The sequence below is a fragment of the Plantactinospora solaniradicis genome, from assembly GCF_042658085.1.
Taxonomy (GTDB): domain Bacteria; phylum Actinomycetota; class Actinomycetes; order Mycobacteriales; family Micromonosporaceae; genus Plantactinospora; species Plantactinospora solaniradicis.
On the sequence record NZ_JBHSPR010000013.1, the window covers coordinates 93,650 to 208,992 of the forward strand.

83 protein-coding genes and 2 pseudogenes (1 of these 85 cut by a window edge) are annotated in these 115,343 nt (G+C 70.2%); 41 read left to right on the plus strand and 44 right to left on the minus strand.

Going from position 1 to position 115,343, the window contains the following annotated elements:
• Positions 1-158 precede the first annotated feature (158 nt).
• Complete coding sequence (locus tag ACFP2T_RS18330) at positions 159-416, minus strand: hypothetical protein (protein WP_377423252.1); 258 nt, start codon at positions 414-416, stop codon at positions 159-161.
• 403 nt (positions 417-819) lie between these two features.
• Between ACFP2T_RS18330 and ACFP2T_RS18335 the strand changes: the two genes are divergently transcribed.
• The 3 genes from ACFP2T_RS18335 (at position 820) to ACFP2T_RS18345 (ending at position 4,549) form a co-directional block, all read left to right on the plus strand.
• On the plus strand, positions 820-2,079 hold the full coding sequence (locus ACFP2T_RS18335) for an MFS transporter (protein WP_377423254.1): 1,260 nt from the start codon (positions 820-822) through the stop codon (positions 2,077-2,079).
• A 186-nt stretch (positions 2,080-2,265) separates the two neighbouring features.
• Positions 2,266-3,732, plus strand: a complete 1,467-nt coding sequence (locus ACFP2T_RS18340; RefSeq protein WP_377423256.1) for a glycoside hydrolase — start codon at positions 2,266-2,268, stop codon at positions 3,730-3,732.
• Between the two features lie 274 nt (positions 3,733-4,006).
• Positions 4,007-4,549, plus strand: a complete 543-nt coding sequence (locus ACFP2T_RS18345; protein WP_377423257.1) for a hypothetical protein — start codon at positions 4,007-4,009, stop codon at positions 4,547-4,549.
• A gap of 192 nt (positions 4,550-4,741) precedes the next feature.
• Here the strand turns inward: ACFP2T_RS18345 and ACFP2T_RS18350 are convergent, their stop codons facing one another.
• The 3 genes from ACFP2T_RS18350 to ACFP2T_RS18360 form a co-directional block, all read right to left on the minus strand.
• The gene (locus tag ACFP2T_RS18350) at positions 4,742-5,431 is read right to left on the minus strand and encodes a class I SAM-dependent methyltransferase (RefSeq protein ID WP_377423259.1); all 690 of its coding nucleotides are present in this window, start codon (positions 5,429-5,431) and stop codon (positions 4,742-4,744) included.
• Between the two features lie 110 nt (positions 5,432-5,541).
• On the minus strand, positions 5,542-6,546 hold the full coding sequence (locus tag ACFP2T_RS18355) for a MerR family transcriptional regulator (protein WP_377423261.1): 1,005 nt from the start codon (positions 6,544-6,546) through the stop codon (positions 5,542-5,544).
• Positions 6,547-6,552: 6 nt separating this feature from the next.
• On the minus strand, positions 6,553-7,221 hold the full coding sequence (locus tag ACFP2T_RS18360) for a HEAT repeat domain-containing protein (RefSeq protein WP_465264263.1): 669 nt from the start codon (positions 7,219-7,221) through the stop codon (positions 6,553-6,555).
• 300 nt (positions 7,222-7,521) lie between these two features.
• Here ACFP2T_RS18360 and ACFP2T_RS18365 point away from each other — a divergent pair, with 300 nt between their 5' ends.
• Positions 7,522-8,382, plus strand: a complete 861-nt coding sequence (locus ACFP2T_RS18365; RefSeq protein WP_377423263.1) for a G1 family glutamic endopeptidase — start codon at positions 7,522-7,524, stop codon at positions 8,380-8,382.
• Positions 8,383-8,535: 153 nt separating this feature from the next.
• Entirely contained in the window at positions 8,536-9,627 is a 1,092-nt protein-coding gene (locus ACFP2T_RS18370; protein ID WP_377423264.1) for a methyltransferase, read from the plus strand.
• Between the two features lie 18 nt (positions 9,628-9,645).
• On the opposite strand, the gene ACFP2T_RS18375 is transcribed toward ACFP2T_RS18370, so the two are convergent.
• On the minus strand, positions 9,646-10,317 hold the full coding sequence (locus ACFP2T_RS18375) for a TetR/AcrR family transcriptional regulator (RefSeq protein ID WP_377423266.1): 672 nt from the start codon (positions 10,315-10,317) through the stop codon (positions 9,646-9,648).
• Positions 10,318-10,387: 70 nt separating this feature from the next.
• On the opposite strand from ACFP2T_RS18375, the gene ACFP2T_RS18380 reads away from it, so the two are divergent.
• Both ACFP2T_RS18380 and ACFP2T_RS18385 read left to right on the plus strand, forming a co-directional pair.
• Positions 10,388-11,317: an alpha/beta hydrolase family protein gene (locus ACFP2T_RS18380; protein ID WP_377423268.1), complete on the plus strand. Its 930-nt coding sequence runs from the start codon at positions 10,388-10,390 to the stop codon at positions 11,315-11,317.
• Positions 11,318-11,402: 85 nt separating this feature from the next.
• Positions 11,403-11,954 (plus strand): YciI family protein, encoded by a 552-nt coding sequence (locus tag ACFP2T_RS18385; RefSeq protein WP_377423270.1) that lies wholly within the window; start codon positions 11,403-11,405, stop codon positions 11,952-11,954.
• 85 nt (positions 11,955-12,039) lie between these two features.
• On the opposite strand, the gene ACFP2T_RS18390 is transcribed toward ACFP2T_RS18385, so the two are convergent.
• Positions 12,040-12,885 carry an SAM-dependent methyltransferase gene (locus ACFP2T_RS18390; protein WP_377423816.1) on the minus strand — a complete coding sequence of 282 codons (846 nt, stop codon included), beginning with the start codon at positions 12,883-12,885 and terminating at the stop codon, positions 12,040-12,042.
• Here ACFP2T_RS18390 and ACFP2T_RS18395 point away from each other — a divergent pair.
• From ACFP2T_RS18395 to ACFP2T_RS18415, 5 genes are all read left to right on the plus strand, one after another.
• Positions 12,812-13,072 (plus strand): hypothetical protein, encoded by a 261-nt coding sequence (locus ACFP2T_RS18395; RefSeq protein ID WP_377423818.1) that lies wholly within the window; start codon positions 12,812-12,814, stop codon positions 13,070-13,072. The two genes, ACFP2T_RS18390 and ACFP2T_RS18395, sit on opposite strands and share 74 nt — an antisense overlap.
• A 137-nt stretch (positions 13,073-13,209) precedes the next feature.
• Positions 13,210-14,007 (plus strand): ABC transporter ATP-binding protein, encoded by a 798-nt coding sequence (locus tag ACFP2T_RS18400; RefSeq protein ID WP_377423273.1) that lies wholly within the window; start codon positions 13,210-13,212, stop codon positions 14,005-14,007.
• Entirely contained in the window at positions 14,004-14,765 is a 762-nt protein-coding gene (locus ACFP2T_RS18405; RefSeq protein ID WP_377423276.1) for an ABC transporter permease, read from the plus strand. Before ACFP2T_RS18400 ends, ACFP2T_RS18405 begins: the two co-directional genes overlap by 4 nt.
• Positions 14,766-14,809: 44 nt before the next feature.
• Complete coding sequence (locus tag ACFP2T_RS18410) at positions 14,810-15,598, plus strand: helix-turn-helix domain-containing protein (RefSeq protein ID WP_377423278.1); 789 nt, start codon at positions 14,810-14,812, stop codon at positions 15,596-15,598.
• 70 nt (positions 15,599-15,668) lie between these two features.
• Entirely contained in the window at positions 15,669-16,427 is a 759-nt protein-coding gene (locus ACFP2T_RS18415; protein WP_377423280.1) for an META domain-containing protein, read from the plus strand.
• 160 nt (positions 16,428-16,587) lie between these two features.
• Here the strand turns inward: ACFP2T_RS18415 and ACFP2T_RS18420 are convergent, their stop codons facing one another.
• Entirely contained in the window at positions 16,588-20,049 is a 3,462-nt protein-coding gene (locus ACFP2T_RS18420) for a discoidin domain-containing protein (protein WP_377423282.1), read from the minus strand.
• A gap of 305 nt (positions 20,050-20,354) precedes the next feature.
• Between ACFP2T_RS18420 and ACFP2T_RS18425 the strand changes: the two genes are divergently transcribed.
• Both ACFP2T_RS18425 and ACFP2T_RS18430 read left to right on the plus strand, forming a co-directional pair.
• Entirely contained in the window at positions 20,355-21,170 is an 816-nt protein-coding gene (locus tag ACFP2T_RS18425) for a hypothetical protein (RefSeq protein WP_377423284.1), read from the plus strand.
• Between the two features lie 137 nt (positions 21,171-21,307).
• The gene (locus tag ACFP2T_RS18430) at positions 21,308-22,528 is read left to right on the plus strand and encodes a DUF2786 domain-containing protein (RefSeq protein WP_377423286.1); all 1,221 of its coding nucleotides are present in this window, start codon (positions 21,308-21,310) and stop codon (positions 22,526-22,528) included.
• A 111-nt stretch (positions 22,529-22,639) separates the two neighbouring features.
• Here ACFP2T_RS18430 and ACFP2T_RS18435 read toward each other — a convergent pair whose 3' ends face one another.
• Complete coding sequence (locus ACFP2T_RS18435; RefSeq protein ID WP_377423288.1) at positions 22,640-23,716, minus strand: glycoside hydrolase family 19 protein; 1,077 nt, start codon at positions 23,714-23,716, stop codon at positions 22,640-22,642.
• Between the two features lie 614 nt (positions 23,717-24,330).
• Here ACFP2T_RS18435 and ACFP2T_RS18440 point away from each other — a divergent pair.
• The 3 genes from ACFP2T_RS18440 to ACFP2T_RS18450 all read left to right on the plus strand — a co-directional run bounded on the left by ACFP2T_RS18440 (position 24,331) and on the right by ACFP2T_RS18450 (position 32,645).
• Positions 24,331-27,177 carry an OmpL47-type beta-barrel domain-containing protein gene (locus tag ACFP2T_RS18440; RefSeq protein WP_377423290.1) on the plus strand — a complete coding sequence of 949 codons (2,847 nt, stop codon included), beginning with the start codon at positions 24,331-24,333 and terminating at the stop codon, positions 27,175-27,177.
• A gap of 72 nt (positions 27,178-27,249) precedes the next feature.
• The gene (locus tag ACFP2T_RS18445) at positions 27,250-28,485 is read left to right on the plus strand and encodes a multicopper oxidase domain-containing protein (protein ID WP_377423292.1); all 1,236 of its coding nucleotides are present in this window, start codon (positions 27,250-27,252) and stop codon (positions 28,483-28,485) included.
• Between the two features lie 83 nt (positions 28,486-28,568).
• Complete coding sequence (locus tag ACFP2T_RS18450) at positions 28,569-32,645, plus strand: ThuA domain-containing protein (protein ID WP_377423295.1); 4,077 nt, start codon at positions 28,569-28,571, stop codon at positions 32,643-32,645.
• A gap of 45 nt (positions 32,646-32,690) precedes the next feature.
• Here the strand turns inward: ACFP2T_RS18450 and ACFP2T_RS18455 are convergent, their stop codons facing one another.
• Genes ACFP2T_RS18455 through ACFP2T_RS18465 form a run of 3 tightly spaced genes read right to left on the minus strand, consistent with a single transcriptional unit; the run spans position 32,691 to position 35,622 of the window.
• A complete protein-coding gene (locus ACFP2T_RS18455) occupies positions 32,691-33,371 on the minus strand; it encodes a response regulator (RefSeq protein ID WP_377423298.1) in 681 nt (226 codons plus the stop codon).
• The gene (locus ACFP2T_RS18460) at positions 33,344-34,462 is read right to left on the minus strand and encodes a hypothetical protein (protein WP_377423300.1); all 1,119 of its coding nucleotides are present in this window, start codon (positions 34,460-34,462) and stop codon (positions 33,344-33,346) included. Before ACFP2T_RS18460 ends, ACFP2T_RS18455 begins: the two co-directional genes overlap by 28 nt.
• Positions 34,450-35,622 (minus strand): sensor histidine kinase, encoded by a 1,173-nt coding sequence (locus ACFP2T_RS18465; RefSeq protein WP_377423303.1) that lies wholly within the window; start codon positions 35,620-35,622, stop codon positions 34,450-34,452. The genes ACFP2T_RS18460 and ACFP2T_RS18465 overlap by 13 nt, the downstream gene beginning before the upstream one ends.
• A 226-nt stretch (positions 35,623-35,848) precedes the next feature.
• Between ACFP2T_RS18465 and ACFP2T_RS18470 the strand changes: the two genes are divergently transcribed.
• Positions 35,849-36,517, plus strand: a complete 669-nt coding sequence (locus tag ACFP2T_RS18470; RefSeq protein WP_377423305.1) for a hypothetical protein — start codon at positions 35,849-35,851, stop codon at positions 36,515-36,517.
• Between the two features lie 18 nt (positions 36,518-36,535).
• Positions 36,536-37,234 (plus strand): hypothetical protein, encoded by a 699-nt coding sequence (locus tag ACFP2T_RS18475; protein ID WP_377423307.1) that lies wholly within the window; start codon positions 36,536-36,538, stop codon positions 37,232-37,234.
• Positions 37,235-37,565: 331 nt separating this feature from the next.
• Here ACFP2T_RS18475 and ACFP2T_RS18480 read toward each other — a convergent pair whose 3' ends face one another.
• Both ACFP2T_RS18480 and ACFP2T_RS18485 read right to left on the minus strand, forming a co-directional pair.
• Entirely contained in the window at positions 37,566-38,138 is a 573-nt protein-coding gene (locus ACFP2T_RS18480) for a hypothetical protein (protein WP_377423310.1), read from the minus strand.
• Between the two features lie 102 nt (positions 38,139-38,240).
• Positions 38,241-43,988, minus strand: coding sequence for a ThuA domain-containing protein (locus ACFP2T_RS18485; RefSeq protein ID WP_377423312.1), 5,748 nt, complete (start codon positions 43,986-43,988; stop codon positions 38,241-38,243).
• 461 nt (positions 43,989-44,449) lie between these two features.
• Here ACFP2T_RS18485 and ACFP2T_RS18490 point away from each other — a divergent pair, with 461 nt between their 5' ends.
• From ACFP2T_RS18490 to ACFP2T_RS18500, 3 genes are all read left to right on the plus strand, one after another.
• Positions 44,450-44,971 (plus strand): sigma-70 family RNA polymerase sigma factor, encoded by a 522-nt coding sequence (locus ACFP2T_RS18490; protein ID WP_377423314.1) that lies wholly within the window; start codon positions 44,450-44,452, stop codon positions 44,969-44,971.
• Positions 44,964-46,298 (plus strand): beta propeller repeat protein, encoded by a 1,335-nt coding sequence (locus ACFP2T_RS18495; RefSeq protein ID WP_377423316.1) that lies wholly within the window; start codon positions 44,964-44,966, stop codon positions 46,296-46,298. The genes ACFP2T_RS18490 and ACFP2T_RS18495 overlap by 8 nt, the downstream gene beginning before the upstream one ends.
• A 150-nt stretch (positions 46,299-46,448) precedes the next feature.
• The gene (locus tag ACFP2T_RS18500; protein ID WP_377423318.1) at positions 46,449-47,633 is read left to right on the plus strand and encodes an acyltransferase family protein; all 1,185 of its coding nucleotides are present in this window, start codon (positions 46,449-46,451) and stop codon (positions 47,631-47,633) included.
• A 15-nt stretch (positions 47,634-47,648) separates the two neighbouring features.
• Here the strand turns inward: ACFP2T_RS18500 and ACFP2T_RS18505 are convergent, their stop codons facing one another.
• The gene (locus tag ACFP2T_RS18505) at positions 47,649-49,166 is read right to left on the minus strand and encodes a M20/M25/M40 family metallo-hydrolase (RefSeq protein ID WP_377423320.1); all 1,518 of its coding nucleotides are present in this window, start codon (positions 49,164-49,166) and stop codon (positions 47,649-47,651) included.
• Between the two features lie 166 nt (positions 49,167-49,332).
• Here ACFP2T_RS18505 and ACFP2T_RS18510 point away from each other — a divergent pair, with 166 nt between their 5' ends.
• The gene (locus ACFP2T_RS18510; protein ID WP_377423323.1) at positions 49,333-50,283 is read left to right on the plus strand and encodes a nucleoside hydrolase; all 951 of its coding nucleotides are present in this window, start codon (positions 49,333-49,335) and stop codon (positions 50,281-50,283) included.
• A gap of 48 nt (positions 50,284-50,331) precedes the next feature.
• Positions 50,332-53,031: a S9 family peptidase gene (locus tag ACFP2T_RS18515; RefSeq protein WP_377423325.1), complete on the plus strand. Its 2,700-nt coding sequence runs from the start codon at positions 50,332-50,334 to the stop codon at positions 53,029-53,031.
• An 88-nt stretch (positions 53,032-53,119) separates the two neighbouring features.
• Here the strand turns inward: ACFP2T_RS18515 and rox are convergent.
• Positions 53,120-54,543 (minus strand): annotated as a pseudogene (gene rox / locus ACFP2T_RS18520) (rifampin monooxygenase).
• 508 nt (positions 54,544-55,051) lie between these two features.
• Here rox and ACFP2T_RS18525 point away from each other — a divergent pair.
• Positions 55,052-55,825, plus strand: coding sequence for an SDR family NAD(P)-dependent oxidoreductase (locus ACFP2T_RS18525; protein WP_377423327.1), 774 nt, complete (start codon positions 55,052-55,054; stop codon positions 55,823-55,825).
• 43 nt (positions 55,826-55,868) lie between these two features.
• Here ACFP2T_RS18525 and ACFP2T_RS18530 read toward each other — a convergent pair whose 3' ends face one another.
• From ACFP2T_RS18530 to ACFP2T_RS18545, 4 genes are all read right to left on the minus strand, one after another.
• Positions 55,869-56,594, minus strand: a complete 726-nt coding sequence (locus ACFP2T_RS18530; RefSeq protein ID WP_377423329.1) for a tetratricopeptide repeat protein — start codon at positions 56,592-56,594, stop codon at positions 55,869-55,871.
• 105 nt (positions 56,595-56,699) lie between these two features.
• Entirely contained in the window at positions 56,700-57,125 is a 426-nt protein-coding gene (locus ACFP2T_RS18535; protein ID WP_377423332.1) for a GNAT family N-acetyltransferase, read from the minus strand.
• A gap of 183 nt (positions 57,126-57,308) precedes the next feature.
• A complete protein-coding gene (locus ACFP2T_RS18540; protein ID WP_377423334.1) occupies positions 57,309-58,058 on the minus strand; it encodes an isocitrate lyase/PEP mutase family protein in 750 nt (249 codons plus the stop codon).
• Positions 58,059-58,131: 73 nt separating this feature from the next.
• Positions 58,132-58,632, minus strand: a complete 501-nt coding sequence (locus tag ACFP2T_RS18545; RefSeq protein WP_377423336.1) for a carboxymuconolactone decarboxylase family protein — start codon at positions 58,630-58,632, stop codon at positions 58,132-58,134.
• Positions 58,633-58,679: 47 nt separating this feature from the next.
• Here ACFP2T_RS18545 and pdxR point away from each other — a divergent pair, with 47 nt between their 5' ends.
• From pdxR to ACFP2T_RS18565, 4 genes are all read left to right on the plus strand, one after another.
• A complete protein-coding gene (pdxR, locus tag ACFP2T_RS18550) occupies positions 58,680-60,122 on the plus strand; it encodes a MocR-like pyridoxine biosynthesis transcription factor PdxR (protein ID WP_377423337.1) in 1,443 nt (480 codons plus the stop codon).
• Positions 60,123-60,369: 247 nt separating this feature from the next.
• Positions 60,370-61,434 carry a lytic polysaccharide monooxygenase auxiliary activity family 9 protein gene (locus ACFP2T_RS18555; RefSeq protein ID WP_377423340.1) on the plus strand — a complete coding sequence of 355 codons (1,065 nt, stop codon included), beginning with the start codon at positions 60,370-60,372 and terminating at the stop codon, positions 61,432-61,434.
• 456 nt (positions 61,435-61,890) lie between these two features.
• Positions 61,891-62,817 carry an alpha/beta fold hydrolase gene (locus tag ACFP2T_RS18560; protein ID WP_377423343.1) on the plus strand — a complete coding sequence of 309 codons (927 nt, stop codon included), beginning with the start codon at positions 61,891-61,893 and terminating at the stop codon, positions 62,815-62,817.
• A 43-nt stretch (positions 62,818-62,860) separates the two neighbouring features.
• Positions 62,861-63,274, plus strand: coding sequence for a VOC family protein (locus tag ACFP2T_RS18565; protein WP_377423346.1), 414 nt, complete (start codon positions 62,861-62,863; stop codon positions 63,272-63,274).
• Positions 63,275-63,298: 24 nt separating this feature from the next.
• On the opposite strand, the gene ACFP2T_RS18570 is transcribed toward ACFP2T_RS18565, so the two are convergent.
• The 11 genes from ACFP2T_RS18570 to ACFP2T_RS18620 all read right to left on the minus strand — a co-directional run bounded on the left by ACFP2T_RS18570 (position 63,299) and on the right by ACFP2T_RS18620 (position 83,869).
• A complete protein-coding gene (locus ACFP2T_RS18570) occupies positions 63,299-64,264 on the minus strand; it encodes an alpha/beta fold hydrolase (protein ID WP_377423349.1) in 966 nt (321 codons plus the stop codon).
• A 243-nt stretch (positions 64,265-64,507) separates the two neighbouring features.
• Positions 64,508-67,192 carry a hypothetical protein gene (locus ACFP2T_RS18575; RefSeq protein ID WP_377423351.1) on the minus strand — a complete coding sequence of 895 codons (2,685 nt, stop codon included), beginning with the start codon at positions 67,190-67,192 and terminating at the stop codon, positions 64,508-64,510.
• Entirely contained in the window at positions 67,185-68,525 is a 1,341-nt protein-coding gene (locus ACFP2T_RS18580; protein WP_377423353.1) for an SWIM zinc finger family protein, read from the minus strand. Before ACFP2T_RS18580 ends, ACFP2T_RS18575 begins: the two co-directional genes overlap by 8 nt.
• A 204-nt stretch (positions 68,526-68,729) precedes the next feature.
• Positions 68,730-69,797: a hypothetical protein gene (locus ACFP2T_RS18585; RefSeq protein ID WP_377423356.1), complete on the minus strand. Its 1,068-nt coding sequence runs from the start codon at positions 69,795-69,797 to the stop codon at positions 68,730-68,732.
• 62 nt (positions 69,798-69,859) lie between these two features.
• A complete protein-coding gene (locus ACFP2T_RS18590; protein WP_377423358.1) occupies positions 69,860-70,489 on the minus strand; it encodes a hypothetical protein in 630 nt (209 codons plus the stop codon).
• 43 nt (positions 70,490-70,532) lie between these two features.
• Positions 70,533-73,700, minus strand: a complete 3,168-nt coding sequence (locus ACFP2T_RS18595) for a family 43 glycosylhydrolase (RefSeq protein ID WP_377423361.1) — start codon at positions 73,698-73,700, stop codon at positions 70,533-70,535.
• A 74-nt stretch (positions 73,701-73,774) separates the two neighbouring features.
• Positions 73,775-78,514, minus strand: coding sequence for a discoidin domain-containing protein (locus tag ACFP2T_RS18600; protein ID WP_377423363.1), 4,740 nt, complete (start codon positions 78,512-78,514; stop codon positions 73,775-73,777).
• Positions 78,515-78,663: 149 nt separating this feature from the next.
• On the minus strand, positions 78,664-80,589 hold the full coding sequence (locus ACFP2T_RS18605; protein ID WP_377423365.1) for a glycoside hydrolase family 127 protein: 1,926 nt from the start codon (positions 80,587-80,589) through the stop codon (positions 78,664-78,666).
• Positions 80,586-81,503: a carbohydrate ABC transporter permease gene (locus ACFP2T_RS18610; RefSeq protein ID WP_377423367.1), complete on the minus strand. Its 918-nt coding sequence runs from the start codon at positions 81,501-81,503 to the stop codon at positions 80,586-80,588. The genes ACFP2T_RS18605 and ACFP2T_RS18610 overlap by 4 nt, the downstream gene beginning before the upstream one ends.
• A gap of 3 nt (positions 81,504-81,506) precedes the next feature.
• A complete protein-coding gene (locus tag ACFP2T_RS18615; protein ID WP_377423369.1) occupies positions 81,507-82,424 on the minus strand; it encodes a carbohydrate ABC transporter permease in 918 nt (305 codons plus the stop codon).
• A gap of 143 nt (positions 82,425-82,567) precedes the next feature.
• Positions 82,568-83,869 carry an ABC transporter substrate-binding protein gene (locus ACFP2T_RS18620; RefSeq protein ID WP_377423371.1) on the minus strand — a complete coding sequence of 434 codons (1,302 nt, stop codon included), beginning with the start codon at positions 83,867-83,869 and terminating at the stop codon, positions 82,568-82,570.
• 135 nt (positions 83,870-84,004) lie between these two features.
• Between ACFP2T_RS18620 and ACFP2T_RS18625 the strand changes: the two genes are divergently transcribed.
• Complete coding sequence (locus tag ACFP2T_RS18625) at positions 84,005-85,201, plus strand: DUF899 domain-containing protein (protein WP_377423373.1); 1,197 nt, start codon at positions 84,005-84,007, stop codon at positions 85,199-85,201.
• A gap of 86 nt (positions 85,202-85,287) precedes the next feature.
• Here ACFP2T_RS18625 and ACFP2T_RS18630 read toward each other — a convergent pair whose 3' ends face one another.
• Positions 85,288-86,511, minus strand: a complete 1,224-nt coding sequence (locus tag ACFP2T_RS18630; protein WP_377423375.1) for an MFS transporter — start codon at positions 86,509-86,511, stop codon at positions 85,288-85,290.
• An 86-nt stretch (positions 86,512-86,597) separates the two neighbouring features.
• Between ACFP2T_RS18630 and ACFP2T_RS18635 the strand changes: the two genes are divergently transcribed.
• Entirely contained in the window at positions 86,598-87,536 is a 939-nt protein-coding gene (locus ACFP2T_RS18635) for a GlxA family transcriptional regulator (protein ID WP_377423377.1), read from the plus strand.
• Positions 87,537-87,620: 84 nt separating this feature from the next.
• Here ACFP2T_RS18635 and ACFP2T_RS18640 read toward each other — a convergent pair whose 3' ends face one another.
• Positions 87,621-89,834, minus strand: coding sequence for a BTAD domain-containing putative transcriptional regulator (locus tag ACFP2T_RS18640; RefSeq protein WP_377423379.1), 2,214 nt, complete (start codon positions 89,832-89,834; stop codon positions 87,621-87,623).
• 348 nt (positions 89,835-90,182) lie between these two features.
• Here ACFP2T_RS18640 and ACFP2T_RS18645 point away from each other — a divergent pair, with 348 nt between their 5' ends.
• From ACFP2T_RS18645 to ACFP2T_RS18660, 4 genes and pseudogenes are all read left to right on the plus strand, one after another.
• Entirely contained in the window at positions 90,183-92,726 is a 2,544-nt protein-coding gene (locus ACFP2T_RS18645; protein ID WP_377423381.1) for a tetratricopeptide repeat protein, read from the plus strand.
• Between the two features lie 194 nt (positions 92,727-92,920).
• Complete coding sequence (locus tag ACFP2T_RS18650) at positions 92,921-94,303, plus strand: hypothetical protein (protein WP_377423383.1); 1,383 nt, start codon at positions 92,921-92,923, stop codon at positions 94,301-94,303.
• Between the two features lie 490 nt (positions 94,304-94,793).
• Positions 94,794-95,057, plus strand: a pseudogene (locus ACFP2T_RS18655) (hypothetical protein); the annotation flags it as partial.
• Positions 95,058-95,911: 854 nt separating this feature from the next.
• Positions 95,912-97,069: a saccharopine dehydrogenase family protein gene (locus ACFP2T_RS18660; protein WP_377423385.1), complete on the plus strand. Its 1,158-nt coding sequence runs from the start codon at positions 95,912-95,914 to the stop codon at positions 97,067-97,069.
• An 87-nt stretch (positions 97,070-97,156) separates the two neighbouring features.
• Here the strand turns inward: ACFP2T_RS18660 and ACFP2T_RS18665 are convergent, their stop codons facing one another.
• From ACFP2T_RS18665 to ACFP2T_RS18720, 12 genes are all read right to left on the minus strand, one after another.
• Positions 97,157-97,591: a nitroreductase/quinone reductase family protein gene (locus ACFP2T_RS18665; RefSeq protein ID WP_377423387.1), complete on the minus strand. Its 435-nt coding sequence runs from the start codon at positions 97,589-97,591 to the stop codon at positions 97,157-97,159.
• 110 nt (positions 97,592-97,701) lie between these two features.
• Positions 97,702-99,111: a glycoside hydrolase family 30 protein gene (locus tag ACFP2T_RS18670; protein ID WP_377423390.1), complete on the minus strand. Its 1,410-nt coding sequence runs from the start codon at positions 99,109-99,111 to the stop codon at positions 97,702-97,704.
• Positions 99,112-99,155: 44 nt separating this feature from the next.
• A complete protein-coding gene (locus tag ACFP2T_RS18675; protein WP_377423392.1) occupies positions 99,156-100,205 on the minus strand; it encodes an LLM class flavin-dependent oxidoreductase in 1,050 nt (349 codons plus the stop codon).
• Positions 100,206-100,379: 174 nt separating this feature from the next.
• The gene (locus tag ACFP2T_RS18680; RefSeq protein ID WP_377423394.1) at positions 100,380-101,639 is read right to left on the minus strand and encodes an acetamidase/formamidase family protein; all 1,260 of its coding nucleotides are present in this window, start codon (positions 101,637-101,639) and stop codon (positions 100,380-100,382) included.
• Between the two features lie 215 nt (positions 101,640-101,854).
• The gene (locus ACFP2T_RS18685; protein ID WP_377423397.1) at positions 101,855-103,006 is read right to left on the minus strand and encodes a TolB family protein; all 1,152 of its coding nucleotides are present in this window, start codon (positions 103,004-103,006) and stop codon (positions 101,855-101,857) included.
• The gene (locus tag ACFP2T_RS18690; protein WP_377423399.1) at positions 103,003-103,530 is read right to left on the minus strand and encodes a SigE family RNA polymerase sigma factor; all 528 of its coding nucleotides are present in this window, start codon (positions 103,528-103,530) and stop codon (positions 103,003-103,005) included. The genes ACFP2T_RS18685 and ACFP2T_RS18690 overlap by 4 nt, the downstream gene beginning before the upstream one ends.
• Positions 103,531-103,560: 30 nt before the next feature.
• Positions 103,561-104,115 (minus strand): MauE/DoxX family redox-associated membrane protein, encoded by a 555-nt coding sequence (locus ACFP2T_RS18695; protein ID WP_377423402.1) that lies wholly within the window; start codon positions 104,113-104,115, stop codon positions 103,561-103,563.
• A gap of 66 nt (positions 104,116-104,181) precedes the next feature.
• On the minus strand, positions 104,182-104,691 hold the full coding sequence (locus tag ACFP2T_RS18700; RefSeq protein WP_377423404.1) for a hypothetical protein: 510 nt from the start codon (positions 104,689-104,691) through the stop codon (positions 104,182-104,184).
• Positions 104,692-104,760: 69 nt separating this feature from the next.
• Positions 104,761-104,934: a hypothetical protein gene (locus ACFP2T_RS18705; protein WP_377423407.1), complete on the minus strand. Its 174-nt coding sequence runs from the start codon at positions 104,932-104,934 to the stop codon at positions 104,761-104,763.
• Positions 104,931-105,425, minus strand: a complete 495-nt coding sequence (locus tag ACFP2T_RS18710) for a hypothetical protein (protein WP_377423409.1) — start codon at positions 105,423-105,425, stop codon at positions 104,931-104,933. The genes ACFP2T_RS18705 and ACFP2T_RS18710 overlap by 4 nt, the downstream gene beginning before the upstream one ends.
• Before the next feature lie 36 nt (positions 105,426-105,461).
• Positions 105,462-105,941 (minus strand): hypothetical protein, encoded by a 480-nt coding sequence (locus ACFP2T_RS18715; RefSeq protein ID WP_377423411.1) that lies wholly within the window; start codon positions 105,939-105,941, stop codon positions 105,462-105,464.
• Between the two features lie 34 nt (positions 105,942-105,975).
• Entirely contained in the window at positions 105,976-106,617 is a 642-nt protein-coding gene (locus tag ACFP2T_RS18720; protein WP_377423414.1) for a hypothetical protein, read from the minus strand.
• Positions 106,618-106,967: 350 nt separating this feature from the next.
• On the opposite strand from ACFP2T_RS18720, the gene ACFP2T_RS18725 reads away from it, so the two are divergent.
• From ACFP2T_RS18725 to ACFP2T_RS18750, 6 genes are all read left to right on the plus strand, one after another.
• Entirely contained in the window at positions 106,968-107,807 is an 840-nt protein-coding gene (locus ACFP2T_RS18725; protein WP_377423416.1) for an AfsR/SARP family transcriptional regulator, read from the plus strand.
• Between the two features lie 171 nt (positions 107,808-107,978).
• Positions 107,979-108,650: a response regulator transcription factor gene (locus tag ACFP2T_RS18730; RefSeq protein WP_377423418.1), complete on the plus strand. Its 672-nt coding sequence runs from the start codon at positions 107,979-107,981 to the stop codon at positions 108,648-108,650.
• Positions 108,647-109,978, plus strand: a complete 1,332-nt coding sequence (locus tag ACFP2T_RS18735) for a sensor histidine kinase (protein WP_377423420.1) — start codon at positions 108,647-108,649, stop codon at positions 109,976-109,978. Before ACFP2T_RS18730 ends, ACFP2T_RS18735 begins: the two co-directional genes overlap by 4 nt.
• A gap of 30 nt (positions 109,979-110,008) precedes the next feature.
• On the plus strand, positions 110,009-111,241 hold the full coding sequence (locus ACFP2T_RS18740; RefSeq protein ID WP_377423422.1) for an AAA family ATPase: 1,233 nt from the start codon (positions 110,009-110,011) through the stop codon (positions 111,239-111,241).
• A gap of 209 nt (positions 111,242-111,450) precedes the next feature.
• A complete protein-coding gene (locus tag ACFP2T_RS18745) occupies positions 111,451-113,010 on the plus strand; it encodes an Hsp70 family protein (RefSeq protein WP_377423424.1) in 1,560 nt (519 codons plus the stop codon).
• Between the two features lie 527 nt (positions 113,011-113,537).
• Positions 113,538-115,343 carry the 5' portion of an ATP-binding protein gene (locus ACFP2T_RS18750; RefSeq protein ID WP_377423427.1) on the plus strand. The gene runs 810 nt beyond the window's last position, so the window shows 1,806 of its 2,616 coding nt (coding positions 1-1,806); the start codon lies at positions 113,538-113,540; its stop codon lies beyond the right edge, outside the window.

Consider the following 115,343-nt stretch of genomic DNA (forward strand, 5'->3'; position numbering starts at 1 on the left):
CGCCGGGCTGGTCGACCCGGCGGTGGCCGATCGGGTGTGGGAGCGCCTGTCCGAGCAGGTGCGCAGCGCCCGGGAGTGGTGGGATCAGGTGAACACGTACGTCCACCGGGAGTACGGAGTGCCGGACGCGAAGGGCAGGCGCATCCACCGACCCGGTGCTAGTAGGTGAAGGTCCAGAGGAAGTAGAAACTGGGACCGGTGGGGCCGTACTGGCGGTTCTCGCAGTAGTACCAGCTCCACAGGCCGGTCTGTACACCCTCGTTGCCGTAGCTCCGGCAGAACTGGCCGTCGGAGTAGACGCCGCGTAGCGTGCCGCCCTCCGGGTCAGCGGCGGCCGGAGCGGCGCCGATCCCGACCAGCCCGCCCAGTGCGAGCGCCATCGCCAATACCAGGGTCGCCCATTTGCGTCCGCGCATGAAGCCTCCTACCGATACCGTCCACAGTGCACGACGGCGCTTCGTTGAGCCGGGCCTGAGACATCGAAGAACGTGAACATAGGCTCACACGGGCGCGCGTGGTCCGGCTCACGACAACGGGCGGTGCTACAGCGACGATCCGTCAGCATGGTCTCCGTCGAACGGGCATCCGCCCTGACGGGACGGGTCAGCTGGCTGGTTCCGGCACCCCTGGCCATGACACCGTCGCAGGTGACAGCGCGACGAAGGTGCGTACGGCATCGAGCTTGGCGCACCAGACCTGCTCACCCACACCAGATGGTTGTGGCTCGCCGTCAGTTCAGTTGTTTGATCCGCCGTCCCGGGCCTTGCTTTGATCAAAGTGATCAACAGCGAGTTGTTCGAGGCGAGAGGTGCGGAGCTTGTGTCTGGACGATCCCTGGGCCGGCAGTTCGGATGGCTGTGGGCGGCCTACGCGGTCAGTGCCTACGGCTCGGCGCTGGGGTTCGGCGCGATTCCGCTGATCGCCGTGCTGGTGTTGCAGGCCAGCCCCGCTCAGGTGTCCGCGTTGTCCGCGGTGGGGCCGGCGGTGGGCGCGCTGATCGCGTTGCCGCTCGGGCCGTGGGTGGAGTTTCGCCGCAAGCGGCCGGTGATGATCGCGATGGACCTGGCCCGGTTCGCGGTCATGATGACGATCCCGCTCGCCTACGCCTTCGGCCGGCTCAGTTTCGTCCAGTTGCTGGTCGTCTCGGTCGTGGTCGCCACGGCCAAAATCGCCTTCAACGCGGCCAGCGGCGCCTACCTCAAGGCCCTGGTCCGGCCGGAAGACCTGCTCGTGGCCAACGCGAGGTTCGAGTCGACGACGTGGAGTTCCATCGCGGTCGGGCCGCCGCTGGGCGGGGCGGCGATCTGCCTGTTCGGGCCGGTCACCACCGTGCTGACCGATGCGCTCAGCTACCTGTTCTCCGCGCTGGGGGTCACGGCGATTCGCGGCCGAGAAGAACACCCGCGGCGAACCGGCGGGCGCCGGGCCCGGGGCAGCGAGTTGCTCGACGGCTGGCGGCACATCCTGGCCCACCCCGGCCTGCGGGCGCTCTACGTCAACCAACTGCTCGTCGGCGGACTGATCATGGCCACGGAGCCGCTGTTGGCCGTGCTCCTGCTCGGCCAGCTCGGATTCCCACCCTGGCAGTACGGCCTCGCCTTCGCCGTCCCCTGCGTCGGCGGGCTCATCGGCTCACGCCTCGCCAGGCGCGTCGTGGCGCGATACGGCCAACACCAGATCCTCCGTACGGTCGGCACGCTGCGCGCGGTCTGGCTGATCGGTCTCGCCTTCGTCCAGCCCGGTGTCGTCGGTCTCGCGACCGTGATGGCCGTCGAGCTCGCGATCATCATCAGCATGAGCCTGTACAACCCGGTGCTCGCCACCTATCGGCTCGAACACACCCCCAGAGACCGCATCACCCGCACCCTGTCGGCCTGGTCGATCAGTAGCAGCGCCGCCATCGCCATCCTCACCGCGCTCGGCGGACTGCTCGCCGCCGCGACCAGCCCACGCACGGCCATCGCGGTCGCGGGACTGCTGATCCTCGCCAGCCCACTGCTACTGCCCCGCCGGCGCGATTCCGCACTCCCACCCGACCCTGAGCCGGCAACAGCAAGATCTAGTTCACCCGTCCGCTAAGCCGGCTCAGCGCGCATGGCTGGGGCGGGAACCCCGGCCCGACCGGTTCGGTGCGTCTTCCGATAACCCTTAGGATAACCCATAGACATTGGTCACCTTCTATGTAAACATCCAACCGACCAGGTTACGAAGCCATGTCCGGGGTGTTCACGCACCTGCGCCGGGCCGATCCGACGGGAGAGCGTGATGGTCACACGGAGAGCCGTGTTCGGCGGTGCCGGCGCCGTCGCGGGAGCCGCCGTGGCAGGCAGCCTGCTGGGCAGTGGCGCCGCCCGGGCGGACGCCACCATCGCGATCCGGCCGAGCGCCGACTTCGGCGCATGGGAGGGCTGGGGTACCTCACTGGCCTGGTGGGCCAACGTGTTCGGCAACCGCGACGACTTCGCCGACATCTTCTTCACCACCAACTCAGTGACGTACAACGGCGTGACGTTGCCCGGCCTCGGGCTCAGCATCGCCCGCTACAACCTGGGCGCCTGCAGTTGGAACTCCGTCGACGGCGCCGCCATGGTGGCCTCGCCCAACATCCCGTCCTTCAAGCAGATCGCGGGTTTCTGGCAGGACTGGCGCAACACCGACCCGGCCTCGTCGGCGTGGAACTGGAACGCCGACGCCAACCAGCGCGCCGCCCTGGTGAAGGCCACCCAGCGGGGCGCGATGAGTGAGCTGTTCGCGAACTCGCCGATGTGGTGGATGTGCCTCAACCACAACCCGTCCGGCGCGGCCGGCGGCGGCAACAACCTCCAGTCCTGGAACTACGCCCAGCACGCCTATCACCTCGCGGTCACCGCCCGTCGCGCCCGGGACACCTGGGGCGTGAACTTCCGGACGGTCGACCCGTTCAACGAGCCGTCGTCGAGTTGGTGGACCGCGACCGGCACCCAGGAGGGCTGCCACATCGACGCGAGCATCCAGCGGACGGTCCTGGCCCACCTCCGCACCGCCCTCGACGGGCAAGGCCTCACCGGGCTCGCGATCTCCGCCTCCGACGAAACCAGCTACGACCTCGCCCGTACCACCTGGAACAGCTTCGACGCTGCCACCCGGGGCTTGGTGCGGCAGGTCAACGTGCACGGCTACCAGGGCAGCGGCGGCCGTCGCGACCTGCTCTACAACGACGTCCGCGCGGCTGGCAAGGTGCTCTGGAACTCCGAGTACGGCGACGGCGACGGGACCGGTCTCACCATGGCCAAGAACCTCTGCCTCGACTGGACATGGTTGCACCCGACCGCCTGGGCCTACTGGCAGGTGATGGATCCGAGCGCGGGCTGGGCCGCCATCCCGTACGACCCGAACACCCGCACGCCGGGCGCGGTCCAACCGAAGTACTACGTGCTGGCACACTTCACCCGGCACATCCGGCCCGGCATGCGGATCCTCAACACCGGCGACGGCAGCACCGCGGCCGCCTACGACGCCGCCGCCCGGCGGCTGATCATCGTGGCCGTCAACACCGGCGCCGCCCAGACACTCACGTTCGACCTCTCCGCCTTCAGCACGGTGACCGGTGGGGTAACCCGCTGGACCACCGTCCCCGGCGGCACCGACCGCTACCTCCGCCGAACCGACATCGGGCTCAGCGGAAAGTCGGTCCGACTCGCGTTTCCCGCCGGTTCGGTGCAGACCCTCCACATCGACGAGGTGGTCGCGTGACCGGTCTCGCTGGACGGCCGGTCGAGGCGTGATCGAAGCGGGGCGCGCCAAGGCGTGTTTGGTAAACCACCGGGCTGTTCGGCTGGCTGGTTCTGACGGTGTGACACGCCCCCATCTGGACGGCATCAACCGGCCCCACCGGGGGACGTGAGGCGACCCAGGTCTCGGTGACAGACAGTTGCGACGGTGCCCTACGCACCTTCCCAGGGCCACGCTTGACCGCCGATGACAGTGAATCTATCGAGGGCTCTGGGTGGTCCGGCATACTGCCCGGATGCCCTCCACAGTTCGGCAGAATCGTCTCGTTCTCGTCAATGGCGAGGAGGGCGCCGGCAAGTCAACCATCGTTCGTGCGCTGCTGCCCCACACGCCCGACGGTGCCCGAATCGACGCTGAGGACCTCGGGCAGACCAACCCGTGCCTGATGGACGACGAGTTTTTCGACCTGCTTCGCCGCAACGTCGCTGGCCTGGTGGAGAACTTCTGGACCGCTGGCTACGCCAACGTCATCGCCGGCAGCTTTCTGCGCGGCTACCCCGATTACCTGGCCTTCCGCGAGCTGCTAAGCCTGCCCTGTGCGGTGTTCCTGGTTGAGCTTGTGGTCGATAAGGACGTGCGCGACGGCCGGCGGGTCACCCGAGCGAAGCCGACGACGCAGGAGTGGCGGGACATGGTCGACCTGATCCCGGAAGATCTGACCATCCGACAGGCAGCCGATGCCGACTACCGGTACGTCGGCCTTGATACGACTGGTTTGGACGTCCCTGAGACCGTGCGACGGATCAAGGACGCCATCCCGGAGATCTATTACCGTTGACGAGGCAGCGCAGGTACTTGATCTGCCGCCCTGGGGCGCGGCGACGATCCCGATCAAGGCTGACCACGCCGCGAATCGGCGCAAGCTGGGGTCGAAGGGCGGTCGTCCACCGGCCTTCGACCCCGAACGCGACAAGCAGCGCCATGCCGTGGAATGCGGCATCAACGAGCTCGAACGCAACCGTGGCCTGGCCTAGCGCAGGCGTCGGGCTCGCAGCACCACATCGTGGGTGTGGTGTGCCCCGGCACCCGTCGTCGTATCCCGAGGTCTTCTCTCGTCGAACTCGACCTGCCAGTCCTGGCCGAGCAGGGCGGCGACGTCGGCCGGGCTGACGTAGTCGGCCGGGTCGAACCCGTGCGCCCTGGCCTGCTCGGCGTCGACGTCGGCGTGGTGCACGACCAGCAGGACACCACCGGGTGCGACAGCCGCGATCAGCACGCCCTCGGCCTCGTTGGTCGGAGTTCGTCGCAGCGCGGGGTACAGGGCGGTTACCAGATCGAACGTGCCGGCCCGAACCGGCGCTCCCACCAGGGCGCTCCGCATCCACCGCACCTCGACCTTCGCGTCACGCGCATGGCGCGTGGCGCGCTCCAACGCCACCTGCGACACGTCCAACGCTGTCACGTCCCAACCGTGCCCGGCGAGCCAGACCGCATCCGCGCCCTCGCCGCACCCGACGTCCAACGCCCGCCCCGGCGTGAGTCCGGCCACCTCGGCCACCAACGCCGTGTTCGGCAGCCCACTCCACACCTGCTCGGCGCTCGCGTACCGCGCCTCCCACTCCGCGACACTCTCCGCTCCGGTTCCGACAGGGTCAGCTAGCCGCTGGTCGCGGCCTGCGGCGCCACCGTACGGGTCGGGGTCCGGGGATCCGTTTGTCATTTCCACACCATCGCCCAACTTCACCCACCGCCCAAATGCTGTTGCCAATCCAGCAAACGTTCGCGACTCCGGGGGCGTGTCGAGGCGGAGGTTCCACCCAGAAAGTACCGTTATCGCGCGTTGCGTACCTTGAGAATGTATGCCGCAGTGAGCGCAACAGCACGGTCCTCGTCATGTGCCAGGTCTGCGAGGGCCCGCGCCGCCGTGATCCCCGGGATGTCCGCGAGCGCCTGTGCCAGCCGCCGGCGCGCAGAGGGTTCGACGGCGCCGTGGGCGAGGCAGTCGACGAGCCTGGTGGCGATCTGATCCGCCAGCGCGGGAGCACTCGCCAGCCCGCTCAGTACATCGGCCGCATCGGCGTCATTCGTCTCCTCGACGATCATGTCGACGAGCGTCGGGACCGCGTCGGCTACTCCGCGTGCCCCGAGCGCCAGAGCCGCGTACCCGCGGACCACGGTGTCGGAGTTCGCGAGGGCGTCCCGTAGCAGTGCGGTCGCCGCACCGTTCGGAATCTCGGCGATGGACTGGACCGCACGTTTCCGCACCTCGGCCACTGCCGAACCGAGGCCCTCCGCCAGCAGCGCCAATCCGCGATCGCCCGATTGTGCCAAGGCCCATCGAAGGGCTCCGGCGACGTTCGGGTCCGTCTCGCTCAGTGCCGCCTCGACCAGTGCCTCCACTGGCACCGGAACCTCTTCGACCGAGGACAAGGCCGCGCGCTGGCGCTTCCCGGCGCTCTCCGACCCCAACGCCTGGAGTAGTGCGACGATCTGGAGCACGTCCTCCCAGCCGGCGGGTTCCGCGGCATCGATCCGACGGAGTCGGGTGAGCAGTTCCGTCTCGGCTGCAATGCGTTTTCGCGTCTGGCGGATGAGGTCGTCGACGAGTTCCGAGGGCGTGAAGCCGGGATCATCCAGCGCGCGACCGACCTCACGCAGCGACAGCCCCAACGACCGCAGGCTCTCGATATGGAAGATCCGGCGGATGTCCTCGCTGGAATACTCGCGATAGCCGGCCTCGGTACGACCCGTTGGCCGCACCAGGCCGAGCGAGTCGTAATGCCTGAGCATGCGGGCGCTGACCCCGGACCGTCGTGCCACGTCACCGATCAACACTCCCGATCACCCCTCCTGGCTGGTCCCGCCGAGGGCTACGGCGCGCTTCGCCCTCTCGATCGCGAACTCGAATCCGGCATCCGGGTCGCGCAACAGCCGTTCGGTGGCGATCGCGTGCCGACGCACGCGAGGGTCGAGATCCGTGATCGCCGCACGCAGGGTCGGCATCATCACCTCACCGAGTGCGATCAGCGCCCGGCTGAGGCTCAACTGCGTCTCCCGCTCGCCGCGCCCGAGCTGTGTCGCCAGCACTCCGGCCAACTCGGGTTCTTCACCTTCGGGCACGAGCACGACCGCTGCTCGCCAGGCGCTCCGCGCCACCTCGTCGTCGGCGTCGGTCAGAAGCGCCCGTGTGATCGCTGGCCACGCCCGCCGATCCCCGATCTTGGACAGCGTGTGCAGCGCCTGGCTCCGTGCCTGCGCACGCTCCGAGCGGAGTGCATCGACGAGTTTCGGGACCGTCGTTGATGCCGAGTGACGGGTGAGTGCCCAGGTAAGCATTTCGCGCACGTAGAATTCGGGTTCGATCGCGCATCGTTCGATGAGCTTGTCGATGAACCGCGGGTCCGGGGTCGTCCCGACCGCTAGCGCTGCCCGCAGCCGCACTGACGAATTGGTGTTCTCCAGCCCCTGGAGGGCTCGAAGCGTATCCGTGTCCTGTTCCGGCATGGTCATCGGGACCACCTCCCTGGCTACAGTGAAAACCTTGTCACTGTGTCAAGGTCAAGCGCGCCTTTCGGGCATTCCGCTGCTCTGTCGGCTTCGCGGCTGTGCCCGGCTGCCTTCGCGTGCCATTTTCAGAGCAGGGTGAGCGCACGGTGCCGGTGCGTGTCGGGCCGATCAGGTTTCCGGTGACGGCCGTCCGGCCGGCGCGGGCAGCCGTCTCTCGCCCAGCCACGCCCGTCTGCCCGGCACGATCGCGGCACGCCGCAGTGCACGCCCGGTCCTCGGACCGGCTATCGGATGGGGATATCAATGACCGGACAGGAAACCCGCGGCAGGACGGCGGTGCGGCGCTGCCCACCCCCGCCGAAGGCCTTCGACCCGTTCAGCGCGACACAGGACGACCTGAGGCAGTACGGGCTGCCGCTGCGGCCCGACCCGCGGACCCGGCCGGGCGTGGCCGCACTGTGGGAACGCCAGGCACGCCGTTACCGCGGCTTCGAGCATCTCGAGGCGGAGTTCGACGCCACGACGGCGGACAAGAAGGCGGTCGTCGCGAGTGCCCTGGCGCCGGCGCCCATCGAGTCGTGCGGCTACCACCTCACCAGCCTCACGGCGCCGTTCACCGTCCTGTTCGTCACCTGGACGGTGCCCAATCTGCGGTTCGCCCCCAGCCCGCTGGGCATCAACCGCTTCCATACCTTTGTCGGTCTGGGCTTCCTCGACGTCCACGTCGAGATGACCGTCAACTCCACGCAGAACGTCACCAGCCAGATCTGGGCGCAGAGTGTCGGGCAGATCAACCTGCCGGTCGGCCCCGGTGACGTCGTCAGCGGCTCGTTGTGCCTGAACACCAATGCGGCCGGCACCGCCCACTACTTCCTCGCGAACGAGACCAGAGGGCAGACCATGAACTTCTCGGTCGACACCGGGTTTCCGCCCGCCGTCACCGTGAGCGCGGGCGTCACCCGGGGGGACCTCAACCAACCGGTTCGTCCGCTGGCCCGCTTCGGCAGCGTCTATTTCGACGAGATCAGCGCCTACACGACCGGTGGGAGCCGGTCGCTCACGTCGGGCGAGGCCGTCACCATGGTCGAGTCGAACGGCGCCACCCTCGCCACGCCCGTCCGGCTCACCGACTACACCTTCAAGACGGTGTACGCAGGGGCCTGATCGCTTGCCGGTCCCGACGCGATCCGGACGTTCCGACACGCTGTCCTCGACGCCGTGCACTGTGGGCGAGACGCGCGCACGATAGCTTGGCGCGATGCCGTGGACATATGATCACGTCGATGCGGATGGCGCCAGTCGATCGGCGGAGGTTCGATGAGCGAGGAACCCGTACCCCGAGTGTTTGCCGTACCCGAACAGCCGCCGGCCGACGCCAGCCCGGCTTCCGGCGACGGGCCGGGGCCACCCCCGGCCGGACCGCCGACGCCGGCCCGGATCACCGAGGCCGCGGCCGGCTTCATGCTGTCGAAGCTCCTGTTCGTCGCCGCCGAGGTGGACCTGTTCGCCGCCATCGGACCGGAGGGCGCGACCCCGCAGACGATCGCCGAGCGTTGCCAACTCCCGGAGCGCAGCGCGGCGACCCTGCCCTACCTGCTCGCGGCGGCAGGTCTGCTCGAACGCGACGGCGACCGCTACCGCAACGCGCCCGACACCGAGGCCTTCCTCAGCGGTCGCGGCCCGCTCGACCTTCGCCCGATCCTGCGCTACTGGGACACGGTGAGCTATGCCAGTTGGAGTCGGGCAGGCACGGCGTTCCGCACCCGCCAGCCCGTACGCGGCGAGCTGACCAGCGAGCAGACCCAGGCGTACGAGTCGGCGGTCGCGGCGGTGACCGCCGAGACGGCAGCCGACCTCGCCCGGACGTACGACTTCAGCCGCCACCGCCGGTTGCTCGACGTGGGGGGCGGGATCGGCACCTTCGCGCGGCCGATCCTGCGCGGTTACCCGCAGCTGACCGGCACCCTGCTGGAGTTGCCCGAAGTGGCGTCGATGGTGGGCGCGGAGGTCTCGTCCAGCGAGTTCGCCCAGCGGCTCGACGTGCACGGCGCCGACGTTTTCACCGATCCGTTGCCGGACGACCACGACGCGATCGTGGTGGCCAACTTCCTGCACCTGTTCTCGCCGGAACGCAACATCGCCCTGCTGACCCGGCTGCGCGAGGTCGCCCCACCGGACGGTCGGCTACTGCTGGTCGACTGGTGGCGGGACGGCCCGGCGCCGCACCCGTCGGCCCGGTTCGCCGCCGGGGAGTTCCTGATGATCAGCGGCGGCGACACCTACCGGCCGGACGAGGTGGCGGACTGGCTGGCCGCCACCGGCTGGCGGTTCGTCAGTCACCAGCCGCTGCCGCCGCCGGCCGGGCTCATCGTCGCCGAGCCCGCCGAGCCGGAGGCCGCCAACGGCTGACCGGCACGACGCCCCGGCTCAGGGGAGGCGCAGCCCGGCGAGGAGGAGTTCGACCATGCGACGGGCGTCGTACCGGGTGTCCTTGTTCGCGCCGATGCAGAGGTTGCCCACGCCACGCATCAGTTCCAGGGCCTGGATGTCGGGGCGGATCTGGCCTGCCCTGGCGGCGGCGTCGAGCAGCTCGGCGCAAACGGGCGCGAGGCGGTCGATGAAATAGGCGTGCAGGGTCGCGAAGGTGGCGTCGTCGGACTGCAGTGCCTCGGCGAGGCCATGCTTGGTGACCAGGAAGTCCACGAAGAGATCGATCCACCGAGCCAGGGCGGCGTGCGGTGAGTCGCTGGTCGCCAGCAGGACCGGGCCCGCCTCGACGCACGCCTCGACCTGGTGCCGGTAGACGGCGACGATGAGATCGGCCCGGGTCGGGAAGTGGCGGTAGATCGTGCCGACGCCGACGCCGGCCTTGACCGCGATGTCGCGTACGGGCGCATCGACCCCGGAAGAGATGAAGGCCGCCGCGGCCGCTTCCAGCAGGGTCTCCTCGTTACGCCGGGCGTCGGCCCGCTTTCGGGGGGCTGACGACTCTGATCCGCTGCCGATGTCAGCCACTGCGCTGTCGCCTCCGTCACTCACCTTGCTAACCGGAACATCGTTCCGTATTCTCGGTAACGGAACACGGATCCGCTTGCCCATGATGCCAGAACAGGGGATCCGTGACCATGCCACGCGTCGCTGATCACGTTATTCCTCAAGGAGAAACACCATGCGCCACCCCGACGAAGTCCTCAGCGCGCCCGTTCCTGTCATCTCGGTACGCCCGGTGGTGCTGCCCGCTCCCGACCGCGGCGAGGACCTGCGGGTACGGGTGTCGGCCCCGGCGACCGGCGACGAACTGCCCATCATCGTCTTCTCACACGGCTTCGGCGGCTCGCTGGACGGCTACGCCCCACTGGTCGACTTCTGGGTCGCCCGCGGTTTCGTGGTCGTTCAGCCCACCCACCTCGACTCGCGGACGCTGAACGTCACGCCCGACGATCCCCGTTACCCGGAGATCTGGCGCTTCCGGGTCGACGACCTGACGCGCGTCGTCGACCGACTGGACCTCGTCGAAGCCGCCGTCCCCGGCCTCCCGCGACGCCTCGACCGGAGCCGCATCGCCACCGCCGGGCACTCCTGGGGCGCCCAGACGGCGAGCATGCTGCTGGGCGCGCGAGTCCTCGATGCCAAGGGCGTCCCGGGCAAGGACATGTCCGACCCGCGGATCAAGGCCGGCGTGCTGCTTGCCGTGCCGGGCACGGGCGGCGCCGACCTGACGCCGTTCGCCGCCGAGCACTTCTCCTTCATGAGCCCGGGCTTCGCGGACATGACCACGCCGGCCCTGATCGTCGCGGGAGACAAGGACCAGTCCGCCCTGACCGTCCGCGGACCGGAGTGGTTCACGGACTCGTACTTCCTGAGCCCGGGAACCAAGAGCCTGCTCACCCTGTTCCAGGCAGAACACTCGCTGGGCGGAATCTCGGGCTACACCGTCACGGAGACGACGGACGAGAGCCCCGAGCGGGTCGCCCTGATCCAGCGGCTCACCTGGGCCTACCTGCGCAGCGCGCTCTACCCCGCAGATCCGAGCTGGTCGGCGACGAGCGCCGAACTGGCGAAGAGCACCGATCCGCTGGGCCGTATCGAGTCCAGGTGACGCTCCGGGAGGAATCCCCCTCATGACCGGACGATTCGCGGGCTTCCCGGCGCACCTGCAGCGCCATCCGTGAAGACTGTGGTGCATGGGGTTCCTCTGCTACCACCGCGATCGGCCGGGTTCCGCGACGCTGCGCAGCGAGTTGCTGGCGGAGCACTGGTCCTACATGGACCGGTACGCGACGGAGATGATCGCCCGCGGCCCGACCCTTGCCGATGACGGCGGCACACCCACCGGCAGCGTGCACATCGTCGACCTGCCCGACCCCGCCGCCGCCCGCGCATTCGCCTTCGACGAGCCCAACTACCAGGCCGGTGTGTACCGCGACGTGCTGCTGCGCCGGTGGCGTAACGGGCTGGGACGCACCATGTGGGAGTTCCCCGGCGGCCGGACCGGCGGGAACCGGTACCTGGTGCTCGGGCTCGGAACGGGGCACCCCGCCGACCTGGCCGTGCCGTCCGACTCAGACGAGCTGATCGCGTACGGGCCACTGCTGTCCGACAGTGGCTCCACCTGGCTGGGCACCGCAGTGTTGGTACGGGCACCCGACCCGGACACGGCACGCGCCGTGCTGACCCCGGACCGGTACGCCGACATCGAGGTGCACAACTGGCGGTTCGGCGGGCGGGCGTCATGACGTGGACGTCCAGGATGGATGTCCGGCGCCCCTGGACATCACATCCGGACCGGCGCCGCGTGGCAGCGTGTGCCCGGGGGGCAGATCAGGGTTTGCGCCCGACCACACCGTACTGCGGGACCTGTGCCGGCAGCACGCCGTCCTCGTCCGCGTCGGCCCGCCACACCGCACACGACACCAGGCCCGGCTCGACCAGTTCCAGTCGCCGGACGATCCGGCCGATCTCCTCCCCACTGCGGGCACAGATCTTCGGAGTGGCGTGCTGGTTGTAGTACGCCATCGCCTCGACGTTTCCTTCGCCACCGAGTTCGATCGTCGGATGGGTGAGCGCCAGGTAACTGCCGGACGGCACCGCGTCCAACAACCGATCCACAATAGACTGCACCTGGTCGGTGTCCGGAACGAAGTTGAGGACGCCGAGCAGCATGATCGCGATCGGCCGGTCGAAGTCCAGCGTCGCGGCGGCCCGGGTCAGGATCGCGTCCGGATCGCGGACGTCGGCCTCGATATAGTCGGTCGCACCCTTGGGGTCACTGCTCAGCAACGCCCGGGCGTGCACCAGCACCAGCGGGTCGTTGTCGACGTAGACGATGCGGGACTCCGGGGCGACCGCCTGGGCGACCTCGTGGGTGTTGTTGGCGGTCGGCAGTCCGGTCCCGATGTCGAGGAACTGGCGGATGCCCGCCTCCTCGGTCAAGAAACGGGCGGCTCGGGCCAGAAACGCCCGGTCCGCGCGGGCCACGGCATCGATGTGCGGGACCATCTCCCGGATCCGGTTCCCCACCTCGCGGTCGATTATGTAGTTGTCCTTCCCGCCCAGCCAGTAGTCCCAGATCCGGGCGTTGTGCGCCACGCTTGTGTCGATCCCCGACCCGGGCCGACCCGTCTGGTTGACGCTAGGACTCTGCGACACGCTCGACTCCTCATGCAGAGGTTTGGCAGGTTCTGTCGGGCAGCTTAGCGCTACTCGGCGGACCGCCAGGCCACGGCCAATCGACGGGCGCCTCCACCAGCACCGCAACGGTGAGGCATCCCTGACGTTCCACTTCTGGAGCGGCACGCAGATCACGTACCGCCTGACCAAGGCCGGCAGTTCGGTGACCGGCGGCACCACCTGACGAAGGAGAGGGGTGCCGCGGCCGCCGCCGGCCGCGGCACCTCCGCACGGCCGGCGCTCTGGATCGGCGGGTGGAAGGATCGGATCTGTCCTGCGGACTTGACCCTGACGCTGCGTCAACCCTCCATGCTGGCCGTCATGAGCATCCCACCGACAACCGATCGGGTCGGACAGCCCGCGATACACGTGCAGGGCCTGGAAAAGTCGTTCAAGCATCTGAAGGTGCTGCGCGGCGTGGACATCGACGTGGCGCGGGGCAGCATCTTCGCCCTGCTCGGCTCGAACGGGGCCGGCAAGACCACCGTGGTGAAGATCCTGTCCACGCTGCTCAGGGCCGACGCGGGGACTGCCCGGGTCAACGGCTTCGATGTCGTGACGCGCCCCGCCGACGTACGCGAGTCCATCAGTCTCACCGGGCAGTTCGCGGCGGTCGACGGGATCCTCACCGGGCGGGAGAACCTCGTCCTGGTCGCCAGGCTGAGGCACCTCAAGGACCCGGGCGCGATCGCGGACGACCTACTGAGGCGCTTCTCGCTGGCCGAGGCCGGCACCCGGAGGGTAGTGACGTACTCCGGTGGCATGCGCCGCCGCCTGGACATCGCGATGAGTCTCATCGGGCGCCCGCCGGTCATCTTCCTCGACGAGCCGACGGCCGGGCTGGACCCGCAGGCGCGCATCGAGGTGTGGCAGGCCGTCAAGGAACTCGCCAAGGGCGGCACGACCGTGCTGCTCACCACCCAGTACCTCGACGAGGCAGAGCAGCTCGCCGACCGGATCGCGATCCTCCACGAGGGCCGGATCATCGTGAACGGCACCCTCGACGAACTCAGGCAGCTCCTCCCACCCGCCGAGGTCGAGTACGTCGAGAAGCAGCCCACCCTCGAGGACGTCTTCCTCACTCTCGTCGGCGCCGGAACGGAGAAGGAACAACGATGAACAAGCACTTCCTCGGCGACACCGCCGTGCTCCTGGGGCGTTCGCTGCGCCACATCACCCGGAGCCCGGACACCATCATCACGACCGCGATCATGCCGATCGCCATGTTGCTACTGTTCGTCTACGTCTTCGGCGGCGCGATCGAGACCGGGTCCGACTCGTACGTGAACTACCTGCTGCCCGGCATCCTGCTCATCACGATCGCCTCGGGCATCTCCTACACCGCCTTCCGGCTCTTCCTGGACATGCAGGGCGGCATCTTCGAACGGTTCCAGTCCATGCCGATCGCACGATCCTCCGTGCTGTGGGCGCACGTCCTGACCTCGCTGGTCGCCAACCTGATCTCGCTCGTGGTCGTCGTGCTCGTCGCCCTGCTCATCGGCTTCCGCACGGGGGCGGGCGTACTGGGGTGGCTCGCGGTCGCCGGCATCCTGGTCCTGTTCACCCTGGCGCTGACCTGGATCGCCGTGATCCCCGGCCTCACCGCAAAGTCCGTGGACGGCGCGAGCGCGTTCTCCTACCCGCTCATCTTCCTGCCGTTCCTCAGCTCGGCCTTCGTGCCCACCGGCACCATGCCCGGCCCGGTGCGCGCCTTCGCCGAGCACCAGCCGGTGACCTCCATCGTCAACACGATCCGAGACCTGTTCACCCAGCAGCCGGTCGGCACCGACATCTGGGCCGCCCTCGCCTGGTGCGTCGGCATCCTCGTCGTCGCCTACATCTTCGCCACCGTCTCCTACCGTCGCAGGATCTCCTGAACCGGCGTCGACCGGGTCCGGGCAAGTGAGGGCAGGATCAGAGCATGCTTACGATCGGTCAACTGGCGGCGTACGCCGGCGTCACGGTGCGGACGGTGCGGCACTATCACCAGATCGGGCTACTGCCCGAGCCGGAGCGGGATGCCTCGGGTTACCGGCGGTATGGCGCAACAGCAGTCGTGTCCCTCATCAAGATCCGCACCCTCGCCAACGCCGGCGTGCCGCTGTCCCGGATCGGTCAGATGCTCGAAGCCGACGCATCGACCTTTGCCGACGCGGTCCAGCGAATCGACAGCCACCTGCGCGACGAGATCGAGCGGCTTGAGACCAGCCGCAAGCGGATCGCGCTGCTCGCTGCCGGAGACAGTCTGATGCTCCCCCCGGAGGTGGTCTCCTATCTCGATCGGCTTCGGGAGATCGGGGTGTCAGAGCAGGTGGTGGAGGCTGAGCGGGACGGGTGGATCCTGGTCGCGGCTCGCTGGCCCGACCACGTCCCCGAGATCATGGCCGGGAAATTCGCGCAGCTCGACGATCCGCAGGTCGTTCAGCTCTATCGGGTCCTGTCGGAGATCTCCGAAAGCGACGCGGGCGACGACTCGCGTCTGGAGGAGGTCGCCGACATCATGGCCGCCGGCCTGGACAAGCAGGCACACACCGCGGGCGAGACCGACCTCGGCGACGTGGCGCAGTACGACCTACCGTTCGACCTCCTGGACGCACTCGCCGTCGAGTCCGACCCGAGGGCGGAGCGGATGCTGGGCCTGATGCGCGAGCGTGGCTGGGCCAGTTGGACCCGTACTCGGCCGGAGCGGCTGGTCGACTCGCCCGACTAACCCCCCGGGCGTCCGCTTCACAGCTGGATGTCGAGCGGCCCGGACGCGCGCCGTCAGGCATCATGGAGCAATGAATACATTGATGTACATCTCTGCAATAGGTGCCCTGGTGGCCAGCACCGCCGCAGGGGTCCCGGCCACCGTCGGCGAGGTCGAGGACCGGACCTTCCAGTCGGTGGCGGTGACCCAGGACGGCCAGCCCCGCCCGCTGCTACCCGGAACGGTGATCCAACTGCGGATCACCGACGGCGGCCTGCACGCCCGCGCCGGTGGAAACCTCATCGCCGGCCAGGTCACCGTCGAGAGCACCCACCTGGTCGTGACCGGTGTGCACACCATGCAGGCCCCGTACGGTACCGACCAGTACGCCCAGGACACCTGGCTGGCCGAGTTCATCGGCGCCGGACCGGCCTGGACGCAGCACGACGACGAGCTGCTGCTATGGGTCGACGGAACGGAGATCCGGCTGGCCGGTCTGCCGGAGGCGGACCGGCCACTGCTGGAGACGTACTGGCTCGTGGAGTCGACCTCGCGGCCGGGCAGCCCGCCGTCCCCGGCCCGGGTACCCGCGCATCTGGTGTTCCAGGACGACGAGGTGCAGGGCGCGCTCTCCTGCAACTGGCTCAGCGGCCGGGCCGTGGTGGCCGACACCACCATCACCGCCGACGGCCTGGGCACCACGAAACGCATGTGCCAGCAGGAGGACATCCTGCTGGAGATCGCGATCTTCGGTGTCCTACAGGGCGAGGTGGCCTTCGACCTCGACGCCGACCGGCTCGACCTGACCGGCCCGGACGGCCGGAGCCTGCATCTGCGCGCGCCCTTCTGACCCGGCCAGACGGGTCGCACGGCGCCGCCGGACGAGATCCACGAACCCAACCGGTCCACGAGCCGACCCGCCCGGGAGGGACCGGCCCGACCACGGCCGTCGCGCCGGATCACCGGGTGCACCGCCCGCCACGGACGGCGGGCGGTGCACCGGAAACCGACTAGCTGGTCGGCTCGACCCAGATGTTGCGGTAGAAGAGGTTGGGGCCGGGGTCACCGTGGTCCTGGAGACGGATCGGGCCCACCGAGGGCCCCTCCGGCGCTCCGGCGCCGGTCGGCCCGTTGATCTCGGCGTTGTCGTGCACGGTGACGCCGTTCCACACGACGGTGACGCGGGCGTTCTCCGTCTTGGCCCCGGCCGCGTTGAACCGGGCGGCACGGAACGTGACGTCGTACGTCTGCCAGGTCTGCGGTGCGGTCGCGGCGTTCACCCTCGGCGCCAGTTTCTCATAGATGGCGCCGCACTCGTTGGTGGCGGGGGTGGTGTCGCCGTACGAGTCGAGCACCTGCAACTCGTACCGGTCCTGGAGGTAGATGCCGCTGTTCGCCCGCGCCTGCCCGGTGACGTCCGCCGGCAGGTTCGGCAGCCAGAACTCGATGTGCAGCTTGAAGTCGCCGAAGCTCTGCCGGCTCCGGATGTCGCCGCCGAGCACCTCCACCCCACCGTTGCCCAGCGGCCAGGTCGGGTTGGCCCCGTTGGCCTGCTGGAAGTTGTTCATGTTGGTGCCGTCGAAGAGGGTGATCCGGCCGGGGTTCGCGCCGGGGCCGTACGCCTCGAACTCGTAGATCCGGGCCGCGTTGTCGGTGGTGCCGGTCGGGGCGCTGATGTTCAGTCGCGCGTACCTGGCCTGGGTGGCCGGGATGTCGTGGGTGGTGACGTTCGCCGTGTTGCCGGTGACGTTCGCGACCGTGGTCCAGGCCGTGCCGTTGGTGCTGACCTGGACGGTGAAGTCGCGGGTGTTCCAGGCGGTGTTCTCACCACCGGCGCCCGCGTGCCGGACCACGAACCGGTGCACGCTCTGGGTCGCGCCGAGGTCGACCTGCAACCACTTCGTGGCGCCGAGCGAGCACCACTTGTCGCCGTTGCCGCCGGTCACGCTGCCGTTGACCGCCTGCGCCGGTCCCTCGGTGCCGGAGCAGGAACTGTCCGCCGTCGCCGGCCGCCCCAGGGCGAGGTTGCCCGACGGTGGGGCGGCACCGCCGTAGACCTCGAACTCGTAGATCCGCGCCGCGTTGCTGCCGTCGTTGTTCGGCGTGGTGATGGCGAGGCGGACGTACCTGGCCTGGGTCGCCGCGAAGGTGTGCGTGGTGGTGTTGGCGGTGTTCGCGGTGACGTTCGCGACCGTGGTCCAGGCCGTGCCGTTGGTGCTGACCTGGACGGTGAAGTCGCGGGTGTTCCAGGCGGTGTTCTCACCACCGGCACCGGCGTGCTGGACGACGACCCGGTTCACGCTCTGGGCCGAGCCCAGATCGACCTGCAACCACCTGCTGGAGCCCGACGAACACCACTTGTCGAGGTTCCCCGAGGTGGTGGTCCCGTTCACGGCCTTCGCCGGACCCTCGGTCGCCGAGCAGGAACTGTCGGCCGTGGCCGGCCTGCCGAGGGCGAGGTTGACCGCCGGCACCTGGCCGGGGATGGCGTTGAGGGTGTACCAGACCTCGGTGCTCCACAGCGCCTGGCCGTCGCTCGCGCTGAACGGCTTGGGCGAGCGGACGTGGACGACCCGGCCGGCCTTGAGTCCGTTGACGACCAGGGTGACCTTCCTGCCGTCGGCCGACAGCGTCGCCGAGGACACCGACAGCGTCTCCTCGTCGATCTTCGGGCCGCCGTAGTCGGCGGTCGGGACGTAGCGCCACTGCTTGACCCGGTACTTCGAGGCGAGCGCGGTCGCGGTCGCCGACGAGAGCGGCTTGGTGTACTCGATCTCGAACCCGTTCGACCGGGCCCGCATCGCCAGCATGTCGAAGGTGCTGCCGCCGTTCGGGGCGATCTTCTGCAGGCCGTAGCTGAGCTTGCCCTCCTGGCCCCAGTTCCCGCCGCCGTGCAGGCCGCCGGTGTAGAGGGCGCCGTCCGGGCCGACGCTGACCTCGGACACGCCGGCCTCGAGCCCCTGCGTCATCCGGAACAGCGCGCCCTGGTACTCGCCGTTGACCTTCTCCAGGTACGCCCGCTGGAGGCCGCCGTACGTCACGTCGCCGATCGCCATCTGCCCGGCGAAGGGTCCCTCGGTCATCATCACCGGAGTGCTCGGCGAGTTGCCGATCTCGTTCTGCGGGAACCAGATGACCGGCTGGGTTACCGGGTTGTTGTCGAACGGCCCGGCCGGGTTGAGGTAGTGGTTGAAGAACCGGTCCTGCTTGATGTGCAGCAGCTTGGACGCCGGCTGGTAGCCGCCCTGGTTGTCGGTGACGAAGAGGCCGTTCTCCGGCCCCCAGCCGATGCCGTGCGGAGTACGCAGCCCGCCCGCGACGTACGACACCGCACCGGTCGTCCGGTTCACCTTGATGGTGGTGCCCCGGTTCCCCGCCGGCTGCGGGTTCGTGGTGGCGCCGCCGTAGTTGATCGACACCGAGAGGTTCAGGTAGAAGAACCCGTCGGCGTAGAGCAGCCCGAACCCGAACTCGTGGAAGTTCTGGCCGAAGGGCCAGGTGGCCACGGTTCGGTAGTTGTCGGTCACCCCGTCGCCGTTGGTGTCGTTCAGCTCGGTCAGCCGGTGCTTCTCCGACACGTACAACTTGCCGTCGACAACCTTGATGCCCATCGGCTCCTGGAGCCCGCTGGCCACCCGGGTCCGGGTCACCTGGGCCGGGCTGGTGTTGCCGGTGACGTTGCCGAGCAGCCAGACCTCGCCCGCGGTGGTCAGCGAACCACCCCAGGTGAGCACCGCGAGGCGCCCGTCCGGAAGCCAGTCGAAGCCGGTGACCTGCGGCTCGAAGCCGCTGGGCCGCAGGTTCGTCAGCGTGTAGCTGGGATGTACGGAGGTGAGCGGCAGCCCGTCACCGGGCGAGTCACCGCTGGCCTCGCACTCCTTGCGGCCGGGCGCGGTCACCCGGACGACCCCGGCGTCGGTGCTCAGCACCGAGTTGGGCACCGTCACGAACGACGTCGACCCGGGCGTACGCCACTGCAGCGTCAACTGCTGGCCGCCGTCGCGCTCGAAGTGTTCGATCCGCAGCGAGTGGTAGCCGGTGGCGAGGTCGACGGTGCCGTCCTTCGGGTCCGGTCCGTGCAGCCCGTCGTGGTCGACGACGACAGCGTCGTCGATCAGCAGTCGCGACCCGTCGTCGCTGAGCAACCGGAAGGTGTAGCTGCCGGCCTGGGCGATGTTGATGTTGCCGAGGACCTGGGCCAGGAAGTAGTTCTCGAAGCCGAAGTCGGCCGCGCTCGTCCAGTTGACCACCGGCATGAGCTTGTCGACGTTGGGTGTTTGTGCGGCCTTGAGGGTGCAGAGGTTGTTCAGCGGCACCTGCAGGTCGAATACCCGGAGGGTGACACCGGGCTCCTGTGGTGGCGGGGCGGCCGTGGCGCCGCCGGCCGGCAGGCACACGGCCGCGACGGCGGCGAGCACGGTGGCGACCGCGCCCAGGATCGGCGTGCGCGCTCGTCGGGATGGTAGGAACACGTTTCCTCCCAGGGGTGAGCGGGACGAGGCCGCACCGTCACGGGCACGGCAGACCGCTCGGCGGCGCACCGTGACAGCTGACGGGACGACGTCATCACGTCCTGTGGCTGACCGGGCACGCCGCTGCCTGGCGAGGCAAACCCTACGATCGTTACGTTTGGATGTCTAGATGTTTCGTCGAGACCACTCCAACTTTCATGGCGATCGACAAAAGTGCAAGATCTACCGGTTGAGGCCGGGCGGCTGTCCAGGTACGACCAGCCAGCCGACCGGGGCGGTGCGGCGCCGGCAGTAGGCTGCCCGGCGTGAAACGATCTTCCTGGTCCACGGTGGGGGTCACCCTCCTACTCATCCTGTCTGGCTGCTCGGCCATGCCGTCGGCACCAGGCACCGCCCCGACCCCTATCGAGGACACGTTCGGGCGGAAGGCCTGCGAGGCGAACGACGTGGCCCAGGATCGGATGCAGCCGGACGATGTGGAAGTGATGAGGGCGGTCGTAGCCGACGCCCGCCGATCCACCGACAAGGACATCGTCACCGGAGGCAAGCTCATCAACCTCCGGATCGACTACGTCGTGGCTGCCAGGCGCTATGACCGGGACCGGGTCCCGCGGGTCACTGTGGGTCTGGTCATCGAGTCGTGGGAGTTCCAGAACAGGTGCCACACCGCCGGCCTTCTGGCTGCGGCGCCGACGCCACCCCCGCCGGTGTGCACGACTTCCGCCCCGGGCGAACCGGTGAGTACCGACCGGGAAGATCCGGCCGTCGAGTACATGCTGGACGTGTCCCGGAGCCCTCTGCCGCCGGCCGGCAAGGAAGAGGATCACCAGATGGTGGTGGACAAGTGCGGCGGATGGCTCTACCGCGACCCGGCGAAAGCACCGGAACTGACCCGTGGCCATCTCACCGCAGCGCAACACCGCGAGTTGCTGGCGCTGTTCGCCGACCCGGATCGGCTCGCCGAACAGGGATGGGGGCCGTTGTCGCAGAATTGTTCCGATCCGATGATGTATGGGGTTTACACGCCGAACGGTACCGGCGCCAGGTGGTCATCCTGTGACTCCGAACCAAGGGTGCACGGGGCGATCTACCGACTGCTGGCCGAGGCGACACCGTTCTAGACATGATCCCACGTCGACGGGACGAACCGGCAGAAGCCGGACAGAGGTGCTGTCCGCTCCGCTTCGCGCGGTGTGAACCGCCACTGATCGCGCCCGCCAGGTGAACCGCCCGGCCCGGCGCCCGTAGCCTCGTACTGGTGACATCTGTGCGGGAACGGATCAGGGCGGTTCTCGCCGGAGCGGTGGATTACGAATCCGGGCTGGATGCGCTGACCGTCACACCGTCGGCCGAGGTCGACCCGGCGTTGGTCGCTGCGGTACACGAGGCGTGCGCGAGGCTGTGGAGGCGCGGGTGGCAGCCGGCCGAGCTGCGCCGGGTGGTCATCCGGCGGGGCCAGCCGCAACAGGCCGACCTGGTGACCGACGCGGTCGCCGCGCACCTACGGCAGTTTCCCCGGGCCACGGTCGACGAGCGGTGGCTGGCGCAGGCGGACACGCTGGGCGCGCAGGTCTGGTGGGCCAGCGACGCGACGTACCTCGACGAGGTCGCCACCCGCCGGAGGCTCGACCGGGTGGCCGTACTCGATCTGATGTTGAGTCTGCTCGCCCTCCTGGCCACGCTCCCGCCGATCGAGGTGCTCGTCCCGCCGCCGGGAACCGCCGCCGCGTCGGCCGACCGGACGGGCGCCGTCGGGTCGTCCCGGATCGACAAGCGGCTGCTGGACCGGGTACGTGCCCTGCTGGCCAAGGCGGAGTCGACCTCGTTCCCGGCCGAGGCGGAGGCGTACACCGCCAAGGCCCAGGAACTCGTCACCCGGCACAGCCTCGACGTGGCGCTACTGGTCGCGCGCGGCGGCGACCCGGCGAAGGTGGTGCCGTTCGCGCGCCGGATCGGCGTGGACCACGCATACGAAGGGGAGAAGGCCTCCCTGCTGGACGCCGTCGCCCGGGCCAACCGCTGCCACACGGTCTGGTCACCCGAGCTGGCGTTCAGCACCGTCTTCGGCTTCGACGCCGACATCGACGCGGTCGACCTGCTCTACACCTCCCTGCTGGTGCAGGCTCACCGGGCGATGGCCCGGGCCGAGCCGCCGGGCGGCAAGGCAGGTCGGGCCCGGCTGAAGACGTTCCGCCAGTCCTTCCTGGTCGCGTTCGCGGTACGGATCGGTGAACGACTCGCCGGCGCCGCCCAGGCCGCGGTGGAAGACGCCACCGGTTCCGGCGACGGGAACGTAACCGACCCGGCCGACCTGCTGCCGGTGCTCGCCTCCCGGGACGAGCAGGTCCGCGAGACCATGCAGCGGGTGTTCCCGCGTACGGTCCGGGTCCGGGGCAGCCGGGTGGACAGCCACGAGGGCTGGGAGTCCGGCCGGGAGGCCGCCGACCGCGCCTCGCTCCCCACCCGCGCCGCGCGGTAGTCGACGCGACCGCCTCGCGCCGGGGGCCGGGCCGCCCGCATGCCGGACCTCGTGACCCGTCGGCGCGACGGATCACGAGGCCCGATCGCGGATCAGCGGTAGCGCCGCGGATCAGCAGGAGAGATTGGCTCCGGCCGGCACGCCGAGAACGCCGACGAACTGCTGGTACCTGGCGACGCGGCTCTGCACCTGGGCGGGGTTCCCGCCGTTGCACTCGATCGAGCCGTTGATGCTGCGGATGGTCTCGCCGAACCCGGCACCGGTGACCATCGCGTTGTGGGCGGTCATGGTGCCCGGCCCGTTCTGGGTCATCCAGTACCAGATGGCGGTCTTCCAGGCCACCGCGGCGTCGTTCTGCACCAGCCAGGGGTTGGTCAGCAGGGGAAGCCCGAGAGCGTTCCCGGCCGCGTTGTAGTTGAAGTTCCAGCTCAGCTGGATCGGCCCGCGCCCGTAGTAGGCGGCCTGCCCAGCGGGGCAGCCGTAGGGCTGGCCAGGGTCGCAGTAGTGCGGGTAGTTCGCGGTGTTCTGCTCCACGATGTGGACGAGTCCGCCGGTTTCGTGGTGTGCGTTCGCCAGGAAGGCCGCCGCTTCCTGCCGCTGGACCGTGGCGCTGCCGGTCCTGGTGAACGCGGGGTAGGCGCTGAGGGCGGCGACGAGGCCGGAGTACGTGTAGAAGGAATTGCGGCCCGGGAACATCTGGTTGAACTGCGCCTCGCTGACCACGAAGCCGCCGGGGTTGGTGGGCGGATTGGTGGGCGGTTGGCTGCCGCAGGTGTACGGCTCCCAGTACCAGGTGCTGACGACGGGGTCGTAGCCGGGGTTGTCGTGCTCGGCGATGTAGTAGAGGCCGTTGGTGTACCGCACGATGCTCCCGGCGGCGTACCAGGTGCCGGCGGCCCAGTTCGGGTAGTTGCAACTTCCCGTCGGCGGCGGCGTGCTGCCGCCGTCGCACGCGCCGAGGTCCTGCCAGACGCCGGTGGTGCCCGGCGGAGCCTCGTTCTGGGTCCACCACTTCGCCTGGTAGTTGCGCCCGCTGCGGGAAACCTGGTCGCCTCCCCAGTAGACGGCCGAGGACTGCCACGGCGCCGCACAGGCAGCCGCCGATGCCGGGGTCGATGGGATGATCGCCACGAGTCCACTTGCGACAACCAGCGCCGCGAGCGCGACCAGGGTACGCAGTCTCGACATGTGGTCACTCCTTCCTGGGATGTATCGGGCCGATGGCTGGCCGCACATCGATGGGAATGACGGTAACATGTTCTGTTCGTAAACTTTACTAATGATTGAGAGCCACCACGTTGGAGGACGCTCTTGCGCTCGCCGTTCGACTCTTTTGTCACCGCAAACGAAAGTACGGATCGATTCACCGAAAGATCTAGACATATCAACGCCAAGGCCGTTAGTGTCGAACAACATCAACATGTTTCAACGAGGTAACCGGCGGCGCGGTTAACTCGTCGTCTGAGAGTCACGGCGTGATCGGGGCGGCCCACTCTCCAGGTTGGCGTGCCCGCAGACCACCCCGGCGCGGCCCCCCGCGCCATGCCCGCAACGACGTCGTCCCTCGCCAGCTCGGCGACGCGGTCGGCGCAACCCCCGTCGCGGGTCCGACCTCGTCCACCACCCACCGAATCGAAAGCCATCCATCAACACGCCAGCCTCGACAGGCCGGCAGCCGCAGCATCGGACCACCTAGGTGGATCAAGCCGATGTGCGGTCTACCGCCGTGTCGTCCGTCGATCCACGCGAAGCCCCCACGGGTCGTCGACGTCCCTGCAAGACTCGCGAAAGGTGTGTTCGACATGCCAGCTTCCCCTGTGCGATGCGGTCCGCCAAGGCGGACGCGGCTGCTCACCCGGCTTGCCACGGCCCGGCCCAGCCGACCGATGAGGATGCTCGCGGCAATGGCCATCCTGCTCGCCGGATCCGCGCTCGCCGCCGTTCCGGCCGGCGCCCGACCGGCAGACACCGGACCGGCCAACGGCCCCGCACCGGCCGGTCGACTGCAGGCCCAGGTGCTCACGTGGACGGCCGGCGACAGCACCCAGGCGTACGCCTCCGCACCCACCACCGCGGTCGCCGGGGCGGCCACCCTCGTCTTCGAGAACAGCGTCGCGACCGGCAACACCAGCGGCATGCAGCACACACTCACGTTCGACACGGGCAATCCCGAGTACAACCGCGACGTGGACGTGAACATTCTCGCCGACCCGTTCGACAGCAACCAGGGCCGGTGGACCGTCGACGTGGTGCTCACGGCCGGCACCTACCGCTACTTCTGCGCGATACCCGGGCACGGCATGATGACCGGGCTACTCGTCGTCAGCGGCGGCGGCGAGGACACCACCCCGCCGACGGTGACCGCCGCGGTCACCGGTGAGCGGAACGAGGACGGTGCCTACGTCGGCGCCGCCACGGTGACCCTGTCCGCCACCGACGGTGGATCGGGCGTCGGCCGGGTCGAGTACTCCCTCGACGGCGGGGCGTACGGCACCTACTCCGCACCGGTCACGGTGAGCGCCCCCGGGCAGCACACGGTGACGTACCGGGCCACCGACGTGGCCGGCAACACCTCCCCCGTACAGTCGGCCGCCTTCCAGGTGGTACCCCCAGCCGACCCCGACACCACCGCACCCACCGTGACCGCCGCAGTCACCGGCGAACAGAACGACGACGACGCCTACGTCGGCACGGCCACCGTGACCCTGACCGCCACCGACACCGAATCCGGCGTCGAACGGATCGAGTACTCCCTCGACGGCGGGTCCTACGCCACGTACACCGCACCGGTGATCGTGCACCAGCCGGGTCGACACACGGTCAGCTACCGGGCGACCGACAAGGCGGGCAACACCTCCGCCCCGCAGTCCGTCGCGTTCGAGGTGGCCGACACGTCGGCCCCGGACACCACGCCGCCGACCGTGACCGGCGGTGTCACCGGCGATCGCGACGACAACGGCGGCTACCTCGGGGCCGCCACGGTGACCGTCTCCGCCACCGACACCGAGTCGGGTGTCGAGAAGATCGAATACTCCGTCGACGGGCAGGCGTACGCGGCGTACACCGCTCCGGTGACCGTCAACACGCCCGGTCAGCACACCGTCGACTACCGGGCCACCGACCGGGCGGGCAACACCTCCGCCCCGCAGTCCGTCACGTTCCGGGTGGTCGAGCGGCCGGGTGACACCACCGCGCCGACCGCGACCGCCACCGTCGCCGGCAACCGGGACGGCAACGGCGCCTACGTCGGTGCGGCCACCGTGACCGTGACCGCCACCGACGCCGGGTCCGGTGTCGACCTCGTCGAGTACTCCCTCGACGGCCAGCCGTACGCGGCATACACCGCTCCGGTGACGGTCAACCAGCCCGGTCAGCACACCCTGTCGTACCGGGCCACCGACGTCGCCGGCAACACCTCCACTCCCGGGTCGGTCTCGTTCACCGTCGCCACCCCCAGCAACCCCGACACCACCGCCCCCACGGTGAACGCCGCGATCACCGGACAGCAGGACGGGAGCTGGGCGTACGTCGGCAGCGCCACCATCGTGCTCACCGCGACCGACGCCGGGTCCGGGGTCCACCGCGTCGAGTACGCGCTCGACGGGCGGGGCTACACCGTCTACTCCGGACCGCTCACGGTCAACACCCCCGGTGCACACACGGTCAGTTACCGGGCCACCGACCGCGCCGGCAACGTCTCGGGAACCGCGTCGACCACGTTCACGGTGGTGGCGAGCAAACCGCCGGCACCGTCCTGCATGGTGACCGACACCCGGCCGACGGTCTGGATCGGCACGTTGAACAGTGCCGTGCCCAACCGGGTCGTCGAGGGCCGTTGTTCGATCAACGACCTGATCTCCGACGAGCGGGCCTGGCCCGACAACAGCGAGTTCGTGGCCCACGTGCGGGAAGTCGCCGAACGCCTGCACCACCGGGGCCAGATCCTCCTGAAGGAGCAGAACGCCCTGATCCGGACGGCCCGCGAGTCCGGCGTCGGCAGGTCCGAGGAGCAGCAGGGCTACCAGCCGCTCCTGGACCGCTCGAACGCCTCGTTCAAGCTGTGGGAGCAGGTCGGTGCCGGCGGCTTCACCCGCAACGCCGACGGGTCGATCACCAGTCGGGCCGTCGACGGCCTCGGCATGCTGTGGTTCCCCGTCCGCAGCTACGGCGACTTCTCCCTGAAGCTCCAGTGGCGCGACGACGCCCCCGGTGACGGGCGCGCCAACAGCGGAGTCTTCGTCCGCTTCCCGCAGGTGCACCAGCACCCGCAGGAGTCCCGCCCCGAGTGGGTGGCCATCAAGTACGGCCACGAGTTGCAGATCTACGACCGGACCGACGGCGACCAGTACAAGAGCGGGTCCGTGTACGGATTCGACCGGATCGACCTCGACGGCGCAGCGGTCACCCCGAAGGGCACCTGGAACGACTACGAGATCCGCGTCGTGGGCCAGCACTACTCGGTCTTCCGCAACGGCAAGCTGATCAACGAGTACGTCAACGTTCCCGAAGCCGTCTTCACCCCGCCCCGCGCGGACGATCCCGGCGGCGCCGGACGCCAGCACGCGAGCGGCTATGTCGGCCTCCAGAACCACGGCACCGGCGACATCGTCAGCTTCCGCAACGTCAGGATCGCCCCGCTGACGCCGTGACGCCGGCACCGCGGGCCGTCTGATCTCCGCCCACCAGTGCCATCGGTGCTGGCCGAGCGATTGGATAGAACGTTGGACAAGGAAACGAACGACCTCGGCGAGGTCGTACTCTCGTCGCCCGCCGACCGGCCGGATCCCCGCCCGGCGACGCCGGTCCGGCTGCTCGGCACGAGCGCCGGCCGGGCGGTGCTGGTGGCGGCCGTCATGTTGGTGACGCTGGTCGGCGCGGGCGGACTCGCCCTCGCCGGCGGCACCACCGCCCGTCCGGCCGAGCGGGCGGTCGAGGCCGCTCCCGCGGCCCGGTCGGCGGAACGGCCGGCGGGCTGTGTCACGCCGGACCGCCGGCTGACCCTGTACGCGGTCGAGCTGCCCAAGGACCCGGTGACCAACCAGGTCCGGCTCGGCTACGGTCTCACCCCGCAGACGGCCTCCTATCCCGGGCCGACGATGGAGATGATCGAAGGAGAGTGTCTGGCGATCACCCTGCACAACCAGGTGCCGGCCGCGACCCTGGAGCAGTTGCGCACCGATCCCGCGCATCCGATCGGTGTCTCGCTGCACGTGCACGGGGTCAAGTACACCCAGATGTCCGACGGTACGGTGCACAGCGACTCCTTCGTGCCGCCGGGCGGGTCGCGTACGTACATCTGGTACGCCAAGCCGCGCACCGCGACCTCGCAGGGCACGGCCGGTTACTGGTGGTACCACGACCACGTGGTCGGCGGGCCGCACGGCACCCAGGGTCTCCGCTCCGGGCTGTTCGGCGGTCTCGTGGTACGCCGGCAGGGAGACCCGAGGCCCGACCGGACCTACGTGACGGCCTTCGGCGACCGGCAGACCATCAACCTGCGGCGCAGCGCGGAGGCGGACACCTGTGACCCGGTGAACCCGCAGCCCGGTCCGACCTGCCTGGTCGCCAAGCTCGGCGAGCGGGTCGAGTTCATCGTGATCGGCCTCGGGGACGACATGCACACGTTCCACGTGCACGGACATTCCTGGGCGGACACCCGGACCGGCATGGTCGAGGGCGCCAACAGGGCGCTCATCGACTCGATTCCGGTCATCGACAACAAGACCCTCGGTCCGGGTGACACCTTCGGCGTGCAGTTCGTCGCGGGCGACTCCGTGGGACCGGGGCACTGGATGCTGCACTGCCACATGCAGTTCCACTCCGACCTGGGCATGTCGACCACGTTGCACGTCCTCGACGAGAACGGGCAGATGCCACCGCACGCGGGTGGCCACACGCCGGCCCCGCCGGCACAGGGCGCCCCGGCACCGGCCGCGGCGCACGCGAACCACCGCTGACCCGGAACACCCCCATCCGAGATCGACCCTGACACCCTGCCACCGCCCGAAGGACTCTTCGTACCCCCTCTTGAGGAGGAGAAATGGCTCACCAACGCCATTTCCGGCTATCCCGATCGGTCGGGCGACACCGTCCCGACCCCGTTGACCTCTCGTCCCCCGCGCTCGACCCGGTCGCCCCGGCACGGCGTCGCGGTGCCGGACCGTTCCGCCGCGCGGTCGCCCTGGCCTCCGGTGCCGTGCTCACGCTCGGTCTGCTGAGCGCGCCGGTCGCCGCGGCCCCGGACCCGAGCGTCGGCGGGATCGCGCCGACCTGGGGCGGCCAGGCGGTGAACGTGCTGGTCTTCCACGGCCCGGCCGCGTCACAGGACGACCCGGTCGTCAGGGCCGTCAACACCATCCGGAAGCTGGGCAACGAGAACGGTTTCAACGTCCACGACTCCAGCGACCCGTCGGTCTTCAACCCCGACAACCTGGACCGCTACCGCAGCGTCGTCTTCCTCTCGGCGAACGGGGTGACGCTGAACGACGCCCAGGAGGCCGCGTTCCAGGCGTACGTCAAGGGGGGTGGCGGGTTCCTCGGCATCCACGACGCCGCCCGCGCGCAGCCCGGCTCCGAGTGGTTCACCGGTCTGATCGGCACCCGCCCGGCGGCGAGCCTGCCGAACGCGGAGAAGATCGAGAGCGTCACGGCCAGCGGCGGCAACCCGCCGAACGAGATCGCCGAGAACCTGATCGACGGGTCGACCGGGACCAAGTGGCTGACCCGTACGCCGACCGGCTGGGTCGTCGCCAAGCTCGCCGAGCCGAAGGCGATCGCACAGTACGCGCTGACGTCGGCGAACGACTTCACCGGCCGTGACCCGAAGGACTGGACCCTCCAGGGGTCGGCCGACGGCGAGTCCTGGACGGACCTGGACCGCCGGACCGGAGAGACCTTCTCGGGGCGGTTCCAGACCAAGCAGTACACCTTCGCCAACACCCAGGCTTACCAGCACTACCGGCTGAACATCACCGCGAACAGCGGTGAGCCGCTGATCCAGCTCGCCGAACTGTGGCTGATCGGCCCGGACGCCGGACCCGCGCCGGAGAGCAGGGTGCAGGAGGCCGTGGTAGACGTGGTCGACCGGCAGCACCCCGCGAACAAGGGCCTGCCGTTGAACTGGACCCGGTCCGACCAGTGGATGAACTGGGACCCGAGCCCGGTCGGCCGGGTGCACACGATCGCCCAGGTCAAGGAGAACACCTACGAGGCCGGGCTGGGTGGCAACGGTGCCTTCCACCCGATCTCCTGGTGCCGGGACTACGACGGCGGCCGGTCGTTCTACACCGGCATGGGGCGCACCGAGGCCAGCTACACCACCGACACGCAGTTCCGCAGCCACCTGCTCGGCGCGCTCCAGTGGACGACCGGCGTGGTGCGCGGCGACTGCCAGGCGACCATCGCGGCGAACTACAAGATCGAGCGGCTGACCGCCACCAACCAGTCCGGTCAGCTCGACCAGATCGGCGAGCCGCACGGCCTGACCATCGCGCCCGACGGCAAGGTCTTCTACATCGGCAAGGCCGCCTGCCCGAGCGGGCCGGTCGCCGACTGGGCCAACCCGAACGTGGGGCTGGGCTGCGGCACCATCCACCAGTGGGACCCGAAGACCAAGCAGGTCAAGCTGCTGACCACGCTCAAGGTGATGGGCAACCGGGGCAGCGGCAGCGAGCTGGTGAAGAACGAGGAGGGCCTGGTCGGCATCACCCTCGACCCGAAGTTCGCCGAGAACGGCTGGTTCTACGCCTACTGGATGCCGCACGAGTCGATCGACCGGGAGCGCCGGATCGGACAGCGTACGGTCTCCCGGTTCACGTACGACCACGCTCAGCAGTCGATCGACCAGGGCACCCGCAAGGACCTGCTGCACTGGGACACCCAGATCCACAGCTGCTGCCACGCCGGTGGCGGCATGACCTTCGACGAGTCCGGCAACCTCTACATCGGCAGCGGTGACAGCAACTCCTCCGGCGGGTCGAACGGCTACTCCGGAAACAACTGGACCCAGGAGTACGCGGGCACCTCGTTCCAGGACGCCCGCCGTACCTCCGGCAACACCAACGACCTGAACGGCAAGATCCTCCGCATCCACCCCGAGCCGGACGGCACCTACACGGTCCCCGACGACAACCTGTTCACCGGCCAGGAGCAGGGCGGCGGCAAGACCCGGCCGGAGATCTACGTGATGGGCGTGCGCAACATCGCCCGGATCGCGTGGGACCCGGTGAACGACTGGCTCACCGCCGCCTGGGTCGGCCCGGACGCCGGGGCACCGGACCCGAACCTCGGTCCGGCGAAGTACGAGACCGCGACGGTGATCACCTCGGCAGGCAACCACGGCTGGCCGTACTGCATGGGCAACCGGCAGCCGTACCGGGACCGCAGCAACACCGACGCCACCGTGCTGACCGGCTGGTACGACTGCGACAACCCGAAGAACGAGTCGCCGCGCAACACCGGTCTGGTCAACCTCCCGCCGGTGCGGGACAACATGATCTGGTACTCGCCGCAGGGTGGCGGGCCGGTCTTCCCGAAGCGCACCGACGGCAGCGGCCTGCCGACCTACAAGGCCGAGGACGCCACCTTCACCCAGCCGTACCTCAGCGGCGGCGGTCAGGCCATCATGGACGGGCCGACGTACCAGCGCTCGAAGGTCGACGTGAACAGCGGCGTCGCCTGGCCGGCGTACTGGGACAACAAGTGGTTCATCGGTGACCAGTCCAACGCCAACAACCGCGTCGCCGTCACCGTCGACCCGGCCACGGCCCGGGAGGCCGGGGCGCCGGCCTTCGCCGAGGACCTGCGCAGCATCATCCAGGGCGGCAACGGCGCCAACCAGCTCCAGTCCTGGATGGACGCGAAGTTCGGGCCCGACGGCGCGCTCTACATGCTCGACTACGCCAGCGGCTTCTTCAGCCTGCACGCGAACCAGAAGCTGATCCGCATCACGTACCAGGGTGGTCAGGCGACCCCGAACCCGAGCCTGGCCACGGCGCAGTCGGTCGCGCCGAGCCAGCCCCGGACCATCGGGTTCTCCGCCGCCAAGGTCGGCGGGGTGGCCTGGGAGTGGAACTTCGGCGACGGCAGCAAGGTGTCGACGGCGGCCCACCCGAGGCACACGTACAAGCGCTACGGGACCTTCCAGGCGACGCTGAAGGTGACCTACGCCGACGGCGAGGTGGTGACCGGGAAGATCGACGTGAACGCCGGCTGCGGTGCCGCCGACGCCCGGCCGACGGTCTGGATGCTGGACACCGACACCGGGGTGGCCAACCGACAGGTCGGCGGCGGCTGCACGATCAACGACCTGATCGACGACGAGACCACCTGGCCGAACCGGGCGTCGTTCGTCACCCACCTCGACGGCGTGCTCGCCGAGCTGACCGCGGCGCACGTCATCGACAACCGCGAGATGAGAGCGCTACGAAAGGCCGGGACGCAGTCCCCGATCGGTGCCACCAACGGCTACCAGCCGATCTTCGACGGATCGGCGAGGTCGCTCGCCGGCTGGCGCCAGGCACCCAGCGGGTCGTTCGCGCTGCGTCCCGACGGCTCGATCCGCAGCTCCGGTGGCCTTGGCATGCTGTGGTACGCGGACCAGCAGCTCGCCGACTACTCGATCAAGGTGCAGTTCCGCGACATCTCCCCGGAGAACGTCCGGGCCAACAGTGGGATCTTCGTCCGGTTCCCGGACCCGAGGACTCCGCTGGACCAGCGTCCGCCGGGCAGTTGCGGGACGGTGGGGTCGGCCCGCAGCTCCCAGGCCTGGGTCGCGATCTACTGCGGTCACGAGATCCAGATCTACGACGGTGAGACCGGTGAGCCGCAGAAGACCGGCTCGGTCTACAACTTCGCCCCGAACACTCTGGACAAGGCCGGGGTGACCCCGAAGAACCAGTGGAACGACTACGAGGTCCGCGTGATCGGCCAGCACTACACCATGATCCGTAACGGTGTGGTGATCGCCGAGTTCGACAACACTCCCGGCAAGCAGTCGTCCCGCCAGGGCGACCCGCCCACCGACCTGCGGCAGTTCCTGAGCGGCTTCGTCGGATTGCAGAACCACGGCACCAACGACCTGATCGAGTTCCGCAACGTCAGGGTGCGCCAGCTCTGAGCGACAGGTGCCGGGTACGGGCGCTGTGCCCGTACCCGGCACTTCCTACTGGGTATGCCTCCGGTCGATCTGCGTGCTCAACTCCGCGACGGTGACGATGCCGTCCTCCAGCGCCCGGACGGTCAGATCCTGCCGGGCACTAGTTGCCCGGCCCCGCTGCGCGTACTTTGCTCCGGCACGCTTGAGGTAGGTCTTCACCGACTCCATCTTGACTCCCATGATGTCGGCGATTTCCTCGCGAGATAATCCGTAGCTGCGGAGTTGCAGAGCCTCGCGCTCACGCTGCGACAGCCTGGGGCGTCCGACACGTTCGTCCGTCACGATGGCCGCGGCACTGAGGGGACCCATTGAGTACTGCTGGCCCGCGGCGGCGCGGACCGCATCGCGGCAGAACTGCGGGCCCTCCATCTTGGACAGCACCGCATGCACCCCGACGTCGAGAAGCGAACGGATCGTTGCCGGATCGGTGTGCTGGGTCAGGATGACGATCCGCCTTCCGGCGGCGACGAGATCTCCTACCTTCGCGGCGCTGACTCTGCCGTCTGCCAGCTCCAGGTCGAGCACGATGACGTCGGCGTCGCTGCCCGGTTGCAGGTAGACCGCGGCAAGGGTGTCGCCCGTGGCCGCCACCTCGATGTTTGAACCCGGCTCCGTCAACCAAGAAATGACGCCCGAACGCACTACCGGGTGGTCATCGATCACGAGTACCCGAATCCTCTTTTCCATGTCGCCTCCCACCAGCAACGGTCGGTCCCGCCGCCGTGCCTGACCGTCACGGCTTCCGGCACAGGGAATCGGTCGTCGGGCAGCGGGCCGTCCGCCGTACCGCCCAGTCTCAAATCCGACGTCGTCGCCAGCACGGTCACCCGCACGACGCCCCGGGCCCGTGCCGAGCCGAGGCGGGCGAGACCGACCAGCGCGGCCCGCACGGCATCGGGAACCTCGCCGACCTCGCCGGTTGTCTGCAGCTCGACCCGAAGCCCCGCCTGCCGGGCGTTGCCGGCGAACTCGTGGAGGTCCCGCAGCAGCGGATGCAGTACGTCGTTGCCTTCGAGGCACAGTCGGCGCAGCGTGGCGGCCTCCATAGCGCACATCTCGCGCACGTCGGGGCGGTCCGGCAGCAGCGTCCCGTCGGCCAGCCCGACGAGCAGGGCCTCGGTGGCCGGGCGCACGGCAAGGTAGCGCCGCACGCGGTCTTCCAGCGCCTCTTCGGCGCACCGCTGTTCGATCTCGCGCTCTGCGGCGACCCCTGCCTGCTCCATGGCGTCTTCCGCGTTCATCCGGACCAGGCGTGCCCCGGCGGCGACCGCGATCTGCAACGCGCAGATCGCGTACCCGGCGATGATGAACGACGGCACCTGGTCGAACGCCCGGTGCCAGAGCACCGCTGCCAGCGTGGCGGCCGGGCCGAGCAGGATGACCGTGACCGTGTGGCGCGGTTCCCGCACCATGACGAGGACCGTAATCCAGCCGACCGCGCCGAACGCCCAGTTGGCCATCGAGACGAGATGCCCGGGGGGACAGACGGCAACCACCGCCGCGCCGAGCACCAGGACGGCTGCAACGAGCGGTAGCGCGGCACGTGGCGGTGCACTGGACGCCACCAGCCGCCAACCCGTGTAGCAGATGATCGCGGTCAATGCCGACCACGCGAGTGCGGCCGTGGAGAAGGAACTGTAGAGGTGCCGGTTGCTGAGGAGCATCGGCAGGTCGTTGCAGACGTGCCATCCGGCCGCCAGGGCGAATACCCCGATCTCCAGCGCCTCACGATGCCGGTCGACGATGCGTACGGCCAACCGACCAGTCAGGCGGGCCATTGCAGTCTCACCTCCGTGCCTGCGCCGGCGACGCTACGGATCGTCGCATGACCCCCGGCGTCGGACATCCGGTCGCGGATGGAGTATCGAAGACCGAGACGGTCCTCGGCGGAATCGTTCACGTCGAACCCGATGCCCTCGTCGACGATGCTGACAGTGACGACATCCGGCGCCTGGGCCCTGACACCACTGGTGGTCCGAGAGACGGTGACCACCGCGCCCGCCGTTCGGGCGTGGTGCCGCGCGTTGATCAGCGCCTGACGGGTGCAGCGGATCAGCGCGTCCGCGACATCGTCCGGCAGGACCAGCGCGTCGGGCATGCTGAGTTCGACGGCGAACTGCGATGCGACCATGTCCTCGGCCGCGCTGCGCAAGGCGTCAACCACGTCGACCGGCGCCGGGTGGAGCCGCCCGGGAACGGCGCCGAGTTGGCGCAGCTCGGCCAGATCCTTCATGCACTGCGTTCGTAGCAGGCCAGTGTCGTTGCCGATTGAACCGCTGCCGACCATGGTCAGGGTTGCCAGAGCGGTGTCGTGGATCATCCGCTGAAACTCGCGTTCCGCCCGCAGACGTCGCCGTGCCGACTCGGTCCGCACCGCGCCGCGCGTCGCCCGGGCCATCGCCAGGTCGGCGCGGGACACCACCCGTCTGAGCAGCACCATCATCAGCGCCGTCAGGACGATCTGGAGCACCAGGGTGACCGCAAGGCCTCGCATCGAGGCCAGTCCGACCATGTGGGCGGCGACGGCGATATGGAGCAGCCCGAGTACCAGGGCAACGGGAATCGCCGTCGCCGCCGGCACACACAACTGCATTGCCACGATCGCCACCGTGGTCAGCGGGGTCACCCAGCCGACCCCCTCCGGCAGGCGGTCCGCCGCCACCAACCAGGGTTGGGCGACGCACAGAGATGCCACGATCGCGAGGTCGCCGAAGAGCAATGCCCGGCCGAGCCTGTTCCGCCACGCGAAAGCGCAATAGCCGACAGACCAGAGCACGACCACGATGACCGCGATGACGACGGCGTTCCGCCGCGCCGGTGGCCCGAGCGCGAGCATGGCACCGAGACCACACCACAGGGCGCTGGTCAGCCGCAGCGAGCCGCTGATGCGCGCGGTGACCTGTTCAAGGTTCCCTTGCGCCGACGTTGTCGCGTCCACCGCGCCAGCGTTCAGCAGTACCGGGCGGTAGCCAAGCCTCCGCCCCTGTCGGCTGGCCGACGGAACCGGCGTTGGCGGCGCCAATTGTCCCCCGTGCGGGTGGCAGCCAAGGTGCGACCCATTCACTACCGTCGGTTGCCGGGCTTGGGTGATTGGGTAGTAGGGAGACGGCAGCATGCTGGAACGTTACGGGTTTGGTCTCGCAATGGGATTACTCTGCGTCGCGATGATCGCCGGGTGCGGATCGCGAGGTGGTGCGGGTTCGGGTCCCGGGGACCTCGACGAACCCGCCTTCACCGCGCCGGCTCAGACGCCGTCGCCCTCGCCGACGACCGCAGCGGCCGCCGATACCACCGCAGTCGTCCGGGGCAGCGTGACCTTCGCGCTCGCCACCAAGGACGGCTACAAGGGCACGGTGATGCTCACCGCGTACAAGCCGGCGGCCTTCAGCGCTCACCATGACTTCGCGACGCTCGCCGAGTGCACCCCGTCTGCGAACCCCACCAGGACCGCGCTCGTCCGCGTTGACTTCATGTTCCGGGACCAGTCGCCACCGGAGTTTCCCTGGAAGCTCGGGTGGGGAGTCGATGCGTTCGGATCCGGCCGGGTGTTCGCCACCCGCCCCGGTCCACAAGAGCCGTTTGCCTGCTACCAGGCGGCGTCCTGGTCGGGCGCAGGAACGATGTCACTGCTGGTGGCGATGGAAGACTACTTCAGCCCGAAGTCCCCCAAGGGCAGCCCGGAGCGGCTCAAGGACACCGGCGCCGCGTTTCCCCTCCTCGGCGGAGTGTCAAGCGACGAGATCACGATCGCCTCCAGCACCGGCGACGTACGCGGCGGAGCATCCGCCTACTTCAGCCCTGCGCTCCAGATCGCGTTCAGGGCCAAGGGTTGAGGCTCGAAGGGAAGACTCGTGGAAGACCAATTGAGTGCGCTTGCCGGAATGGTGAGTGAGGCGATCATCCAGGCGATGGTGACGGACGGATGGGAAGAGTCCCGCCCACGTATCACCCGCGCCCTCCACCGAACGGGCCGCGCCGATCAGCTCGGCGACCTTATGGACGCCGACCGTGAGGCGATGCGCCGGGGCGAGATCACTGCTGGGACGGCAGGCGGCCGTTGGCGAGGCAGACTCGAGTCGATCATCGAGCGGCACCCGCACCTGGAGGCCGAGCTGAAGGAGCTCATCGCCGACCTCCAGGCGACGACGACGCAACGGCCGACAGCCGGACCCATGACGATGACCAATACTCGCGGCGGCGCGATCCAGGCCGGCGGCAGCGTCATCCGATCCGGCAACAGGACGAGCTACGGCGGAATTCTGATCGTGATCGCCGTGGCGGTTGTCCTGTTGATCGTCGGCGCGGGGACCGTCAACAATCTCGTTCTGCCGGCGCTGCGGAACGACGCCAGTGCGATCAGCCCGGACACCTTGTGCCGCGAGTACCTGCAAGCGCCACAGGGCGAACGGGAGCAGGCCGTCCAACGCATCGCTGTCGAGCAGAAGGTGTCCGGTGCCGGCAGTCCATTCCTCGTACTCAACGTGGACAGTCAGTGCGGGAGCAGCCTTGACGTGTCCCTCGGCACCATCGTCGCTCGTCAGCAGTACTGAGTGATCCCGCCCCGGCGGCGACGGTTGTTTCGGAGCGACTCGTTGCCGGATCAGCCCGACCTGGACGCCTTCTACGAAACCTACCTGCGGTTCCGCGGTGTGCATCATGGCCTAACCGATGGGGAACATTCGGTTTGCTCGGCTGGGGAGGATGCGCGAATGCGACACCCCGTTCGAGGGCATCAAGTCCGGCGCGGACCTCAAGTCCGGCAAGTGCGACGTGGCTGCCGCCGGGATGACCATCACCGAGGCCCGCAAGGAGGGCGCCACCACCGGCGAGGACTACGTCAAGCAGCAGGTCCAGCAGCTGACTGGCCTGGACGCGCTGGTACTAGTCCACCGGGCGGCGGCGGACGCGTACCAGCAGGGTGCCGAGCGTGGTCGCGGCGGCGAGCGCCAGGGCCGCGCCGGCCACCCACCAGAGCCAGCGGGTGGAGTCGCCGGACGGTTCCGCCGCGACCGGGGCCCGAGCCGGTGGCGGGGCGGCCTGGGCGGCGCGGGCCTGCACCACGGCGCGTACCTCGACCGGGGTCGGCTTCGGCGCGGTGACCGTGACCTGCCAGCGGCCCGGCGTGAGGATCGGCCCGGTGCTGTAGAAGCCCTGGCCCTCACCGGCGGGATCGAGCTGGACCGGACCGACGGTGCGGCCACCGTCGGCGGTGGCGGTCACCAGCAGCCGGACGCCGGTGTCCAGCGGATGGCCGTCGACGTAGCTGGCCCGGACGGTCACCCCGGTGGCACCGTCGCCGGCGACCGCAAGCTTGATCTTGCTGCCGTGCGCGGCGGCCGGAGCCGCCGGTGCGAGCCCGACGGTCAGGAACAGCGCGCAGAGCAGTGCCACGAGTGCCGGACGGCGGGCCGCGGGTCGGGCCGTTCGGTGGGACTTCGGAGCGGGACGTCGCATCGAAGGAACTCCTTCCCGGCGGTACGCCGCCGGAGCCGGTGCGGGGGCGGCCACCCACCGGTGACCGCCCCCACGCTTACCTGACTGTCCGAACCACTCCTACTACAACCCTCCGCCCCGCTTCACCCGGGTCGGGTCCTCGGCCAGCCGGCCGGTGCCCTGCACCGACTTGCCGTCGTTCGCCTTGACCCCGGTGGCGCTGGCGGTGCCGCCGAGCCGCACGATCATCGCGTCGGCGTCCCGGACCAGTACGTCCCGGATCTCCGCCTCGGTGACCAGGGCAGTGTCCGCGGCGAGTGCCTTGAACTGACCGAGTAGCTTGATCGCCTTGCTGTCGTTGCCGCTCGCCTCTGCCTGGCGGACCGTGTCGAGCTTGTTCGACAACTGCTTGTGCCCCTTCGCCGACAGCCGACCCGTCGCCTTGAACCGGTCCAGCAACTGCTGCATGTCCCGGAACGACGTGGTGACGAAGAACCGTACGGTCGAGGTCGTCGAGTTGCCCGCCTTGTCCGTCGCGGTCACGGTCAGCTCGTGCAGGCCGAGCGGCAGCTCGTACATCGCCTGCAGGGTGTTCGGCTGGTACGGCCGACCGTCCAGCGTGCCCACCGTCGCCTTGATCCCCGAGGTCGGGTCGACCGCCGACCAGTTCACCCGGACGTCCTGGCTGTCCCCGTAGAGCTGGCCGTCGGCCAACCCGGAGACCAGTACGGTCGGCTTCACGCCGTCGATCTTCACGATCGCCGACTTGAGCGTCTCGGCGTTGCCCGCGGTGTCGGTGGCCCGGTAGAGCAGTTCGTGCTGCCCGTCCCCAGTCACGTTCACCGGCTCGGTGTACGGCGTCCAGGCGCCGCCGTCGAGCGACCACTCCAGCTTGGCGACGCCGGACCCGGCATCGGTCGAGGTCAGCGTCACCGGGATGGTGCCGCTGTGCCACCCGTCGTCGGTCGGCGGCGCGAACGCCGCGGCGCTGACCGGTGCGGTGGCGTCGATCTTCACCTCGACCGACTTCGTCTCCTCGACGTTGCCGGCCTCGTCGACCGACCGGAACCGCAGCGCGTGCGTACCGTCCCCGGCGACCAGCACCGGCTCGGCGTACGCGGTCCAGGTGGTCGCACCGTCGAGCTGGTACTCGGTACGGGCCACCCCGCTGCCCCCGGCATTGTCGGTGCCGGCCAGGGTCACCGTCACCGGACCCGTGTGCCAGCCGGCGGTCGGGGTCCCCGACACACTGGCCGTGGTCACCGGAGCCACCTCGTCGGCCGTTTCCGTGCTGAGCCGGAAGTAGTCGAACGAGACGGTCTTCGAGGCGGTCTGCGCGCCGCCGAGGCTGAACAGACCGATCCTGGGCGTGTCACCGAGGGCGGCGTTGGTCAGCGGCTCCAGCGCCGTCCAGGTCGTCCCGTCGGTCGAGTACGCCGCGGTGTAGGTGTCGCCGGCCTTGGCCAGCCGCAGGTGCCACACCGACTCGGTGAGGTTCGTCGCCTGGGGCTGCGGGTCCTGCACCACCGCCGCGATCTCGCTGCGGAACTCGAGCCGCCGGCTCACCGGCTGGCCCACCACGTTGTCGGCGATGAAGTCGAACTTCAGGTAGTTGTCGTCGTCGCCGTACACGAGCAGCCCGGCCTGCTGGTACTGCTCGTCCAGCCGGCTGCCGTCCACCTTCGTCTGGATGGTCCAGTCGCCGTCCGGCGCGGACTGGAGGACGAAGTTGGTCGGCCCGGTGTTGTTGCCGGTGTAGATGTCGCCGTTCGGCACGTCGAGGTGCAGCGCGCCGTCGGCGACCCGGTACGCCGTCGGCTCCTCCCGGACGATCCCGTCCCACCGGCACTTGTCCAGCGCGTCCCCGGTGAACTCGTCGGACGGGGTCACCGGTCCGGCGGGCTCGTCGGGAGTGATCTGGAACCAGTCGAACGTGGCGTCCACCACCGGGGCGGTGGTGCCGCCGTTCAGCGCGAACAGCCCCACCTTCGGTGCCTCGATGCCGGCCAGCGCCGCCGACCGCCCGATCGGGGTGAAGGTCTGCCCGTCGGCCGAGTACGCCGCCGTCAGGTTGGTCCCGTCGCTGGTCAGCCGCAGGTAGATCGAGTCACCCGCCGGTGCGGCCGTCGAGTCGCCCGCGTCGTTGCGCGGCGTCCCGGCGGTCTCCCGGATGAACTCGACCCGCCGGCTGCCGCCGTAGAGCAGGTCCAGCTTGGCGTAGTTCTCGTCGTCGCCGTAGACGATCAGACCGGCCTGCTGGTAGTCCGCCGCCGCCGCCAGGCTCAGCTTGGTGGTGGCCTGCCAGCTCCCGCCCGGGGCGGGTTGCAGCACGAGGTTGGTGGCGTCGTTGCGGGTGCCGTAGAGGTCGCCGACCGAGGTGGGCAGCACCAGGGCGCCGTCCCGGACCGCGTACAGCTGGTTCTCCCGGACCACCGTCGACCACCGCGCCTTGTCCAGCGCGGTGCCGGTGAACTCGTCCGACCGGGCCCCGAAGCAGGACGTGTTCGGCGCCTCCACCTTCACCGTCACGTACGCGGAGGACTGGGCCCCGCGCGCGTCGGTCACGGTCAGGGTCGCGGTGAAGGTGCCCGGACCGGTGTACGTGTGGTTGGCGTCGAGGCTGCTCGACGTGCCGCCGTCACCGAAGTCCCAGGCGTACGTCAGCGGGGTGTCGCCCTCGGCGTCGGTGGCGGTGCCGTCGAAGCTCACCGCGACCGGCGCGGTGCCGGTGGTCGGGGTGGCGGTGACGGCGACCGTCGGCGGGGCGTTCTCGGTGATGCCCCGGCCGAGGAAGTCGACCCAGTTGACGTTGACGATCGCACCGGTGCCGTTGGCCCCGACCGGGTTACGGGCCACGAAGAACAGCGGCCCGCTCGCGGTGCTCGGGGTGCCGAGTTCCGCCGTGGCGTTGGTGAAGGTCTGCCAGCCGCCGGTGTCCGGCACGCTGGCGGTGGCCAGCACCGGCCCGTCGACCGCGCCGGCCCGTACCTCGATCCGGGCGCCGCCGCCGGCCGAGGAGGCCCGGAACCGGAACCCGGTGATGCCGGTCAGGTTGGTCGGGTCGAAGGTCCAGTAGTCGCCGTCCTCGACCCAGCCGATGTTCTCGAAACCGCCCTCGACATCGGTGGTGGCCTGGGTTTGTACGCCCGGGTCACCGGTGCCGACGCCGTCCGGCGCCCGGCCGGTGGCGGCGAAGTACTCCGCCTGCTTCCGCTTCGGCTGCAACTGCTCGATCGCCCGGCCGGTCAGTGCGTTGGACCCGCCGGCTCCGCCGCCGTCCGTGTAGGTGGCCTCGAGGACCGCGAACACGTTGGCGTCGGCGCCGTGGCTGGCGGCCAGCGAGGTCTGCACCACGCCCTCGCAGCCGACCTGCTCCCCCATCGGGTGGGCGTGCTCGTCGTGGCCGAGGAAGTACTGCAACTTCACCCGGTCACAGTCGATCGTCCCGTCCTCCGGGTCGGTCACCCTGACGGTGTACTTGACCTGGTCGCCCCAGTCGAAGAAGCCGCCCTCCGGCGGGAACTCGATGGAGACCGTCGGCGCGGTGTTGCCCACCGTCACCGGCACGTTCGCCACCGCGGTCCGGCCGGTGTCATTGGTGACAGTGAGCTGGGCGGTGTAGTTGCCCGGCCCGCTGTAGGTGTGCGTCGGGTTCGCCTCGGTCGAGGTGCCACCGTCGCCGAAGGTCCAGGCGTACGTGATCGGACCGCCGTCCGGGTCCCGGGACCCCTCGCTGGAGAAGGCCACGGTCAGCGGGGACGGGCCGGAGGTCGGATCGGCGGTGGCGACGGCGATCGGGGCCCGGTCACCGGCGATGTACTCGATCCGGTAGATCCCGGAGTTGTCGTTGTTGCCGCCGAAGCCGCTGCCCCACTCGATCAGGTACAGCGCCCCGTCCGGACCGAACTCGAAGTCCATCGGCCGGATGAAGGTCATCCCGGTGAGCAACTGGTTGATGTCCACCAGGGACTTGCCGTCGTCGGTGACCTGGAAGGCGTACATCTTGTTCTGGTTCCACTCGCCGAACATCGCCTTGCCGTCGTAGTACGCCGGCCACTTGCGCTCGGACGTGTTCGCCGGGTCGTACCGGTAGACCGGGCCGCCCATCGGGGCACCGCCGCCGCCGATCTCCGGGAACAGCGGGTTGCCGCTGTAGTCGTAGTCGACGGTGGCCGGGATCGCCGGGGGCAGGTTGGTCAGCCCGGTGTTGTTCGGCGAGTTGTTCACCGGTGCGGCGCAGTCGAACTTCGCTCCGCTCGGCCCGGACGGGAACTGGTAGTCGTTGTACGCGTAGTTCGCCCCGTGGCAGTACGGCCAGCCGTAGTTGCCGGGCTGTCCGACGATGTTCCACTCGACGGTGCCCTCCGGCCCACGGTCCGGGTTCGTCGCTCCGGCGTCCGGGCCGTAGTCGGCGACGTAGAGGGTGTCCGACTTGGGGTCGACGCCGATCCGGAACGGGTTCCGGAAGCCCATCGCGTAGATCTCCGGCCGGGTCTTCGCGGTGCCGGGGGCGAAGAGGTTGCCCGCCGGAACCGTGTACGACCCGTCGTCCTCGGGATGGATCCGGATCACCTTGCCGCGCAGGTCGTTGGTGTTGCCGGAGCTGCGCTGGGCATCGAAGTCCTGCCGGCCCGGCCGCTCGTCGATCGGGGTGAACGAGTTCGACTCGAACGGGTTGGTGTTGTCGCCGGTCGCCAGGTAGAGGTTGCCGGCGCCGTCGAACGCCATGCTGCCGCCCGCGTGGCAGCAGGTGTTGCGCTGGGTGTCGACCTGGAGCACCATCTTTTCGCTGGCCAGGTCGACGGTGTCCCCGGTGACGGTGAACCGGGACAGGTAGTTGCGCGGGCCGCCGCCGTTCGGGGCGTAGTAGAGATACACCCAGTTGTTGGTGGCGAAGTCCGGGTCGAGCCGGATCCCGATCAGCCCGTCCTCGTTGCCGGTGAAGACGTCGAGGTCGGCGGCGGTGACCGTGGTTCCGGTGTCCGGCTTGATGATCTGGACCCGGCCGTCCCGCTCGATGTAGAAGACCCGCCCGTCGGGAGCGATGTCCAGCTCCATCGGGTTGTTGGTGTTGCTGTCCAGGGTGATCTTCTCGAAGCTGCTGGTCAGCGAGGCGGAGCAGTCGGCCTCCACGGCACCGGCCGCGGTCTGGATGCCACCGAGCAGGTGGGCCAGGAACTCCGGCTCGGCGTACGACTGCTGGGTGTGCCCGCCGGCCGTGTACCAGGCCCGGCCGCCGTCGTAGTCCTGGCACCAGGCGAACGGGTGGTCGTGCCCCATCGCGCCGGCGCCGGGGGCGTAACTGGTCTCGTCCAGCGAGGCCAGCACGTGTACGTCGGCGCGCGGGTTGTCGCGGAAGTTGTACCACTCGTCGTACCGGGACCACTCGTCCGGCAACGCCTTCGTGGACTCGTGCGCGTGGTCCTCGACCTTGACCGTGGCCTGCTGGTTGGCCGGGTGCGAGGCGAAGTACGCCCCGACCAGTTCGCCGTACCAGGGCCAGTTGTACTCGGTGTCCGAGGCGGCGTGCACCCCGACGTATCCACCGCCGGCCTGGACGTACCGCTCGAACGCGGCCTGCTGGTCCGGGTCGAGCACGTCGCCGGTGGTGGAGAGCCAGATGACGGCCTGGTACTTCGCGAGGTTGGCATCGGTGAACGCCGCCGCGTCCTCGGTCGCGTCGACGGTGAACCCGTGCTCCGCACCGAGTTGCTGGATGGCGGCGATACCGGCCGGGATGGAGTCGTGCCGGAAGCCGGCCGTCTTGGAGAAGACCAGCACGGCGAACGGATCCGCCTGCGCCTGTGCCGGGACGGGCAGGGCGGCCGGTGCGGCCGAGGCGACCTGCGGGGTGGCGACCAGTGCGGTCATACCCAATGTTGCGGCAGCGATCACGCTGAGAAGGTTGCGGGTGAGTCTGTTGCGGGGTCGGTGGGATAGGGAGGTGCCGGAGGGTCGGCGATGGGACACGAAGGATCTCCTTCGTCCGGTGAGGACAGCGGGGGATCCCGGGTCGGTACGCCGAAGACCGTCTCGGGGTGCGGGTAACTCGGGGTGCGGGTAAGGGGTCGGAGCCCGCCGAGGCGCCGACCGGCGGATGATGCCTGTCGTTGGACAAGTTAGGGCCGTCTGTGGCCAGGCCGGAATACGGCAGGGAGATTAATTCGGGTAACGGTTGGGTAACGGGGGCGGTTCGTCCGGATAGGACAGACATATCCACCCCGCCATCGTCGCCGCCGGCCGAGTGCCGACCGCCCAGGTCCGGTGTCGGTGCAACCGGACGGTCGCGCTGCTGGTCCTTTCTGAAACGGCCGTCGATCCGGGGAGACCATGTGAATGCCGAGGACACGGTGCGCCAGGCGTACCAGGTCTACTACCGGCGGCTCGTGACGCAGGTGTTCGGCCTAATCGGTGACCTGGCCGAGGCGGAGGACGCGGTACAGGAGGCGTTCGCCCGGGTGCTGGCCGCGCCGAAGTCCTTCATCGACGCCGACGACGCCGAGCGGTGGCTGCGCGTGGTGGCCCTCAACGTCGCCCGGACCCGCTACCGCCGCCGGTGGCTCTTCGACCGGCTCGTCCGCGCCGGCCGGGTCGAAGCAGCCCCGGCGGCGGCGCCACCGCTGTCCGCCGACCGGGTGGCCCTGCTCGCCGCGCTGCGGCGGCTGGCGCCGCCGACCCGCGAGGCGGTGGTGCTGCACTACCTGGCCGACCTGCCGGTCGGCGAGGTCGCCGCCACGCTCGGGGTGCCGGTGGGCACGGTCAAGGCGCGGCTGGCCCGCGGCCGGGCCGCGCTCGCCCGCTTCCTCGCCGACGAGGATCCCGCCCAGCTACGCGAGGAGGTACGTCATGCGTAAACCGCACTTCGACGGGCTGCGCGCTTACGCCGACGATGCGATCCGCCAGCCCGACTTCGCCGTCATCCGACAGCGGGCAACCCGGGTACGCCGGCACCGGCGCCGCGCCGCCGCATCGAGCGTCGCTGCCCTGGTCACCGCTCTGTTCGCGACCAGTCTCGGGTACGCGACCGCAGGCGGCCCGCAGGTGCCCCTTCCCACTCCCTCCATCAGCGTCGACCCGGACACCGGCTGGCCCCGCGTCACCAGCGTCGTGGCAACCGGAGCCACTGATCTCTACGCGCTTGTCCAGCGCTGCCGGGCCTGCCCCCTCGAGCTGTACGCCTCGGACGACGTCGGTGCCACCTGGCAGCGCCGTTCGGTGCCGCCCGCGCCGGACGACGACAGCGGCGAACCGCGAGCGGCCACGATCGCGTCGGTGGGCCGGGGCGCGCTCGCGTGGCGGGACATCAGGGCGGTCAACCTACATGACCTGGAGTATTGGCGCTCGCCGCAGGCGTCGCCCACCGGGCCGGCGGACAGCACTCGGAGCGCGTCGGTGACCGAGCCGCCCTGGACCACAATCGACGGGGGCCGGACGTGGCACCGGGCCAAGGTCGATCCGAAGCCGGTGGCCGCGGTGCCGCCGGGCACCCGGCCGGTCGATTGTCACCTCGTCGGGCAGCCGACGCCGTGCCGGATCTACGCGATGGACCTGGTCAGCGGCAGGATCGCGGCGCTGGCCCGCCAGCCCTCCGGGATCACGTTCGACCAGACCTGGGCAGGCGACACGAGCGTTCCGCTCGGCGCCCACCTGTGGGTGCCCGGACGGGACCCCGCCACCGACAGGCCCGCCGTCGCGTCCAGCTCCGACGGCGGCCGCACCTGGCACACGCACGTGTTCACCGACGGCGTGCCGGCCGTGGCGGACCACGGGACGGTCGCCGGGAAGTACCTGCCGGAGGTGGCTGCCGGCGCGGGCGGGACCGCGTACGCGCTGATCTACCGCGACGGCCACGGGCGGGACTCCTACCGCACCACCGACGGCGGCGCGACGTGGCGGCCGGTGCCCGGCGGCGCGCTGGCCGGCGTCTCGACTTCGGGCTTCGTCACCGCTGATGGCGCTCACATCGTCACCTCGGGCCACAACCTCAGCTCGGGCCAGGAGTTCCGGGGCAGCCGCAACGGCGGCCGGTACCAGCCGGTGACACTGCCCGGCTACCCGGCCGACCTCATGCTGAGCCAGCTCACCTCACACCAGGCAGCCGGTCGCTACCTGGTGCTCTCCGAGTCACACCTCTACCTCTCCGACGACGGCTGGACGTGGCGGCGGGTGGACCTGCCGTAACCCGATCCGAGGCCAGGTTTCCAGGCCAGGCTCCCCCACCCGCCATCCCCGCAGTCGGCCGGCGTCGGCGACCTGCGGGCGCGAGCGTGCGCGCCGGGCGGTGGTGGCTCGGAATGACGCCCGAACCCACACCGTCGACAGGAGCACGTCGTGGCAGTCGTTCACGCGGGGGCGCCGGCCGCTGCCGGTACTCCTCCGTCGCCCGGGGACCGCCAGTGTTCCGGAGCCGGCCGGGTGGTGGGCCTCGACGGAATCCGCGGCCTCGCCGCCCTGTACGTGGTGGTGCACCACTGCTGGCTGCTGACCTTCCCGGGGTACCCGGCCAACACCGGTCCGGGCTGGCTCGGCTGGCTGGTGTACGGCCGCCTCGCCGTCGTCGCGTTCATCGTCCTGTCGGGCTTCTCGCTCGCGATCTCACCGGCCCGCGACGCGTGGCGGCTGGGTGGCACGCTGCGGTTCGCCCGGCGGCGTGCCTGGCGAATCCTGCCGCCGTACTGGGCGGCGCTGGCGGTCAGCCTCGTGATCGCGAGCGTCGTGCCGTCCCTGCCGCTCAGCGCGCCGCCGACCCTCCGGTCGGTCGTCGTCTACGGGTTGCTGATGCAGGACGTCGTCGCGGCGCCGGCACCCAACGGCGCGTTCTGGTCGATCGCGGTGGAGGTCGGCCTGTACCTGGTGTTCCCGGTCCTGGTGCTGATCCGTCGGCGGGCCGGCGCGGTGGCGACCCTCGCCGCGGTCACCGTGCCGGTCGTCGTGATCGGCCTGCTCTGCCGGGACCTGTCCACGACGGCCAGGGCGACGGGGTACACGCTGGAACTCGCTCCCCTGTTCACGGCCGGCGTACTGGCCGCCGGAGTCGTGGCCGCGCCCGAGCGGATCCGCCGCCTGCCCTGGCACCGGCTGGCCGCGCTGGCCGCCGTGCCGGTGCTGCTGCTGGTGGTTGTCCAGGGCTCCGTCTGGACGGTGCGGCACTACTACTGGGTGGACCTCGCGGCCGGCCCGGCGATCGCCCTGTTCCTGGCGGCCGTGGCCACCCGCCGACCGGCGGGGCTGGTCCGGCTGCTGGACAGTCGACCGCTGCGGGCGATCGGCGGCTTCTCCTTCAGCCTCTACCTGATCCACCTGCCGATCGTCGCGTTGATCAGCCGTCGCGTCGTGGCACCACACCTCGGGTCGGGCCTACCCGCGTTCTGGGCCACGCTCGTCGTGGCGGTGCCGATCTGCCTGATGGCGGCCCGGGGTTTCGCCGCGCTCGTCGAAACCCCGTTCCAGCGGCGCCGTCCCGGCGAACCGCGAACGACCGCGGGTCGCCGGGGACCGGAGGAGAAGACGGGGTGAGGTGCCGGACCCCCGCTACCGGCGTGAGACGGTGACGTCGTCCACGCCCGCCTCGACGAGGCTCGCACCCGAGGCATCGGCGACCTCGACCAGAATCCGCACCGACTGCCCGGCGTAGGCGCTGACGTTCCAGGTGCCGGCCGCCCAGCCGCCGTTGCGGTTGCTCGCGGCTCCCGACTGGGTGAACAGCGCCGTCGTACCGGTGGCATGGACGATCGAGACCCGGAGGAAGTCGGCCGAGGAGGAGTTGCTGCCATGGGCCAGGTACCACGACAGCGACAGATCGAGGACGGCCCCGGAGGGCAGGGTGACGGCCGGTGAGCGGACGCTGGTGGTGCCGCCGTCGACGTCGTACGTGCCGGCATCGGTGCCGGCGAGCCGACCGGTGACCAGGGCGTTGACCCCGGAGACGGTGGTGCCGAGCTGCTTTGCCCCGCTGGAACTCGTGTCCTGCGGGTCGCCGCGTTCCCACATGCCGGCCGTGGCGGTGTCCGTACCGCCGGGGTTGGTCGTCCAGCCGGTGGCCGTCTCGAACGTGTCCGACCAGACGGCGGTGGCCGGCGTGCCGGTGGCAAGCGTCCACAGGGCGTAGGCGGCGGCGTCGCCGGCCCGGTCCAGGACGGTGCTGGAGATGTTGCTCGGGTACGTGTCGCAGGCGCGGTGGTAGCAGGGGTCGAATCCGGTCTGCGTGCCGCCCCACTTGGTCACCTGCGCGGCCGTCTTCACCCGGGAGGCGCCCGCGGCCACGCCGGAGGTCTGTACCCCGATCGTGTTGAAGGAGGCGTCGTCGGAGCGTCCCGCGCCTTCGGTGTTCTCCTCCGTGGGCACGCCGATACCGTCGTAGTACGCCTTGAGCGTCTGCCCCGCGGCGGAGCTGATGCGGTTGATGAAGTAGCCGCCGTTGGTGGAGGCGATCATGTCGAAGTTGAAGTAGGCCCTGATCTTCGCCCGCTCCGCCGACGGCAGCGTGTTGGCGTAGAACTCCGAGCCGTTGAGGCCCTGCTCCTCGTCGGTCCAGAACGCGAACCGGACGTGACTGCCCATCGTCGGGTTCGACGCGGCGAGGGTGAGCGCGATCTCCAGCAGGGTGGCGGAGCCCGAAGCGTTGTCGTTGATGCCGGGTCCGGCGGACACGCCGTCGAGATGCGCCCCGAACATGTACACGCTGTTGGGATCGCCCCCCGGCCAGTCGGCGATGACGTTCGGGCCGGCGCCCGAGGTGCAGCCGGAGGTGCAGTTCTGCCGCGCCACGGTGTATCCGGCCGCGACCAGCCGGTCGTACACGTAGTTCACCGACGCCGTGTAGCCGGCGCTGGTCGACCGGCGGTTGCCTCCGTTGGCGCTGGCGATGTTCTGGAACTGCTGCAGGTGCGCGCGCTGGTTGGTCAGGGAGATGTCGGGTACGGCCGCCACGGACACCTGGGGCAGTGCCGCGCTCGCCCCGGCGGGAACGGCGAGTACCGCGGTGCCAGCCATGAACGCGGTCACGAGAACACGCAGGATCGAGTCAGGTCTCAACGTCGTGCTCCTCATGGTGGGGATGCGGGGGTGCCGGCAGCCGCAGGATAAGCGGAGCACAGGGCGGTGTGGATAGATTGAGTCATATCGCTTTTTCCATATCGGCGGCGCCTCAGGCGAAACCGTGTGCCGTACGGTTGGGCCGACCGCTGTCGCCGACCTCGGAAGCGAGTTGTGATCCTTGGCCACTCCGGTGATCCTCGACTGCGACCCGGGGCATGACGACGCGTTGGCCCTGCTCCTGGCGGCGGCCGACCCCCGGATCGAATTGCTCGCCATCACCACGGTCGCCGGCAACCAGACCCTCGACAAGACCACGATGAACGCGCGGCGGATCTGCACCGCCGCCGGCATCACCGGTGTGCCGATCGCCGCCGGCTGCGGCATGCCGCTGGTCGGCGAACTGCGGGTGGCACCGGAGATCCACGGGGCGAGCGGGCTCGACGGGCCGACCCTGGGCGAACCGACGGTGCCGGTCGTCGACGAGCACGCCGTCGCGCTGATCCACCGGATCCTGCTCGACCATCCGGAACCCGTCACGCTCGTACCCACCGGGCCGCTCACCAACGTCGCGACGCTGCTGCGGGACCACCCGGAGGTGGCGCCGAAGATCCGCGAGATCGTGTTCATGGGTGGCTCGACGGGACGCGGGAACATTACGCCGTACGGTGAGTTCAACGTGGTGGTGGATCCGGAGGCCGCCGAGATCGTGCTGCGCTCCGGGATACCGGTGACCATGTGCGGGCTGAACGTCACGCACCAGGCGCTGGTGACACCGGACGTCCTCGCGAGGTTCCAGCGGCTCGACACCGACCTCGCACGGATCTGCATCGACCTCATGACGTTCTTCGCATCGGCGTACGAGAACGTCTTCGGGCTGGCCGATCCGCCGCTGCACGATCCGATCGCCGTTGCCCGGGTGATCGACCCGTCGATCGTCGCCTGCGTGCCGGCGCCGGTCGCGGTGGAACTGGACGGGACGCACACCAGGGGTGCGACAGTGGTCGACCTGCACCACCGCACCGCTGCGCCCGACAACGCCGGCGTGGCGGTGCGACTGGACGTCGACGCGTTCTGGGACCTGGTGATCGGTGCCGTCGAGCGGCTGGCGCCACCGGTGGGCCGCCGGTGAGGACCGCGCCGTCCGAGCACGTTGCGCGCGTGGGATAGACACAGTCACATGCGTAGACTCCTGATGCCGGCCATGCTGGCCCTGGCCCTGGTGACGGGGGCGTCCGGGCCGGCGACGGCCGCTCCCCCCGGAAGTCCTCCGCCACACTCGGCAGCCGGCGGCTGGTCGGTGACCGATGGCAGGCTGACCTGGCGCTCGGACACGCGGGTTCCGATGGGCGACGCCGCCGTGGAGTTCTGGTCGGGCGACAGGCGGCTCGGCCGCGCTCGCCCGCACCCGGACGGTCGGACCTTCAGCCTCGGGCTGCGCGGGCCCGTCCGGCTCGACGAGCTGACGGTGCGGGCCGGCGGCAAGCGGATCGACCAGGCTCCACCGCGCGGGACCCGCCGCTCCGCGCCGGTCGCCGCCGCGCCGGCCCCACAGCCGGCCGCCGCCGTCGACCCCGGTGTCACCGGGCCTTACCGGTCCGTCACCGGAGAATACGACCTACCCGCCGTCAAGCTGCCCGACTTCCCGGAGAAGGTCGAGATGCGGGCCGTCGTGGTCGCGCCGCAGGGTACGTCCGGCGCCCGGCCCCTCGCCCTGTTCCTGCACGGCCGACACAGCGTCTGCTATCGCGGCGACGCGGAGGTGCCCCAGCAGTGGCCGTGCCCGGCCGGCACCGATCCGATCCCGAGCCACCGTGGCTACCTACAGGCCCAACGGCTGCTCGCCTCGCAGGGCTACCTGACCGTGTCCATCTCGGCCAACGGCGTCAACGGCCAGGACTGGGAGGCCGAGGACGGCGGCGCCCAGGCCCGCTCCTCGCTCGTCCGGCTGCACCTGGCGAAATGGGCCGACTGGGCGGGTGCCGGACGGGCCGGCGCGCCGCCGATCGTGCGCGCCGCGCCGCGCGCCGACCTGTCCCGGGTGTTCCTGATGGGTCACTCGCGCGGCGGCGAGGGCGTCAGCCGCGCGGCGATGGACTCGCTCACCCCGCCCCCGGCGGCGCGGGACGGCTATCACGGCAGGGTCCACTGGACCGTCCGCGGCCTGCTCCTGATCGGTCCCACCATCTTCGGCCACGACCCGGTCCCGGACGTCCCGTCGGCCACGATCCTGCCCGGCTGCGACGGTGACGTCTTCGACCAGCAGGGCCAGATGTTCGTGGACGAGACCCGGGGTGTCAGTCACGGCCGGGCACTGCACAGCGCGCTGTACGTGGTCGGCGCCAATCACAACTTCTTCAACACGGAGTGGACGCCCGGGCAGTCTGCGGCACCGTCGTTCGACGACTTCCGCACCGATGGCGAGCCCGACCCGGTCTGCTCCCCCGGCACCGCGACCCGGCTCACCGCGGCGCAGCAGCAGACCGTCGGCGCCACCTACATCGCCGCCGCCGCGCGGCTGTTCGTCGGTGGCGACGATCGGGCCCGACCGCTGTTCGACGGCAGCGGCCGGCGTGCACCCTCGGCCGACCCGGCCCGGGTACTCAGCCACGCGCTCGGCGGCAACCGTACGCCGCTGATCACCCCGGACCAGTCGACGACGGTGTCCGGTGGGGCACGGATCTGCGACCAGGTCACCGACGACGCGGAACGGTCCTGCCTCGACCCGGAGGACCGGAACGCCCTCCTGGCGCACTTCGTACCGTTCGCCTGGATCCCCGAGCCCGGCCGGTACGCGGCCGCGCTGAACTGGTCCGCCGCCGGCAGCCCGATCCGGCTGGCACCGTCCCGCCCCGTCACCGTTGCCGGCGCCCGCGACCTGGCGCTGCGCGTCATCGTCCCGCCGAACACGACCGGGACCCGGTTCGACGTCACCGTCGTCGGCACGGACGGCCGCCGTAGCACGCTGGGCGAGGTTCGGATCGACGGCCTGCCCGGCACCGACAACACGACCTCGTACTGGGGTCAGGAGGTGCGGGTGCCGCTCAAGGGCGCACCCACCAGGGTGGCCGCCATCGAACTCACCCCGCGCACCCCGACGGGCCGCGCCTGGCTGCTCGACGCGTGGGGCTGGAAGCCGGGCACGCCCGACCCGGGCGTGACGCGCCTGCCGCGGCTCGACATCGGCAACCTGGAGGTCACCGAGGGCGATTCCGGCACGAAGACGTACGAGATCCCGGTGACCGTCACTGGACGCGGCGGCGGGCTGGTGCGGTTGTTCCTCTTCGACGACACGACGTTCACGAGCCGCTCCTGGCTGGCGACCGTCCGGCCCGGCCAGCGCACCATCCGGGTGCCGATCGAGATCACCGGTGACACGCTGTGGAACTACACCGAGAATCGGACGCTGACCGCCAAGGCGGAGCGGGGTTTCGTGATCGGCAGCTACGTCGGCGGGGTCTCCACCCGCAACGACGACCCGGAACCGACGCTGTCCATCGAGTCCGACTCGGCCCGGGTTGCCGAGGGCGGGACCCTGACCTGGCGGTTCTCCGCGTCCGCGCCGACCGAGACGGGCATCTTCCTGTTGACCGTGCCGCAGCCCCCGGCCAGCGGTGTGGAACTGTCCACCACGGACGTCGACCCGAACTGGTTCGTCGACAACGCGTTCGAACCGGTGGAGCCGGAACGGCCACTGTCGCAGACCTGGCTGACGCCGTATCTGTTCCTCGACCCGGACACGAGTACCGGTGAGCTCACCGTCCCGACGATCACCGACTCGACGGCGGAGCCCGACGAGGTGGTCGAGCTGCATTTCGCCGGCATGCCGGAAGGGCCGGTGCCGAGCACGGTGCTGACCGGCGTGGTGACCGGCGGCTGACCGGCTACCGCCCGCTGGCATGGCCATTTCCGCCATGCCGGCGGGCGGTAGGTGCCCGACGGTAACGCCGATGGTTGCTCAGCCGGAATTAGTTGGCGGGCTTGCCGAACCAGCGGGAGAGGTGGTCGTCCAGGTCCTGCTGATCGTCGCCGATCCACGCGACGTGGCCGTCGGGGCGTAGCAGGACGCCCGGAACATCCAGTACCGCGGTGGGATCCCCGAGGTAATCGACCCGGTCCGACCAGCCGCCGACGGTCAGCCGTTCGGTACGGTCCAGCAGCAGGCCACGGCCGCGATGCAGCAGACCGTAGAGGTGGCCCTGTTTCACGTCGATGTCGCGCAGGCGGCGGCCGAGCAGGTCGGGGCCCGCGCCGAAGTCGTAGCGAATGCCGATCACGGTGATCTTCTCGATCAGATGGCGGTTCACCTCGTCGAAGTCCATCAGTTCGGTGAGCAGCCTGCGTACGGCCTGCGGGCCCGGTCCGGTGGACAGCAGTTCCAGCTGGGCGCGGGTGTTGTCCAGCACGTCCTCGGCGACCGGATGACGTTCGGCCTGGTAGGTGTCCAGCAGTGTTCCCGGCGCCCAGCCGCGGATCTGTGCGGCCAGTTTCCAGCCGAGGTTGAATGCGTCCTGAACGCCCAGATTGAGGCCCTGTCCGCCGATGGGTGGATGGATGTGTGCCGCATCGCCGGCCAGCAGCACCCGCCCGACCCGATAACGTTCGGCCAGCCGGGTGGCATCCCCGAAGCGGGACAACCAGCGCGGGGAGTGCACGCCGAAGTCGGTTCCGGCGATGGTGCGCAACTGTTGTCTGAATCCTCGAGGGTGGGCGGTTCCGCACGATCGCCGACTCCCGCGACGGAGACTATGACGCGATAGATTCCTCCGCCGAAGGGCCTGAGGCTGAATCGCCTGTCGATCTCGCCGATTTCGGTCACCTTGGCGGCGATCTCCTCCTGCGGCACACCCACTTCCATCTCGCCCATCAGCGTCTCGGTCCGCGAGGGCTCGCCGGGGAAGCCGACGCCGAGCAGTTTGCGCACCGTACTGCGCCCGCCGTCACAGCCGACGAGATAGCGCGAACGCAGCTGCTCCCCGTCGGCCAGCTCGACGGTCACACCGTCGTCGTCCTGCGCGAAATCGGCCACCGCACAACCGCGCCGGACCTGCGCACACAGTTCGATCGCATGTTCTTCGAGCAGGTGGACGATGACCGGCTGCGGGATGTTCAGCAGATAGGCGTGCGCGGAATCCAGGCCCTCGGGCGCGGGTTTGTCGATGGCGGCGAAGAAGCCGCCGGCCGGACGCTGTCTTCCGTGTTGGAGAATCCGCTCCAGCATCCCGCGCATTGCCATCAGCTCGATACTGCGAATGTGCAGACCGACTATGCGGACGAACGACACGGGCTCGGTTTCCTTCTCCAGGACGAGTACCCGCACGTCGTGCAGCCGCAGTTCGGCGGCCAGCATCGCACCGGCCGGCCCGCACCCGGCAATGATCACGTCGAACATGAGGGGCGCCTGATCGGTGCCGGAGGCCGGCGACGGGAGTCCGGGGACGTCACCCACGGTGGGGTCGCGCTCGACCGCATCGTCCGACGACGGCCCGGCGGTGAGGTGCAGAAAGTGCATAGGTGTGCCCTTCGGGAGTGCCTGGTTGGCGAGGCGCTCCCGGCGACACCTACGTCAATCGCCCGGCCGTGACGGGAGGGGGGAGCACCCACATCGATACAGCGTTCATGGGTCTCACCTCCTCGGGTGGTGTCACGGTCAGCCGCAAGCTACAAGCCCGAGCAGCATCCCGTCCAATGCTTAACCAGCCAGGTGATCACGACTCCGGGCGGGCCAGTGCGGGTGACCTCTTCCGGACGACGAATCCGCCAGGTTCCGTTCAGGGAGAGGATCAGGCAAGAGGTGAGGAGCATCGTTCTAATGTTTTGCCTGTTCACCGTGTTTCGATTAATACATCGAAATCGCAGGGAGCAACGGAAGCTCCACGAATGAACAGGTAGGTGGAACCATGCGGGTCGCGATTGTCATCGGCGCCAGCTCCGGCATCGGACAGAGCACAGCAATCCAGCTCGCCAAGCGAGGCACGGGCGTCATCCTGACCTACAGCGGCAACCAGGCCGGCGCGCAGGACACGGTGGCCGCCATCGAGAAGGAGGGCGGCACCGCCGTCGCGCTACGGCTGGACATCGGACGCAGCGAGACCTTCCCGGCCTTCCGCGAGCAGGTCACCGCCACCCTGCGCGACACCTGGCAGCGGCACACGTTCGACCACCTGGTCAACAACGCCGGCTTCGGCGGGATGGCGATGTTCGAGGACACCACCGAGGAACTGTTCGACAAGTTCATGCGGGTCCTGCTCAAGGGACCGTACTTCCTGACCCAGGCACTGCTGCCGCTGGTGGCCGACGGTGGCGCCATCGTCAACGTCAGCAGCAACTCGGCGCTGCCCACCGGCCTGGTGGACGCCGGCTACTCCGCGTACGCCACCATGAAGGGCGGCCTGAACGTGCTGACCCGGTACATGGCCAAGGAGTTCGCCACCCGCCACATCCGGGTCAACGCCGTCTCCCCCGGCCCCACGCGTACCCGGCTCTCCGACTCGTCCGGCATCGTCGCCTTCGACGCGTACCCCGAGGCGATTCCCGCGCTCGCCGCCAAGACCGCCCTCGGTCGGATCGGCGAGCCCGACGACGTCGGCATGGTGATCGCCACCCTGCTCGGCGAGGAGGGCCGCTGGGTCACCGCGCAGAACATCGAGGTCTCCGGCGGCTACGACCTCTGACGCACCATCCTCCCCACGCCCGGCGGCACGCGTCGGGCGCGTTTCAGGACAGCGTGGGGCCGGGGCGCTTTCCCCGGCTCTCCGCGAGATTGGCCAGCGCTTCGGCCGTGCGTGGATGCGCGTCGCCCAGGGCGTGTCGCAGTCCCTCGGCCGCCTCCTCATGGAGTTCCTGGGCCAGGTCGAGGTCGCCACGGGCGCCGGCGACGACGCCCAGGTTGTCGATCGCGATCAACGTGTCGGGATCACCCGCGCCGCGGACCTCCCGGGAGAGCCGGACCGACTCGGCGGCCAGATCATAGGCGGCGTCGATCTCACCCAGCCGGAACAGGCACTGGGCGAGGTTGTTCATCGAGGTGATCGTCTCCGGATGGGCCGTGCCGCGCAGGCGCCGGGAGGCGGCCAACTCCCGCTCGTGCAGTTCCCGGGCCCGGCCCGGCTCGCCGCCCTCCTGGAGCGCCAGGGCCAGGTTGTTGACCGCGTGCCAGGTCACCGGGTGGTCGTCGCCGAGCACCTGACCGGATAGCTCCACCACGCGCTCACCCAGCTCACGGGCGCCGGCCAGATCGCCGAGGGCCCGTCGTACGTCGACCAGGTTGCTCATCAACGCGATCGACTGCGGGTTCGCGTCGCCCCACTGTCGCCCGGCCAGCGAGAGCGCGTCGGTCAGCGTCGCAGCGGCAGCGGTGAGGTCTCCACGATGGAACATCGCGCCAGCCCGCTGGCCGCGCCGGTGCACGCGGATCATGATGATCCAGTCCCGCACTCCCATCACGCCACACCCCTGTGGACCGAGAGAATCGACGCGGATGACTCTACGCCGTCGATCGGTCCGGGGAGCGCTCGCAACCCCGGGCACGTGCCGCCCCCACGATGGCTACCTCGCGGTGGTGAACACAAGCCGGACACCCAGGCCGATCAGCACCGTGCCGCTCATTCCATCGATGAGACGACGCGTGGCCGGTCGGGACAGCACCCGGCGAGCCGTAGCGATCACGTTCGCCACGGTAAACCCGAGCGCGACGTAGAACGGCGCAGCGCGTCGGGTGGCAAGCGTGACGAGGCCGCAGTTGCGGCTCACGGCCCAGCGTTCGGATGCCCCCATCAGGCTGCGGCCGATACCGCGCCCACGAAACTCAGCCCGAACCAGGATCTCCTCCACGGTGGCCACCGGCCCGTTCGCATAGAACGTGAGGTGTTCGGAGCCCAGGAGGTAGCCGATTGCCGTCTCGCCATCGACGGCGAGCAGCAGACAGGCATCCTCCAGGTTCAGCAGCGCGGCATAGCTGGCATCGAACCGCATTCAGGAGAACTGGAACGACTGTGCGAGCTGACCTGCAAGGTCGGCCACCACCGCGGCGTCACCGCTGGTGGCCTGCCTCACCGACACCGATGAATCATCCACCGCTACATGTTCCACGGTGCCATGCGGACGACCAACCCGATATCGTCGATGCTCCGCACCCCGGCGAACGCTCCGGTTCCGTCACAACTGGCCACTCGTTGGTGGGCGGGGGTGTCCCGGCCGGAGCCGCGCCGCGAGTTCGCCGGTCGCTCCCACCGCGTGCCGCTGCATCCCGGGGCCGAAGGTGATGCGCGTCGCGCCCAGCCGTGCCAGTTCGGCCACGGACTCCTCGTCCGGTCGGGCAGCCATGTTGAGCGGGCCCTCGATGCCCTCGCGGAGCACCGGAAACACCTCGGGCGGCGCCATGAGCGGATACACGCAGTCGGCGCCGGCGGCCACGTACAGCCGGGCGCGGGCCACGGCGTCGGCGGGGTCGCCCGTACCGAAGAGGAAGGTGTCCACGCGCGCGTTGATGAAGAGGGCGTCGCCGGCTTCCGCCCGTACTGCGGCCAGCCAATCGGCGTGCCGCCGAGGGTCCTTGAGCGTGGCGTGCTCCTCGGAGTCCTCCAGGTTGCAGCCGACCGCGCCCGCCTCCAGAAGCCGCCCGACCAACTCCCCTGGGGCGAGGCCGTAACCGCCCTCGACGTCTGCGGATACCGGTACGGACACGGCCCGCACGATCCTCGCCACCGCGGCGAACATCTCGTCCGGCGGGGTCGAGCCGTCCTCGTAACCGAGCGAGGCGGCGATCCCGGCGCTCGGGGTGGCGAGCGCGGGGAAGCCGGCGTCGGCGAAGACCCGGGCGCTGGCCGCGTCCCACGGCCCCGGCAGGACGAGCGGGTCGCCGGCGGCGCGGTCCTGGTGCAGGGCGCGAAAGGTGGCGGTGGTCATCGTGTCACGTGTCCCGAGGAGTGTGGAGGGGTGATGGCAGGGACGGAGCCGCGCCGGCCGATCGGCCGGTGGGCTAGGCACCCGGCGTGTGGTGACCGGGGACCATCCGGGTGGACACCCCGAAGCGGTTCCAGGCGTTGATCGTCGTGATCGCGACGATGAGGCCGGCCAACTCGGTCTCGTCGAACTCGTTCGCGGCCCTCGCGTACACCTCGTCCGGGACGAATCCGTCCGTGAGTACGGTGATCGCCTCGGTCAACTCGATCGCCGCGATCTCCTTCGCCGTGTAGAAGTGCTTCGACTCCGTCCACGCGTCGAGCTGGATGATCCGCTCCGCCGACTCGCCGGCCGCCAGCGCGTCCTTGCTGTGCATGTCCAGGCAGAAGGCGCAGCGGTTGACCTGGGAGGCGCGGATCTTGACCAGGTTGAGCAAGGTCGGCTCGACGCCGTGCCTCGCGGCCGCGTCAAGGCGGATCATGGCCTTGTACGCCTCGGGAGCGAGCTTCGCCCAGTCCAGGCGTGGTGCGTGTGCCGGGACGCGCTCCCTGCCGTCGTGTGCGTGGTCCATCGTCATGTCAGCAACGCTACGCGCCCAGTGGCACTGAGGTACGGTCCATTTCTATGACGGATTCATGGGCCAATTCGGCGCCCGGCCCGCCTACCGCCTCCGGTGCCGACCTGCATCTGGAACTGGATCTGGAGGGCCCCGGGCTGCGCTCCGGGCTCATGGACGCCCTGCGGGAGGCCGTGCGGACGGGGCGCCTGGTGCCCGGCACCCGGCTGCCGTCGTCCCGTTCGCTCGCCGCCGATCTTGGCATCGCCCGTAACACCGTGGCCGACGCCTACGCCGAACTGGTCGCCGAGGGCTGGCTCACCGCCCAGCAGGGCTCCGGAACCCGGGTGGCGAGGCGGGCCGACCCGCGCACGGCCGCGCCCGCCGTTCCCCGCGCGAAGCCGACCCGGCGCCGTCCCACGTACGGCCTGCTGCCGGGTTCGCCGGACCTCGCGGGGTTTCCCCGCGCGCAGTGGCTCGCCGCGGCCCGCCGTGCGCTGACCGTGGCGCCGCACGACGCCTTCGGCTACGGCGAGGCCCTCGGCCGGGTAGAGCTGCGCACCGCCCTCGCGGACTATCTGGCGCGGGCCCGCGGAGTACACGCCGAGCCGGAGCGGGTCGTCGTCTGCTCCGGTTTCCACCACGGCCTGATGCTGATGGCGGAGGTGCTGCGGGCGCGCCGGGTACGGACGGTGGCGGTCGAGTCGTACGGCTTCGACGTCTATCGCGACCTGCTGACCAGCGCCGGCCTCAGCACCCCACCCCTCTACGTCGACGATCGCGGCGCGCGCACCGAGGATCTGGCGCGACTGCGCGGAGCCTGCGCGGTGCTGATGACACCGGCGCATCAGTATCCGACGGGGGTCGCGCTGCATCCGGACCGACGCGCGGCGGCCGTCGACTGGGCGCGTGCCACCGGCGGGCTGATCCTGGAGGACGACTACGACGGGGAGTTCAGGTACGACCGTCAGCCGGTGGGCGCCCTACAGGGACTCGACCCGGAGCGGGTGGTGTACTTTGGCACCGCGAGCAAGTCGCTGGCGCCGGGGCTGCGGCTCGCCTGGATGGTGCTGCCGGCGGAACTGGTCCCGGAGATCGTGGCGGCCAAGGGGCACGTCGACTGGTCGAGCGCGCTGGAGCAGCTGACGCTCGCGGAGTTCATCGCGTCGGGCGCGTACGACCGTCATCTGCGGTCGATGCGGCTGCGCTACCGGCGCCGCCGTGACCAACTGGTCGCGGCGCTGGCACGGCGGGCCCCCGGCATCCGCGTGACCGGCATGGCCGCCGGGCTGCAGGTGGTCCTCGAACTCCCGCGCGGGACCGAGCGCTCGGTCGTCCGGGCAGCCGCCCGGCAGGGCCTGGCGGTCGGCGGGATGGCGCAGTTCCGCTACGAAGTCGCAGACTCCGGCTGGCAACTGCCCGAGCAGGACGCGTTGGTGGTCAACTACGCCGCTCCCCCGGACAGCGCGTGGGCGGGCGCGCTGGACGCACTGTGCAGGGTGATGCCGTAGACGGAGGACTCTCCGTGACCGAGGTGGGCCGACCACGCCGGGAGGAGTCTCGCGGGATTCCGCAGCCCAAGATTCGCGCGCATCTATATGCTTGGTAGCATCGTCGCGGGAGCCGCCAAGCCACCGCAGGCAACACTGCCGTATTGCCTGCGCTTCCGGGGTCCTTCACATTGATCGGCGCGTGTTTCGTCGCGGGCTCGGGCATCCCGTCGAGCGACACAGGCGCCGGCGGAACGCTGGAGCTTTGATGAAAGTCTCACGAACAGCCCGCCGTCTGGTACTCGGTGCGGTCGCCGTCCTCGTCACCGGGTTCGCGATGGTCGTCGTCAACCAGCCCGGCCCGGCCTCGGCGCACGGGTCCGTCACCAACCCGCCGTCCCGGAACTACGGATGCTGGGACCGCTGGGGTGACGACCACCTCAACCCCAACATGGCGCAGACCGACCCGATGTGCGCCCAGGCCTGGCAGGCCAACCCGAACACGATGTGGAACTGGAACGGCCTGTACCGCGAGAACGTCGGCGGCAACCACCAGGCCGCCGTCCCGGATGGGCAGCTCTGTAGCGGCGGTCGTACCCAGGGCGGGCTGTACGCCTCGCTCGACGCGGTCGGCGCGTGGGTCGCGAAGCCGATGCCGAACAACTTCACCCTGACGCTGACCGACGGTGCGCGGCACGGTGCCGACTACATGCTGATCTACATCACGAAGCAGGGCTTCAACCCGGCCACCCAACCGCTCACCTGGGGCAGCCTGGACCTGGTGCTGCGCACCGGCAGCTACCCGACCACCGGGCTGTACGAGGCCCAGGTGAACGCGGGCAGCCGCACCGGGCGGCACGTCGTGTACACGATCTGGCAGGCGAGCCACCTCGACCAGCCGTACTACCTGTGCAGTGACGTGACCTTCGGCGGCGGCGGCACCGATCCGACGACCCCGCCGACCACCCCGCCGACGACCCCGCCGCCCACCGTTCCGCCGACCACCCCGCCGACCACCCCGCCGACCGGCAACGGTGCCTGCACCGCGACGTACGCGAGGACGAGCGAGTGGACCGGTGGCTTCGGTGCCCAGGTCACGGTCCGGGCCGGCAACGCCGCCATCTCCGGGTGGACGGTGCGCTGGACCTGGCCCAACGGCCAGACCATCACGAGTTCGTGGAACGCGTCGATAACCTCGAGCGGGTCGTCGGTCACCGCCACGAATGTCAGTCATAACGGCGCGTTGAGCGCCAACGCCAGCACCAGTTTCGGGTTCAACGGTTCCTGGAACGGCACGAACACCGCGCCGACCCTGACCTGTACGTCCAGATAGAAGCACCTGCGACGGGGGTGACACCGATCGGTGCCACCCCCGTTCCGCGTCTTGTCACCGGCCCGCGCCGTGGCTGACCCGCAACCGGAAGTCTCGACAGCCCTTCATCCGCGGCCATCCTCAGCCTGGGTCAGACTCAGGGCGCATGGGATGTAGCGGGATTCACCTGGTCTAACTGACACACTCGGCACCTTCGCGACCGGAAGAGGACACGCTCGACCGGTGGGCTGTGCAATGAACTCTTCCGACAACGGGATACAGGTCAGGCCCGCCCGCCGACCGCCCTGGCGGCGCGGCCGATCCCATCTGCCCGGATGACCACCCTGCGGGTGGATTGTTTGGTTACCGCGTTTCCGGCGTCCCGATTCGGGTAGCAAGCGCGATCTGGTTTCCTACGGCGTCTGGATCTGGTCCTTCGTCACCTGCCCCGGAGTCCCAGATGCGAAGGAGGCCGCCATGACCAAGATGCAGTTCCGTCCGAGCACGATGAACAAGGTTCAGTCCATCCCCAGTTCCGTCGCACACAGGAGAGCGACGGCGGCAGGGATAGAAGTGTTCTACCGTGAGGCGGGGATGGTCGGCGCACCGAAACTGTTGCTGTTGCACGGATATCCGGCGTCGTCGCACCAGTACCGCAACTTGATGCCGGCGCTGGCGGACCGCTTTCACCTGCTCGCGCCGGACTATCCCGGCTTCGGCAATACCGGCGTGCCGGATCCGTCCAACTTCGCCTATACCTTCGATCACCTTGCCGAAGTCGTCGATCAACTGATCAACCAGATCGGCTTCACGGGACCGATGGGCATCTACATGGAGGGCTACGGTGGCGCGATCGGGAACCGACTCGTCGATCGACACCGGGATTGGCTTCAGTGGCAGATCATTCAGAACGCGAACTCGTACGAGGAGGGCTTGAGTTCCGCCTGGGCTCCCTTCAAGGCACTCTGGAGCGACCGGAATCCGGACACCGAGCAGGCGATGATGTCGTATCTGGAGCCGGACGGGGTGAAACTCGTCTACACGCACGGCCACAAGGACCTGGAGTCACTCAGTCCGGACAACTGGAACATGGACCTGTTCTTCCTCGCCAGCCGGGACGCGAAGCGGGCCCAGATGGACCTCTTCTACGACTTCCGCACCAACATCGCGATGTTTCCGCAGTGGCAGGCGGCCGCCCGTACGTATCAACCCGAGACATTGATCCTCTGGGGCACGAACGACATCTTCTTCATCCCCTCCGCAGGCGAGATGTACCTACGGGATCTGCCGGACGCCGAACTGGTTCGGCTCGACTCCGGGCACTTCGTCGTGGAGGACAGCCTCGACGACGTCGTCACCGCGATCAACACGTTCTACGACGGGAGGGTCCGTTCGAGCCGCTGAGTGCGGGATGTCGTCCGAGCTGAGGATGGATGAGGAGGTAGCCATGGCCGACACGGCACCCGACTATTTCAAGCCGGAGGGTGGGATCTTCCTGGCCACCCTGTTGATAGTTCGTGACATCGACCGGTCACGGGAGTACTACGAGCGGGTCTTCGGAGCCACCTGTGTGCACGAGAGCAATCCGTTGATCCTCCGTTTCCACAACAGTTACATCATCATCAACGTCGAGGGTGGTCCGACGGACGACAAGCCGACGGTGCAGGCCAGGGCCCCGATCGATTCCAACACGTTGAGCTGCGCGATGAATGTCCGGGTCACCGACATCCGGTCCCTCTACCAGGAGTGGAAGTCCCGAGGCGCGGACTTCCTCACCGAGCCGAAGGACCACGGGACGGAGATCCGGTGCTACCTGCGCGACCCCGATGGCTACCTGATCGAGGTCGGGCAAGGTCTCTGACCGACAGCAATCGACAGCCACCCACTACCTCAGGAATTCCACCAGCTGCCGTGCGGTCTCCTCGGGAGCTTCTTCCGGAATGAAGTGCCCGACCGGTACCGGCCCGCCGCGAACGTCGTCGGCCCATCCCCGCCATATGCCGAGCGGATCGTCGTAGAGCTTCGCGACCGAGCCTCGTTGACTCCAGAGAAACAGCACCGGGCAGGTGATCTTCCGGTTGCCTCGGTCTGCCTCGTCCTGCTGGTAGTCCAACGTCGAGGCCGCTCGGAATTCCTCACAGATCGCGTGGACGGTGGCGGGATCGCTGAACTTCCTGATGTATTCGGCCCGCACCTCGGCCGGGAAGGCGTCCTTCACCTCGGGCCAGGTGTCGAGCATGAAGTTGACGAGGACTGCGGGTGCGGCGTCGATGAACTGCTCGGGTACCGGTTCCGGTGCCGCCAGGAAGGACCAGACCCAGTACGCGAGGCTGAACTTCCGCTCGGCACGGCCGTACGCGTCCCCGATGGGGACGACGTCCATGACGGCGAGCCGGTTGACGGCGTTTGGCTCGTCGAGCGCGAGCCGGTAGGCGCAGCGGGCGCCGCGATCGTGTCCGACGAGCCTGAACTGCTCGTAGCCCAGGCCCCGCATGACCTCGATCTGGTCACGGGCGGTCGCCCGCATGCTGTAGGGCTCATGGTCGGCGGTGCTCGGCGGCTTGCCGCTGTCGCCGTAGCCGCGCAGGTCGGTGGCGACCACGGTGTAGTGCTCGGCGAGCTGCGGCGCCACCCGATGCCACATCAGGTGCGTCTCGGGGATGCCGTGCAGGAGAAGGACGGGTGGCCCGCCGCCGCCACGGCGTCCGTGGATCGTCGCCCCCGACGTGGAGATGTCGAACTCGTCGAATCCGTCGAACACGGTACCGAACTCCCTCCGCAGCTCCGCGGGATCGTCCGTCCCACCGTCCTGTCGCAGGGCGACGACCAGCGCGACGGGCCGAGGCTCCACCCGTGGTCGGCCACCACCAACCAGTCAGGGAATGCTCGACGGCTTGGGGGCGCTGGCCGACTGCCGCCCCCCCCCGGCGCGGCTCTCCCGTGCCCCGGTCCCGACGGTAGCAAGAGAAGGGGGACGGACCGGGCTATAGCGGGAATCTACTGGAGGTTGCGATGGTCGCGGCCGCTCGCGGAGAGGATCGTCAGCGCGGATGTTCCGCCATCACGGGACGTGGATGGCCCGGGCCGAGCGGGGTTATCGACGGAGGGCTTCGGCGAGCTTGCGGGCGGCGGTGGCGAGCTGGCTGCGACCCGGCTTACCGGTGATCGCGGCGAGGCCCGGCGGCTCTGCGGTGTGCCGGCCGATCCGGGCCGCGTCAGCGGTGAGCGTGAGCAACTCGGGCAGCCCCGGGCGGGGCTTGGCGGCCAGCAGGTCGGGCAGTGCCGCCGAGGCGATCTGCCAGACCGCGTCGTGGGCGCCGGCCCTGAGCGCCTCGGTCAGGGGCTGGAGGGTACGTTGCAGGACGATGCGGTCGGAGCCGGCCAGGATGCCGAGCTCCACGCCGATGCCGGTGCTGTCCCAGCCGGGGCGAGCGGCGAACGTGGTGAGGGCGTCACCGGCCGCCAGCCGGACACTCTCCCGGCGGTTCGCCAGGGCGTACACCATCGTCAACGCCGTCGCGGGGCCGGCGGGGCCGGCGGCGGCGGCGAGACCGCCGAGGAAGCCCGTGCCTGGGTCCTGGCGGTCCACTGCGGAGGCGACGAACGGCTGTAGGTGCGCGGCGGCGATCTCCCGGTGTGAAGGGGTGACCATCGGCCACAGCGCCAGCGCGGGCATGTGCCAGGTGAACGCCGAGCGTTCGGCGGCGGTGCGGGTGTCGCCGAGTTCGGCTGGTAGTCCTGCCGGGTCGAGCATCGCGACGCGCCGACCGCGGCCGTGGGCGGTATCCCCGACCTCCTCGATCCAGGTACGCGCCTCGATGAACCCGCCGGCCAACCAGGCGGCGAATCGACGCCCGGCCGGCGAGGTGAGGTGCGCCGCGGCGGCGTGGACGGTCGGGTCGACCTCGCGGGGCAGGCGCAGTAGGGCCTGGGTCAGGTCGCCGGCGGGGGGCTGCCAGCGGTCGCGGTCGGCCTGTTGCAGGAGGCTCAGCACCCGCGCGGGGTCGACGTGACCGGCGACCGTGGCCGGGGTGGCCAGCAACCCGGGCGGCGGCTGGTGGATCAGACGGGGGATCAGCTCGGCGAACCGACCCTTGACGAACAGGCTCAGCGGCGTGTCCTCGCGGGCGATCTCCCGGCCGGGATGGCCTACGGAGCGGCCGAAGGTCGCGGAGATCAGCGCCGGCCAGTACCCGTACCACTGGGGGATCAGCGGCTCCAGCACCCGGGCGGCGAGGTCCCGGTCGCCGCGGGCGGCGCGGACCAGCCCGTCGAGGACGGCCTCGTGCCGGACGGGGTCGGTGTCGCCGTGACGCAGCAGGACGCTCAGCTCACCGGCGAGCGCGCCGAGGTCGAGCGGGGGCGGCATCTCCGTGGGCAGATCGGCCACGGCCAGCACCGGTACGGGTACCGCCGCGGGCGCGGCCGTGCCGAGCGCCGCCGCGAGCCGGTTCCCCACGGCGAGGTCGAGGGACGGTACCTCGGCCGCCAGCCGTTCGCGGGCCGTCCCGGACAGCCCTGCCAGTCGTGGTTCGACGAGGTCGAGGGTGCGCTCGGCGAGCTCGGGCACCGGGTGGTGCAGCCCGACGACGAGCCCTTCGACAAGGTCGTCGAGTGGCATCGTCCGCAGCCAGGCGAGGTGGGCGCGAACCAGCTTCTTCTCCGGCCGGCAGAGCATGTTCCGGGTGATCTCGGCCAGGGACACCGGATTGAGCTCCGTGGTCCGGTGCACCGTCTGCAAGGAGGTGTACGCGAAGTCGGCCACGGTGGACATCGACGCCGTCAGCAGACCGATCAGCTCCTGCGTGTGCCCGGCCAACTCCTCCGCCGTCGGCGCAAGCCCACGGACCAGTCCGAGGTAGGCCTGCAGGACGCCTTGACGTCCACCCGCGCGCAGGCGGCGCAGGCAACCCGCGACGAGCAGGCCACGGTCGACGCGGCCGGACCCGGCCAGCTCCAGCAACGCCGCCGGCCAGGCGCGGGCCGCGACCCCGGAGACGAACGCGTTCGCCACGCCGTCGTCGTCGAACAGGTACGCCGACAGCATGTGGTCGAACCACGGATCGGCGGCGAGCAGCGGTGCGAGCGGATGCCCCCGGTCGAGCGCCACGTACTGCGCGGCGGCGGCCGGCGTATCCGGAACGTCCGCACCCACCGACCGCAGCAGTGCCTCGGTGAACGCCCACGAAACGGCCCGGGTGCGTCGGCGGGTGCGGCGCAGCAGCCCCCGGGCGAGCGTGGTGCACCAAGCGGTCCCCCGGACCCGCAGCAGGGCGGGCACCATCTCGGGCGACACCTGCGGCGCCGGACCCGCGCTCCAGGGGCGGTGCAACAGCTTGACCGCGTCGGGTGCCTTCGCCGTACAGGCGACGTGGGCGAACCCGGTGGCGGCCCGCCGGAGGTTGTTCAGCTGCCAGGCGGCCCGCCGCGCCTCCTCCTCCAGCCGCCTTTTCTGCCATTTGCGCTCGTTCTCCCGTTGCCGGGTGCGCTGACGCGCGACCAGTTCGCGGATGCCCTGCAGGTCGCTGGGTGGCTTCTCGTCGCCGTAGCTGACGAAGCCCACGGTGAAGAAACCGGACGTCGGAAGCTCGGGCAGCGGCTCCGGCTCCAGCGGGGGCAGGACCACGGGTTCCGGCTCGGCATGCGCCGGGATGTGCCCGTCGAGGTGCGGCAACAGGGCGGTTCGATCCCCGTCACCGAGCCCGGCGAGCAGGTCGGCGAGCGCGTCGACGTCGGCGGCGTCGATCCTCGCGCGTACCTCGTCCCACAGGTCACTCATGCGTCCGCCCCGACTGCTCGACGATGACGACGGCCACGACGTGCTTGCACGGCCCACGGCGGCCCTGATGGTCCGCCCACCAGGCGCAGGTGCAGGCGAACTCGCCGTCGCGTCGATGCACCAGGTAGGTGTTGTCTCCCGAGGTGACCTCGATCCCCGCGGCCGTCCGCACCAGCCGCCCGGCCCCGGCGAGCACCCGCGCCGCCGCCAGCCTCGGATGCAGCGCCGCGACGACGTCGGCCCGGTAGGGCAGCGGACGGTGGAACGGCGAGGCCTCGGCGACGTCGTAGCCGACCTGCCCGGCCGTGGCCAGCGCGGCGAGCGCCGAGGTAACCCGGGTGGGATCCCAACCGGTGCGGGCCGCGACCGACGCGCGCGGGGCGACCGGGTCCTCGGCGAGCAGCGCGCTCAGCACCCCGGCGTCGGCATCGACGTCGGTGGCCGCTGCCTCGGCGGCGAGGTCGGCGAGCAACTGGCCGTCACCGGCGAAACCGTCGCGGGCGCCGGCCGACACCAGCAGCGTGAACCGTGCCGTGCCGAAATCGAGCACCCAGCCGCTGACCTGGGCCTGTGCCCCGGAGAGCGGTGGCGCGTAGAGGGCCACGGTGCGGGCCAGGGGAAGCAGCGGACGCAGTACCGACAACCGGAAGCCGTCGGCCACGCAGACCCCGCCGGGCGCCGGACCGGCCGTGGCCCGCACCGCCGAGCCGGCCGGCAGCAGCCAGCGGACCCGTCTGCCCGAGCGCGCCGACATCTCCGCCAGCAGCGCCACGGCCCGGCCCGCCGGGATCTCCAGCCGCAGGTCCAGCGGCAGTGCCCGCGCCGCCACCTCGGCCAGCCCGCGGAGCCATGCGCTGGGCAGCGGCACCTTCTTCTCCACGATGCCACCGTCGAGCGTCGCGACGGCGAGACCATCGGCGCCCACGGAGAGACGCAGCGGGTCCGCGCCACCCACTCTCGTCAGTGCCTGGTACAGCGGCGGATTGACGTCGACGTTCGTCGTGCCCCGGCCGGTGACCGTACCCTCCAGTTCGGCGGCGGCCAGGTCGAGCCGGCCGTACAGCCCGCCGCACATCGAGAGGGCCTCGAAGCGCAGCCGCTCGCCGTCGCCCGTCACCACCGGGTCCCGGCCGCGCCACGGGTCGTTGCGGGCCTGGCGGAAGTCGGCGCCGGCGATGTCGGCCAACGCGAGGAGCCCGCCGGCGACCACCCGGGGCGTGCGCACGAAGCCGGAGTAGAACGTCTGCTCCCGGACCCGGTCAGGCGCGGACGTGGCGAGCGCGAGATGGTCTCCGGCCAGCCCGGACGCCCGACCGTAGATACGGGTGTCCACAGTCGACGCCATGCTGCTCAATCGCCGATCCCTTTCCGGTCCCCGTCGTCCCGATGCCCCACGCATCCTGCCACCCGGTGCCGCGACCCGCTGTCCCCTCGCCGGTCACCCGCGCGGGCGCAGACCCGTGAGGCGTTCGGGTGCACGCCGGGCGCCGGCCGTCGACCGACCTGGACGGTCCCGACCGACGCCGGGTGCGGCAGATCAGCTACCGGACGCCTTGGGCGGAGTGCCGACGAGCGCGGATTCCCGGCCCTCTTCGCGGCCCTCGTCGCGGGCCCGGGCGAGTAGTTTCGCGAGCCGCTGCCGGCGTCGCCGGGTGACGGTCCGGAAGGCGAGAACGATGGCGCCGACGATGATCGCGAGGGCCAACTGTGGCCAGGGCAGGCTCCACACCGTCACCTCCGCCGAGCCGGGCTGCGTCTGCACGCCGGCCGGACCGCCGCCGAGGGCGGAAGGGGTCAGGTCGACGGTGGTGCGGAGCGGACCCAACGCCCAGACCCCGTCGACGCGGGTCTTCACCTTCCGGTCACCGCCCGGAAGCAGCTCCGCGACCTCGACCCGGGCTCCCCGGGTGTGCAGGCCGAACAGTTCGCCGACCGTCGCCTGGCCGGTGCCGGTCACCGCGACGTTGCCGTCGTTCGTCGTGGTGTAGCTGAGCCGGACGGTGCCGGCCGAGAAGGGGTTCCACGAGTGCCGGTAGGTGGCGGTGAGGTCGCTGACGGCCAGGGCGGCCGTGACCGTACCGGTGACCCGCGTCATGACCCGGAACCCGACCCGGCTCTCGACCGCCACCGTGCCCCCGGTGCTGGTGACCGTCGCCGCGATGCCGGCCGGATGGTCTCCCGGCGTGGCCCCCCGGGGAACGGTGATGGTGAACGGCACCACCTTTGTCGCCTTGGCACCGACGGTGACCCTCTCCTGCACCTTGATCCAGGTGCCGCCGTCCACCGATGTCTGGTGGGAGGGGAGCATGTTGAAGCGTCCCTTGTCGGTGAGGTAGCCGTCGGCCGCCTTCAGGGAGAAGACCACGGTGCCGTCACTGAAATTCCGCACCGCCAGGTGCTCGGTCACCACCTGACCCGGTTCGAGCGTGGGCTCGATCCACCGACGGCCGTCGGGACCGTTCTGGTTGGCCGGCTGGACCGCCCAGGTGAGCGTCGGCGTGGTCGGTTCCGCCACGGCACCGGCGGGCGCGATCGGCACGGTGACGAACACCGCGGCCAGCACGGCGAGCAGCCGCCGCAGGGCCCGCGGCGAGGTTCGGATCATGGCGGAGTCCTTCGCGGCAGGGGCGTGGTGGGGGCCGCGGCGCCGCGGCCCCCACCCGTGCGTCATTCGAACAGGGACAGGGTCAACGTCGAGGCGTACGAGCCGGCGGCGACATCTGCCGGGGTACGCAGGTACAGGTCGGCGTTGACAGAGTACGAGTCACCGGTGACGGCCTCGGAGTCGAACGTCGACACCAGCAGTTCCTGGTCCACCAGACCGACGTTGTTGCCGGGCTGGGTCGGCTCGTCGACGACCGTGACGACCTCCTCGCCCTCGGTGACCTGTCCGGTCTCGCCACCGTCGAGCAGCTTCGGCCGCCAGCCGAGGTGGCCGACGCTGATCGGTGCCTGACCGGCGGCGCCCACGAAGTCGGTGGCGCTACCCAGTACGGCCCACGCCGCGCCCTCGGGCACCTCCTCCGGGGTACGGGTGTCGGAGACCGTCACGGTGGGCAGGGTACCGACGAACTGGCGTACCAGCAGGGTCGAGCCGTCCTCGGACAGCGCGACGGAGTCGGCGGCGATCGACAGGGCGAGCACGCCCGGTTCCCTGATCTCCTCGATGTCGACCGTCACCTCCACGTCGGCGCTGTCGCCGGGGTCGGCCAGGGCCGGCGACTGTAGCGCCATCGTCCCGGCCAGGACGGCACTGGCCGCACCCGCGACCAGTCGCTTGCGATTCGATGTGCTCATGCGATGCTCCGTTGTCATTCGTGGTGGGTGGAGTTGGTGATAGTCAGGCGGTGCAGGCGATCCCGGGGTGCTCCGCGGTGTGGACGGTGGTGACCTCTTCGCCGTCCACGGTCCCGGTGGCGCGGACCGTCACCGAGCCGTTCGCGATCGCGGCCGTCCGGGTGGCGAACGACTGGTAAACGTTGGCCTCCGGCGCGACGTTCCCGAAGGACCGCTCGCCGTACGCGGTCTCCAGGGCGATCCGTACCGGCGCGTCGTGGTCGTTACGTGCCTGCACGGCGACGTACGCCCTGCCGGCGACGCATCGTGGCTGGACGGTGACGGTGACCGGCACCTCGGCCGGTTCGGCGCCCGGGTCGTCGGCGATGACGCGCCATTCCGTGATCGCGACCGCGGAATAGGTGGTGCCGTTGCCGTTGGCCCGGATCGTGGCCCGCACCCGGGGCGTGGTTACGGGGTCGAAGGTGACAGTGTTGAACACGGTGGTGCTCGTGCCGTACGGGGACGCACCGGGAACGTCGCGCCAGGCCGAGGTGGCCTCGTCCCAGTACTGCAACACCCATCCGTCGGGCTGGGCGACACCGTCGCCGGTGCCCTGGTCGGAGTCCCGCCAGAACTTCAGTTCCGTACCGGTGATCCGGACGGGGCGGGCCCAGTCGTACTGGACCCACTGGGTCGCCGGGCGGGTGCCGGACCAGGTGCCCCAGAGTTGCCCCTGGGCCGGGTTCTGCGGGTCGGCGCCGTCGCCCAGTGCGGTGACGCTGTTCCAACCCGCCGTGTAGGAGGCGGTCGGGGTCGCGACCGGCCCGATGTTGCCGGTCAGCGGTCCGGACAGGTCCGCCGGGACGGTGACGTTCCTGGCGGTTTCGAGGTTCCCGGCCACGTCGAGCGCCCGGAACGAGACGGTGTGCCGGTTGCCGTCGGGCGCCGCGACCGCGCCGGTGTAGGCGGTCCACGGCCCGGTGTCGACGGAGTACTCGATCCGGGCCACCCCGGAGGTGGCGTCGCTCGCGGTCACGGTGACCTCGCGGGTGTCGCCGTCCACCGTGGCCGTGCTGGCCGGTGGCGTGGCGTCGATGCGTACGGTGAGGCTCGCCGGTGTGGAGACGTTGCCGGCGCGGTCGGTAGCGGTCGCCGTGACGGAGTGCTGGCCGTCCCCGGAGACGGTGACGTCGACGTACCGCACGTCGGTGGCGACGACCGGCGGCCCGTCGTCGACCCGCGACTCGATCGTCATCCGGCCGCCGCGATCGTCGACCCCGGCGGCGCGAACCCCCACCGCGGACCGGAACCAGCCGGCGGTGCCCGCGCTGCCGCTCGGCGTGAGCGTCAGGGTCGGGCGGGTCTCGTCGCCCTCGGTGTCGCCCGGCGAGATGACCGTGACCTGCGCCCAGACCCGGCCGGCGGCGTAGCCGAGCACGCTGCCCGGCACGGTGAACGTGCCGGGCTGCGCGACCTGCTCCGGCGTGACCGGGTCCCAGAAGACCGGCACCCGCAGCGTTTCGCCACCGAACGACACACCGACGGTGCCGGGCAGTTCGGCCTCGCCGACCTCGACCGTCATCGGCGGTGCGGCGACGGACTGCGGCTGCGCGGCCAGCACCTTCCACTCCTCGACCGCCACCGCCGAGTAGGTGCTGCCGTTGGTCGACGCGTCGAAGGTCGCCCGGACCTGCGTGGTCGTCACCGGGTCGAAGGTCGTACTCTGCGGGCCCTGCGTGCTGGTCGGGTAGCCGCTCGGATTGGGTACGTCGACCCACTGCCCGCCCGCGAGGTCCCAGTACTGGATGCGCCAGCGGGCCGGCGCCGCGACGCCGACGCCGGTGCCCTGCGGCTGGTCGTTCCAGAAGTCGATCTGCGAACCGGAGATCCGCATCGGCTGGTCCCAGGTGTACTGCACCCACTGCTGGGGCGGGTTGTTGCCGGTCCAGGTGCCCCACATGTCCGGCGGCAGGGGGTTCGACCGGACGATCTCGTCGTTGAGCGCCTTCACCCAGTACTGGGTGGGAACGGGCTGGTTGGAGACGGTGGCCTTCGCCTCCTGGGCGATGTTCGCCCGGGGTGTGAGGTCGCGTCCCCTGACCGGCGTCGGCGTGACGGGCTTCATCCGGGGCGGGGTCTGCGTGTCGTCCCACTCGAGCCGGTCGATCGCCACCGACCGGCGGAAGTGGCCGCCGCCGACGGCGTCGGCGGTGTGGTATGCGAGGTACCACTCACCGTTGAACTCCAGGATGCCCGGGTGGCTCGTCGTCGAGGAGACCGGCCGGAGGACTGTCCCCCGGTAGGTCCACGGCCCCTCGGGCGAGGACGCCGTCGCGTAGGCGATGCAGGCGTGGTAGTTCGCCGGGGTGCACGCCGAGGTCGGCCCGGCGTTGTTCCCGGCGTACGCGAAGTAGTAGGTGCCGTTGCGCTTGAAGGCCCAGGGTGCCTCGAAGAATCCGGTCAGGCCGGTGACGCTGCGCGGGGTGCCGATCGGGGTCTTCATGTCCTGCTGGAACTCCAGCATCCGGAGCTGGCCGAAGGAACCCCACCAGAGGTACACCCGTTGGTTCGGCGCCGTGCCGTCGATCAGGATCGTCGGGTCGATGTTGTGGATGGTGTTGGCCGTGGGCACCCGCTGGGAGATGATCGGTCCACCCGCGTGGTCGGTCCACGGTCCGGTCGGGCTCGCCGAGACGGCCACGCCGATGGCGAACTTGTCGGACGCCGGGCTGTCCCGCTCGTGGATCGGGACGTACCAGTAGTAGCGGCCGTCCACGCCCCGGATCACCTGGCCGGCGTACGCCCGTCCCGGCGTGGCCCAGGCGAAGACCTGCTCCGGCCGCATCAGCGACGGATGGTGGGTCCACTCGCCGGCCGCGACGTCCGTGGTCCGGAACGCGCCCCACTCGTTCATGATGAAGTCGTTGGTGGACGGTCCGGCCTCGTCGTGGCCGGTGTAGATGTAGAGCTCGTCGCGGTCGCCGGGGTTGCCGGGGGCACCGGCCGGCACCACCATCGGCGCCGGGTCCGCCGAGTAGTAGCTGCCGTCGCCGAGGATCGGATTGCGGGTGTTGGTGAACGTGTACGAGTCGGCGGCGGAGGCCGGCGCGGCGACCCCGACCAGGCCACCGGCGAGGAGCCCGGCGACCACCGCTGCGGCTGTTGCGCGGAGCCGGCCTGACGGCCGAGGGCTTGGTGGAGCGGCGCCGCGCCCCACGGTGGTGTTCACGGTGTCGATCTCCTCATTCTCGGGCGGGGAGGGTGGCGGCGCCGGTGAGGGCGCCGCCACCACCTGAGGGCTGGCTAGCCGCAGCTGAGCGCGCCGAACGGTGCCTCGATCTGCGCGGTCACCGGTTGGCCGTTGACGATTCCGGTGGCCTTCACCGTCGCGGTCCCCGCCGGCACCGCCTGTCCGCGCGTGTTGAACGCCTGGTAGGCGGCCTTTGCGGGAGCGACGTCGGACACCGTGCGCGACCCGTACGGCGTGACCAGCTCGATCGTGAGCGGCACGTCCTCGGCGTTGCGGGCGTTGACCGAGACGTAGGCGTTGGTGCCGATGCACTGCGTGCGTGCCTGCACCTCGACGTCCCACGTCGGCTCCTGCGGCGGGTCGCCCACCGTGAGGGTCAGCGTGGTCCGGGTGGTGCCGGCCTCGCTGACGTAGTCGGGCAGGATCAGGTCACCGATGACGGTGTACCGACCCGGGGTGTCGACGATGTTCTCGTCGAAGTCCCAGTCGACACCGATGGCCTGGTTGTCCCGGGATCCGTCGTTGTAGGAGACCTCCACCTTCCCCGGCAGGTAGGGCAGTTCGCCCACCTCGACGGTCTGTTGGAACGACTCGGCGCCCTGGATCGAGATGCCGCCCTGGGACGTCTCGGGCCGCACGTAGACGCGGGCCTCGGCGATCAGTCCGTAGGCGTTGTTCGTGCCGTAGACCACGAACGGTTCGACGTTGGTCTCGGCGACCATCGCCGGCGTGATCTCCTGCCAGGCGAAGCCGATGCTGCCACGCGCACCGCTGGAGTAGACGCCGTCGAGCGTGCTCGGCAGGGTGGGCACCTGGCCCACGGTGGTCCGGATCAGCACCGGCGAGCGCACCGATTCCACGGTCTCGCCGTTGGCACGCCACCGCAGCACGCCGGTGCCGGCCCCGCTACCCATCACGCCCCAGATGCGGATCCGCAGGTGGCTGGTTGCGATCGGGGTGAACTCGAGGCGGTTGTAGGCGTTGGTGTCGAGCCCGTCGGCGTACGCCGACCCGTTGGTGAGGGTCACCGGAGTCCAGGTCGTGCCGTCGGTGGAGGACTCGACGGCGTACGTCGTGGCCGTCGGCCGGCGGGTGCCGCCGTTGTCGTCGTACCAGTAGATGTCGGTCGACGACAGCCGGACCGGCGAGGTCCAGCGGTACTGGATCCACGCCTCCCGCTCGGGGCTGGTGCCGTTCTGCGGCAGGTTCCAGTTGCCCCAGCCGTTCCCGGAACCCGGGTTCGAGTTGTTCGGGGTGGTGGCCTCGTTGACCCGCTGGTGGTTCTCCCACGACGTGGTACCGCTGGTGGTGATGGTCGCCGAGGAACCGAACTCCGCGACCATCTCCCGCTCGGTGAGGGTCACCGCCACGGTCGCCTCCGACCGCTTCTCGCCGTCGCTGGCGAAGAACCGGAACACGTAGTCACCGGCGACCGTGCCGGTGACCCGGGTCGCCAGCGCCCTGGCGTCGGCGAAGATGACGCCCGCGCCCTGCGGCGCGGAGACGGTCTCCCAGCCGAAGGTGAGTTCGCTGTCGTACGGGATGCCGTCGTCGGACGCGGTGCCGGCCAGGTTGGTGGACAGGTTCCCGTCCGCCGAGCCGTCCCGGGTGGCGGTGACGACCGGTGCCTGGTTGGAGACCTCCGGTACGTCGCGCCCCGAGTCGAAGACCTGGATCTCGGAGATCGCGGTGAAGAAGGTCGGGTTGTTCGTGAACGCGATCCGCAGCTTGTTCGACGTCACCGTCTCGAAGAGCGCCTCGTTGAACTTCGCCGACGGGACGGTCGGGTTCTTGAACTGGCCCGGTACCTCCTTCCAGCCGCCGTTGCCGTCGGGCACCTGGACCCACCAGCGCGCGGGTTCGCGATAGCCGCCGGTCTGCCGGTCACTGACGAAGAACGCCTTCACGTTGTCGAAGGACTTCGCCGCGCCGAGGTCGAGTTCGACGTAGCCGTTCTTCTCCGTGGTGCCGTAGTTGCCCCAGTACGGCTCGTTGGCGGTGTCGCCATCGGTCACGGCGGCCAGCGACACCGGCCGCTCGGTTTCCTTGATCGCACCGGGAGTGTGGTTCATCTGGGTGCTGCTGTAGCCGGGCGTGTGGAACTGCCGCCACGGCGTCGGCCGCACACCCTCCTGGGTGTACGACGAACCGAGGTCGGCGCCCGTCGCCAGGTTCGGCGCGTTCTCGGTGAGGTCGATGCCGGCCGTCTTGAGGTAGTTGACGACGCGGTCGTCCTGCACCGGGGTCTCCACCGCGCTCGGGAAGTCGGCCCCGGTCGTCGCGGTGAAGGTGACGGTCACGCCGTCGGAGGCCTCGACCTGGTTGGTGTTCGGGTCGTAGGTGAGCTTGCCGAGCTTGTCGGTGCTGACCTTCTTCTCGCCGTTCAGGAACAGGCTGTAGCCGGCGCCCAGGCCGTATTTGCTGCCGTCGGGGTCCCAGACGACCGTGACGTCCTGCCCGTGGTAGCGCAGGTTGTTGACCATGAAGTGGTCGTAGCCGAACTTGATCGGCCACAGCTCGATCTTCTCGTCGGAGCGCGGCTGGAGGCCCGCCATGTCCTCGACGAAGATGTAGCTCATGTTCCCGAGCATCACGTGGTTCGGGTTGTTGCGGTTGTAGGTCTTCGCGGTCGGGTTCCAGTTGGAGTAGTACTCGGCCTGGTTCGGTACCCGGACGTCCGCGTTCGGATAGATGCTCCAGGCCATCCAGTCCAGCAGGCGCTTGGCGTACTCCGGGGTGATGTACTTCTGCGCCGGGTCGTAGTGGCGCAGCGCCGAGCGGACACCCCGGTACTGCACCGTGAAGTTGATGTTGGAGAAGTTGTTGGAGCCGCCGATTCCGAAGGCCGCCCGGTCGTACTGGTTGGCGGTGTAGAACGGGAAGATCGGGAAGTTGTCGCCGTAGGTGAGGAAGCGGAACCCGTCGACGTACTTCTGCCACTGGTCGAACGGGATGAGGTTCTCGGCGTAGACGTCGTAGAGGTTCGACTCCTTGGCCGGGATCAGGTTACGGGCCGATTCGGGCAGCGGGTTGGCCCTGCCGTTGGAACTGGCCGCGCTGGTGGCTCCGTGGGACGTACCGGCCAGGAACATCCGCATGTCCGGGCTCCACAGCCGGTCGAGGATCGCCGCGCGGATGCCGTCGGCGCCGGCCGCCATCTGGTCGACCTTGGCCTGGTCGGCACCGGCGATCTGGTAGAGCTGCCGGGCCGCGTCCAGCGCTCCCCAGACGTACGCCGACTCGGGACGCTCGATGGTCCGCGCTCCGGGTGCCCCGGCATTGGCCTTCGGGAAGCCGAAGGAGATCGCGTCGGCGTCGTTGCCCGGCATGTAGTTGGTGTCGTAGGCGATGAGCTTGTCGTCGTTGCCGTCGTAGTGTTCGAGCTGCCCGACCCCGTCGCCCTCGAAGTAGTCGGCGAATTTCCGGGCGATCTCCTTACCGCCGCCGTGCACGTTGTACGCCTCGAGTCCGGCCGTGCCGAGGTACTGCGAGTAGTGGTTGTTCCAGCTCGTGTGGCCGGGGCTGTCGAGGAAGGCCGACGAGCCGGAGAGCTCGCCGATGTTGAGGATCTGCCCGTACGGCAGGTAGGGCGTGCGCAGCCACTTGGTGTCCTGCAGATGCATCGGCTGGGTCAACGCCACGGAGTTCTGGTAGAGGTTCACCCCCTCGATCGTCGTCGGGTACTGGTACACGTGGCCCGACGCGTTGGCGTCCAGGCTGTTGTAGCGCTCGCCCCACCACCGGTAGACGATGGCCTTCTCCAGTGCGGGATCGGGAACGTCGATGTACGGCACGTCCTGCGCCCAGCGCCGGTTGAACTCGGTGATGCCGGCGCGGACCGCCTCGACCGGCGTCTTCCCGGCGTACTGCCGGTAGCTCTGCACGGTCTCGGGCAGGGTGGGCGAGGAGACGGCGCCGACGACGGAGAGCGAAACCGTGCCGCCGGCCGGCACGGTGACCTCCCGGTCGAGGTTGCTGCCGCTGCGGGTGAAGCCGGACCCGGTGAGGCCGACCCTGATCGTGTTCCACGCGGTGTCGACGAGCCCGTTGTTGGAGCCGCTGGTGATGGTGCGGGTGCCGGTGAGTTCGGCGGTGCCCTCGCCGGCCTGGGTCGCCAACGGCGACGCGGCGCGGACGGTGAACGTCGCCGCCTCCCCGCCCGGGTTGCGCAGGTCGATGGCGGTGACGGCGACGTTGTCGTAGGTGATGAACTTCGTCAGGTCGGCGGTGACACCGGTGCTTCCGATCGTGTACCGGCCCTTCGCGTGGCTCGGTGCGTTGAACCGGTTCGCGCCGACCTCGGTGACCGTCTGCCCGGGCACGGTGACGGTGTAGAGGTTGCCGAGGTTGTTGGGCCCGCCGACGAAGGTGTTGCCGGCGAAGCCCATGACGGCGAAGTTGTTGTTGCTGGCGCCGCGCATGTACAGGGATCGACCCCTGGTCATCAGCACCGCCGCGCCGAGCGTGCCGGGTACGCCCAGGACCCGGTCGAGGTAGTAGTCGGTGCCGCCGGCCGCGAGGTCCTTTTCGAAGATGGACTGGTGCATGCTCGACGCGGTGAACGGCACGCCGGGCCTCAGCTGCTCGGCCACCTCGGCGACGTTGCCGTAGGCCGGGTCGCCGATCTCCATGACGTGGTTCTCGCCGTTGGTGTAGACGCCCACGTCACCCTCGTTGCCCGGCAGGACCGGGCTGGCGGCCTGGGCGGGAGACGGCAGGCCGACCACCCCCGCGGCCACGAGGGCGGCGAGGGCCGTCCAGGTGGACGCCCTCCTGACGCGTCTGATGCTCATGTGTTCCTCCTGCTGGCGGTGGGGGTGGGTGTCGGGCTTTCTGCCGGAAGACGCACTCGTGGCGTGGGTGTCGCGACCCTGGCGGCGGTGTGCCTCGGTCACCGGGTCGGGCGCCGGCCTCGTGGACCGCCTGTCCGGCCCAGGGAAACTCAGATCGTCGGGATCCAGACCCGCATCGTGGATGGCCCGCGGTTGGCCCAGGCGTGGTACGCGATCAACGGAACCTCGAGCAGGTCCCCCCGGGTCGCGGTTGCCGACGCGGCCTCGCCACCGGCGTAGGGCCAGTGGTGGTCGGACGGGTCGAGGCGCCGGCAGCACACCACGACCCGGCCACCGGCCACCATCGGAGGCTGTCTGGTGTCGACAAGGAGCTCGTCGACGTTCCCGCCGCCCGACAGGTCCACGGACTCGACGGCGAACACCAGAGGACCGCGCTCCACCGCGACGCAGCCCCGGACCGCGTCGATCCGCGCGTCCGGGTACGTGAACCGGGGCGCCAGGGGCAGGCTCAGCACGACCTCGTCGCCGCGTCGCCAGCTCCGTCGCTCGGTGGCGTAGCCGGGGGCCGCCGGCCGGGTCTCGCCGTCGATGGTCACCGTCGCACCCTGGTCCGCCCAGCCCGGCACCCGCAGCGACAGCGTCCAGGGGCGGTCGTCGTCGCTGTCGATCCGCACCCGGATCTGCCCGTCCTCGGGGTAGGCGGTGGTGAGGGTGACCCGCCGCTCGGGTCCGTCCACCGGACGGTGCACGATCGTCCCGGGCACGTACTGGTGGATCTGGAGGCCCTCGTCGTCGGTCGTGGCGACGTACGCCGCGAGGCTGGCCAGCGTGCGCGCCACGTTGGTCGGGCAGCACGACACCTCGAACCAGGGCGCCCGCCCGGCGGCGGCGGCGCGGATGCTGGGCCGGTCGCCGTCCGGCACGGTGCCGAGTTCCCGGCGGTGCAGGGTGTTGGTGTAGTAGAACTGCCTTCCGTCGGCCGCCGGTGACGTCGACACCACGTTGAACAGGGTCCGCTCGATGAGATCGGCGTAGCCGGAGTCACCGGAGGCCAGCAGCAGCCGCCAGGCCAGCATCACCGAACCCACCCCGGCGCACGTCTCGGAGTAGGCGCGGTCGGCCGGCAGCACCCAGTCTTCGCCGAACGCCTCGTCCTGGTGCCGGGAGCCCTGCCCGCCGGTGATGTACGTACGTCGCGCCACCGTGTTCCGCCACTGGTCGCGCACCGCCTTCATGAGGCCGGGGTCGTCTGTCTCGGCGGCGACGTCGACCGCGCCGGCGGCGAGGTAGTTCGCCCGCACCGCGTGCCCGCGCAGCACCGTCGCCTCGCGTACCGGGGTCTCGTCCTGGAAGTACTCCCTCCCCCATTCCACGTCGCCCAGTCGGCCCGTGCCCCGCCGGTCGACGAAGAGTGCCGCCTGGCCGAGGTAGCGGTCGTCGCCGGTGGTGCGGGCGAACTCCACGAGGGCTGCCTCGATCTCCGGATGTCCGCAGAGACCGTCGATGCCGTCCGGTCCGAAGGTCTCGCAGACGTTGTCGGCGGCCCGACGGGCGATCGCCACCAGCCCGTCGTCGGCGTCCGGACGGGTACGGGCACGGGCGACGGCGGCCTGGAGGAGATGGCCGACGCAGTAGAGTTCGTGGCCCCATTGGAGGTCGGACCATCGGGGTGGCTGCCCGGGATGGCCGAACTTCGTGTTGAGGTAGCCGTCGGCGTCCTGTGCCCGGGCCACCCTGGTCACGACGGCGCGAAACCTCGACTCCAGTTCCAGGTCACCGGTCCGGCCGATCTCCCACGCCATCGCTTCGAGAAACTTGTACACCTCCGAGTCGGAGAACTCGCGCCCCCGGCGTTCGCCGGCCAGCTCACCCGTGGCGATGAGGTCGAAGTTGCGGATCCAGCCTTCCCGTTCGAGCCAGTGCGCGATGTGCCCGAGGCTGGCCGCCGCGTTGACGGACTGACGTTCGGCCCAGAAGCCGCCGGTGATGCGCACCTCGTCCAGGCCGAGCGGCCGGAGTCGGCCGCGGCTCGGCAGGACGGGTGCCGCCGTGGGCGCGCTGTGTGCCATGGTCATCCCTTCAGTGCGCCGGACATGAAGCCGCGCACGTAGTGTCGTTGGAGCAGCAGGAACAGCACGATGCACGGCAGCGCGAGGACGACGACGCCCGCTTCGGTCGCGCCGTAGTCGACGACCCCCTGGACCTGGCCGCGGAGGTTGGAGACGGCGAGGGGCAGCGTCATCCGCTCGGAGTCGTTGATGAGGATGAGCGGCGCCATGAAGTCGTTCCACGCGGCGAGGAACGCGAACAGTCCCACGGTGATCAGGCCCGGCTTGACCGCGGGGACGAGCACCCGCCACAGCGCGCTGAACGACGAGCACCCGTCGACCATCGCCGCCTCGTCGAGCTCGCGCGGCACCGCCTCGAAGGAGATGCGCATCAGGAAGGTCGAGAACGGCAGCTGGAACATGGTGAGCACCAGGGCGACACCGACCAGCGAGTTCTGCAACCCCACCTCGTTGAGCAGGACATAGAGCGGAATGAGCAACGTCGCGTACGGGACCATGAGGATGGCCAGGGTGAGCAGGAACAGGAGGTTCCTGCCGGGGAACCGGAACCGCGCGAACGCGTAGCCGCCGAGAAAGGAGATCAGCAGCGTGAGCGCGACCGTCAGGAGGGACACGAACGCCGAGTTGGCGAGGTATCGCCAGATCCCGGCCTGGTAGTCGGCGAGGGTGGCATAGTTGCCGAACCCCCAGCCGGTCACCTGGTTGGTGCCCGCCTGCGGTGAGACCGAGGCGACGGCGGTCCATACCAGTGGGAAGAGGAACACCACGGCGACCGCACCGGTGAAGACCCAGTAGGGCGTGCGAAACGCGACACCGGCGATGGTGAGGCCGCGCGGCTTCATCGGTCCGATCGGCGCCTTCGGTGGACGTCGGGGCGATCCGGCGACAGCCGCACTGGTGGGGCTGGAGTCCACGGTCATGGGTCAGTTCTCCTCGGACCGGAAAGCGCGCAGTTGCAGGGCGTTGAAAACGACCAGGGCCGCCAGCACGATGACCGAGAGCGCCGCGGCGACGCCGAGGTCGTTCTGGCCCTGGAAGGCGATCATGTAGATGAGCTGCACCACGGTGATGGTGCTGTTGTCCGGGCCGCCTTTGGTGAGGATGTAGAACTGCTCGAAGGCGAGCAGGGAGCCGGTCACGCACAGCACGGTCGTCAGCGCCAGCGTCGGACGGAGCAGCGGCAGGGTGATACTTCGGAACGTCTGCCAGCGGGTGGCTCCGTCCGAGCGCGCCGCTTCGAACACGTCGGCCGGGATGCTCTGCAGCCCGACCAGCATGAGCACCATGTAGAAGCCGGCGTAGCGCCAGACGATGAGGAACACCGTGGAGAAGAGTGCCGCGTTCGGCGAGCCGAGGAACGTGATGCCCAGGCGTTCCATCACGGGTGCCAGCGGGCTCGCGTAGGGCGAGTAGAGGACGTAGAACAGCAGGGAGGCCGATGCCAACCCGAGCGCGCTGGGAACCAGGAAGGACGCGCGGAGCAGGTTGTTCCACCGGCTGGACTCCTGCACGAGCAGTGCCATTCCCAGTCCGAGGACCAACAGCAGCACGGTCGCGATTAACGTGTACTTGATCGTGAAGATCACCGAGTCGGTGAAGAAGCGGTGATCGATCGCCTTGGTGAAGTTGTCCGGCGCGTTGACTCCCTGGTCGCCGGTGAGAAGCGGCCATCTCGACACCGACATCTTGATCACAAGCAGCAGAGGGACCAGGAACAGCGCCACCACGAAGACAGCGGTCGGCGTGGCGTAGATCCAGCCGAGCAGGGCCTGACGGCGGCTGGGACGGAAGCGGCCCCGCGTCGTCACACTGGGCGGGCGTGACGGTGCGTCGACATTCATGACAACTCCTCGTTCCATCGGCGATGGGCCGGATCGGTGACGCGGGCCGGTTGCGCGGGCCGGTTACCCGGGCCGGTCTCGCGAGGCGGGCGTATGCCGGTCTGACGAGCCCGGCGGCCGGCATACGCCCGCGGCGACCGTGTCTACTGCTTGAGTACCGCGGTGATCTCGTTGTTGTCCTTCTGGGCGTCGCCGCTGCCTTCGAGGACCTGGTTGCGCACGAGGGTCAGCCAGGGGCTGTTCGGTGCGTTGAACGCCTGCTGGAAGTTCATCGCGACCGGGGTGTCACCCTTGCCAGCCACCTCGTTGATGGTGACCAGGCGCGGGTCCGCGGTGGCGTACTTGTTCTTCGCCAGGTCGGAGCGGGACGTCACGTCCTTGTTCTTCCCCAGCACCTCCACCTGGGCTTCCTCGGACATCATCCAGCTGAGGAAGTTCCATGCCTGGGTGGCCTTCTTCGAGTCCTTCGACACGCCGATGCCGTCGCCGCCGACAAAGGTCGACGCGCCGCCGCCCGGGCCTGGGATACCGGCGACGCCGACATCGAATGGCGTCGAGGACAGCAGCGTCGCCGGGTAGAGCATCAGTCCGACCTTGCCTTCGGTGAACGCGGCCGTCCACGTCGGCCCCGTCTCGCCGGCCGAAGCCGGCAGGACGGCGCCCGACCGCCACAGGTCGGCCCAGATGCTGTACACCTTCTTGGCGGTGTCGTCGGCCAGCTTGGACTCGGTGCCGTCGTCGCTGAGCACCTCGCCGCCATCGGCCCAGACGGACGGGAACCACGTGAAGACCAGGCAACCGCCGCAGTTCAGGCCGGCCGCCGTGCCGTAGATGCCGTCCTTCTTCATGGCCTGGACCGCCTTGGCGGCCGCGGCGTACTCCTCCAGGTTCGCCGGTGCCTTCTCCGGGTCCAGTCCGGCATCCTTGAACAGTTGCTTGTTCCAGAACAGCATCGACAGGTCGAGTACGAAGGGCAGCACGTGCTTCTTGCCGTCAAGCGTGCCGGCCGCGAGGTGGCCCTTGTTGATGGAGTCCTTGAAACTGAGTCCGTCGATGTTCGCGCTGAGATCCTGGAACAGTCCCTGGTTGACCCAGTTCGGCACGTAGACGATGTCGGCGGCGAAGAGGTCCGGCAGGCTGTCGGAGCCTGCCGCCGCGCCCACCTTCGCCACGTAGTCGTCGTTCGGGACGACGGTCAGCTTGACCTTGTTCTTGTGGCCGGCGTTGTACGCGTCGACAAGAAGCTTCGCCTGCTTCTCCAGCGGAGCCCGGGTCCACAGCGTCAGCTCGCTGCCGTCGTCCACTCCGTTGGGTCCGGCCTGAGCCACGCCGCCCGGGTCGCCCGTGCTGTCGTCACCGCACGCGCCGACGCTGAGGATCAGCGTCGCCGCGAGGACTCCGGCCAACGACCGCAGGGCGGTCCGCCGGCCCGATGTTCTTCTCATGACTCTCCTCGGGTTTGTCTGAAATAAGAGCCGTTCTCCCTGTTGTTGCAGTACGAGGTGCGACTACGGCCGGTGGTAGCCGTTGTTCCAACGCAGGTGGTTGGCGAACGACCGGTGGTCGTTGCGGCGTCGACCATGAGCAGCTCCACACCCGACATGTCGGCGAAGCCCGGGGAGCTTTCCGACGGACCGCATGCTGAAAGTGCCGAAAACCTTTTCGGAGGATTCTGGCCGCCCGTTACGGTCGTGTCAACAGTTGGTTTCGACGCCCATCAGTGGTTCATCGACCAGCATTACCAGCACCGGCCGGCCCGGCGAGGTCTGCCGAAACGTTTCGGCGACGGTGAGCGCGGCGAGCACCAGGCCGGGCAGGAAGCGGGCTGGGTGGCGGCGATCGAACTGGCGACGCGGAGAGCACCCGCCCAGCGCATGACGACTCCGGCCACAACCCCGCTCCGAAAGCCTTTTCGGCGAGGTTTCAGCACCGTGACGATCTCGTGGATTCCCACTGTTTCCGCTTGCCCGGAAGACTACACCGGAGGGTTTCCGCCGTCATCGATACGGAAGCCGGCTTCGGCAGGGCAGGGCCGGGGTGTGACTCCGACGGCGTCTTCGGGTACCTGTAACAGAGACCGAACGAAGGAGATGTTGATCATGGCTATGCCCTCCGTTGTTGACCACCCGACCTGGCGCAAGGCGCTCGACGAGCTGCGCGTGCGCGAGAAGGCGGCCACCCGGGAACTCGACGCGATCGCCGCGGAGCGACGAAGGCTCCCGATGGTGAGGATGCCCGAATACACCCTGGTCGGCGCCGAGGGGCCGGTTCGGCTCGTCGATATCTTCGACGGCAGGTCACAGTTGATCGTCTACAACCACATGTGGGACCCGGACGCCGAGTGGCAGTGCGGCGGCTGCACCAGTCTTACCTCGTCGTTCACCCGGCTGGACTTCCTCGACAACTACGACGCACGGTTCGTGATCGTCACCCAGGGCCCGATCGAGGCGGCCCTCGCCTACGCCGAACGCGTCGGCAACACGATGACGTGGTACTCCACCGCCGACAGCCCGTTCGGGGCCGACGTCGACGCGCCACCCGGCGGTGGGTTCGCGGTGAACGTCTTCCTGCGCGACGGCGAGACCGTCTACCGCACCTGGCACACGACCGGTCGCGGCGTCGAACAGCTCACGTTCACGTTCCCCTTGGTCGATGTGCTGCCCTACGGGCGACAGGAGGAGTGGCAGGACTCTCCGGAAGGCTGGCCGCAGGGACCGACCATGAACGCCTGGCTCGACTCGCCCGATGTCGCCCGGTTGTACGGTCGCGCCACCTGATCCGTGTCGCGCCACCTGATCCGTCCGGAGAACCTGACCGCCGGGGCTACCGAACCCGCTCGCGCTCTTGCCGCACGTCCCGGAGGTCAGGCGCGGCGCAGTCGCCGGACCGCAGGCGTCAGCAGCAGGGCCGCGCAGACCGCGAAGCTGACGCCGGCGGAGACGACGAGCAGGTGCCGAGGATCGACGATCTCGGCGACCGGCCCTACCAGGCTCTGCCCGACGGCGACCCCGGCCACCGAGCCGGCCACCTCGTAGGCGGTGACCCGGTTGAGGACGTCCGGGGCGACCTGAGTCTGAACGCTCGTCGACCACATCACCGACCAGAACGCCCAGGCCGTCCCGCCCAGCAGATGGCCCGCCATCAGCAGCGGCAACGGCAGTTCCAGCGCCACCGACAACGGGATGAACGCGAACCCGAAGATGGCCACCCCGCCGGCTGCGAGCGGCCGCGACGGCCGGAGCCGGATCGCGATCAGCCCGCCGAGCACGGTGCCCGCGCCGAGGCCGGCCATCACCCAGGCGTACGCGACGTTGCCGAGGCGGTCACCGATCAGGTTCGAACTCAGCGGGATGTACGGGCCGAAGACCAGGATGCCGAAGAACACCCAGATGAGGATCACCGACCACATCCAGGTGCGGGACCGGAACTCCGTCCAGCCACGGCGCAGGTCGAGCAGGAGCGTCGAGCGCTTCGCGGCCCTGCGGGCCGGGGCGAGTCGAATGAAGGCCAGGAACAGGCCGCTCAGCAGGAACGTGCCCGCGTCGACGGCGTAGACGGTGCCCGCGCCGGTCAGCGCTATCAGCAGGCCCCCGAGGATCGGCCCGCCGACCTGGGTAGCCGCGTCGGCGATCTTCAGGGTGCCGTTGGCGCGCTGAGGGTCCTTGGCCACGAGGGGAACCATGCCGTTGACGCCGGGCTGGAACATCGCGGCAGCCGCGCCGGACAGGAACGAGGCGGACAGCAGCAGCCAGAGTGCCGGAGTGCCGGTGAAGAAGGCGACCGCCAGCGCGGTCTGGGTGAAGATCCGGACGACATCCGCGCCGACCATCATGGTCCGGGCGCCCAGCCGGTCGGCGAACACCCCGCCGAACAACACGAAGACCACGAACGGGGCGGTCCAGACCGCCAGCACGTAGCCGACGCCAGACACCCCGTAGATCGCCCCGACGGCCAGCGCCGTCGCGACGGGCATCATCGCATCACCGAGCAGCGACACCATCCGGGCGGCGAAGTACAGCGCGAAATCCCTGGTCCAGAGCCTGGCCGGCGCGGCGTGAGCCGGTTCGCGGTCGAGAAGTGCGGTCATGTCCTCAGTCCCATGATCACCAATTCTGGAGCCCCGCCCCGCCGCCCGCAGGCGTCCGCGATGACGTCGGTGGGTACATTCGTGCCATGAAGCACCGCGTGGTTGCCCTGGTCAGCCCGCTCCTCGAGATGTACCGGGTGACCAGCGCCTCTGCCGTCTTCGGCTATCACGGCCCGGACATCCCCGCGCACTACGACTTCGCGCTCTGCGCCGAGCTTCCTGGACCGGTCCGGACGACCATGGGCGTCGACGTGATCGTCGAGCGTGGGTTGGAGGCCCTCACCGAGGCGGACACCGTTCTCATCGCCGGCTGGTGCGCCGGCCCGAACGTTTCCCCCGAGGTCGGCGCGGCGGTTCTCGCGGCACACAGTCGCGGTGCACGGATCATGGCCATCTGCTCGGGGATCTACGTCCCGGCGAACCTCGGCCTGTTGGACGGGCGTACGGCCGCCACCCACTGGGAGCTGGTCGCAGATCTCGCCACCCGTTATCCCCGGATCCGGTCCGACGCCTCCGTACTCTATGTGGACCACGGTGACGTGGCGACGGCCGGCGCCTCGGCCACGACCGTCGACCTCTGCCTGAACCAGGTCCGGCGCGACCACGGCGCGGCCCTGGCGATGCGGATCGGCCGGCAGCTGTCGGCGGCGCCGCACCGGGAGGGATGCCAGCGTCAGTACCCCGAGCTGCCCACCACCGGCCCGGTCCCCGATTCGCTCGCCCCGCTGCTCGACTGGATCACCGCCAACCTGGACCAGCCGCTGAGCGTCGAGCAGATGGCGGCCCGCTCCCGCCTCTCCCGCCGCACCCTCAGCCGACACTTCACCGACCAGCTCGGGGTCTCCCCCGGCCGCTGGCTGCTCGACCGCCGCATAGCCAGCACCCGCGCCCTCCTCGAGGAGACCGACCTCCCCGTCGAGACGATCGCCCAACGCGTCGGCCTGTCCTCGGCGGTGAACCTGCGCCGCCGCTTCCGCACCGCGCTCAACACCACCCCCGCCGCGTACCGGCGCTCATTCCGCTGAGGCGGCCGGACCCGGAGGGGTCGTGCCACCGGCCATGGGCGTGTTGCCACCTCCAGTGGCTGGAAGTCGGGGTGGCTCGCGGCATCAGCTCCGGTGCTCGGCCATGGCCGCGCTCGCCGTACCACCCTCCCGACGCCTGTCCCGGTCACCCAGGATGCGGGCCGCCCGCCACGCCGCCAACCGGGCGAGGGCGGCGCCCCGATCCCGCGCCGGCTCGTCGCGCTGGGCGAGTTCGCGCCCGTACAGCCGGAGCAGTTCCTGCAACCGGAACTGGCCGGGACCGACGGCGACCAGCAGGCTCAGGTCCACCAACTGCTGCAGTTCCTCGTCCACGACCGTCGCGGGCCGGTCCAGCAGCGCCGCGGCGGCCCCCAGCCCCAGCAGCGGCTCGGGTGCCAGCGCCAGAAGTCGGAACGCACGGGCCGCCGGGGCCGGCAACTGTTCGACGCTGGGTCGGAAGGCGGCACGCAGGTCCAGGTCACCGACCCGCAGCTCGTCCAGCCGTCGACGCGGGTCGGCGAGCCGGCGGCTCAGGTCAGCGATGGTGCAGCGGGCCCGGGTCGTCAGGCGTACCCCGGCGATCCGGAGCGCCAGCGGCAGGTGACCACACGCCGAGACGACCTCCAGTGCGGCGGCCCGGTCACCGCCGGCCCGCGCCGGAGGAACGATCGCGGCGAGCAGGTCGAGCGCTTCCCGGGTGTCCAACGTCGGAACGTCGATCCGTCGGGCGCCCTCCAGGGCCACCAGGCGGTTCCGGGCGGTGACCAGCACCCGGCTGCCGCCGCGACCGGGCAGCAGGGGGCGCACCTGGGCCGCGTCCCGCGCGTCGTCGAGCACGATCAGCACCCGACGGGCCGCCAGTACGGTGCGGAGCAGCGCGGCGGAGCCCTCGTCGTCGCCCCGCACCCGGTCCTCGCTCACGCCCAGCCCGTGCAGGAACCGGGTGAGCACCTCGCCGGTCCCGGCCGGCCGGTCCGACCGGCCGCGCAGGTCGGCGTAGAGCTGCCCGTCCGGAAAGGCCCGTCCCAACTGCTCGGCCGCGACCATGGCGAGGACGGTCTTCCCCGTCCCGGCCGGACCGGCGATGACGCAGACCGGTGCCGAGGGCCGGGTCACCCAGTCCACCGACGGGACGAGGATCTCGCGGAGCCGTCGGAGTTCCTCGGCCCGACCGGTGAAGTCGGCTACCGGCGCCGGGGCCTGGATCGGCACCGGTACGACCGGGTGGACGTCGCCGCACGCCGCCGCCCGCCGTACCCGGTTCCACTGTTGCCGGAGCAGTCGCTGGTGGTACTCCCGCAGCTCCGTACCCGGATCCGCACCGAGCTGGTCGGCCAGGCGGCGGACGATCCCGTCGTACTCGGCGTACGCCTCACCCTGCCGACCCGTGGCGCCCAGGGCCAGGATGAGGCGGGCGTACACCTGCTCGTCGAGCGGGCAACGTCCGGCGAGCGGACGGAGCGCGACGACCACCGGGGCGTAGTCGCCACACCGGTCGAGCAGATCGGCGTAGCGCAGTGCCGTCGCGGTCAACCACGCGGTCAGCGACGCGACGGCGGGATGTCCGGAGAGCATGTCCAGGTCACCGAGCGGGTCACCGCGCCACAGCGTCAGGGCGTCGGTCAGCCGGGCCACCGCCTGCGCGGGGGCCTGGCCGGCGACCTCCGTGGCCTCTCGGACGAGCCGCTGGAAGCGCAGCAGGTCGAGCTGGTCCTCGTGAAGGTCGAGCCGGTAACCGCCCGACGCGTGCGTCAGCACGGTGGCGGCCGTCCTGCCGTCCCGGCCGGGATCGAGGACCCGGCGTAGCCGGGCGACGTAGGTGTGCAGCAGGTTGACCGCCGACTCCGGCTGCTCGCCGCCCCAGAGCACCTCAAGGAGGTCCCTTCGGCCGACGGTGGTGCCCGCCGAGACCGCCAGCCGGGCGAGGAGGGCGCGCTGGCGCGACGAGGTGAGATCGACCGTCACTGTCCCGCGCTGAACCCGTAACGGCCCCAGGATGGAAACCATCGGGCGACCCGTGGCCGCGGTCTGGACCACCGCCGGTGTCCGGTCCGTACCGGCGGTCGCGGCGCGGCGGAGGACCGCGGCCGGCCGCGTTCCCAACTCCAGCGCGGCGGTCAGCCGGGACACCGACCGCTGGGTCGGCCGCAGAGTACGTCGCTGCTCCAGGTCCCGCACCGCGGTGGCGCTCAGGCCCGACCGGCGGGCCAGTTCCACCTGGGTGAGGCCCGCCGCCTGTCGATACTGTCGCAGTAGTGCGGCAAAGGCGGTTTCGGGCGGGCTTCCGCTGTCGGTCATCTCGTCAAACCCCGTTGTCGATTGGTTCGTCCACTCCCGGGCCCCGCTCGCCGTCGTGTCGCACCCTCTCCACGAACGACAGGCGCGGGGGCGGTCATGCCGCCCCGCCCGGTATCGACGGGTGGTGGTACCCGGCCGTCTGGAGACCGAAGAGGCACGCGTACCCGCCGGTACACATCACCAGTCCGTCGCGCCCGGGTCGACGCCTCCTCATTGGACAGACCACGCGGGTTCGGGCCAGTTGATCTATCAAAGCCCGCCGATCGCTGCCAGACCAGGAGCTTGAACCGGACGTTCTACCGGACGTTCGGTTACCCTGCTGCTGAACCGCGGGGGAGGTCGACGACTGTGGTGGAGAAGTTCGCCGTGCTGCTCCGGGAGCATCGCCTTCACCGTCGGCTCACCCAGGAGGAACTCGCCGAGCGGGCGGAGATCAGTTCCCGTTCCGTACGGGAGATGGAACGGGACCACGGGCGCGGCCCACGACCACGGACCGTCGAACAACTGGCGACGGCGCTGGAGCTGACCGGGGACACCCGGGAGGAGTTCATCGGCGCCGGACGCGCGCTCTTCTGGGCCAACCGGCCCGGCCGGGCCGCCGGCAGCGGCCGGTCGAAACTGGCCGTCCCGACCTTCTCCGCGCCACGGCAACTGCCCGCCGACCTACCCGACTTCGTCGCCCGCGGCGACGAGGTGGCCCTGCTCCACCAGGTGCTCGACCCGACATCCGGTGCCGCGACGTTGGCCGTGATCTCCGGACCGGCTGGCGTGGGCAAGACGGCGTTGGCGGTGCACGTCGGACACCGGCTCGCCCCCCAGTTCCCGGACGGACAGTTGTACGCGGCACTGCGGGACACCAGCGGCCAGCCGGTCGATCCGGCCGAGGCGCTCGGGCACCTACTGAGGGTGCTCGGTGCCGACGGCTCGGCGCTGCCGGCCGGAATCGACGCGCGGGCAGGGTTGTTCCGGGCCCGGCTGGCGGGGCGACGGGTGCTGCTCGTCCTCGACGACGCCCACGGTCACCGCCAGGTCGAGGCGTTCATGGCCCCGGAAGGCACGTCGGTCCTGGTCACCAGCCGTCTACCACTCACCGGACTTCCCGGTGTGACCACCATCGACCTGCGGCCGCTGCCCACCAGCTCGGCGGTCGATCTGCTGTGCCGGGTCGCGGGCGCGGACCGGGTACGAACCGAGCCGGTCGCGGCCACCGAGATCGTCGCCGCGTGCGGCGGGCTGCCGCTGGCGGTCCGGGTCGCCGGGGCCCGACTCGCCGCCCGACCGCACTGGACGGTCGGAACGCTCAGCAAGCGGCTGGCCGACGAGCGTCGCCGGCTCGACGAACTGTGCTACGGCGATCTTGCCGTACGGCCGGGTCTACAGCTCGCGTACCGCGGACTGACGCCCGCCGCCGCCCGGGCGTTCGCGCTGCTCGGTGCGCTGAACGTTCCGACCTTTCCCGGCTGGCCGATAGCCACGTTGCTGGATTCCGCCCCGGACGTCGGCGCCGCCGTCCTCGACGAGTTACTCGACGCCCGGCTGTTGGACGCCCTCGGCCCGGATCGGGCCGGTCAGCCGCGCTACCGGTTCCACGAGATCACCCGACTGTTCGCGCGGGAGCGTCAGCGGGAGGAGATCACCGGCGCCGGATGGATCGCCGCGCTGGACCGGACCGCGTCCGGCTGGCTGGCCCTCGCCCGGCACGCCCAGGACCGGCTGCACTGCGAGCGGTTCCACCTCGACGACCGGAGCCATCCGGCGGTCGCCGCCGATCACCGGGCGGTCGCCGTCGCCACCAGCCAGCCCGTCGACTGGTTCGAGGCCGAACGGGAGGCGTTGGCGGCGCTGGTGCCGGCGTGCGCCGACGCGGGCCTGGCCGCCGTCACCCGGGCCCTCGCCGGGAGCAGTGCCGATTTCTACGAGTTGCGCGGCTACTACGACGACTGGCGCCGGGTCATGCTCGCCGCGCTGGAGTGCTCCCGCCGGGCCGGCGACCGTTCCGGCGAGGCGGCGGCCCTACGAGGGCTCGGCAGCTGCATGGTCGAGCTCGACAAATCGGAGGCGACGGTGTCGACGCTGCGGGCCGCACGAGCGTTGGCGGAAGACCTCGGCGACGGGGCCGGGGCTGCGATGGCGCGCAAGGACATCGGTTACGTACTCGGCCTTGCCGGTCGGCTCACCGAGGCCGAGGCCGAGCTGCGCGCCGCCGCCGAGGCGCTGGACCGGGTCGGCAGCCGCGCGGCCAGAGCCCGGGCCCTCACCAGTCTCGGATTCGTGCTGCGGCAGCAGGGCAACACCGACGAGGCCGTACGGATGATCCGGGCCGCGATCGCCATCGCCCGGTCGTGCCGAGACACCTTCACCCAGGCGTACGGCCTGCGGGGCCTCGCCGGTGCGCTGTTGGCCGGCGGCCGGAACGGCGAGGCGGAACAGGCGGCGCGGAAGGCCGCCGAACTCTTCGCGCGGATCGGCGATCCGATCGGTACCGCCCAGAGCCTGCGGGCGCTCGGCGAGTCGCTGGCGCACGACCCCGGCCGTACCGGGGAGGCCGAGGAGGCGCTGTCCACCGCAGCGGTGATCTTCCGGGATCGGGGTAACGACTGGGGTTTCGCCCTCACGGAGTTGAGTCTCGGCGAGATCGAGGTCCGCCGTGGTACCCGAGGAGCTGTCGACCGGCTCGAACGATCCCTGCGTTACTGGACCGACGAGCGGGTGCCCGCGCTGCGGGCACGCGCGCTCGTGGCGCTCGCCGCCGCGGCGGAACGGGCCGGCGACCCGGCGGCGCGGAAGCTGCTCGTCGACGCTCACCGGCTCTACCGGGAGTTGGGAGTACCGCAGGCGGCCGAACTCGCCGAGCGGCTCGGTATCGGCGTACCGGTGGACGCACCCAGGTAGGTACCACCGCCGCCGCCCGCGAACATCCGTGCCGGGCGCCCGCGGTGGTACCGGTGACGTACCGGTGTCGTACCGACAGTCACCGTCCAGCGACGTCCACGAGCCTCTATACCACCAGCCGGTCCGTCATTGGCTGGTCTTCACCGGAGGTTCGATTGAATGGAACGTTTTCAGTGACCGGGAGCCCGGCGCGGATGCGCCAGGTCTGTATGGTGCTGGCGCTCACCGCGACGGCGCTGGCCGCCACCGCCCCGGCGGCCGTGGCCGGTCCGCTCCCCGATCCTGCCCTGCCGCCCGCGCTGGCGCCGCTGAGCGCGGCGTACGAGACGGTCGCCTGCGACCCGGGCGGGCCGACCGCGAACGACGCCGCCCTGGCCACCCAGCTCAACTCGCAGTTGAGGTCGGACATGAAGGGCTACATGAGCGCCTACCGGGTCTCCTGCGCCCGGGAGGTGGTCGAGGCGGTGCGGGCCCGCAACCTCGCCTCCCGGGCGGCGGTGATCGCGATCGCCACCGTGATCGTGGAGACCCACCTGCAGAACATCAGCGAAGAGGTCGACCACGACAGCCTCGGCCTGTTCCAGCAACGCGCCTCGTGGGGCACCCGCGCGGAGCGGCTGAACCCGACCTGGGCCACCAACGCATTCCTCAACAAGATGATCCGGCTCTACCCGAACAACTCCTGGGCCAGCGCCCCGATCGGCGAGGTCTGTCAGGCGGTACAGGTCTCGGCATATCCCGACAAGTACCAGGTCCAGGCGTCGGACGCGCAGATCATCGTCAACGCCCTCTGGAGCCCGCCACCGGTGGCGGCGTACGCCCTGTCCGGCGACTGGTCCGGTACCGGTGAGTTCACCCCGGCCGTGGTGCTCCGGACCGGATCGGTGTGGGAGTGGCACGTCAAGCGCTCACAGACCGGCGGCGTGGCGGACCTGACGTTCCGGTACGGCGACGCGCACATGGTCCCGGTCGCCGGCGACTGGGACGGCGACGGTGACTGGACGCCGGGTGTCGTGGCCAACGAGAACAACTCCCGCCGCTGGCATCTGAAGAACTCGCTGGACGGCGGCATCGCCGACGTCAACTTCCTCTACGGCGGCAAGGACAGCATCCCGGTGGTGGGCGACTGGGACGGCAACCGGACGTCCACGCCGGGTGTGGTGTCGAAGGACGGCGGCGCGTGGAAGTGGGAGCTGCGCAACGCGAACAGCGGTGGCGGCGTCAGCCACACGCTGCGCTACGGCAACGCGAACACCTGGCCGGTGACGGGCGACTGGGACGGCAACGGGTCGTGGACCCCGGCCGTGGTGGACGACACCGACGGTCCGCGCCGGTGGTTCCTGAAGAACGACCTGGACACCGACGGCCTGGCGGACGTGCAGTTCGGCTACGGCGACCACGGGACGTACCCGGTGCCCGGCAACTGGAACGGCGCGACCCCGGCGACGGAGCCCGGAATCGTGCAGAACTTCGAGAACCGGGTGCGGCGCTGGCATCTGAAGCACTCCGTCAGCGGTGGCGTGGCGGACGAGTACTTCGACTACGGCGACGACGCCCCCTACCCGTACCCCTTCTGATCCCGAATCCCTACCTCCACCCCTTTTGAAGAAGGACCCGATGCGAACCTCGATACGCGACACCATGTCCATCCGGAACCCGAGACTGTGGGCCCCACTGCGCTGGGTTTCGGCAACCGTCTCGGCAGTGCTCGTCGTCGGCGTCGTCATGGCGCCCGCCCCGGCCAGTGCCGCCGCCAACCCGAACCCGGCGAGGATCACCGAAGCGTCCTGGTGGCTCATGCAGGAGTTGCTGAAGCTCCAGTCAGGGTCGCAGAACGGCGGCATCTACGCCAACAAGTCCGGCTACCACAACACCCGCGCGGCGAACGATCCGAGCAACTATTCGGTGCGGGACGCCGAGGACAAGGGCGGGCCGTCGGACAAGGCGGCCGCCTACGACTGGACCTTTCCGGAAGCCCAGAGCTTCGCACTGCTCCCCGGTGAGGTGAACGCGGAGCTGGACCTACCCCATCCGTACACCGCGGACGCGGCGGCGGCGAACTACGGGAACATCGCCCGTTTCTCCGGTCGCCTCCTGGCCGCCGGGAAGGACTCGAGAGACACCCGCCTGAACGGGTGGCGGGAGTTCTACGGCCAGGTCGACAACGACACCGCCGTGGAGGGCTGGGACTTCCGCTACGACGACGCGGTCTCGTCCGACTCCTCGCACCTGTGGCACATCCACCTGAGCGAGGACCGCGACAAGGTGGCGAGCTACGAGAACAAGGAGGCCCTGCTCAGCGTGCTCCGGGGCGAAACGCTGGAGCAGTGGCTGAACAGGAACGCACCGGCGATGTACGCGCTGACCGGCGACTGGGACGGCAACGGCACCATGACGCCCGCCGTCGTACTGCGCAGCGGCTCGGTGTGGCACTGGCACCTGAAGAACAGCGTGGCCGGCGGCACCAGTGACATCGACTTCAAGTACGGCGACGCGGACATGGTGCCGCTGGCCGGCGACTGGGACGGCAACGGCACCTTCACCCCGGCCGTGGTGGACAACTTCCAGAACGTCCGGCGCTGGCACCTGAAGAACAGCAACACCGGCGGCATCGCCGACTTCTACTTCGACTACGGCGACAAGAACACACTTCCCGTGACGGGCGACTGGGACGGCAACGGCACCTTCACCCCGGGCATCGTGGTCAACGAGGCCGGGACCCGGCGGTGGCACCTGCGCAACAGCAACACCACGGGCATTGGTGAGATCACCTTCAGGTACGGCAACGCCAATGCCCTGCCGGTGCCCGGCGACTGGGACGGCAACGGAACCTGGACGCCCGGCATCGTGGCCGACGACCCCACCGGGGGCCGGCACTGGTACCTGAAGAACTCGCTGACCGGCGGAATCGACGACATCGACTTCAAGTACGGCAACCGGGGCAGCTACCCGGTGCCGGCGGACTGGGACGGCAACGGCACGGTCACGCCCGGAATCACCGAGAATTTCGAGAACCGGGTCCGTCGCTGGTACGTGAAGCACACCCTGGCCGGTGGCGTCGGCGACGCGTACTTCGACTACGGCGACGACGCACCCTACCCCTACTGACGTCCCACCACCCGGGGGTCGGCGGTCCGGCCCCCGGGTCCCGCCCAGGGCCCGGCACCAGGCAGTAGCCTCAGAGCGTGACGGACCGGCAGTTCGAGGTGGTGCTCTTCGGAGCCACCGGCTTCACCGGCAGCCTCACCGCCGAGTATCTCGCGGCACACGCGCCCGTCGGGACCCGCTGGGCCCTGGCCGGGCGGGACGGCGACCGGCTGCGTGCCCTGCGTGACCGGCTGGGCGTGGCCGCGGGCGTGGTCGAGGCGGACGTCTCCGACGCCGGCTCGCTGCGCCGGCTCGCCGAGGCGGGGCGGGTGGTGATCACGACCGTCGGGCCGTACCTCCGCTACGGCGACGGCATCGTCGCGGCCTGCGCCGAGGCGGGCACCGACTACGTCGACCTGACGGGCGAGCCGGAGTTCGTGGACCTCACCTACCTGCGCCACCACGCCACCGCCGAGCGCACCGGTGCCCGGCTGGTGCACGCCTGTGGCTTCGACGCGATCCCGCCGGATCTCGGGGCGCTCTTCACCGTGCAGCAGTTGCCCGAGGGGCAGCCGATCCGGATGCGTGGATACCTCAGCGTCGGCGCCCTGCCCTCCGGCGGGACCTTCGACTCGGCGCTGACCGTCTTCGGCCGCTGGCGCTCCGGCGCGGCGGCCCGCGCACGCCGCCGCCGGATGGAGCCCGTCGACCGCACCCGCCGGGTCCGCGCGGTGTCCGGCCGGCCCGGGTACGACCGGACCGCCGGAGCGTGGGTGCTGCCGCTGCCCACGATCGACCCGCAGATCGTCGTACGCTCGGCCCGCGCGCTCGACCGCTATGGCCCCGACTTCTCGTACGGCCACTTCGTCGCGCTGGGCAACCCGCTGACGGCGGCGGCGCTGGGGGTGGGCGCGATCGGCGTCTTCGCGCTGGCACAGGTGCCGCCGGCCCGGCGGGCGCTGAGCCGCCTGCGCCCGGCCGGGTCGGGTCCGACGCCGGAGCAGCGGGCGAAGGCCTGGTTCCGGCTGCGCTTCGTCGCCGACAGCGGCGATCGACGGGTGGTGACCGAGGTTGCCGCCGCCGATCCTGCCTACGGGGGTGCGGCGAAGATGCTCGCCGAGTCCGCGCTCTGCCTCGCCCTGGACCCGCTGCCGCCCAGCGCGGGGCAGGTCACCACGGCGGTCGCGATGGGCGATGCGCTGCGTGCCCGGCTGGACGAGGCGGGCATCGGCTTCCGGGTCGTGGAGTCCCGGTAGTCGGGGAACCCCCGCAACCCGCGCCGACGTGGGTGTTCGCCGGTGTCCCGGAACAGATTGACCGGTGTCGGTCAGCGGTGGCGGGAATCAGGGTGGGTCCAGGTCGATGCGTACCGTCAGCGGGCTCGTGTGCAACGCCTTGGACGTGGACAGGCAGAGCAGGCGTGCGAGATTGCCCCGCCCGAGGACCCGCTGGCGCTCGCGTGGGTCGTCGTCGTCGAGGACATGTGCCGTTCCGGTCCGCCATCTCGCGCGCGGCCCGCCCCGCACCTTGACCCGGACGTGGGGATCGGCCTCCAGGTTTCGCACCCAGTCGGCGCGGCGCCCCCGCTGGGACACCACCCAGAAGGTTTCGCCGTCCAGTCCGTCGCACACCGGGGTGTACCGCGGCTGTCCGGTGCGCCGGCCGGTCGTCTCCAGAAGGGCGTCGCCGGGAATCGGAAGCCTCAGGCCCCACGCGAGCCTGACGATCGGGTTGACCAGGCGCTGCTGGAGCGAATACATCGTGGCTGGCCAGGACATGTCAGGATCCGTTCCCCCGAGCGCGTAGGTCGTCACTGCGCCCGACACAACGGTACAACGGCGGCGAACCGGACGTGAGAGATCGGCGATCTGGGCACTGACGAGCCGCATCAGCCTCGGCCGGGATGCCGGCTGACCAGGGTGGTCAGGGAACGCGGCGCCAGATCGATCGTGGTGTGGGGCCCGCGCTTCGACACGGCTCCTGGAGCCTCTGCCAGGTTGCGGGTGGAGTCGGTGACGTAGGCCGTGGGCCGCTTCAGGTTGATGCCGGTCCTGACGGCCGCGTTCGTGGTGTTGAGGATCTCCACGACCTCGGTGCCGTCGGCGTTCCGGTAGGCCGACACCTTCACGCCGTCCGGTGCGCCGTCGACTCCGATCCGAACGGCGCGCGGCCGGATGAACCGGCTGTACGCCGCGAAGGCGTAGAGCCGGGACGACACCTGATAGGCGTTGTTGGCGTCGTCGACCTGAATCAGGGCCGCCGTTCCGCCCCGGGACGACCCGAGCCAGAAGATGAACGCGCTGCTGTCGGCCAGGGCGAGCGTGTCGTGGATGCGTTCGGCGAGCGCGATACCGTCGGTGCCCTTGCCACTGTCCCACGCCGCGTTCCAGCCGTCGGCGACACTCGACGGCGCCCATTCCGACATCCAGGTACGCGCCGTGGTCGGCAGCGGGCGGTCCGCGGGGCTCGCGTACCCGTGGCCGGTGAAGACGTCGAGGTACCTGCGGGCCTCCGGATCCGCCTCGATCGCCTGGGCGTAGGCGTCCGACTGTTGCCACCCGAACGAGTCGCAACAGGCCACGTCCACGCCGGCCCTCCTGGCGATGGGGCCGAGCACCTTGAGGAACTCGGCGGCCTGGGCCGGGGTGAACCGCATCGAGGCGTACGACGTGGTCCAGTCGGGTTCGTTGGTGAACCCGAGTTCATCGATCCTGATGCCCTCCTGCCGGTAGAACTTGGCGTACTGGACGAGGTACCGGGCGTACGCCTCGCGCCAGTCGCCGCTGGCGCACGTGACGCCCTGCAGGCCGCAGAGGGCTCCGCCGTTGGTGTCGGTGCCGTTGTCCTTCATGTATGCCGGAGCACTCCAGGCATCCGCGTAGAACCGGTCGATGCCGCGCTCCCGCGCCTCCTTCGTGTACCACACCTGGCCGCCGTCCCAGCCGTCCCAGACGTAGTTCGGGGTCGCCGTCGGGCCGCCGGGATCGGTCGGCTGGATGGACAGCATCCAGTCGTACGGGTTGGTGGCCGACGAGCCGATGCCGAGCCGCAGAATGCTCGGCGCCGCACCGGTCTCCCGGTCGAGCAGCAGATCGAGGGCCTCCTCCCGCTTGTCCTCGGACAGGTTGTGGACCAGCGAGGAGCGCTGGAATGCGATGGAGTAGCCGAAGCCGTCGATGGGCTGGTGTTTCTCGGTGCGGTCGACCGTGAGGCCGGACGGTGCGGCGGCGAGGGCCGGTGTTCCTGCCAAGGCGGTTGCGGTCACGACGGCGGCCACGAGGGTGCGGGATCGAAGCACGAGACTCTCCTTGGCGCGTTCGTTCGGTGCGCGGGTGGTCCGGGTCAGGCGAAGGCCGGCATCAGCTCGTCGTGGATCAGGCGTAGCTGACCGTTGACGTCGACGACGCCGGGAACATCGCGGCCGGTGAAGGATTTCACCAGGCTCGCGTCGGTGACAGCGCAGATCATATGGTTGACACCGGTGGGCGCGATGTCCCGCTCGATCTTCGACCGCACCTCCTCAGGGGTGCCCGCCAGGGACAGCTTCTCGGTGATCTCCGGAGTGGTCAGTTCGATGCCCCGTGCGAGATCACCCGCTGCGATGGCCTTGATGATCGGAACCATCTCCTCGGGGTCCACACCGTTTCGTTCGAGCTGCTCGTCGGGCATCGCCGAGGCGTACAGGCCGACCATGCTCCGAGCCGCTTCCTTGGCCGCGGCCGAATCCGGCCCGACGGCGAAGACGACCCACGCCCCGATGTCCAGGGACCGCCAGTCCTTGCCCGCGCGCTCCGCACCGATCCTGAAGTGCTCGACCGCGTACTCGTAGGCGGCACGCGAATAGCTGAGCGCGTGGTGTACGCCGTCGGAGAACTCGCCCGCGGCCTGGAACGACTTCGGCCCCCGCATCGCACCGATCTTGACTGGTAGGTGCCGCTGGACCGGGCGGGCGAAGGTGAACAGCCCCTCGTAGGAGTAGAACTCGCCATCCCGGGTGATGGCGCCCTCGTCCAGCAGGGTACGGACGACCTCGACCGCCTCCTTGACCCGGGTGAGCGGCTTGGTGGTGGTCCAGTCGATCTTGTATTGGGCCAGTACGCCGAAGTTCCCGCTGCCCAGCACGACCTCGGCCCGGCCACCGGTCAGTTCGTCCAGGGTCGCGGCGGCCTGCGCGATCAGGCTCGGTTCGCGGAGGGTGACGGAAGACAGGCTCGGGCCCATCCGGATCCGCGAGGTCTGCGCCGCGGCGGCGGCGAACAGCAGCCACATGTCCTTGTGCCACGGCTCGTCCGCCGCGTACACCGCGTAGAGGCCGAGTTCGTCCGCCAGCCTGATGGCGGCCAGTGACTCGCCGACCGGGTAATCGGGGAGCATGGCATAACTGAACTTCACGGTGGTGCCTCCTCGTCCGTGAGCCGTGGTCGCACATGAGGCGAAGCAGAGAGGTTGAAGTACGTGGATACTCAACCCCTACCACGGCCGGGACGAGCTGTCGATTGTTGAGGGCTCAACCCGTAGTGTCCGGTGGCGGTGACGCGGTACGACCCCGGCCCGCCCGGCGCCGGATCAGCGGCCGCCCTTGAACACGCTCTTCGGGATGTACCCGGTCACGACCTGGGTACGGTCGACGACCTCGGCGTTGTGGTAGTTCACCGCGATCGAGGCGAACGAGTAGGCCTTCGGAACGGTCATGCCCTGGGTGGTGACGAGGAAGTCGACGGTCTTCTCGACCGCGATCCGCATGGCGCGGTCCAGGTCCCAGTGGATGCCCATCATCATCCAGTGATCGTCGGTCTCGGCCCAGGGCAGTTCGGTCTCCACGTTCTTGATCAGGGTGATCCGGAACGTGCCGGCGAGCGAGTGCTCGACGGCGGTGCCGCTGACCTCGCCGTCGCCCTGGCAGCTGTGCGGGTCGCCGATGAAGACCTGCGCGCCGGGCTGGAAGACCGGCAGGTAGAGCGTCGTACCGACGTTGAGGTCGCGGACGTCCATGTTGCCGCCGAACTTGCCCGGCGGCGTCGAGTTCTGCACGCCGGTGGCCGGCGGTGGGGCGTCCTCGGTGTTGCCGATGAACTCCCCCGTCGGGGAGGCGACCGCGATGATCCCCATGAACTTGTGGGTCGGAATGATGATGTCCTCGGCGAAGAAGACGACCTCCTTACCGCGGTACATGCCGGTGCGGTAGAGGTGGGTGCGGACGTCGGGCCAGACGCCGGCCGGAAGGCCGGGCGGGATCTCGGTGGGCATGTCGAGACCCTCGTCGCCCTCGCGCCAGCCGGGGTAGAACGTGGCCATCACCCCGCTGGTCGGAGCGGTGTTGTTGAAGCCGTAGGGCACCCGGGTGTCGATGTCGAGGACGTCGACCGCGATGGTGTCGCCCGGCTCGGCGCCCCTGATGTAGATCGGCCCGGTCAGGACGTGCCCGCCGTACTGCCGACCCGTGGCCTGGCGCTCGGGCAGGGTCTCCCAGAACGCCAGCCCGTCGGCCAGGATCTCGCGCGGCTTGACCCCGAACGCGCCGAAATAGTCGCGCGGGTCGATGGCGGGGTTGGTGAAGCCCTGGTGGGACAGGGTGTCGACGCGGACGGTCTCGCCCGATCCCATCGTGAGACCGGGCTTCCAGCCGATCGGGAAACCGCCCCAGTGCAGGTTGTCCGGGGTGGACCTGAGGTGGTGGTCCCACTTCGTACGCTGGGGGCCGCCGTGGCCGCTTCGGTGACTCGCCGACGCCCGGGCGGGAGCGGTGGCGCCCGCCACGAACGGTACGGCCAGACCGGCCGCCAGCAGGCTCCTCCGGCTTGCCGAGCTCCAGTGGTTAATGGACATGCGCAACTCCCATCGCTGACCAGCGCACCGCGGCACGCCCGGGTGCTCGGACGTGTCCCTTCCGTTGATCAAGGGTCGTTACACCGTGGCCGTCCGGTGTTTCAGCCGCGTGACGGTCGTGCAAATCCGGCGTGCCCCGCGCCCGCAGCGGTACCGACGGCGTCCGCCGTGGGCGGCGCGCGACGGCCCGGGCGCGCCCTGGTCCGGCATCGGGATCAGCCGGGGATCCGGACCACCGGCACTCCCGCATCCGACGTGGCGCTACCGGGCACCACCAGGCCCTGGCGCGACCCTGCCGCGGACACCGTGACCAGCGTGGTCCGCGTCGTCTCGCCGCTCTGCACGCAGTGGCCGAAGACGAACCCGTCGACACCGACGCCGAGCGGTTCCCAGAAGTCCGCCGCGCCGCTCGTGGTGCCGAGTTCGTAGCGCGCCAGGGTCTTTCCGGTCAACGCGACGGACACGACCGCGGTGGGCGCGCCGCCGGCGGTGGGCACGTCCGGGTGCGGAGTGCCGACGACGACGTAGACCTCGCGGCCGTCGCGGGCCAGGTGGACCGCCTGCACGGACTCCCCGGTCGTCAGGCGATTGCCCAGATCGATCGGGAACGTCCGCCCGTCGCTGGTGGACAGCGTCACGGCCCGGCCGGTCTGGGTCGACGGGCGGTAGAGCACCGCGCCGTCGGGCAGCACGCCGACGACCCGGGACCCCGTCGGTACGCCGGGCGTCGTCACCGCGCCGGTGCCCACGTCCAGCATCGTGTAGACGCCATCCCCGCCCGCCCGGGGCTCGTCGAAGACCAGCAGCCTGCCGGAGTCGGCGGACCAGGCGGCGGCGCCGATCCGGCGTCCGGGCGACGAGCCCTCAAGGCGGTGCACCCGCTTGCCGGTGAGGTCGCGGACCAGGTACTCGCCGGCGACGGGATAGCCGATCCAGGCGCCGTCCGGTGAGAGCGTGAGCGAACCGGCGAACACACCGTCCGGATCCGGGGGCACGACGAACTGCCGGCCGTCGGTGAGCGCCACGAGGGCGTCGCAGCCGCTGAAGCAGGGGGTGTAGACCAGCGCGGCGTTGCCGACCGCACCGGTCGGCAACGGCTGCGGCTTCGCGGGTGGCTGGATCACTCCCGGCTCGGTGACCGAGATCGTCCGCTCGGCACCGACGACGGGCGGCGGCGCGGACTCCGCGGCGGGCCACAACGCCGCGCCGACCCCGAGCGTGCCGGCGACCAGCGGAGCAGCGACGGCGGCCGCGACGAATCGCGTCCGGCGCCGGCGCCGGGCGGCGGCGACGGCCCGGTCCGGGTCGGCGTAGTTCCGGGCCTCGGCGTCGAGCTCCCGGTAGGCGGTCAGGATCTGGTCGTTCACGGCACTACCTCCGACGATTTCGAGCTGCCCGACAGGTGGGGGTGCGCCCGACGGAGGGCGGCGAGGCCGTCGTGGGCGTGGCGCTTGACGGTCCCCACCGAGCAGCCGAGCACCCCGGCCGTGACTGCCTCCGACAGGTCCTCGTAGAAGCGGAGGTACAGCACGGCCCGCTGCCGGGGCGGCAGCGACGCCAGCACGCGGGACATGGTGTCCCGCAGCACCACCCGGCCGGCGACGTCGGCGTCGGCCGCCGGGTCGGCCGCCGAGTCCAGCGGCACCTCGGCGTACCGGCGTCGCCGCAGCCACGATCTCAGCTGGTTGAGCATGACCTTGCGGACGTACGCCTCCGGGTTGCCGCCCGACTCCACCCGGTCCCACCGGGCCGCCGTCTTCGCCAGCGCCTCCTGGAGGAGGTCCTCGGCCGTCTGATGGTCGCCGGTGAGCATGAACGCCACCCGGGACAGCGCCGGACCCCGGGCAGCGGCGAACTCCCGGAAACTACCGTAACGATCTTGGGAAGGCATGGGGCTCGCTTCCTCGCGAGGTACTCGTAACTAGGACAACGCCGGCGGCCGACGAATAGGTTGAGTCGACCGGCCCACGGTGAACACCTCCGCGACCAACCATCCCGCCAGCGCCACCAGCACCGCCGGCAGCAGCAGGAGTGCCCTCGGCCCGAGCGGGACGCCCGAGGCCCCCCACAGCACCGGCACCGCCGCGCCTGCCGCCCCCGCGAACAGCCACGCCCGCGCGACCACGACCGGGGTCACCGGACCGGACGCTCCGAAGCAGCCGCACGGCGCCGCCGGAACCCGGATCCGGAGCACCGTCGTGTACAGCCCGAGCGCGACGAAGAGGGCGCCGACCAGTGCGACGGCCGGCGCCGCGAGCCGGGGAACGGCGAGCCATGCCGTCACCGCCGCCACCCCGACGATCGCCTGGACCGGGCCGAGGACGACGGTCACCAGGGCCCGTGCCCATCGTGGGAGCACCCGCTGGGAGGCGAGCGCGGTGGCCAGGGCCCGACGGTCACGCAGGTGCCCGACGCCGCCGGCGACCAGCAGCAGTGCGGCGCCCAGCGCGGCCGTGACGACGGCGTGCGCGACCAACCTTCCACCCCTCCACGAACGGACGCCGCCGTAGTCGCCACCGACGCGGCGACTACGACGGATCGGTCATCCGAGCATCGTGACGACGAGCCGACCGAGCAGCGCCGCCACCACCACGGTGAAGCCGACTGCGGTGAGCCGGCCGACAGTCCGCACGTGGATCCGTAGCGCGGCGTCCCAGAGGTTCGGCGCACCGCTGCCGGACCTGAGCAGGGTCATCACGGCCCGGCCGATGCCGAAGCCCAGACCCGCCAGCACCCCGGGGATCAGACCGCCAGCCGCCAGCACGGCCACCACCAGGGCGTGCGGCAGGGCGGTGGGCATGAACGTCCGGACCCCGGTGCCCATCTCGAAGCCGAACTGGAGCGCGCCCTGCACGCGCGCCTCCGGAATGATGTCCTGCGGGACGGCCCGTCCGTTCTGCGGCAGGCGCAGCGGACGGCCGAGCACCTCGGCCACCAGGATGACCACCAAAAGCAGCGCACCGGCCACCAGCCGGACGCTCTCCGGCACGATGGACAACACTCCGGCCAGGGCACCCACGACGAGACCCGACGTGAGGGCGCCCAGCAGCAAACCACCGACGAAGTACCGTGTTTGTCCCCGCCAGACCGACGAGGTCAGCAGTTCCGCTGAGTTGAAGCTTCAAACGGAACCGGAGATGGAGTAGCCGGCCGCCGCGCCCATCACGACCCACGCGACGAACGGGCCGGGCGCGCCCCGGACCGCGAGGATCGCGGCCGGAACGGCCAGGAGGAGCAGGACGACCGGCGGTGTCAGGGGGTGACACCGCCGGAGCATCCGTTCGTCGATGTTCACAGCGCCCACATGCAGATCCGGAACACGGATGACTGCCCGGAGACCTGCTGGCGGCCGTCGGCGCACCGGTACGTGGTGTTCACGTGCCACCACCACCACGCGTTCCGGCTGTTGCAGGCGGTGATCGGCCAACTGTTGAAGCTGGCACTGGAGTAGTTGAGGAACCAGCCGTCGGTGCCGCAGTAACTGCGGGCGTACGGGGCGCCGACGCAGACGATGTCGTTGTAGCTGTAGATGTTGCAGTCGGTGTACTGGGAGCCGACCGTGGCGAGGGCCTTCGGCAGCAACTTCTCCGGAATGGAACTGACAACGGTCACGGCCAGGGCGGTGCTGAGCACGCCGACCGTCTTGAGCAGCGAGCGCCGTGGAAGCTTGAACGTCGCGTACCCGGCCGTGCCCTTCAGCGAGCGCCCGCCGAGACGGGTCGACTCCGCCTCCGGGTCGTTGAGCGGAATGTCGTCCCAGTAGTTCTTCTGATCGATGGAGGTCATCTTCGACATGCTCCTGTCGTTGGACTTTGTCGTGGGCTAGCCGGCACTCGTCGCGAGGAGTCGGTGCAGGTCGTCGTCCGACCCGACCGGCCGGCGGAATTGTTCGTTACCGTCGGCGTCGTAGCGCAGCAGCAGCGGGGTGACGTCCACACCGAGTTCGCCGAGCAGGAACGGGTCGATGACCGTCTCGACCGGCGACCCGGCCACCCAGGCCGATGCGGTGGCGTCGGCGGACAGCAGCACCGTGCGCCGGGCCGCCGCCGCGTCCACGCCGGCCAGGGCGCGGGCCCGTCCCTCACAGGCCTTGCAGTGCGCCGACACCACCAGCACGTAGGTGTCGGCGGGCTGCCCACCGGTGCTGGCGAACGCGGCGACCTGCCGGCGGGGCGCCGGTGCGACGTCGGCCATGGCGCTCTGCAACGCGCGTACGTCCCGCAGCAGCGCCGCCAGCACCACGGTGAGCACGACCATGCCGAGCAGGCAGAAGACGACCAGTGAATTGATTGCGGTTTGCACGTCCGTCCTCCCCGGTTCTGCGGTCGCCGGCTGATCAGGCCAACTGCACCTGGATCGACTCGGCGACCTCCGCGTTGGCGGACGAGTCCGGGTCGAAGAATCCGAGATAGGTCAGGGCGCTGGCGCTCGCGATGACGGCACTGCGCCGTACCGTGCCGTCGGCCAGCTTTTCGTCGCTGCGCCACAGGATGCCGCCGGCCACCTTCTTGCCCGCGTGGGTGGGCACCGAGACCGACGGGTCCCCCGTGGGCATCACGGTGAGGGCGCACAGGTTGACCAGGCTGTTCGCGGCGACCGTCATGGCGACGCTGCCACCGGTGCCGCGCTTGGCCAGGACGACCAGGCCGGCTGGGCTGTCGTCGAGGTTCACGCCGGAGAGCATCCTGGCGAACATGTCGAAGGAGACGTCCCGTCCGCCGACCGTCCAGGAGAGTTCGTGGTGCGGTCCGAGCCAGAGAAACGTGGTGGTGGCGTTCTCCTCGTCCTCATAGGAGGCGAGCGCCCGACCCTGGTACCGCGCCTCGCGCGCCCGGTACCCGTCGAGCCGGCCGGTGTGGCGTTCCACCGCCTCGAAGCTGCCGATCGAACCGGTGCAGAGGAAGGCCGATCCGCTCTGCTGGCGCAACCGCAGTTTGAATCCCCACGGACCCATGAGTTCCTGCTTGGTTTCGGTCAATGTGAGGTGCTTACCATCGGGGCACAAAGTAGACACATCTGTCCTTCCCGGATCGCCGCGACAAGCTGCGTTGATGGTATGGAGACGGTGTGGGTCGGATGCTTGTCGAAATGTTGTCGGTCGCCGGCCGGACCAGGAACGGCGGTCAGCAGTAGAGCCGGTGGGGGGCGAACCACCGGGCCGGTACGGCCGCTGGTTGGAGCGCCGTCCCAGCTTGCGCCGCTTTCGCGAGCCCATGACCTGTTGACTCCGCTGTCTCCCGGGCCCAGAACATTCAACTGCGCGAGCGCGGGCTTGACACATCGCCGGCATCGCATCGATCATCGCCATGACTCACGGGGGGTTCGGTCATGTTCGAATTGCGCCTGTTGGGCCCTGTCGAAATCAATGTCCACGGTCACGTCGTCGATGTGGGACCACCGCAACGACGTGCCGTGCTGGCGGCACTCGCCGTCGATCTCGGCCGCGGCGTGTCCGTGGAGACCCTGATCGACCGGGTGTGGGACAGCCCGCCGCCCGGGGCGCGCCGCGCCCTGCACGCCCACATCGCGCGCATCCGGCGCGTGCTGGAGCGGACCAGCGCGGGGCAGCCGAGATCGATCGGCCTGGCCCGCCGCAACGGCGAGTACCTCCTGGACGCGCAGCCCGCACAGGTCGACATGCACAGGTTCCTCCGCCTCGTCGAGCACGGCCGGAGCACGGATCGCACCGACGCGGAACGCGTCTACGCGCTGCGGGAGGCGCTGGAGCTGTGGCGCGGGGCGCCGATGTGCGGCCTACCCGGGCAGTGGGCGATGGGCGAGCGGGAGCGGTGGCGCCGCCTACGCCTGGACGCCCTCGTCGCGTGGGCGGACGCCGAACTGCGCAACCGCGCCGACGCGCCGATCGTCGGCCGCCTCTACGAGCTCATCGACGAGTACCCGCTCGCCGAGCCGCTGGTCGCCAGCCTGATGAGGGCGCTGTACTCGGCCGGCCGCAGCGCGGAGGCGGCAGAGTGTTTTGCCGCGGCACGCCGGCGGCTGGCCGAGGAGCTCGGCATCGAACCCGGCGGCGAGCTGCGCACGCTGCACGGTTCGATCCTGCGCGGCGACATCGGGCATCGCGAGCCGAGCGGCACCGGAACCGGACGACGCCGCCTCGACCGGCGGTCCGGTGCTGCCGTCGCGTCGTGGGTTCGACGGAGGCGTTGAGCCGCGGACGGATCCGATCGGGACACCGCTGCTGAGCTGGATCGAGCGGCGGGAGGCACGCCCCTCCGTTTCTACACCCCCACCCGCGCTCGCCGGTACCCGGTGAGCACAACTGGTTGAAGAGACAACTATCACGATGGCAAGCGCCAACATATATGTCATCGTCTATGGATGCGCGGCGGGAGGTCGAACCGGCTGCTACTGGTCGAGGACGACGCGGAGCTGAGCGACATGGTCACCGAGACGCTGGTCGACGAGGGCTATCTCGTCGACCGGGCCCCGGATGGCCAGCGCGGCCTGCACCTCGGGCTCACCCGTCCGTACGACGTCATGGTCATCGACCGGCTGCTGCCCGCCCTCGACGGCCTGAACCTGGTCACCAAGCTGCGCGCGCGGGCCGTACCCGCCCGCGCGCTGCTGCTGACCGCCCTCGGCACCGTCCACGACCGGATCGCCGGCCTCGACGCGGGCGCGGACGACTACCTGGTCAAGCCCTTCGACCTCGACGAGCTGAGTGCCCGGATCCGGGCACTGTGCCGGCGCACGTCGGACTCCACCGATGCGCTGCGGATCGGTGCCGGCATTCTCGACCTGTCGCTGCGCGACGCCGTACTGCCCGACGGCACGCGGGTGGCGCTCTCCGCGCGGGAATTCGAGCTGCTGCGGGTGCTCGCGGCGCGGCCCAACACCGTGCACTCCCGCTCCGAGCTGCGCAGGCGGGTCTTTGACGAGGCCGCGGCGGCATCGATCGTGGACACCTACGTCTACTACCTGCGCCGCAAGCTCGGCCGGGCGGCGATCCGGACGGTACACGGCCTCGGCTACCGGCTGGGGGTCCTGTGATTCCCGCCCAGACGATCGAGCAGCTCATCGTCCGGCGGGCACGCCTGCGGATCGGCCTGCTGGTGGGGCTCGCCATCGGCGCGCTGCTCGTGCTCGCCGGCGGCATCTCCTACACCGTCCTGCTGCGCAGCCAGCAGAGCCAGATCCAGCGCGAACTCGCCTGGGGCGCGGAGCACGGGACGATCGCCGGGCCCCCCGCCTGTAGCTGGATCATCCGGTACGACGCCGGCACGCTGGACACCGGAGTCAACCCGCCCCCGCCCGGCTTCCCCCTGCGCGACGCCATCGACACGGTCGCGGCAACCCGCACGACGGAGACGACCGAGGTCCACGCCGACGGCACCGTCTACCACGTACGCACCCAGCCACGCGGCGACGGCGTCGTCCAGGTGGTGTTCGACGCCCGGTTCCAGCTCGCCGACCGCCGCCACCTGCTGACGGCATTCCTCCTCGCGGCCACGGTCGGCGTGGTGGCCGCGATTCTCACCGGTGTCGTCGTGGGCCGTCGGGCCGTCGCACCCCTCGCGGATGCGCTCTGCCGACAGCGGCGCTTCGTCGCCGACGCCAGCCACGAACTGCGTACGCCGATCGCCCAGGTCCACGTACGCGCCCAGATGCTGGCCCGGCGGGCCGACCGTGACGGCTCCGACGCCGACCGCCGCGACCTGGACCGGCTGGTCGGCACCACCCGCCGGCTCGGCGAGATCGTCGACGAGCTGCTGCTCTCGGCCCGACTCGCGGCCATGCCGACCGACCTGCCACCGAGCGGCCCGGTCGACCTGACGGCGCTCGCCGTCGACGCGCTCTCGACCGAGGCCGACCGGGCCGAGGAGCGCCAGGTGGCGCTGTCCCTGTCGACACCCGACGAACCGGTGCAGGTGTCCGGGGTCGAATCGGCCCTGCGTCGGGTGGTGTGCGAGCTACTGGCCAACGCGCTGGCCCACACCCCACCCGGCGGTCGCGTGGAGTTGACCGTGCGCGGGGACGACCATGGCCGGGTCGCCGAGCTCGTGGTCGAGGACACCGGGGACGGCTTCGACCCCGCCGACACGGAACGCCTCTTCGACCGGTTCCACCGCGGCGCGGGTGCGGGCGACCGCAACTTCGGCCTGGGCCTGGCGCTGCTGCGCGAGGTGGTGACCTGTCATCGGGGCACGATCACCGCGGTGGGCCGCCCCCGCGAGGGCGCCACGTTCACCGTGCGGCTCCCGACGATCCAGCCCGACCGCATGCCGGAAATGGACTCGACGCGCGGGACCAGGGAGGCAAGAATTTTCGGCCATGCCCTGGGCAACGGTCCGGCGGACCGGTACGTCTCGCGTCGATGACGCTCCTTGTTCGTCAAGGGGGCCCAGTTGATGACCGGCGATGCGATCCCGGTGCTGTGGCTGTGCGGCCCCCCGGGAGTCGGGAAGACCGCGGTCGGCTGGGAGGTCTACTCGGAGCTGGTCCGGTCCGGGGTCCAGACCGGCTACGTCGACATCGACCAGCTCGGGATGTGCTATCCGGAGGTGGTCCACGATCCCGCTCGGCATCGGATGAAGGCACGCAATCTCGATGGCGTCGTCGCCGGCTACCGGGCGGCCGGAGCCCGCTGCGTCGTGGTCTCCGGCGTTGTCGACAGCCGGCATGGCGTGCACCGCGACGAGCTGGCCCAGGTGACGCTGACGGTCTGCCGGTTGCGCGCCGACGAGGACGAGCTGACCCGACGGTTCGTCGGCCGGCAGGGGAACGATGACGGCCTGGCGCAGGTGTTGCGGGAGGCCGCACGCCTGGACGCCGGTGCCGTGGCCGATGTCTGTGTGGACACCAGCGGGCTGACGGTGGTCGAGGCGGCCCGCCGGGTGCGGGACCGCGTGACCGGTTGGCCGGTGCTGGGCGATCCGCAGGGGGCCGCAGCCGCGCCCGAGCCGGCCGACGGCCGGGATGCGCCGGACGGCGTGGGAGCCGACGCGGGCCTTGCCGGGCAGGTGGTGTGGCTGTGTGGTGCGACCGGTGTCGGCAAGTCCACCGTCGGCTTCCAGGTCTACCTGAAGGTTCTCCGGGCCGGGCTGACCGCCGCCTACGTCGACCTGGACCAGCTCGGATTCTGCGGCCCTACGCCGGCCGGTCATCGTGTGAAGGCCCGCAACCTCGCGGCCCTGTGGCGGGTCTACCGCGAGGCCGGGGCCCAGGCACTGGTCATGGTCGGTCCGGCGGCGGACGGGTCCACCCTCGACGGGTACGCCGACGCGCTGCCCGGATCGACGGTGACCGTGTGCCGCCTGCACGCCGGACGCGATCAGCTGACCAGCCGGATCATGCTCCGCAGCCAAGGTCGTGGCGCCTGGTCACAACCGGGCGATCCGCTGGTGGGCAGGTCGGCCCCGTACCTGCTCCGCGTCGCCGACCAGGCGGCACACGAGGCCGAGACCCTGGAACGCGCCCGGATCGGCCACCGGATCGACACCGATGGGCGCTCGATCGAGGAGATCACCGACGTGGTGGTTGCCAGGATCGGGTGGTCAAGCCAGCAACGACAGCCGACCCGGCCGGACTCCCCCATCCGAGTCGGCATCTCGGGCGACCTGACCTGGCGGAGGAGAACGTAGCCGCGGCGGTCGGCGCGAGCGGCGGCGCCGGCGGTGACGCCTGATCGATGGTCAGGTGCCCCGGGGCGACGGCAGCGATCGACTCCGATGACAGGCTACGGTGGCACCGTGCCGATGGATCCCCGTGCCGGCAGGATCGCTGCCGAACCCCACCGACGGTGGAGCGCGTCGGCGGCCCGGGTGGCCCGTCGGACGAGGTCTAGGGCTCGATGACTGCGGCGGAGGTCCGGCTCGGGATCGACTTCGGCACCACGAGCACGGTGGCGGTGCTCCGGCGCGGGGCCGGGGCGGTGACGCCGCTGTTGTTCGACTCCTCGCCGTTGCTGGGTTCCGGGGTGTTCGCCGGCCCGGACACCGAGGTGCTGACCGGTGCGGACGCCTACCGGGCAGGGTTGGCGCATCCGGGCGGGTTCGAGCCGCATCCGAAGCGGCGCGTCGACGAGGGCACCGTGTGGCTGGACGAGCGGGAGATCGCGGTGGTGGATCTGGTCGCGGCGGTGCTGGCCCGGGTGGGGCGGGAGGCGAGCCGGGTGGCCGGTGTGGCCCCGGCGATGGTGATGGTGACACACCCGGCGACCTGGGGGCGTGCCCGCACGGATGTGTTGCGCGATGCGGCACGGCGGGCCGGCCTGGGCGAGGTGCGGTTGGTGCCCGAGCCGATCGCGGCCGCCGCGTACTTCACCACCGCGCTCGGTCGTCAACTGCCGGAGGGGCATGCCTTATCGGTCTACGACCTGGGCGCCGGCACCTTCGACACCAGTGTGTTACGCCGCCACGGCGCCGGGTTCGAAACGCTCGCCGCCGGCGGCCTTGCCGACCTCGGTGGGGTCGACCTGGATCATCTCGTGGTCGAACACGCCCGGCTGATGACCGGGGAGGTGGCTGGCGAGGCGTGGGGGCGGTTGGACTGGCCCCGGACGACCGATGACCAGCGGGCCCGCCGGACCCTGTGGGACGGCGCACGCGCGGTCAAGGAGCAACTGTCCCGCCATGCCACCGCGGACCTGTACGTCCCTCTGGTCGACCTGACGGTGCAGCTGACCCGTGAAGAGTTCGAACGGACAGCCCGCCCGCTGCTGGAACGTAGCGTCGAGGTCACGTTGACAACCCTGCGCCAGGCCGGCGTGAGCCGCGAGGTGATGGCCGGGCTGTTCCTCGTCGGTGGTTCCAGCCGCGTCCCGCTCGTGGCGAGCCTGCTGCACCGCACCCTCGGGCTGGCCCCGACCGTGATCGAGCAACCGGAACTGGCGGTAGCCACCGGCAGCCTCCACCTTGATCACTCCGGGTACGCCGCGCCCGCCCCGGGGACGACACCGGATCCCGTGCCCCGACCGTCCGCCATCGGCGTCGTACGGGCCGAGCTGCACCAGCGCGCCGACCGGCCTCCACCCGTCTCCCGTACCCGCCGGACGAACCCGATGGTCATCACGGCGGCGGCGGCCCTGGCACTCCTGCTGCCGACCGACATCGCGCTCGGCGCCCTGATCCTGATGAAGCAGGGCCCGGCCGGCGTCGTCTACCTGCTCGGCACACAGCTGATCACGGCCATCGCATGGGCATTCATCCGAACTCGCCGTATCCCCCGACCGGGCCGGGGACACGCCGTCCTGATCATCCTCACCACCGTGGTGGCGGTCCCCGCCGTCGTCCTGCTGTTCCGGACCAGTGGCCTGAGCACGCTCCCCTCGGCGACGGCCGTCACGGCGGCCATGACGATCGCCGTCGGCGCGTTGCTGCCCGCCCGACATGCCGATAGCGCCGAGACGTGACCGGTCGACCCGACCGACCAGCTCGTGGCCGACGTCGGACTGCTCCGGCAGGGCCACGTTCGACGCCCCGGCCACTCGGTGACAAGAATTTCGCAAGGTCGTCGACCAGGTTGACCGGGCACGCTGGGCGAGCCCGGTGAGGTAGACCGACACGTTCGGCAACATGACCCAGCGATGTCACCTCGCGCGGCGCGTCGAGATTCATGACGGGAAGGGTCGGAAGATGTACGGGATCGACTGCGGAAAAAATCTGACTGTCGAATGGGGCGTCAGTTCGGTGGTGCCGCCCTGGGCCCTCGCGTCGCGGGAACCGGACGGGCAAGGCATCTGGGGGACCTAGGGTCGGCCGAATCCAGCCTGACCCTCCTACCCGGACAGTTCCCCGCCGAGGCGACCAGCGCCGTTTCCCGGATCCCGATCTGCGCGGCCGGGCCGGTCGTAGGACCGGCACCGCGGCTCAGGCCGGCGTCACCAGCAACCGGCGGCGATACGATGACACGCCTATCAGGTCGCGGCAGGGGGGCCGGATGGAAACAGCGGGTAGCCCCGCCAGCGGCGGCCCGGATCCGCTGCGGGCGGAGAGCGTGCGGGCGTTCGTCGCGGGGCTCGGGCTGCTGAAGGTGTGGGCCGGCAACCCGTCGTTCGAGCGGCTGGCCCGGCTGTCCGGGATACCCCGGAGCACCCTGGCCGACGCCCTGAACGAACGGCGGTCCCGGCTCCCGGCTCTGGACGTGGTACGCGGGTTCGTCCGGGCCTGCGGCGTGGTGGGTGACGGGGTCGGCGGCTGGGAGGACGCGTGGCGACGGCTACAGCAGGCCGCCACGGCCGATGCGGCCGAGCCGGGACCGGTGGCCACCCCTCCCGCCACGGTACGACCGGTGCCGGCGATGTTGCCGGCCGACTCGTCGGACGTCGTCGGTCGGGACAAGCAGGTGGCACAGTTGACGGACCTGCTGACGCCCGTTTCCGGCGGCGAGGGGACGGCGCCGCTCGTGGTGGCGGCGGTCTCCGGGCGCCCCGGTGTGGGCAAGACCACGCTGGCGGTACGGGTCGCCCATCGGCTTGTCGACGCCTTTCCCGACGGACAGTTGTACGTGAATCTCCACACCGCTGACGCCGAGCCGGTTGATCCCGCACTGGTGCTGGGCCGCTTCCTGCGGATGCTCGGGCTGGAGGGCTCGGCCGTGCCGGCGGGGCTGGAGGAGCGGGCCGAGCTGTACCGCAGCGTGCTGGCCGGACGCCGGGTGCTGGTGGTGCTGGACAATGCCGACTCGGCCGCACAGGTCCGACCGCTACTTCCGGGCACGCCCGCCTCCGCCGTTCTGCTGACGAGCCGCTCCCGGCTGCACGAGCTGTCCGGGACCCGCCGGCTCGATCTGGACGTCCTCGAACCCGACGACGCGCTGGAGCTGCTGGCGGCGGTGGTGGGTGTTGAGCGGGTGGCCGCGGAGCCGGATGCGGCACGGGAGATCGCCCGGCTGTGCGGGTGCCTTCCGCTGGCCGTACGGATCGCGGCTGCCCGGCTGGCCACCCGGCCGCATCATCCGCTCGCCCGACTGGCCGACCGGCTGTCCGATCGGCAGCGCCGCCTCAACGAACTCGCGGTCGGCGATCTGGACGTACGCGCCAGCCTGGCCCTCAGTTACCACGCGCTGGAGGCGTCCGCCGCTCGCGCGCTGCGGCTGCTCGCCGCCCTCGACGCGCCGGAGTTCGCCGCCTGGGTGGCGGCGCCGCTGCTGGACATCGAGGTCGACGAGGCCGAAGAGTTGGTCGACATCCTCGCGGAGGCGTACCTCATCGACGCCACCGGCACCGATCCGGCCGGCCGGGTCCGGTACCGCCTGCACGATCTGGTTCGCCTCTATGCCCGGGAGCGCGGGGAGGTCGAGGACGAGGAAGGGCAGCGACGGGCCGCCCTGGCCCGTGCCTTCGGTGCGTGGCTGGCCATCGCCGAGTCCGTCGACGACCGGCTGCCGTCCCGGGAGTGCCCACCCATCCGGGGCGACGCCCCGCGCTACCGGCTGCCCGCCGGCCAACTGGCGCACCTGCTCGCCGACCCGCTGACCTGGATCGACGGTGAACGCGCCAACCTGGTGGCCGCCGTCGAACAGGCCTGCGCTCTGGGCTTGCCCGAGTACGCCTGGAACCTGGCCGGCGCCAGCGTCAACTTCTTCGACCTGCGCGGGCACTACGACGACGGGCATCGCGTCTGCCAGCTCGCACTGGACCAGTCCCGCCGGACGGGAAACCGGCTCGGTGAGGCGGTGATGCTGCTCGGGCTCACCATGTTGTGGAACAACGGGCGGGAGGTCGACCAGGACCGGTGCATGGCC

Coding starts and splice junctions, on each gene's coding strand:
- ACFP2T_RS18745 (WP_377423424.1), top strand. CDS start 111,451: ATGACTGCGGCGGAGGTCCGGCTCGGGATCGACTTCGGCACCACGAGC.
- ACFP2T_RS18610 (WP_377423367.1), bottom strand. CDS start 81,503: ATGACCGTGGACTCCAGCCCCACCAGTGCGGCTGTCGCCGGATCGCCC.
- ACFP2T_RS18560 (WP_377423343.1), top strand. CDS start 61,891: ATGACCAAGATGCAGTTCCGTCCGAGCACGATGAACAAGGTTCAGTCC.
- ACFP2T_RS18440 (WP_377423290.1), top strand. CDS start 24,331: ATGCCAGCTTCCCCTGTGCGATGCGGTCCGCCAAGGCGGACGCGGCTG.
- ACFP2T_RS18385 (WP_377423270.1), top strand. CDS start 11,403: ATGGGGTTCCTCTGCTACCACCGCGATCGGCCGGGTTCCGCGACGCTG.
- ACFP2T_RS18535 (WP_377423332.1), bottom strand. CDS start 57,125: ATGCGGTTCGATGCCAGCTATGCCGCGCTGCTGAACCTGGAGGATGCC.
- ACFP2T_RS18730 (WP_377423418.1), top strand. CDS start 107,979: ATGCGCGGCGGGAGGTCGAACCGGCTGCTACTGGTCGAGGACGACGCG.
- ACFP2T_RS18435 (WP_377423288.1), bottom strand. CDS start 23,716: ATGTCGAGACTGCGTACCCTGGTCGCGCTCGCGGCGCTGGTTGTCGCA.
- ACFP2T_RS18680 (WP_377423394.1), bottom strand. CDS start 101,639: ATGTCCATTAACCACTGGAGCTCGGCAAGCCGGAGGAGCCTGCTGGCG.
- ACFP2T_RS18635 (WP_377423377.1), top strand. CDS start 86,598: ATGAAGCACCGCGTGGTTGCCCTGGTCAGCCCGCTCCTCGAGATGTAC.
- ACFP2T_RS18540 (WP_377423334.1), bottom strand. CDS start 58,058: ATGACCACCGCCACCTTTCGCGCCCTGCACCAGGACCGCGCCGCCGGC.
- ACFP2T_RS18495 (WP_377423316.1), top strand. CDS start 44,964: ATGCGTAAACCGCACTTCGACGGGCTGCGCGCTTACGCCGACGATGCG.
- ACFP2T_RS18405 (WP_377423276.1), top strand. CDS start 14,004: ATGAACAAGCACTTCCTCGGCGACACCGCCGTGCTCCTGGGGCGTTCG.
- ACFP2T_RS18725 (WP_377423416.1), top strand. CDS start 106,968: ATGTTCGAATTGCGCCTGTTGGGCCCTGTCGAAATCAATGTCCACGGT.
- ACFP2T_RS18530 (WP_377423329.1), bottom strand. CDS start 56,594: ATGGGAGTGCGGGACTGGATCATCATGATCCGCGTGCACCGGCGCGGC.
- ACFP2T_RS18330 (WP_377423252.1), bottom strand. CDS start 416: ATGCGCGGACGCAAATGGGCGACCCTGGTATTGGCGATGGCGCTCGCA.
- ACFP2T_RS18740 (WP_377423422.1), top strand. CDS start 110,009: ATGACCGGCGATGCGATCCCGGTGCTGTGGCTGTGCGGCCCCCCGGGA.
- ACFP2T_RS18515 (WP_377423325.1), top strand. CDS start 50,332: ATGCGTAGACTCCTGATGCCGGCCATGCTGGCCCTGGCCCTGGTGACG.
- ACFP2T_RS18640 (WP_377423379.1), bottom strand. CDS start 89,834: ATGACCGACAGCGGAAGCCCGCCCGAAACCGCCTTTGCCGCACTACTG.
- ACFP2T_RS18365 (WP_377423263.1), top strand. CDS start 7,522: ATGACCGGACAGGAAACCCGCGGCAGGACGGCGGTGCGGCGCTGCCCA.
- ACFP2T_RS18350 (WP_377423259.1), bottom strand. CDS start 5,431: ATGACAAACGGATCCCCGGACCCCGACCCGTACGGTGGCGCCGCAGGC.
- ACFP2T_RS18340 (WP_377423256.1), top strand. CDS start 2,266: ATGGTCACACGGAGAGCCGTGTTCGGCGGTGCCGGCGCCGTCGCGGGA.
- ACFP2T_RS18480 (WP_377423310.1), bottom strand. CDS start 38,138: ATGCGACGTCCCGCTCCGAAGTCCCACCGAACGGCCCGACCCGCGGCC.
- ACFP2T_RS18525 (WP_377423327.1), top strand. CDS start 55,052: ATGCGGGTCGCGATTGTCATCGGCGCCAGCTCCGGCATCGGACAGAGC.
- ACFP2T_RS18565 (WP_377423346.1), top strand. CDS start 62,861: ATGGCCGACACGGCACCCGACTATTTCAAGCCGGAGGGTGGGATCTTC.
- ACFP2T_RS18505 (WP_377423320.1), bottom strand. CDS start 49,166: ATGAGGAGCACGACGTTGAGACCTGACTCGATCCTGCGTGTTCTCGTG.
- ACFP2T_RS18450 (WP_377423295.1), top strand. CDS start 28,569: ATGGCTCACCAACGCCATTTCCGGCTATCCCGATCGGTCGGGCGACAC.
- ACFP2T_RS18485 (WP_377423312.1), bottom strand. CDS start 43,988: ATGACCGCACTGGTCGCCACCCCGCAGGTCGCCTCGGCCGCACCGGCC.
- ACFP2T_RS18690 (WP_377423399.1), bottom strand. CDS start 103,530: ATGCCTTCCCAAGATCGTTACGGTAGTTTCCGGGAGTTCGCCGCTGCC.
- ACFP2T_RS18460 (WP_377423300.1), bottom strand. CDS start 34,462: ATGGCCCGCCTGACTGGTCGGTTGGCCGTACGCATCGTCGACCGGCAT.
- ACFP2T_RS18585 (WP_377423356.1), bottom strand. CDS start 69,797: ATGATCCGAACCTCGCCGCGGGCCCTGCGGCGGCTGCTCGCCGTGCTG.
- ACFP2T_RS18590 (WP_377423358.1), bottom strand. CDS start 70,489: ATGAGCACATCGAATCGCAAGCGACTGGTCGCGGGTGCGGCCAGTGCC.
- ACFP2T_RS18455 (WP_377423298.1), bottom strand. CDS start 33,371: ATGGAAAAGAGGATTCGGGTACTCGTGATCGATGACCACCCGGTAGTG.
- ACFP2T_RS18710 (WP_377423409.1), bottom strand. CDS start 105,425: ATGACCTCCATCGATCAGAAGAACTACTGGGACGACATTCCGCTCAAC.
- ACFP2T_RS18605 (WP_377423365.1), bottom strand. CDS start 80,589: ATGACCATGGCACACAGCGCGCCCACGGCGGCACCCGTCCTGCCGAGC.
- ACFP2T_RS18650 (WP_377423383.1), top strand. CDS start 92,921: ATGCGCCAGGTCTGTATGGTGCTGGCGCTCACCGCGACGGCGCTGGCC.
- ACFP2T_RS18545 (WP_377423336.1), bottom strand. CDS start 58,632: ATGACGATGGACCACGCACACGACGGCAGGGAGCGCGTCCCGGCACAC.
- ACFP2T_RS18415 (WP_377423280.1), top strand. CDS start 15,669: ATGAATACATTGATGTACATCTCTGCAATAGGTGCCCTGGTGGCCAGC.
- ACFP2T_RS18665 (WP_377423387.1), bottom strand. CDS start 97,591: ATGTCCTGGCCAGCCACGATGTATTCGCTCCAGCAGCGCCTGGTCAAC.
- ACFP2T_RS18630 (WP_377423375.1), bottom strand. CDS start 86,511: ATGACCGCACTTCTCGACCGCGAACCGGCTCACGCCGCGCCGGCCAGG.
- ACFP2T_RS18575 (WP_377423351.1), bottom strand. CDS start 67,192: ATGAGTGACCTGTGGGACGAGGTACGCGCGAGGATCGACGCCGCCGAC.
- ACFP2T_RS18410 (WP_377423278.1), top strand. CDS start 14,810: ATGCTTACGATCGGTCAACTGGCGGCGTACGCCGGCGTCACGGTGCGG.
- ACFP2T_RS18615 (WP_377423369.1), bottom strand. CDS start 82,424: ATGAATGTCGACGCACCGTCACGCCCGCCCAGTGTGACGACGCGGGGC.
- ACFP2T_RS18555 (WP_377423340.1), top strand. CDS start 60,370: ATGAAAGTCTCACGAACAGCCCGCCGTCTGGTACTCGGTGCGGTCGCC.
- ACFP2T_RS18380 (WP_377423268.1), top strand. CDS start 10,388: ATGCGCCACCCCGACGAAGTCCTCAGCGCGCCCGTTCCTGTCATCTCG.
- ACFP2T_RS18360 (WP_465264263.1), bottom strand. CDS start 7,221: ATGACCATGCCGGAACAGGACACGGATACGCTTCGAGCCCTCCAGGGG.
- ACFP2T_RS18375 (WP_377423266.1), bottom strand. CDS start 10,317: ATGGGCAAGCGGATCCGTGTTCCGTTACCGAGAATACGGAACGATGTT.
- ACFP2T_RS18400 (WP_377423273.1), top strand. CDS start 13,210: ATGAGCATCCCACCGACAACCGATCGGGTCGGACAGCCCGCGATACAC.
- pdxR (WP_377423337.1), top strand. CDS start 58,680: ATGACGGATTCATGGGCCAATTCGGCGCCCGGCCCGCCTACCGCCTCC.
- ACFP2T_RS18470 (WP_377423305.1), top strand. CDS start 35,849: ATGATCGCCGGGTGCGGATCGCGAGGTGGTGCGGGTTCGGGTCCCGGG.
- ACFP2T_RS18620 (WP_377423371.1), bottom strand. CDS start 83,869: ATGAGAAGAACATCGGGCCGGCGGACCGCCCTGCGGTCGTTGGCCGGA.
- ACFP2T_RS18600 (WP_377423363.1), bottom strand. CDS start 78,514: ATGAGCATCAGACGCGTCAGGAGGGCGTCCACCTGGACGGCCCTCGCC.
- ACFP2T_RS18370 (WP_377423264.1), top strand. CDS start 8,536: ATGAGCGAGGAACCCGTACCCCGAGTGTTTGCCGTACCCGAACAGCCG.
- ACFP2T_RS18625 (WP_377423373.1), top strand. CDS start 84,005: ATGAGCAGCTCCACACCCGACATGTCGGCGAAGCCCGGGGAGCTTTCC.
- ACFP2T_RS18345 (WP_377423257.1), top strand. CDS start 4,007: ATGCCCTCCACAGTTCGGCAGAATCGTCTCGTTCTCGTCAATGGCGAG.